The organism is Corallococcus sp. AS-1-12 (assembly GCF_020036995.1).
Lineage (GTDB): Bacteria > Myxococcota > Myxococcia > Myxococcales > Myxococcaceae > Corallococcus.
In genome coordinates, this window is sequence record NZ_JAIQDD010000002.1 from 170,105 (window position 1) to 285,447 (window position 115,343).

The following is a 115,343-nucleotide window of genomic DNA, read 5'->3' on the forward strand; positions in this document are numbered from 1 at the left end:
TGCTGGCGGAGTTCGAGCTGGGCCACAAGGCGATGGAGATCAACATCGCCGCGTCCCGCCTGGCGCTGAAGGCCGCGAAGGCCGCGGAGGCGAAGGACGGGCGGATGCGCTGGGTGGCGGGCTCCATCGGCCCCACCACCAAGGCCATCAGCGTCACGGGCGGCATCACCTTCGAGGAGCTGGTGGACAACTTCGCCGTGCAGGCGGAGGGGCTCGCGGTGGGCGGCTCCGACTACCTGCTGGTGGAGACGGCGCAGGACACGCGCAACGTGAAGGCGGCGCTGCTGGGCATCGACCGGGCCTTCCGGAAGCTGGGCTGGAAGCTGCCGGTGGCGGTGTCCGGCACCATCGAGCCCATGGGAACCATGCTCGCGGGCCAGTCCGTGGAGAGCCTGGCCACGTCGCTGGAGCACACGGACCTGCTCTACCTGGGGCTCAACTGCGCCACGGGCCCGGACTTCATGACGGACCACATCCGGTCGCTGTCGTCCATGAGCCCGTTCCCGGTGTCGTGCGTGCCCAACGCGGGCCTGCCGGATGAGAACGGCCAGTACCTGGAGTCGCCGGAGATGATCGCCCGGTCGCTCCGGCGCTTCTGTGACAACGGTTGGATCAACGTGGTGGGCGGCTGTTGCGGCACGCACGCGGGCCACATCGAGGCGCTCGCCGCCGCGGTGAAGGGGCTCAAGCCGCGCACGGAAGTTCCGAAGCCGCGCTCGTCGCTGTCCGGCGTGGACTACCTGGAGGTGACGGACGAGCAGCGCCCCATCATCGTGGGTGAGCGCACCAACGTCATCGGCAGCAAGAAGTTCAAGGAGCTCATCGTCGCGGGCGCGTTCGACGACGCGTCGGAGATTGCCCGCGCCCAGGTGCGGCGGGCGGCGCAGGTCATCGACATCTGCCTGGCGAACCCGGACCGGGACGAGTTGGAGGACATGCGCCACTTCCTGGAGGTGGTGGTCAAGAAGGTGCGCGTGCCGCTGATGATCGACTCGACGGACGAGAAGGTCATCGCCATGGCGCTCACGTACTGCCAGGGCAAGGCCATCATCAACTCCGTCAACCTGGAGGACGGCGAGGAGCGCTTCGAGAAGGTCGTCCCGCTGGCGAAGGCGTTCGGCGCGGCGCTGGTGGTGGGCTGCATCGACGAGGTGGGCATGGCCGTCACGCGCGACCGCAAGCTCGCCGTGGCCGAGCGCAGCTACGAGCTGCTCACCCAGAAGTACGGCATGCGCCCGGAGGACCTCTACTTCGACCCGCTGGTGTTCCCCTGCGCCTCCGGTGACGCGCAGTACACCGGCAGCGGCGTGGAGACGATCGAGGGCGTGCGCCTCATCAAGCAGCGCTTCCCCCAGTGCCGCACGGTGCTGGGCATCAGCAACGTGTCCTTCGGCCTGCCCACCGCGGGCCGCGAGGTGCTCAACTCCGTGTTCCTGTATCACTGCGTGCAGGCGGGCCTGGACATGGCGCTCGTCAACTCGGAGAAGCTGGAGCGCTACCCGTCACTGCCGGAGGAGGAGCGCAAGCTCTCCGAGGACCTCATCTACAACCGGGGCACGGACCCCGTGACGCCCTTCGCGGCGCACTTCCGCGAGCGCAAGCCCGCACGCGCCCAGGTGAGCAGCCTGCCGCTGAACGAGCGGCTCCAGCGCTACATCATCGAGGGCACGCGCGACGGCCTGACGGCGGACCTGGACCTGGCGATGAAGGAGATGTCGCCGCTGGAGATCATCAACGGGCCGCTGATGAAGGGCATGGACGAGGTGGGCCGCCTCTTCGGCGCCAACGAGCTCATCGTCGCGGAGGTGCTCCAGAGCGCGGAGTCCATGAAGGCGGCGGTGAGCCACCTGGAGCCGCACATGAGCAAGACCCAGGCGGCGTCGCGCGGGAAGATCGTCCTCGCGACGGTGAAGGGGGACGTGCACGACATCGGCAAGAACCTGGTGGAGATCATCCTCGCCAACAACGGCTTCCAGGTGGTGAACCTGGGCATCAAGGTCCCGCCCGAGCAACTGGTGCTGGCGGTGAAGGAGCACCGCCCGGACATCCTGGGCCTGTCCGGCCTGCTGGTGAAGAGCGCGCACCAGATGGTGGCCACCGCGGAGGACCTGCGGCGCGCGGGCGTGGAGACGCCCATCCTGGTGGGCGGCGCCGCGCTCAGCCGCAACTTCGTGGACCGCAACATCGCCCCGGCCTACGGCGGCGGCACGGTGGCCTACGCGCAGGACGCGATGAACGGCCTGGAGCTGGCGAAGCAGATTGTGGAGCCGGGCGCGCACGCGAAGCTGCGGGATGACCTGGCCGCGCGGCGGCTGAAGCTGGCGCAGGAGGCGAAGGACCGGCCCGCGCCCGCGGCCCCGGTGCGCCGCTCGCGCAGCACGGAGGTGCCGGTGCTGGCCACGGTGCCGCCCGCGCCGGACTTCGCGCGGCACGTGCTCACCAACACGCCGTTGGACCACATCTGGAAGTTCATCAACCCGGTGATGCTCTACGGCCGCCACCTGGGCCTGCGCACGTCGTCACGCGCGCTGGGGACCCCGGCCGAGGCGGAGCTGGCGAAGACGGAGGAGGGCCGCAAGGCGCTGGCGCTGAAGGAGGCGGTGGAGGAGCTGAAGACGCTCCTGCGCGGCGGCGTGATGCACGCGCGCTCGGTGTTCCAGTTCTTCAAGGCGGCCAGCGACGGCGACCGGGTGCTGCTCTTCGACGGCACGACGGGCGAGCCGGTGACGTCCTTCGACTTCCCCCGGCAGGACAAGGACAACGGCCTGTGCCTGGCGGACTACGTGAAGCCGCTGGAGAACGGCAAGCCGGTGGACGCGCTCTCGCTGTTCGTCACCACCGCGGGCGCGGGCATCCGCGAGCTGTCCGAGGGCTTCAAGGCCAAGGGCGAGTTCCTCAAGATGCACGCGGTGCAGGCGCTGGCGCTGGAGACCGCGGAGGGCTACGCGGAGCTCCTGCACACGCAACTGCGCAGCATGTGGGGCTTCCCGGACCGCGCGGACATGACGATGCTGGAGCGCTTCCGCGCGGAGTACACCGGCAAGCGCTACTCGTTCGGCTACCCGGCGTGCCCGCGGCTGGAGGACCAGACGAAGCTGTTCGCCGCGCTCAAACCGGAGGAGATCGGCGTGCAGCTCACCGACGGCTGCATGATGGAGCCCGAGGCGAGCGTGTCCGCCATCGTCTTCCACCACCCGGGCGCCACGTACTTCTCCGTGACGTGACCGGAGGAACACCGGGAAGAGGGCCGGAGGGCCACTCTTCCCGGGGGATGCACGAACGTCAGGCGCGCAGGTCGCGGAGGGCGTCGGAGAAGGCCCCGGCGGCGACGCCCAGGCTGGCGGCCTCCTTGCCGTGCTTCTTCCGGTCCTCGGCGTTCTTCGCCTTGTCGTCGTTCAGCTTCTTGTGCGCCTCGTCGCGGGCCTTGCCCTCGTCGTGGATCGCCTTGTCCTCATCCTTCTTGGCCTTGTCCGTCAGGGCATCCGCGGCCTTCTTGCCCAGGTCGGCCGCCTTCTTGCCCGTGTCGATGATGCCCATCAGCGACCACTGCTCGGCCAGCGCCGCCTGCACCGCCTGACGCAGCTCCTGCGCGCTGTGGCCCACCTCGGGCGCCGCCACCTGGCCCGCCTCCGCCAGCTTCGGCAGGTCCCGCGACGTGATGAGCCCCGCTTCGGTGTTGTGCTTCGACATGGTGTATCCCCCTGGTGATTCCGGCATTCCCGCAAGGCCGGAATTTTACAGCTTCATGATGCTAGCGGGGCTTGAAGGAAGCGCGCAAGGGCCTGGGCGATGGGGAGCCCCGTGTGCTGCTCGAACCACATGAAGCCGGGGCAGGTATTGACCTCCAGGCACACCCAATCGCGCGGGTCGGCGGAGCCGCCGGGGGGCTCGATGAGGTCGATGCCGGAGAGGTGGAGCCCGAGCGCGGAGGACAGGCGCCGGCACGCGTCGGCCACGGGCTCCGGCAGGGTGGTGGCGCGCAGGTGCACCGGGTGGCCGGTCATGTCCGGGTGCCGGTAGTCCAGGGCCTGCGACTCCGCGCGGCACGCGAAGACCTCACGGCCTCCCACGACGTGGACGCGCACGTTGGTGCCGCTGATGCGCTGCTGGAACTGGTGGGGCGGCGGAGCCCGTCCCGGCAGGAACGCGGCCCGGGTGTCATCCCAGGAGACCTGTTTCACGAGGGAGCGCTCGTCGCTGACGGACTTGATGACGGGGTCCCCCGTCAGGCCCCGGGCGAAGGGCTCCCACAGCCGCCAGTCGCCGCCCGCCAATGTGTCGGGCACGCTCAGGCCCGCGGCGAGGATGGCGGCGTACTGGCAGGGCTTGCTGTTGTTGGACACCATCGCCGTGGGGCGGTTGGCCACCGGGCCGTGGAAGAGGTCCATGAGGGCATTCGCGTGGGCCCGCTCGGCGCGGACCTCCGGCGTCACGTGTTCGCGGACGCCCCCCGTGCCCAGGCGCGAAAAGATGCCGGAGATGTCCTCCAGGTCGACGCGCCAGGTGGGAAAGCACACCGCTCCTCGCAGCCTCCGCGAGGCGTGAGGCCCCGGCGCCAGGTCCAGCTCCAGGCGCACCTGCGTGCCCAGGTGCCGCTGGTCCACGAAGAGGTACTCGCTCTTCGTGTCGGTGAGGTGCGCGAGGAAGAAGGACGTCACCAGCTCATCGATGGGGCCCATCAACAAGATCACGGCCCGACCTCCTGGCCCGCGAGCCGCGCGCGGACGAAGTGTTCCACCTGCTCCACGAGCGCGGGGTGCTCACCGGAGAGCATCGACTCCAGGCCCTCCGGAACGAACGACAGTTGGAGCGCCGCCCAGGCCGTGGGGGACGCGGAGGGCACCAGCAGGACCTCCAGGAACTCCGCGCCACAGCCGGCCGCGAGCCGCGCGAGGTCCGCGGCGAGTTCGGGTGTCGGCGCCACCCGGGTCCCGCCGCCGTCTTCGACGCTCCACAGGCTGACCTGCTGGCCCATCACCCACGCCATGTGGAGCGGCCCCGGCGCGGACACCGTCCACCAGACCCGTGCATCGGTGCCCCCCGCCTCCTGGGGCCAGGGCTTCCACCGGCGGCCGTCCTCGGGGGGCGTGCCCACATGGAAGTGGGGCGGCGCGAGGACGCAGGCCCCCTCTCGTGCCGGGAGCTGTTGGGCGAGCAGCCGCCAGGAGGGCACCGTCCAGGGGACGGAGAGCAGGCCCCTGCGGTTGAGGGTGCGCGCGGGGCAGGTGGTGTGGAAGCCCTCGCGCAGGGCCTCCCGCTCCGCGCGCAGGTAGTCCTCCTCCGGGGGCAGCGGGCCTTCGGAGAGGCACCAGAACACGTCCTCGCGCTCCAGCTCCTCGCGGCCTTCGGGACCGAGCAGCCCCGCGCGGAACCGGCCGCCCTTCACCTCCACCCAGGGCGTCGTGGTGGCGCCCCAGGCTCTCACGGGCACCTCCACGGCGCGGAACCCGGCGCGCAGGGCCTCGGCGCGCAGGAGGTCGCGCAGGTGTGGAAACAGCTCCGCGCCGACGAGGACGAGCTTGGGCATGGACCCGGAAGCCTCGCAGGCCGCCTCCCCGGGGAACAATCCCCCCATCCAAGTCCGGCCGCCTTTTCCCGGAAGGGATAGATTGCCGCCATGCCTTCGCCCACCATCCGTCGCGCCGTCCAGCTCCTGCCCGCGTGTGCCACGACGGGCATTGGCAGCCTGCCGCACACCCAGGTGGAGCTGGGTCTGCAAGCCGCGCTCGCCCTGGACATCCCGTTCCTGCCGCAGCTCCCGGTGGGTCATCCGTCGGAGCTGATGATCCCCGCCGCGCTGGAGGGCCTGCCGGGCCTGCGCTTCGACGAGGACGGCGTGTGCACGGTGGACGTGGAGGCGTGGAGCGCGGGGCGCGAGGCCTTCGAGAAGCGGCTGGAGGTGGCGCTCGCCGCCGGGGACCTGGAGGCCTTCGAGCCCACCGCGGACGCGTGCCGCGCGTGGAGGCCGTTCCTCTGGGAGGTGGAGCACCGCAAGCTCGCGTTCGCGAAGGCGCAGCTCGCCGGCCCCTTCACGGTGCGCTCCGTGGTGCGCACCGCGACGGGTGAGCCGGTGCTCTCGGTGCCGGGGCTGGACGCGGCGCTGTACCGGCTGGTGATGGTGCGCGCGCTGGCCATGGTGCGCGCCCTCAAGCGCACGGGCACCACGCCCCTGTTCTACCTGGACGAGCCCGGCCTCTACGCCTACGTGCGGATGAACCCGCAGCACCTGTTGGCCCAGCAGGAGCTGCGGCTGCTGGTGGTGGCGCTGCAGCGCGAGGGCGCGCTCGTGGGCATCCACTGCTGCGGCAACACGGACTGGGGCGTGCTGCTGGACGCGCAGGCGGACCTCGTGTCCCTGGACGTGCGGCTGTCGCTGGACGCGATGCTGGAGGAGACGGACGCGCTCAAGCGCTTCCTGGACTCCGGCGCCACGCTGAGCCTGGGCGTCATCCCCACGGACCTGGCGTCCACGTATTCGGTGGAGGAGCTGTCGGACTCGGTGGAGGCGTCGTTGAAGGCGGCGCTGCCGGACGGCATCGGCTTCTCACGCGCGCTGTCCACGGTGCTGCTGACGCCCGCGTGCGGGCTGGCGATGCGCTCGGTGATGGACGCCGAGCGCATCCTGGAGGAGCTGAAGCAGGCCCAGCGCCGGCTGAAGCGGGCGCTGGAGTTCGAGCGCCCGGCCCTCCAGGGACTTCCGCCCGCGCACTGAAGCCGCGCGCGGGCGGCCTCGGGCGGCGGACTACTGACGGCCGAGCCGCAGCTCGCGCTCCGCCTGGTGCCAGTCCTGCTCGGGGTTGCCGTGCGTGCCGCCCCGGGCCTGGAAGATTTCGTAGGCGCGGCGGGCGATCTGCTCCTGCGTGGGCGCGGCGGTCTTGCTCGTGGGCGCGCTCGCCGTGGCCGCCGGCTTCTTGTCCTCGGTCCGCTCCGGCGCGGCCTTGGGGGCCGGGTTCGGTTGGGACTTCTGCGCGTTCTGACGGGCCATGGGGTTTCCTCCTGGAAAAGGCGACCTGAAGCTTCGGCCGCGCCCCTCTCTCGCGGAAGAGACCCAAGGCGTACGGGGTTGCCGGAGCGACATCCCAGGTCGCGAAGTGTTGAGGGACCAACGGGCCATCCCGCTCGGAAAATCCGTCAGCGGAAGGGCCCTGGACGGGTGGTCCGCGAGCGCGAGCCCACCAGGCGCTTCATCGCCTGGTCGCCCTCTTCGCGGGCGTGGCCTCGGCGCCCATCACGCCGTGCCCCAGCGCCGCGTCGAGCGCGCGCTGCATCGCGGTGCTCATGCCCAGCGCCTCCGCCTCCTGGGGCGTGCACCAGCGCAGCTCCTGGAACGCGGCGGACTTCGTGGGGCGCGCGTCGCCCGTCACGCGCAGCAGCCGCAGCGTGAGGTCGCGGTGGGTGAGCTGCCGGCGCACGCTGTCCAGCGTGCCCACGAGCGTGAGCGGCGCGCCCAGCGCCGTGGTCAGCCGCTGCGTCGCCTCCGCTTCGGGCGTGTCCTCCTCCACCTCCACGGCGGGCAGCTCCCACAGGCCGCCGAAGAGGCCCTTGTCCGCGCGCCGCGCGAAGAGGAGCGTGCCCGCGTGCGGCCACACGGCCAGCGCCAGGAACAGCTTGCGCGGAGCGGCGCGCACCTTGGCCGGCGGCAGCTCGTCCACGCGCCCCTTCTTGAACGCGATGCACCCGTCGCGCACGGGGCACAGCAGGCACAGCGGAGACTCCGGCCGGCACACCGTGGCGCCGTGCTCCATCAGCGCCTGGTTGAAGTCCCCGGGCCGCTCGCCCTTCACCAGCGCGGAGGCCAGCGCCCAGAGCGTGGCCTCGCGGTCGCGGTCCCCGGGCAGCCCCTCCACCTCGAAGAGGCGCGACAGGACGCGCGCCACGTTGCCGTCCACGATGGGCGCCTCTTCACCGAAGGCGATGGAGGCCACGGCCCCGGCGGTGTAGCGCCCGAAGCCGGGCAGGGTGAGCAGCTCCCCGGCCGTGGCCGGGAGCTTCCCGCCGAAGCGCTCCACCACCTCCTGCGCGGCCCGGTGCAGGTTGCGCGCGCGCGAGTAGTAGCCCAGCCCCTTCCACCCGGAGAGCACGTCGTCCAGGGGCGCGGAGGCCAGCGCCTTCACCGTGGGAAAGCGCGTGAGGAAGCGCTCCCAGTACGGGATGACCGTGGACACCTGCGTCTGCTGGAGCATGACCTCGCTGAGCCAGATGGCGTACGGGTCGCGGGTGCGCCGCCAGGGCAGGTCGCGCTTGTTCCGGTCGTACCAGGAGAGCAGCGGACCGTGGATGGCGGTGTGGCGTTCAGGGGAGACGGGGGCGGGGAGTGCCCCGGTGTCGGTGCGCTTGCGTGGGCTCATGTGATTCTTCGCGGGGGGCGCGGCACCATACCCGTACGGTCGGGCGCACCCGGCGTTTCTACCAACGGCGGGGGGCGGTTGTCCGGCCGCCCGTCCCTCTTCTGGCGGGGCGGGCGATCGTCTATAGGATGCCCCGCGTCCATGGCCCGCCCTCCCATCACCAACGACTTCTCCTGGTCCAAGAGCCGCCACGAGAAGTTCTCCGAGTGCCTCCGGGCCTACTACCTCTACTACTACCGCTCCTGGGGCGGCTGGGAGGCGGAGGCGGCCAGGGACGTGCGCGAGCTCTACGTCCTCAAGAAGCTGCACAACCGCTACACCTGGGCGGGCAGCATCGTGCACGAGGCCCTCAAGGACGTGCTGCTGGACTGGCGCGCCGGCCGTGACGTGGACCCCGCGAAGGTGGAGGCCCGCACGCACAAGCTGATGCAGGACGACTTCCGGCACTCGCGCTCCAAGGCCTACTGGACGACGAAGTACCGCAAGCCCTTCACCGGCCTGGCGGAGCACGAGTACGCCGAGGACGTCCCCAACGAGGCCTGGAAGCAGAACTTCGAGACGGTGCGCAACGCGCTCGCGTGGTTCTTCCAGTCGCGCTGGCCCACGGTGGCCAAGGGGCTCAAGCCCGCGCAGTGGCTGGAGGTGGACGCGGGCTTCGACTTCGCCCACTTCGTCATGGACGGGGTGAAGACCTTCGCCATCCCGGACTTCGCCTACGTGGACGCGGAAGGCTCCGTCGTGGTGGTGGACTGGAAGACGGGCCGCTCGCGCGAGGGCTACGACGAGCAGGTGCTGGGCTACGCGCTCTACATCGCGCAGCGCTACCGCTACCCGCTGGAGAAGGTGCGCGCGTCGCTCGTGTACCTCAACGAGGGGCAGGAGCACGACGTGACGGTGGACCCGTCCGCCATGGACGGCTTCCGCCAGTACTTCGCCCGGAGCGTGGAGGGGATGCGCTCGCTGCTGAATGACCCCGGCACCAACACGCCGAAGGAGCCGGAGGCCTTCCCGCAGACGGGGAACCTGGACGTCTGCGCCCGCTGCGTCTTCCGCCGTCCGTGCGGCCGGGAGCCCGCGGTGGCGCAGGCCCGGCCGCGCGTGGCCTGAGGGCGCGCGCTACCGCGCGGAGGCGAGCCGGCGCACCACCACGCCCGCGGCGTTCATGCCGAAGGCGGAGGTGACGAACGCCACGCTGCCGTCAATCTGCGTGCGGTGGTCGCAGGTGTGGAACTCGTTGTCCTGCGGGCAGACGCACAGGAAGCCGTCGGTCGCGTCGTCGTAGTTGAGCGGCACCGGCTGCCGGCGCGTCTCGATGGAGTAAACGGCGGTGATGCCCGTGTGGCGCTCCGTCTCCACGCCGTACTTGCGCTTGAGCAGCTTGCGGATGTCCTTGGCGAAGGGGTCCATGTGCGTCTCGCTCAGGTCCTCCACGCGGATGGCCGTGGGGTCCAGGCGTCCCGCGGCGCCCATGGAGCTGACCACCGGCAGGCCCAGCGTCACGCACCGGTGCAGCAGGTGCAGCTTCGCCTTCACGTTGTCGATGGCGTCCACCACGAAGTCGTAGCGGCCCGCGGGCAGCAGTGTCTCCGCCAGCTCCTCGCGGTAGAACTCGCGCAGGGCCTCCACCCTCGCCTGCGGGTTGATCTCCTGGCAGCGCTGGGCCATCAGCTCCGCCTTCGATTTGCCCACCGACTTCACCGTCGCGTGGAGCTGGCGGTTGGTGTTGGTGACGCACACGTCGTCATGGTCCACCAGCGTCAGCCGGCCCACGCCGCTGCGCACCAGGCCCTCCGCGGTGAAGCTGCCCACGCCGCCCAGGCCGAACACCACCACGTGCGCGTTGGCCAGCCGCTCCATGGCGCTGTCGCCCAGGAGGCGCGCCGTGCGGTCGAAGCGGCGCGACAGCTTGAAGGGCTTCGCCAGCGAGGCCGCGTTCTCGACGGTGTTCGAAGCGGCCGGGGAGGCGGGGAGCGCCTCGGTCTCGGCGGTGGGGGAGGGGGCGGGCTGCGGGTTCATGAAGGGCTCCTCTATCACGCGACGCTCGCCTACCGCGAAGGGGAGGGGAAAGCTTCCCGGAACAGGCGCCGGGCGTTCTCGGTCGTCCGCTGGGCGAGCGCCTCCACCGGCTCTCCCAGCGCCTGCGCCATGCCGGCGAGGATGTGGGGCAGGTAGCCGGGTTCGGAGCGCTGCCCCCGGAAGGGCGTGGGCGCCTGGTCCGGCGAGTCCGTCTCCGCCACCAGCCGGTCCGCCGGAATCACGCGCAGGGCGTCCAGCGGCTTGCGCGCCTCCGCCCACGTCACCGGGCCCGCGAAGGAGAAGTGACAGCCCTTCTGGATGTAGAAGCGCGCCAGCTCCGCGCCGCCGCTGTAGCTGTGCATCAGGATGCCGGCCTCCGGCCAGGCCTCCGCCTTCAGGAGCTCCATCAGCGCGGGGTGCAGCCGGTGGCAGTGCATCAGCACCGGCAGCCCGTGCTTGCGCGCCAGGGCCAGGTGCCCGCGCAGCACCGCCAACTGCCGCTCCAGCGGGGCGCCGGGGAGGGAGGGGCCGTCCAGGCCGCACTCGCCCACCGCCACCGCGCCGCCCCGGGACAGGAGCGCGTCCAGCCGCTCCAGGTGCGCGCCGTCGTCCTCCGGCGGCAGGTCCGGCAGGAACTGGGGATGGATGCCCAGCCCCACCTGGACGCGCGCGTCCCTTCGCGGCAGCGCGAGCAATGGCTCCCACGTGTCCGGGCCCACCGCGGGGATGAGGATGCCGTGCAGCCCCGCGGCCCAGGCGCGCGCGACGACGTCGTCACGGTCCGGGTCGAAGCGCGAGGCGTCCAGATGGCAGTGCGTGTCGATCATTGAGCACCCTTCTTCCCAGACCCGTTCAATCACTGACAGCCCTGAATGGCGTGCCCTTCAAGGCCTCCCGACATCCTTGGACGCGAAGCTAAGACGCGCCGCCTGACTTTGGAGCCATCGCGTCTTTGGAGGCGTGTAAATGACCAAGCGAGTGGTGTTGGGGGCGTTGTTCGGGGCGCTGGCGGTGCTGGGCACGGGCTGTGGCGACGAGTGCGTCGACCAGTACGATTGCCGTGACAAGGGCTCCGCGCCGGAAGGGCAGCAGTGGACCTGCAACGCGGACAACAAGTGCGAGCTGCAGAACGTCACCCCCCCGCCGGAAGAGGACGCGGGCGTGGAGGTCGACGCGGGCACCGAGGACGCCGGGACGGAGGTCGACGCGGGCACCGAGGACGCCGGGACGGAGACGGACGCCGGGACGGAGGTGGACGCCGGCACGGACGCGGGCATGAACGTGGCCAAGGGCGGCGCGTGCACCGCGTCCACGGACTGCATGGCGGGCCTGCGCTGCGAGGCCGCCACCTGCCAGTCGCTCCTCATCGCCGTGACGGGCAACGACGGCGGCACGCGCGCGCTGGTGACGGCCTACGACGTGCCGGGGATGACGTCGCTCAGCGCCGACGGCGTCGCCAGCGCCTACCCGCGCTTCGGCCCGGACGGCACCCAGGTGGCCTTCGTGCAGGGGGACGTCACCGCCGCCGCGGGTGAACTCGCGGTGCGCCCGGTGCCTGTCACGGCCGCGGCGCCCACCGTGCTGACCACGGGCACGGACGCTGGCAATGCGCGCATCCGCTACATGGAGTGGGAGCCGGGCAACCTCATCGCCTGGGTGCGCGGCAGCACGGGCATCTCCACCATCGAGGCCACGGGCGGCACGCCCGCGCAGGCCACCGGCAACGGCACCTTCCCGGACTGGGCGCCCAACGGGACGGACTACGCGTACAGCGCCGCGGGTAACGGCATCTACGTCTCCACGGGCGGCGGCGCGCCGGCTCCGCTCGCGGGCTCGCCCACCTCCGGCGAGCAGCCGCACTACAACCGCACCACGTCGCAGTTGCTCTTCCTGGCCAACCCGGAAGGCGACACGGTGACCTTCGGCACGGACACGACCCCGGTGCTCAAGCTGTACACGCTGCCGGTGACGGGCGGCGGCACCCCGGAGCTGCTCGCGGGCAAGACCTCCGACGCCGTCACGGGCGGCACCCTGGAGTCGTACATCGCGAACCCCAACTGGGCACCGGACGGCGGTTGGGTGGCGTACGTGCGCGCCTACTACCAGAACGTCGGTGGCGCGGCCACGCTGTGCGGCAACGCCGGCGCCACGCTGTGCGGCAACACGCCGGGCAACGTCATCTTCCTGCAGCGCGTGAACACCTCCACGGGCGCGGCGGAGGGCGCCGCCGTCAAGCTCGTGGACAACGCCACGTTGCCGTCGTTCTCCCCGGACGGCCGCCTCCTGGCCTACATCCTGGGCGGCGCGCTCAAGGTGCAGCCCATCGACCCGGCCACCGGCCAGCCCTCCGGCGCGCCCATCGAGCACCCGAAGGACACGTACACGGTGCTGACGAGCGAGGGTGACGACCACCGCCCGCGCTGGCAGCCCCGCTAGGCCCACGCCACCCAAGCCCCGGACTCCGGGGCTTCCCGGCCCGTGTTCCCCGTTTCACGAGGGAGCACGGGCCGTCGTGTTTCAGGTGCGAAGCGCGCCACCCACCCCGCGCGAAGTGACGAACGCGGGCAGTGCCGGGTCCCCATCAACCCGCGTGCGGATCCACTTCCTGGTCCAGCGGATCCAGGTTCCAGGACAGAAAGAAGGAGGGGAGAGGGGCTCCACCCGCGCTCACGCGAAACCGCGGCACCTGGTGGAGGAGGACTGACAGCCGTGTCGCGACGGCTCACGCGCCCGCGCGCTCCAAAGGGAGCACGGCCTGGGCTTCACGGGGCCGGGACGCGGGCTGCTTCAGCCCACGACGACGATGCGGCGGCCCAGCGCGCGGGTCATCTGCGGGGACGTGACGAGCTCCAGCACGCCGCTCATCTCTCCGCCCGCCGTGTCGAACGCCGCCGCGATGACCTCGCCCACGGTGAGCTGGGCCTTCTGGGCCGCCACCCGCGCGCGCTTCGCCGTGCGCCGCAGCGCGGGCATCACCCGCCGACCCTGCCGCCGCACCGTGCCACCCTTCGCCTTGCCTGCGGTCCGCTTCGCCATGGTTCCTCCCGCTACTGTCGACTCGCGGGTGAGTACCTCGTCGGTCTGACACCATGCAGGCGAGGTGCCAGGGCTCAGCCTCCCCGTCAGGTTCCTGAATCCAGGGGTTTTCCTTGCCGGTAGCGGGTTTCCGAGGGGCGGGCAGGCCTTCCTTTTTTCAGCCCTTCAGGGTCGTTCCTCGTTCTGTCGAGTTTTTCGTTCACGCAGTGCGGTGATTTCCACGCATCGTTCAATGGCGCGCACCTCCCCTGAGGTCGTGCGACGACAGGGCTGGGTCAGGTGTCACCCCCTGGCCACAGCCCCTGCGGGCAGGGAACCACGGTGCGGGTGGGACGCGGCGGGGCTTTGGGGTAGAGGGCGGGCGCCCATGCGAGTCCAGGTCCTCTTCCACGACAATTGTTTCGACGGCGCCGCCAGCGCCGCGGTCTTCACCCGCTTCTACCGGGAGCGTGTGCGCGCGGACGCGACGTTCAGCTACCGGGGGCTGGCCCACAAGCCGGGGGCGGAGGGCATCGACCCGGCCGTCTTCACGGGCGACGAGAACGTCATCGTCGACTTCCGCTACAGCCAGGACGCGCGGCTCACCTGGTGGTTCGACCACCACGCCTCCGCCTTCCAGCAGCCCGGCGACGAGCCCCACTTCCAGCGCGACACCAGCGGCCGCAAATTCCACGACCCGCAGCGCAAGAGTTGCACGCTGTACCTGGCGGACGTGGCGCGCGAGCGCTTCGGCTGGGACGCGTCCCCGCTGAAGGACCTGCTGCACTGGGCGGAGATCATCGACGGCGCCCAGTTCCCCAGCCCCCAGATGGCGGTGGCGCTGGAGGAGCCCGCGCTGCGCATCATGACGGTGCTGGAGGCGACGAAGGACGACACGCTCATCCCGGAGGTCATCCGGCGCATGCAGACGGAGTCGTTGGCGGACATCGCCGCGTCGCCCCTCATCGCCGCCCCGCTGGAGCCGCTGCTCTTCAAGCACCAGCGCAACATCGACCTCGTGCGCGAGAAGGCCCGGTACGAGAACGGCGTCGTCTACTTCGACCTGGTGGACGAGGGCGTGGACAGCCTCAACAAGTTCATCGCGTACGCGCTCTACCCGGACGCGCGCTACACGCTGTGGGTGGGGAGGGGCGCGTCGCGCGCCAAGGTCTCGCTGGGCTCCAACCCCTGGAAGCCCCAGACGCGCCAGCACGACCTGTCCGCCATCGCCGGCCGCTACGGCGGAGGCGGCCACCCGGTGGTGGCCGCGGCGAGCTTCAAGGCGGACCAGGCCGACAAGGCCCGGGCCGCGTACCAGGAGATCCTCGCGGAGCTGTCCGGCGCGCGCTGAGCGCCGAAGCCGGCGTCTCAGGGGCGGGCGAAGAGGTCGAAGCCCGCCTGCCGCAGGAGCCGCACCACCGACAGCATGGGCAGCCCCTGCACGTTGGTGCGGTCGCCCTCCAGGCCCTGGAGCAGCGCCTGCCCCCGGCCCTCCACGCGGTAGCTGCCCGCGCAGCCCTCCCACTCGCCGGTGTCCAGGTAGCGCTCCAGCTCCTCCGCCGGGATGGGGAAGAACGTGAGGCGCGTGTCCTCCACCGTCTCCGAGTGGTGGCCGCCCGGCCCCAGCAGGCACACGGCGGTGTGGATGACGTGGGTGCTCCCCAGCAGGCGTTGGAGCTGCGCGCGCGCGGCGTCCCGGTCCCGGGGCTTGCCCAGCACGTCGCGGCCCACCTCCACCAGTTGATCCGCGCCCAGCACCCAGGCCCCCGGGTGGCGCTCCTGCACCGCGCGGGCCTTGCGCACGGCGAGCATCCGCACGGCCTCGTCGGCGGGCAGGTCCTCGGGGACGTGCTCGTCCACGTGGGGGGCTTCGGCGCGGTAGGGCACGCCCAGCCCGTCCATCAGGACCCGTCGCGCGCTGGAGGTGGATGCCAGGATGAGTTCTCTCATGGGAGGCCGGAGGGTAATGCAGCCGGGGAGGGGAGGGGACCCCTCGAGCGGGCAGGCACGTCCCCGCTTCCTGTGCATGGGGCGGATGCCATAGCCTCCCCGCCCATGTCGCGGCGCGGTCTGCTCGCTGTCTGTCTCCTCCTGCTCGCCTCCTGTAAACGCCCCCCTCCGGCGGACGCCGACGCGGGCACGGATGCGGGCGTGGCCCCCACCGCCGTGGCGGCCGACGCGGGCACGGACGCGGGCGCGCTCGCGCAAGGCCCCGTGGACGCGGGCCCCCTCGCCTCCGTGAAGCCCCCGGACGACGCGGCGGAGGTGCACCCGCTGGCGGTGTGCGACGCGAAGGGCGGCGCGCCCCTGGACGCGGCCCGCGACTACTACGACGCCGGCCACTACGAGGAGGCGCTCTCCTGCGCCGCGCAGGCCGCCGCGCTGGAGCCGGACCTCGCCGCCGCCCACGCGGAACGGGGCGCCGCGCTGGCCGCGCTCAACCGCGAGCCGGAGGCGCAGCTCGCCTACGCGCGCGCGCTGGCCATCGACCCGGGGGACGCGGACGCGCTGCTGGGCGCCGCGCACCTGTACGCGGTGCAACTGCCCTCCACGCGCGAGCGGGACGAGCTGGGCGCCCTCTACGCCGAGCGCGGCCTGTCCCAGCCCTCCACGCCCCCGGAGCTCGTGCCGTCGCTGGCGCTGGTGGCCGCCATGGCCTTCAACGACCTGGGGCAGGCGGACCAGGCGTTGGACCGCGCCGCCATCGTGCTCGCCCGCGAGCCGGGCAACGCGGAGGCGAAGTACGAGAAGGCCCTGGCCCTCTTCGAGCTGTGCCGCTTCCGCGAGGCGAAGGCGGCCTTCGTGTCGCTGCTGAAGGACAAGGACCGCGCGGCGCACGCGCACCAGCACCTGGGCCTGCTGCTGGAGCGCGAGGGCCAGTGGGCCCGGGCGGAGGAGCACTTCCAGAAGGCCCGCGCGCTGGAGCCCGAGGACTTCCCCCCACCGCCCCTGCCGTCCGCGGACGAGTTCAAGGCCCAGGTGACGCGCGCGCTGGCGGACCTGCCCGCGGACATGCGCAAGGACCTGGAGGGCGTGCCGGTGGCCGCGGAGGAGATTCCCTCCGAGGACGACCTGCTCGCCAACCAGCCGCCCCTGTCGCCCACCATCCTGGGCCTGTTCCGCGGGCCCTCGCTCCAGGAGCCGTGCGACGGCTCGGAGACCCCCTGCCGCTCGGTGGCCCTCTACCGGCGCAACCTGGCCCGCGCGGTGCGCACCCCGGAAGAGCTGCGCGAACAGATTCGCGTGACACTGCTGCATGAAATCGGGCATCTGCGAGGGGAAGACGACGAGGAACTGGCCGCGCGCGGCCTGGAGTGAGCCCCCACATGCCTTCCCTTCCCACCGCCCGCGTCAGCTTGAAGGGCGCCAAGACGCTGCGTCGCGGCACCCCCTGGGTGTACCGCACGGAGCTCACCGATGCCCCCGCCACCGACACGCCGGGCGCGGTGGTGGCCGTGGTGGATCCGCAGGGCAACCCCATCGGCCAGGCCCTCTACGCCCGCCGCTCCCCGCTCGCCCTGCGGCTGCTCACGCGCAAGGGGCCCAACGAGGAGAAGGTGGACGACGCCTTCTTCATCCGCCGCCTGGACGCCGCGCTCGCCCGCCGCGCCGTGCTGCCGGGGCGGGACGGCCTGCGCCTGGTGCACGGAGAAGCGGACCTGCTCCCCGGCTTCTTCGTGGACCGCTACGGCCAGGGCCTCACCGTGCAGACGCTGTCGGAGGGCATGGACGCGCGCAAGGAGATGCTGGCGCGCGCGCTGGTGGAGCGGACGGGCGCGAGCCACGTCGTCTGCCGCGACGACGCCTCCGGCCGCGACTTCGAGAGCCTGCCCCGCGAGGTGCGCCTGCTGCACGGCGAGGGCGCCGCGCGCTTCACCTACCACGAGGGTGACAACCGCTTCGACGTGGACCTCCTGGGCGACATGAAGACGGGCGCGTTCCTGGACCAGGTGGACAACCACCTGCGCGCGGGCGAGCTGGGCCGGGGCGAAGCGCTGGACTGCTTCAGCTACCACGGCGGCTTCGCGCTCGCGCTCGCGAGGCACTGCACGTCGGTGCTCGCGGTGGAGCAGGACGCGAAGGCCGCATCGCGCATCCAGACCAACGCGGAGGCCAACGGCCGCGCCCACGTGAAGGTGGAGAACGCCAACGCGTTCGACGTGCTGCGCCGCTTCGACCAGGAGGGCCGCCGCTTCGACACCATCGTCCTGGACCCGCCCGGCCTGGCCAAGCGCCGCGAGGGCCTGGCCACCGCCCTGCGCGCCTACCACGAGCTCAACCTGCGCGCCCTGCGCTGCCTCAAGCCGGACGGCCTGCTCGTCACGTGCTCGTGCTCCGGGAAGCTGGACCGGCAGGGCTTCGAGTCCATGGTCCTGGACGCCGCCGCGGACGCGAAGCGCCCGGTGCAGATTCTGGAGCGGCGGGGCGCCGGCCTGGACCACCCGGTGCTCGCGGGCCTCGCGGAGACGGAGTACCTCAAGGCCCTCTACGTGCGCGCCCTGTAGGTCTACGGGATGCCCAGCTCCTTGCGCAGCCGGCCCACGACCTTGAAGTACTCCGTGCGGGAGAAGCCCACGTTGAGGATGTGGAAGTCCTTCTTGGACAGCCCCACGCAGCCGAAGCAGTAGTTGCAGTCCTGCAGGTTCTTGCTCATCACCACGTACGCGCTGCTGGAGCAGTTCTCGCTCTGCACGCAGTAGGCGCACGCGTGGCAGTTCTTGCACTCCACGCAGTGCGAGCAGTTGGTGCACAGCTCGCACCGGGTGCAGTGCGTGCACTGGTGGCAACTGTCGCAGTCCTTGCAGAACATGCAGTTGGCGCAGCGCTGGCAGCCCTCGCACGCGTAGGAGCCGGGGTTGCCCGGGTCCACCGCGTAGCTCTTGGACAGCTTCTGGAACTGGTCCATGAACTCGCGCTTGCCCAGGGACGACACGCCCAGGCGCGCCGCCTTCTCCTGCTCCAGCAACTCCTGGGTCGTCTGGGGCCGCGACCCCTTCTCCTTCACCGCCACAAACGCTCCTTGGACTCTTGAGTCACTGCAGCCGGGCCAGCCCGGCCAGGTCGATGCCTCGCGCCACCCGCCGCACCTCCACGGTGCTGGGGAAGCCGCGGCTGGTGACGGCCACCACGAACCGCTCACCCACCAGGAGGTTCGCCTCCGCGACGGCCTCGTCCGCGTCATAGCGCACGAAGCCCACGGCCTCCTTCCACTGGATGGGCGCCGTCGGGTCGCTCGCCGCGCGGCCCCGGGCCTTCTGCGCCGCCTCGCGGATGGCCTGCCCCAGCTTCAGCCCCATGGTGGTGTCCACGATGCGCACCTTCACCTCGCGGCCCTCGCCACGCGTGTAGGTGCGCTCCGCCTCCGACACGGACACCTCGCCGTACTTCCCCGTGGAGCCCGCGGTGGCACCCACCGTGAAGCCCTCCAGCGTCTCCGGCAGGAACGGCGCCAGGTCCTTGAAGTACACGCACGGTGCGGCGGTCGTCACCACGTCGCGCGGGGTGGGAGATGTCGTGCGTTCGTCGTCAAGGCATCCGCCGCCCACGCCGAGCGCGAACGATGCGATGGCCAGCCGGAGGAAATAGTCGCGCACGAACGAATCAAAGGGTATCCCTGGCCCGCGCGCAATGGACCTTTCGAAGCTCAATCCTCCTCAGCGCGAGGCCGTGGTGACGCTCCAGGGCCCCCTGCTCGTGCTGGCAGGCGCTGGCAGTGGAAAGACGCGGGTCATCACCCACCGCATCGTCCACCTGCTCAACGAGCGGCCCAACCACATCATGGCCCGCAACATCCTCGCGGTGACCTTCACCAACAAGGCCGCCACGGAGATGAAGGAACGCCTCATCCACATGGCCGGGCCTCGCGCCCAGGGCGTGCTGGTGTGCACCTTCCACGCGTTCGGCGCGGAGGTGCTGCGCGAGGACATCCACCGGCTGGGCTGGCCCCGGAAGTTCGCCATCGCGGACATGGGCGACCAGCTCTCCATCATCCGCCGCGCCATGCGCGAGAAGCGCATCGATGATCGCGCCTTCGACGCGCGCAAGGTCCTCACCCTCATCTCCAAGGCGAAGAACTCCGGCGAGGCGCCCCAGCCCAAGCCGGAAGGGCTGGGGGACGACTACGACCTCATCACCTCCATGGTCTTCGCGGACTACCAGCTCGCGCTCAAGGCGCAGGGCTCGGTGGACTTCGACGACCTGCTGGTGCTGCCCGCGCGCCTGTTGCGCGAGCACCCGGACCTGCACCGCAAGTACACGGCCCGCTTCCAGTACCTCCTGGTGGACGAGTTCCAGGACACCAACCACGCGCAGTTGGACCTGCTCAAGCTGCTCGCGGGCGAGGCGAGGAACGTGTGCGCGGTGGGGGATGACGACCAGTGCATCTACTCCTGGCGCGGCGCGGAGGTGCGCAACATCCTGGACTTCGACCGGCACTTCCCGGGCGGCAAGGAGGTGCGGCTGGAGCAGAACTACCGCTCCTCCCAGCGCGTGCTGGACGCCGCCAACGCCGTCATCGCCAAGAACCCGGAGCGCAAGGACAAGCGCATGTGGACCGACCGCAAGGGCGGTCCGCTGGTGAAGGTGGTGGCGTGCCCCAATGACGAGGAGGAGGCCCGCTTCGTCGCGCACGAAATCCAGAAGCACATCTCGCTGGGCGTCCCCGCGGACGACATCGCGGTGCTCTACCGCACCAACGGCCAGGCCCACCCCGTGGAGGAGATGCTGCGCGAGAAGAACATCGCCTACGAAGTCGTGGGCGGCAGCGAGTTCTTCGACCGCAGCGAGGTGAAGGACGTCATCGCGTACTTCAAGGTCCTGGCGAACAAGCTGGACGAAATCTCCCTCATGCGCATCGTCAACGTGCCCTCGCGCGGCATCGGCGACGTCACCATGGAGCGGCTGCACGCGCACTCGCGCGCGGAGGGCGTGACGCTCTGGACGGTGATGCGCCGCGCGGACACCTATGACGACCTGCCCGCGGGCGCGGGCGGCAAGGTGCTGGAGTTCGTGGAGATGGTGGAGCGCTACCGGGACGCCTTCGCCCAGACGCCCCGCCTGTCCGAGGCCACCCACAAGCTCCTGGAGGAGATCGGCTTCCGCGAGGCCACCCGCGCCAAGGCCGTCTCCGGCACCGCCGCGGACAAGAAGCTCAAGGGCGTGGATCAGGTGCTCGCGTCCCTGGAGAAGTTCGAGAAGCGCGAGGGCCCCAAGGCCAGCCTCCTCACGTACCTCAACCGCCTCAGCCTGGACACGCGCCAGGAGGAGGAGGAGGTGCCGGGGCAGAACAAGCGCGTGACGCTGATGTCCCTGCACGCCTCCAAGGGCCTGGAGTACCGGCTCGTCTTCTTCATCGGCATGGAAGAGGACCTGATGCCCCACGGCGGCATGCAGGGCGAGGCGCAGAACCTCGAGGAGGAGCGCCGCCTCTGCTACGTGGGCATCACCCGCGCCAAGGAGCTGCTCTACCTCACCCGCTCCACCGTGCGCGTGAAGCGCGGCAAGGAGGTCCCCCGCACGCCCTCCCGCTTCCTGGAGGACCTGCCCCCGGACGCCTTCGAGAACGTGGACATGGACGCGCCGCGTCAGGGGCCGCCGGACGAGAAGGAGAAGAACTTCTTCGCGAACCTGAAGGAGCGCTTCAAGAAGCCTGGCGCCGGCAGCCCGGGCCCTGGCACCCCTGGCCGGGCACCGTGAGGGGTCCCCCGTACGCCCAACCTTGACTTGATCCCGCCGTCCTACTAGGAGGGTCAGCCTTTCCGGGCTTCTGTCGGAGTTTCAGGCGGAGGACCCGCGGTTGGTATCGCACGAGCACGCGGCCCCTGGCATGCACCTGGGTGTCGCGCCGAAGTCTGGAGTGCACGAAATGTCGCAGAAGACCTACAGCGCCAAGGCTGGGGACATCAAGCGCCAGTGGCACGTCATCGACGTGTCCGACAAGGTGCTTGGCCGCGCCGCCAGTCAGATCGCCACCCTCCTGAAGGGCAAGCACAAGCCCACGTACACCCCGTCCATCGACACGGGTGACCACGTCATCGTCATCAACGCCGAGAAGGTGAAGGTGACGGGCACGAAGGAGACGGACAAGCAGTACTACCGTCACCCGTACGCCGGTTTCCCGGGCGCCCTGAAGATCACCAACCTCCAGAAGCTGCGCCAGCGTCACCCCGAGGACATCATCCTCAACGCCGTGCGCCGCATGCTGCCCCGCAACGCCCTGGGCCGTCAGATGATGACGAAGCTCAAGGTCTATGCTGGTGACACCCATCCGCACACCGCCCAGAAGCCGGTGGCGTACAAGGTCGAGGCGTAAGGAACAGCCATGGCGATCAATCCTGAACTCGGTTTCTACGCCACGGGCCGCCGCAAGGAGGCCACCGCTCGCGTCTGGGTGCGTCCCGGCAACGGCGCTGTCGTCATCAACGGCCGCGACATCAACGAGTACTTCGGCCGTGAGACGTCGAAGATGGTGCTCAACCAGCCGCTGGAGATCCTGGAGCAGAAGGGCAAGCTCGACGTCACGGTCAACGTGCGCGGCGGCGGCCTCTCCGGCCAGGCCGGTGCCATCCGTCACGGCATCGCGCGCGCGCTGTGCGCCTTCAACCCGGAGTTCCGTCCGGCGCTGAAGAAGGCCGGCTTCCTCACCCGCGACGCCCGCGCGGTCGAGCGCAAGAAGTACGGCCAGCCCGGCGCCCGTCGTCGGTTCCAGTTCTCCAAGCGCTAATCACGCTTGCCGGCCCGCTCTGCGGCCGTTCGTCGGCGGGGGTTTCCTTCGGGAAGCCTCCGCCGTCGTGCTTTGCGGGCAAGCGGGTGGGCCGTGCCCCGTCGCGATGCGCGGGGGCGTTCTGCTACCATCCGGACACCCTCATGGAACTCAACGAAATCCTGCAGATCGCCCTGCGCGGCGGAGCCTCCGACATCCACCTGAAGGCGGGCCTGCCGCCCATGTTCCGCGTGGATGGTTCGCTGGTGCCGCTCAAGGACGGCCGCCGCCTGCCCCCGGAAGAGGTGGCGCGCATGGCGTTCGGCATCATGAACGAGTTCCAGAAGGAGAAGTTCAAGGTCAGCAACGAGGTGGACCTGGCCTACGGCGTGCCGGGCCTGGGCCGCTTCCGCGTGAACGTCTTCCAGCAGCGCGGCACGGTGGGCGCCGTGCTCCGCGTCATCCCCTTCAAGGTGATGACGATGAAGGACCTGCTGTTGCCCACGGTGCTGGAGAAGGTGTGCGGCGAGGAGCGCGGCCTGGTGCTGGTGACGGGCACCACGGGCTCCGGCAAGTCCACCACGTTGGCGGCGATGATCGACTACATCAACTCCAACGAAACCAACCACATCATGACCATCGAGGACCCCATCGAGTTCCTCATCCGCGACAAGCGCTCCATCGTGAACCAGCGCGAAGTGGGTGTGGACACGATGAGCTTCTCGCAGGCCCTGAAGTCCGCGCTGCGCCAGGACCCGGACGTCATCCTGGTGGGCGAAATGCGCGACCACGAGACCATCGAAACGGCGCTCCACGCCGCGGAGACGGGCCACCTGGTGATGTCCACGCTGCACACGCTGGACGCCACGGAGACCATCAACCGCATCGTGTCCGCGTTCCCCCCGCACCAGCAGAAGCAGGTGCGCCTGCAGCTCTCCAGCGTGCTCCGCGGCGTCGTGAGCCAGCGCCTGGTGCCGCGCGCGGACGGCAAGGGCCGCGTGGCGGCGGTGGAGGTGCTGCGCGTCACCGCGCGCGTGCGCGAGCTGATTGAAGACAAGGACCGCACGAAGGAGATCCACGACGCCATCTCGCAGGGCACGGACTCCTACGGGATGCAGACCTTCGACCAGTCGCTGATGAGCCTGGTGCGCAACGGGCTGGTCACCTACGAGGAGGCCCACCGCCAGGCCAGCAACCCGGACGACTTCGCGCTGCGCTTCTCCGGCATCAGCGGCACGTCCGACTCGAAGTGGGACGCCTTCGACGCCAAGGCCGGCGAGGAGCGGCCCATCCCGGGCTCGCAGTCCTTCGCGCAGAAGGGCGCGCCCACCCAGGCGGCCCCGATGGCGCCCACGCCCGCGCCGGTGCCCCAGGCCCCGCGCCCCGGAGCGCCCATGGCCGCCCGGCCCATGACGCCTCCGCCCGGCGTCGCGGCGCCGCGTCCCGCCACCCCGCCGCCCGGCGTCGTCCAGGGCCGGCCGCTGCCTCCGCAGGTGGCGGCCCGTCCGCCCACGCCCGCCCCGGTGGCCGCGCCCGCTCCGGCGGCCGGCGGTGACGACGACTTCCAGATCGAACGCTTCTAGGAAGCCCGGCGCGAAGGGGGAGGGCGCCGCCTCAGGCGTCGTCGTCCCCCAACTGCGCGCGCAGCCGGGTGAGGCGCATGGGCCCGATGAGGCCCTGGTGCGCCAGCGTCTGGAGCAGCGACACGGTGGCGCGCACGCGCGCGTCCTGCACCTCGTCGGACTCCTGGACGACCTCGTTGTCGAGCAGCGTCTCCAGGTGCTCCGGGTTGATGGACGTGGGGCCCTCCGCCCACGCGATGTCGAACAGCGCCCGCGCCATGTGCTCGCGCGCCTTGCGGTCCGCGTCGTTGGGCGCGGCCTTGGCGAACGCGAGGAACAGCGCGTCCACGGACTCCTTGGACAGCGCGGCCAGGGCGGGCACCTCGCCCAGGGACTCCTTCACGTAGTCCGCGTCGAAGCTGTCCACCTCCTGCTCGTAGCCGAAGGCCTCCTCCAGCAGGATGGACGCGAGGAAGGCGTCCGACTCCTCGTCGCTCGCGCCCTCCTCCTTCAGCGCCTCGCGCGCCTTCTGCGTCGCGGCGGACAGGGACTCGTCCTGCGTGAGCGCGCGGGCGGCGGCGTGCGCGGCCAGCAGCACCAGCGCGGCCTGGGCGTCGGAGGACAGCGCGCGTCCGCTCACGCCCAGCAGCATGGCCTTCTGCTTGGGGTTGGCGTCCGCGGCGGCCACGAAGTGCTGCTCCTCCGGAGTCAGCGCTTCGCCGGCCTTCTCCTTGCGGAGCGTTTCCCTGGCGGCGTCTGCGGTGAGGAAGCGGGCGAGGATGGGGTGCATGGCGAAGGCCTGTTACCACATGGTAGGGACTCCGCGATGGTTGACGAGCCCGAAGGCCCCGAGGCTGTCCAGCGCGCCACCGACGCCTGCCTGCGCCTGCTCAAGGCGCGCGGCCGCAGCCGGCATGAGCTGACGCTCGCCCTGGAGCGCAAGGGCTACCCGGAGTCCGTCCGCGACGCGGTGCTCGCGCGCCTCGCGGAGTGGGGCTACCTGGACGACGCGAAGTTCGCGCGTGAACGCGCCCAGGCCCTGCTGGGCAGGGGCAAGCTGGGCCCCCGGGCGGTGCTCCAGCGGCTGCAGGCCCACGGGCTGGAGGGCACGGAGGCGCGGCGGGCGCTCTCCGAGGCGAAGGACGCGGTGGGCTTCGACGCGGTGGCCGCCGCCCGGCAGGTGCTGGAGCGCCGGCGCCTGGCCGGCCGCCCGCTGGACGCGAAGGAGCAGGCGAGGGCAGGGCGGCTCCTGCTCAGCCGGGGTTTCGCGCCGGACATCGTGACCCGGCTGGTGGGAGAACCTTCGCTGGACCCCTCCGGGCAGGACGAATAGTTTGGGGGCGTGATGCGCTCCGTCGTCCTCGTCCTGTCCGCCCTGATGTTGTCCGCCTGTGCCGCCCTCACCGCGGGGCCCGTGGGCGAGCCCGACTACGCCACCATGGCCGCGGAGAACCTGGCCCTGGGCGAGGCCGCGCTGGAGGACAAGGACTACCTCAAGGCGGAGAAGTACTTCGACCACGTCCGCACCAAGTTCCCCTACCTGGAGGCCGCCCGCGAGGCGGAGCTGAAGCTGGGGGACCTGGACATGGCCCGGGAGATGTACCCGGAGGCGCGCGAGAAGTTCGACTCCTTCATGCGGCTGCACCCCACGCACCCCAAGGTGGACTACGCCGCCTACCGCGCGGCGCTGTCCTACGTGGAGGAGTTCCCCTCGGAGTTCTTCGCCCTGCCGCCTTCCTACGAGAAGGAGCAGAAGCCCATGTACGACGCGCTCCGGGCCATGAACATCTTCCTGCGCGAGTACCCGAACTCGCAGTACGTGAAGGACGCCACGGCGCACCGGGATGATGCCAAGCAGCGCCTGGCGCGCCATGAGCTGTACGTCGCGTCCTTCTACGCGAAGCGCGAGCGCTGGAAGGCCGTGGCCCAGCGCCTGGAGGGGCTGCTCAAGGACTACCCGGGCACGCCGCTGGAGGAGGAGGCCCTCTTCGACCTCCACAACGCGTACGTGAAGCTCAACGACACGGAGCGCGCGCAGAACACGCTGAAGGAAGTCCTCAAGCGCCTGCCGGGCACGCCCGCCGCCCAGCGTGCCCAGAAGATGCTGGGCTCGTGAGGCGCTCGGAGGACTGGGGCCGGCTGGGGGGCATCGGCATCGCCGTGCTCGCCGCCGCCATCGTCCTCCTGTTCCTGGGCTCGCGCCTGCTGGGCGCCGCGGCCGGGCCGGAGGCGGAGATCATCACCACCCTGAAGCAGGCCGAGCACGACGGCGTGTCCCTGCCCGTGCCCGGAGCCCCGGCCCCGCTCGTCTCCCGGAAGCTCCAGTACGCGCGCATCTCCGTGTCCGTGGCGCCGGACGGCCAGCGCGCGGAGGCCTTCGCCACGCTGGACTTCGACGGCGCGCTGGGCGCCACCACCGTCAGCACCGCGGGCGTGGAGGTGGTCCCCTTCACCCGCGCGTCCGGCCGGTGGAGGCCCGAGTCCTCCGTGGCGCCCCGGCTGGTGGCGGTGGTGGCGGCGCTGGAGGCGCGGCGGCAGGCCCTGGCGCAGGGCCGGCCGGAGGCGCTGTCACGGCTGGCGGGTCCGGGAGGGGACGGCGGCGCGGGCCCGACGTGGGCGGAGGTCGCCCCCCTGGGCAGGAGGCGGCTGACGGCCCAGGCGTGGTACGCCCGGCTGGAGCGGGACGAGGTGACGGTGACGGAGCACTACCGGGTGGAGGGAGACCTTCCGGCCCGGCCGGTGGACACCCGGGGCGAGCGGCCGCTTTTGCTGGTGCGCGAGGGCGATCAATTCTTGTTTTCGCCCGGGCTGATGTAGGCTTCCCGAGGAGGCAGGGGCCCGCGCGGGCCGAGTCATGGACGAAGCCCTCAAGCAGCTACTGACCCTCGGGCGCGGCTCCTTCGAGAAGAAGCAGTACGCCCAGGCCGAGCAGTTCTTGACGAAGGTGGTCGAGCAGAATCCGACCTTCGCCGACGTCTACAACATGCTCGGCATCATCTACCACGACCAGGGCCAGTTCGCCCGGGCGCAGCGGGCCTTCGAGTCCGCGCTGCGGCTCAACCCCGCGTACACCGAGGCCGCGCTCAACCTGGCGGTCATCTACAACGACATGGGGAAGTACGCGGAGGCGAAGGAGGTCTACCAGGCCGCCTTGTCCCGCCAGAAGGGCGCCCCCGGCGAGCTCGACCCCTACGTCATGAAGAAGGTGGCCAACATGTACGCCGACATCGGCGACGTGTTCGCCTCCAGCGGCGTGTGGCCCAAGGCCATTGAAGAGTACCGCCGCGCGCTGGCCCACTTCCCGGAGTTCGTGGACATCCGCCTGAAGCTGGGCAACGCCCTCCGGGACGCAGGTGACAACGCGGCGGCCCTGGCGGAGTACGAGCAGGTCATCGCGCAGAATCCGTCGTACATTCCTGGACGGATCAACTATGGAATCGCCCTGTACACGGCGGGTCGCCGTGACGAGGCGGTGAAGGTCTGGGAAGACGTGCTCGTGCGCAGCCCCGGCAACAAGAGCGCGCAGATGTACCTCAACCTGGTGAAGGACCCGGGGAAGGCGGAAGTGACGGGTTGAGCACCATGGCAACTTCCATCATCGAGGTCGCGGCACCGTGAGCACTCCTGGCGGTACGGCGAAGTCCTTTGCCCTCAAGTTCATCTCCGGGAAGTACCAGGGCGGTGAGTTCCCGCTGAAGGCCAACAAGCAGATCGTCGTCGGACGGTCGAGCGAGTTGGACATGGTGCTGGTGGAGGACATGGTCTCGCGCAAGCACGCGAAGATCCTGTTCTCCGACGGAGCCATCACCATCGAGGACCTGGGGTCCACCAACGGCACCTTCGTCAACGGCGAGAAGGTCAAGCAGGCCAAGCTGAAGGAGGGGGACCGCATCCTCATCGGGACCTCCATCCTCAAGCTCGTGCACCAGGGCGCGGAGAGCGCGCCGGTGGACGAGAGCGTCGTGAAGCAGAAGCTGGAGGAGGCCGCCGCCGCCCAGGCCGCGCGCACCACCAAGGCCAGCTCCATGACGGGGAAGATTGAAGAGATCCCCCTCCCGGACCTGCTCCAGCTCTTCCACACGTCCAAGAAGAACGGCGTGCTCGTGGTGAACAACGCCCACGAGGGGAAGATCTACCTGCGCCAGGGCCGCGTGTACTACGCGGTCATCGACGACAACCACAACCTGGGCCCGCAGAAGAGCTTCAACCGCATCGTCACCTGGGAAGAGGGTGACTTCGAACTGCGCCCCGCGGACACGCAGGAGTTCATGGTGGAGCTGGACTCCTCCACCGAAGCGCTCCTGATGGACGCCCTGCGGCAGTTGGACGAGTTCAAGCGCCTGCAGCCGAACCTGCCGCCCATGGCCACGGCGCTGCGCCTCGCGCAGCCCATGACGGCGCCCTTGAAGGAACTGACGCCGGAGCTGCTGGACGTGCTGCAACTGGTGCACAACCACGGCTCGCTGGGCGGGGTGCTGGACCACTCGGACGGCGACGACGTGCTCACCGCCGAGACGGTGGTGCAGCTCATGAAGCGCGACTACGTGCGCGCGGAGTAGGGCGGGGAACATCATGGCGGGTGCGAAGCCGGTGGCGCCGAAGAAGCGCCTCACGGAGATGAGCCACTGCGCGGGCTGCGCGGCGAAGCTCAAGGCGGGGGACCTGGCCACGGTCCTGGGCGGGCTCAAGGGGGCGGCGTCCCACCCCCGGGCCCTGGTGGGCTTCAACACCAACGACGACGCCGCCGTGTACCAGGTGGCGCCGGGCATGGCGGTGGTGGAGACGGTGGACTTCTTCCCGCCGCTCGTGGACGACCCGTTCCAGTTCGGCGCCATCGCCGCGGCCAACGCGCTGTCGGACATCTGGGCCATGGGCGCGAAGCCGCTGTTCGCGCTCAACCTGGTGTGCTTCCCGGACGAGCTGCCGCTCAAGACGCTGCAGAAGATTCTGGCGGGCGGCCAGTCCAAGGCGGACGAGGCGGGCATCCCCATCCTCGGCGGCCACAGCATCCGCGACCCGGAGCCCAAGTTCGGCATGGCCGTCACCGGCGTGGTGCACCCGAAGAAGGTGCTCACCAACGCGGGCGCGAAGCCGGGGGACGTGCTGCTGCTCACCAAGCCGGTGGGCACGGGCATCGCCACCACCGCCATCAAGCGGGGGCTCGCGTCCAAGCAGCTCACGAAGCGCGTGACGGCGCAGATGGCCACGCTCAACAAGGCCGCCGGCGAGGTGTTCGCGTCGGGCGCCTTCAAGGTGAACGCGCTCACGGACGTGACGGGCTTCGGCCTCCTGGGCCACCTCCTGGAGATGATGAACGGCGCGAAGACGCGCGCGGCGGTGGACCTGGAGCGCATCCCGCTCATCGCGGAGGTGCCCGCGCTGGCGGAGGCCGGCGTGATTCCGGGCGGCACGAAGACGAACCTCGCGCACGTGAAGAAGCAGGTCACGTTCCCGGAGGGGCTGCCGGAGCACATCCAGTGGCTGCTCGCGGACGCGCAGACCAACGGCGGCCTGTTGGCCAGCGTGCCCGCGCGCCACGCGCTCAAGGCCCTCCAGGCGCTGGAGAAGGCGGGCGTGGACGCGGCCCTCATCGGCGAAGTGCAGGCGGGCCGCCCCGGCATCGACGTCATCGGCTGAAGGCGCGCTGGCGCCCGGGAGCGGATTTCGCCTCCGGGCCGGGCCTCCGCTAACATCCCGGCGCGAATGTCGCCGCGCCGCTTCCCCCTCTTCCTCCCCGTGCTCGCGTGTCTCCTGCCGGCCCTCGCCGGAGCGGGGGAGCGCGGGGCGCGCATCGTCATCGACCCGGGACATGGCGGGGCGAAGGAGGGCGCGAAGGGGCCCGGCGCGCTCTGGGAGAAGGAGGTCGCGCTCCAGATTGCCCAGCGCCTGCGCGAGAAGCTGGAGGCCGCGGGCAGCGAGGTGTTCCTCACGCGCGAGCGCGACACGCTGATGGCGCTGTCGGAGCGGGTGGAGTTCTCCAACATCCAGCGGCCGGACCTCTTCCTCTCCATCCACGCCAACTCCATGCCCACGAAGCGGCTGCGCGAGCGCACCGAGGGCATCGAGACGTACTTCCTCTCCGCCAACGCCTCCGGTGAGGCGGCGCGCGCGGTGGCGGACCGGGAGAACGCCGAGGCCCCCACGGCCCGCGCGGCGCGGGGACACTCCACGCTGGCCTTCATCCTGGATGACCTGGCGCGCACGGAGGCGCACTCGGACGCGTCCCGGCTGGCCTACGCCATCCACCCGCGCCTCGTGTCCAGGAGCGGCGCGGCGGACCGGGGCGTGCAGCAGGCGCCCTTCTTCGTCCTCACGGGCGTGGAGGCGCCGGCGGTGCTGATTGAAGTGGGCTTCATCTCCCACCCGCAGGAGGGCGCGCGGCTGGGGAAGGCGGCGTACCAGGAGACGCTGGCGGAGGCCATCGCGGACGGGGTGCAGGCCTTCCTCCGGGAGACGCGGCGGCGGGACTCCTCGCCCTCGCAACCGGTGGCTGGATCCACCGCGCCCTGATAAAGCGTGGGGGCTTCGCCCGTCCCTCCCTGTCAGGAGCCTTCCCTCGTGCGTTCCTTCAACCGTGGTGCGCTGGACCTCCGGCCCGTCACCCTCACGCCCAACGTCAACCGCTACGCGGAGGGCTCCGTCCAGGTGGAGTTCGGCCACACCAAGGTGCTCGTCACCTGTTCGGTGGAGGACCGCGTCCCGCCGCACCTGATGGGCAAGGGCTCGGGCTGGGTGACGGCCGAGTACGGCATGCTCCCGCGCGCCACGCACACCCGCGGCTCGCGCGAGGCCGCCAAGGGCAAGCAGTCCGGCCGCACCATGGAGATCCAGCGGCTCATCGGCCGCGCGCTGCGCGCGTCGGTGGACCTGCAGGCGCTGGGCGTGCGCACCTTCACGCTGGACTGTGACGTCATCCAGGCGGACGGCGGCACGCGCACCGCGTCCATCACCGGCGCGTACGTGGCGCTGGTGCTGGCCATGCGCTCGCTCAACAAGCCGGGCCTGTTGAAGGGCCTCACGCCGCTGGCCGCGGTGTCCGTGGGCGTGGTGAACGGCGAGGTGCGCGTGGACCTGGACTACGACGAGGACTCCACCGCGGAGGTGGACCTGAACCTGGTGGCCACGGGCGACGGCCGCATCGTGGAGGTGCAGGGCACCGCCGAGCACAAGCTCTTCGACCGCAAGTCGATGGACGCGATGCTGGACGGAGGCCTGGCCGCCATCCAGCAGCTCGCCGCCGCGCAGGCGAAGGTGCTGGGATGAAGCCGAAGCTGCTCTTCGCCACGGGCAACGCCGGCAAGCTGCGCGAATTGCGCGCGCTCGTGGGCGACGCGGTGGAGGTGGTGTCCCTCAAGGACCTGCCCCCCGTGCCGGAGCCCGTGGAGGACGGCGCCACCTTCGAGGAGAACGCGGTGAAGAAGGCCCGCGAGTACTCGAAGGCCACCGGGCTGCCCGCGCTGGCGGACGACTCCGGGCTGTGCGTGGACGCGCTGGACGGGCGGCCCGGCGTGCACTCCGCCCGCTACGCGCCGGGGAGCGACAAGGACCGGTACGAGAAGCTCCTCGCGGACCTGGCGGACGTGCCGGAGGAGCGGCGCACCGCCTCCTTCCGCTGCGCCCTGGCGCTGGTGACGGGGAGGGGTGACGAGGCCCGGGTGGAGGTGGGCCGCTGCGAGGGCGTCATCCTTCGGGCGCCGAAGGGCGCGAACGGCTTCGGCTACGACCCCGTGTTCCAGGTGGAGGGGGAGGGCGGGCGCTCCATGGCGGAGCTGGCGCCGGAGGAGAAGTCGCGGGTGTCGCACCGGGCCCGGGCCTTCCAGTTGATGCGGCGCCATCTGTTGGCGCTCTGACCGGGCGGGCGGGCGTCAGGAACAGCAAGCTTGCGCGTCCGTCCGCGTTAGGCGAAGAATGCAGCACTTCTCGGGGCGTAGCGCAGCCTGGTAGCGCACCTGCCTTGGGCGCAGGGGGTCGGAGGTTCAAATCCTCTCGCCCCGACTTGAAGTGCCGTGGGTTTCAGCAGCGTTGTTGTCGACCAGCTCCAGTAGCTCAGCTGGATAGAGCACCGACCTTCTAAGTCGGGGGTCGCAGGTTCGAGCCCTGCCTGGGGCGCAAATCTGCTGGCAGATGGTTTTGGGCCTTGAACGGCTCCGGTTTCCACGGTAGGAGACCGCCGCTTTCCAAAGCCGTGACGTGTGAAGTGACGGCGAATGTAGCTCAACTGGTTAGAGCGCCGGACTGTGACTCCGGAGGTTGCCGGTTCGATCCCGGTCATTCGCCCTTCTTCTCTCGCTTCCTGTCGCGCCTATAGCTCAACTGGATAGAGCATCGGCCTTCGAAGCCGAGGGTTGGGGGTTCAAGTCCCTCTGGGCGCACACCCTTTCCCAGCCCCTTCCTGGTGTGAAAGCGAAACGCCCGCGCCCCTGTTCCGGGACGCGGGCGTTGTTCATTTCGCGCTCACGCGGGACTTCAGGCGTCCGGGTTCGCGGCCCCGTTCTTCGCCGTGGGCACCTGGCAGCGCAGCTCCGTCTCCGCCTCCAGCGCGGTGAGGTTCTCGCGCATGGCCTTCGCCCACTTGGCCCGGGGCTGCTCCATCAGCTTCTCGTGCGCCAGGTCGATGGTCTCGCTCAGCTCGTCGTCGGACAGCTCGGACGTCGTCTTGCCCTTGTGCGGGCCGAACGCCACCACCACCGCGCTCGCCTTCGGGCGCTCCGGCGTCTGGGCCACGGGCACCGCCGCCACCGTCTTGGCCGGCGCCAGCGGCACGTCCACGTCCAGCCGCGCCTCCTCCTTCTCCGGAGTCCGCGCCGTCTCCACCGCCTTGGGCGCCTCCGTGGGCGCCGGAGCCAGGGTGGGGAAGGACGCCTTCACCGGGCCCGGCTTCGAGCCCAGCACCTCGTAGGCGCCGGAGGCGGGCGCGGGCTCGTCGTGCGCGTCGTACTCCTCGGCCGGCATCTCCTCGCGCACGTACAGTCCGCCGAAGGCCTCCGGGTACGCCTTGCGCAGCGCCGCCACGCGCGCGCACTTTTCAATCATCGTCGTGGGAATCTTGGCCCACAGCGGCGTCTGCTGGACGTAGCCGGAGAAGTCCAGCCACACGACCACGGGCAGCTTCCCCTCGCGCACCACGCGCGACCAGGCACCCACCAGGGCGCCCTTGCGCTTGGCCGGGTTGAAGCGGTGCACCACCTCGCCCTTGCCCTGGTCCACCACGATTTCGTCCTCGGCGAACACCGCGCTCGCCTGGATGCCCTTGAAGTCCGGAAAGCGCTCCGCCCGGGCGAGCATCCCCGCCTCGGAGGGCTGGAACTCGTACTTCGTCACCCAGTTGGGCCGCTCGCGGTTGCCCACGTTCTGCCGGCGCGCCACGCAGAACGCTTCCTTGAGGAGCGGATCCAACCCGCTGCGCTTGCACTGCTCGATGAAGAGGGCGAACTCGTCCTCGCTGATTCCCCGCGGGCAGATGGTCCGCTTCACCAGGTCCACCCGCTCCCGGTTCCAGGCCGCGCCCTGCGGCGACGCCGTTCCATCCGCCTTCACATTCGCATCCATCACTGTGTCTCCGGCCCTGCTCGAAAAGGCGGACGACCCTCGCCCGCCCACATGGTTGCCCGGGCTCACGACGCACGACCGGTGGGGCAGGGGCCCGGAAGGGTCCCTGCTACAGGCCTGCAGCGCGAACCGCGGCGTGGATCAACATGCGAGCCGGGCCGACCCTTCGCATCGCTTCCCGGTCGTGGGGACGGCCGGCCGCACGCCGGGCATCCGGTTCCAACGCGGAGAATGGAAGGGGTGTGCAAAAACGTTTTGACAGGACAGGCGGCGCCCGGTATTCACCGCGCCACCTCGGACGTCGCGCAGCCAACGCGGCCGAACGCAAAACCGGGAGCGTAGCTCAATTGGCAGAGCAATGGACTCTTAATCCATAGGTTGTGGGTTCGATTCCCTCCGCTCTCACTCGCAGGGCCCCTTCTGGAAACGGAAGGGGCCCTGTGTCTTTTCCGGCGCTCCCTGGCCCGGAAGCGCGCGCCGGAAAGCCCCTGTCCCCCACGGACGTTTCGCGGTAGGACGGTCGCACGACGCGTCGGGCGGGTGGCGAAACTGGTAGACGCGCCAGACTTAGGATCTGGTACCGCAAGGTGTGAGGGTTCGAGTCCCTCCTCGCCCATTTCGCGTTGACCCGTTCGTGCCTATCCCCTAAAGCCCACGTCCCACTTTCCGGTTGCCGCCCCGGGACGCACAGCCCGTGGAGGCGGCGAGCGAGGCCCGCATGAAGGTCCAGGTCGAAGAGCTCTCTCCCATCGAGAAGAAGCTCTCCATCGAGGTCGACTCCGCCCGCGTTTCTGAGGAGCTCAACCGCGCGTACACCGCGCTCAGCGGCCAGGTGCGCCTGCCCGGCTTCCGTCAGGGCAAGGTCCCCCGCCGCATCCTCGAGCAGAAGTACCGCGAGCAGGTGGAGGACGACGTCATCCAGCGCGTCGTGCAGCGCGCCTACCTGGACGCCGTGCGCGAGCACAAGGTGGAGGCCGTCGCCTCGCCCCAGGTCACCAACTCCGGTCTCAAGCCCGGCGCCCCCTTCAGCTTCGAGGCGCGCGTGGAGGTGAAGCCGAAGGTGGAGGCCAAGGACTTCGAGGGCCTGGCGCTCACGAAGGTGGACACCGCCGTCGCGGACGACGCGGTGAACCAGCAGATCGAGAACATGCGCCAGAACCTGGGCCGCATCGAGCCCGTCACCGACCGCGACACCGCGGCCCAGGGCGACCAGGTCACCATCGACTTCGAGGCGAAGGTGGACGGCAATGCGTTCCCCGGCAGCAAGGCGGACGGCATTGGCGTGCGCGTGCAGGACGGCGACCTCATCCAGGGCAACATCCCGCAGCTCGCGGGCGTGAAGGTCGGCGAGTCCAAGGACGTGGAGTACACCTTCGCCCAGGACTACCAGGCCGAAGAGGTCCGCGGGAAGACGGCCGTCTTCCACATCACCGTCAAGGAGCTGAAGAAGCCGGTGGTGCCGGAGCTCAACGACGACTTCGCCAAGCAGACCGGCGTCGCGCAGACGGTGGACGAGCTGCGCGCCAATGTGCGCTCGGACCTGGAGAAGGCCAAGAAGAACCAGGCCACCGTGGACGAGCGCGACGGCCTCATCAAAGCGCTCCTGGAGAAGAACCCGTTCGACGTGCCCCGCGCCATGGTGGAGCGCGCCATCGACTCCATGATGGAGGGCGCCTTCCGCCAGATGCAGCGCCAGGGCATCGACCCGCGCCAGCTCGGCCTGGACTTCAACCGCCTGCGCGACGAGATGCGGGAGAAGGCCACCCTCGAGGTGAAGGGCACGCTGCTCTTCGAGGCCATTGCCCAGCAGCAGAACATCCAGGCGTCCGACGAGGACGTGGAGAAGCGCATCGAGGACCTGGCCATCGAGGCCAACCAGCCGGTCGCCCAGGTGAAGAAGTACTTCAAGGGCCCGGACGAGCGCCTTGGGTTGTCTCTGCGACTTCGCGAGGAAAAGACGATTGAATTCCTCAAGGGCCGGGCGAAGTATTCTTGAGGCTTTCCTTCAAGGCACCTGAGTCCCTTCTAGAGGTCCATCCGACATGCCCTTCATGCCCGTCCCCTACGTCATCGAGCAGACCCACCGGGGTGAGCGCTCGTACGACATCTACAGCCGGCTCCTGAAGGACCGCATCGTCATGCTGGGAACGGAGATCGACGATGACGTGGCCAACGCCATCGTCGCCCAGCTCCTGTTCCTGGAGTCGGAAGACCCGGACAAGGACATCAACCTCTACATCAACTCGCCCGGTGGCTCCGTGACGGCCGGTTTGGCCATCTACGACACGATGCAGTACGTCAAGGCGCCCGTCTCCACCATCTGCGTGGGGCAGGCGGCCTCCATGGGCGCCGTGCTGCTGCTCGCCGGCGCGAAGGGCAAGCGCTACTCGCTGCCCTCCAGCCGCATCATGATCCACCAGCCGCTCGGTGGCGCGCGCGGTCAGGCGACGGACATCGAAATCCAGGCCCGTGAAATCCTTCGCATGAAGGCCAAGCTCAACGAGCTCATCGTCAAGCACACCGGACAGACGATCGAGCGCGTGGAGAAGGACACGGACCGCGACTACTTCATGGGCGCCGCGGAGGCGAAGGCGTACGGCATCATCGACGCCATCCAGGACCCCCGGAAGGTCGTGGGTGTGAAGCCGGAAGAGAAGAAGTAGACACACCGACATCCGAAAGGACCGGGGCGTCAACCACCCGGTCGGCGGCCGGGGGTGCTGGGAATCTTCTCCCGCGCCTCCGGCCTTCTCGTTTCTCCCGTCACCGGCATTTTCCCCTTGTTAAGTACCCGGAAGGTGCGTGGACGTTCCGGATGGGGGCTGACTAGATTGGCGGGAGCAGGGGACCGGACGCGAAGCGGGTTGGGGCCTTTCAGGCGCAGCGAGGGATTTCATGGCGGGTAAGAACGTGGAGAAGCGAGACAACCAGACCCTCTGCTGCTCCTTCTGCGGCAAGTCGCAGAAGGAGGTGAAGAAGCTCATCGCGGGCCCGACGGTCTACATCTGCGACGAGTGCATCGGGCTGTGCAACGACATCATCGCGGAGGAGATCGACCGCGAGGAGACCAAGGACACCAAGCTGCGCATCCCCCGGCCTTCTGAAATCAAGGCCGTGCTGGACGAGTACGTGGTGGGCCAGGAGCGCGCGAAGAAGACGCTCTCCGTGGCGGTGCACAACCACTACAAGCGCATCGAGTCCAAGGTCGCCATGGACGACGTGGAGCTGCAGAAGAGCAACATCCTGCTGCTCGGCCCCACGGGCTCCGGCAAGACGCTGCTCGCGCAGACCCTGGCGCGCATCCTCAACGTCCCCTTCACCATCGCGGACGCCACGTGCCTCACGGAGGCCGGCTACGTCGGTGAGGACGTGGAGAACATCATCGTCAACCTGCTCCAGGCCGCGGACCACGACATCGAGCGCGCGCAGCGGGGCATCGTCTACATCGACGAAATCGACAAGATCGCCCGCAAGTCGGAGAACCCCTCCATCACGCGCGACGTGAGCGGCGAGGGCGTGCAGCAGGCGCTCTTGAAGATCATCGAAGGCACGGTGGCCAACGTCCCGCCCAAGGGTGGCCGCAAGCACCCGCAGCAGGAGTTCCTGCAGGTGGACACCACCAACATCCTCTTCATCTGCGGCGGCGCGTTCGGCGGCCTGGAGCAGGTGATTGAGCGGCGCCTGGGCGGGCGCAGCCTGGGCTTCGGCGCGGAGATCCAGTCGCGCAAGCAGCGCAACCTCAGCGAGCTGCTCAAGCACGTGGAGCCGGAGGACCTGCTCAAGTTCGGCATGATTCCGGAGTTCATCGGCCGCCTGCCCATCATCACCGCGCTGGAGGAGCTGGACGAAGGCGCGCTCGTGAACATCCTGGGCGAGCCCAAGAACGCGCTCACCAAGCAGTACCGCAAGCTCTTCGAGCTGGACGGCGTGTCGCTGAAGTTCACCGACGGGGCCTTGAAGGCCATCGCGTCGGAGGCCATCCGCCGCAAGGCGGGCGCTCGCGGCCTGCGCTCCATCCTGGAGACGGCCATGCTGGACGTGATGTACGAAATCCCGTCCCGCAAGACGGCCCGCGAGGTGCTCATCTCCGAGGAGGTCATCCTCAAGAAGAGCGAGCCCGTCGTCCTGCACTCGCAGGACAACAAGGAGACACCAGAGCCGAAGAAGGAATCGGCCTGAGCGGAATCATCCTCTAGGGGCTCGCAAGAGCCTGACGGGGATGACGGGGCGCGTCACGGTCATTGGACCGGGGCGCGCCCTTCGTCTTTCCCGGGGGGCTTGCGGGCGTGGGGGCGGGCCACGCTTTTTTGCGGGCCGGGGCGGGGGGCTTCTTGTATCTGCTGTCCCCCATGAGAAAGCTCCTCATGCCTGCCCTGTTGTCGCTCGTGGCGTGCACCTCCGCGAAGGAAGCCACGCGTGATGAAGCCCCCGCCGCGTCCCAGGCGACGCAGGCCGCTCCGGCCCAGGAGGGCCCCTCCCGCATGGCCTACCCGGCGACCCGTTCCGACGCGGTGGTGGACACGCTGCACGGCGAGCAGGTGGCGGATCCCTACCGCTGGCTGGAGGACGAGAAGGCCCCGGAGGTCCAGGCCTGGATGAAGGCGCAGGACGGCTTCACGCGCGACGCGCTGGCGAAGATGCCGGGCCGCGACGCGCTGGCGAAGCGCTTCACGGAGCTGTTCTACGTGGACTCCGTGACGGCGCCCTTCCGCCGGGGCAACCGCTTCTTCTTCATGCGGACCCACAAGGACAAGGAGAAGGCCATCGTCTACTGGAAGGACGGTGAGTCCGGACAGGAGAAGGTGCTGCTGGACCCCAACGCCATGAGCAAGGACGGCCCGGTGTCCCTGGGCCGCTGGGTGCCGTCGTGGGACGGCAAGCGCGTGGCCTTCCCGGTGCGCCCCAACGCCGCGGACGAGGCCACCCTGCACGTCATCGACGTGGACACCGGCGAGTGGTCCAAGGTGGACGTGATTGAGGGCGCCAAGTACGCCAACACCAACTGGACGCCGGACGGCAAGGGCTTCTACTACGAGTGGCTGCCCACGGACCCCTCCATCCCGGTGGACGCGCGCCCGGGCTACACCACGCTCAAGTTCCACAAGCTGGGCGAGGATCCGAAGAAGGACGTCGTGGTGCACGAGCGCACCGGCGACCCGACGACGTTCCTCCAGGGCGACCTGTCGCGGGACGGCAAGTACCTCTTCGCGTCCATCCTGCGCGGCTGGAGCGAGAACGACGTCTACTGGAAGCACCCGGCGGACAAGGACTGGCGGCTGCTCGTGAAGGGCAAGGGCGCCAAGTACAGCGTCATCGCCTGGAAGGACCGCTTCTACGTCGTCACCGACGAGGGCGCCCCGCGCCAGCGCGTCTTCGCCGTGGACCCCAGGAAGTCCGAGCGCGCGAACTGGAAGGAGCTGGTGCCGGAGGACCCCAAGGCCACGCTGGAGAGCGTGTCGCTGGTGGGCGGCCACCTGGCGCTGGAGTACCTCAAGGACGTGACGACGGAGCTGCGCATCGCCACGCTGGAGGGCAAGCCGGTGCGCACCGTGCAACTGCCGGGCGTGGGCGCCGCCAGCAACCTGCTGGGCCTGGAGGACCAGGACGACGCCTACTTCTCCTACAGCTCCTTCACCACGCCCCGGCAGGTGTACCGGACGTCCGTGAAGAGCGGGAAGGTGGACCTGTGGGCGAAGGTGGAAGTGCCCATGGACCCGGACGCGTACACCACGGAGCAGGTCTTCTTCACGTCGAAGGACGGCACGAAGGTGCCCATGTTCCTCGTCTACAAGAAGGGCCTGAAGAAGGACGGCACCGCCCCCACGCTCCTGTACGGCTACGGCGGCTTCCTGGTGAGCATGCAGCCGGGCTTCCGCGCGAGCATCCTGCCGTGGCTGGACGCGGGCGGCATCTACGCGGTGGCCAACCTGCGCGGCGGCGGTGAGTACGGCACCGCGTGGCACGAGGCGGGCAAGGGCGCGAACAAGCAGAACGTGTTCGACGACTTCGCCGGCGCGGCCGAGTACCTGGCGAAGGAGCGGTACACGCAGGCGAAGAAGCTGGCCATCTACGGCGGCAGCAACGGCGGCCTGCTGGTGGGCGCGGCCATGACGCAGCGCCCGGAGCTGTACGGCGCGGTGGTGTGCGGCGTGCCGCTCCTGGACATGGTGCGCTTCCACCTGTTCGGCAGCGGGCGGACCTGGGTGCCGGAGTACGGGTCCGCGGATGACGCCGGGCAGTTCAAGACCCTGTACGCCTATTCGCCCTACCACCGCGTGCGTCAGGACGTGCGCTACCCGCCCCTGCTGATGATGAGCTCGGACCACGATGACCGGGTGGACCCCATGCACGCGCGCAAGTTCGTGGCGGCGGTGCAGAACGCGAAGGGCAATCCGGCGCCCACGTTGCTACGCATCGAGGCGAACGCGGGCCATGGAGGGGCGGACCAGGTGGCCAAGGCCATCGAGTCCAGCGTGGACATGTATGCCTTCCTCTTCCAGGCGCTGGGCGTCGCATGGCCGGACGCCGGGGTAGCGGCCGAGAGCCGCTAGAATGGGGGCAGGACACACTCCTGCCTCCCGGTGTTCCCTTGAAGGCAGGGTGCGGACCCCCAATCTTGAGCGGGGAACGGGTCCTGCGACCGGCGTGTTATAGAGCGGTGTTTCACCCTGCATGCGCGCTTGGGCGGCATGTGGGCAACTCTTGAAGGGCCTGCCCGTACGGCGGGCCAGCGGGTGGCGGATACATGTTCTTCGGACGTGACGACAAGAAGGAAGCCCAGAAGCGGGGACTCACCATCCCGCTCTTGCCCCTTCGGGACATCATCGTGTTCCCGCACATGGTGGTTCCGCTGTTCGTCGGCCGGGAGAAGTCCATCGCGGCGCTGAAGGACGCGATGGCCCACAAGGGGCCGGATGACAAGGCGGTCATCCTGCTGGCCGCCCAGAAGAAGGCCAAGACGAACGACCCCTCGCCCGACGACATCTTCCACTTCGGCACCATCGGTCACCTCATCCAGCTCCTCCCGCTGCCCGACGGCACGATGAAGGTCCTGGTGGAGGGCGTGCGCCGCGCCAAGGTGAAGAAGTTCCACCCGAACGACGCCTTCTTCATGGTCGAGGTGGACGAAGTCGAGGAGCAGTTGGAGAAGAGCGTGGAGCTGGAGGCGCTGGTGCGCTCCGTCCACTCCGTCTTCGAAGCCTTCGTGAAGCTCAACAAGCGCATCCCGCCGGAGATGCTGATGCAGGTCGCCAGCATCGACGACCCGGCGCGCCTGGCGGACACCATCGTCGCCCACCTGTCGCTGAAGCTGAACGACAAGCAGGCGCTGCTCGAGACGGAGTCTCCGGCCAAGCGCCTGGAGAAGCTCTACGAGCTGATGCAGGGCGAGATCGAAATCCTCCAGGTGGAGAAGAAGATCCGCACGCGCGTCAAGAAGCAGATGGAGAAGACCCAGAAGGAGTACTACCTGAATGAGCAGATGCAGGCCATTCAGAAGGAGCTGGGTGAGCGCGACGAGTTCAAGAACGAGATCCAGGAGATTGAAGAGAAGCTGAAGAACAAGCGGATGAGCAAGGAGGCCACGCTCAAGGTCAAGAAGGAGCTGAAGAAGCTCCGGATGATGAGCCCGATGAGCGCCGAGGCCACGGTCGTCCGCAACTACATCGACTGGATCATCAGCCTGCCCTGGTACGACGAGACCCAGGACCGGCTGGACGTCACCGAAGCGGAGCGGGTGCTCAACGAGGACCACTACGGCCTGAAGAAGCCGAAGGAGCGCATCCTCGAGTACCTGGCCGTGCAGCAGTTGGTGAAGAAGCTCAAGGGGCCCGTGCTGTGCTTCGTCGGCCCCCCGGGCGTGGGCAAGACGTCGCTCGCGCGCTCCATTGCTCGGGCCACGGGCCGCAAGTTCGTGCGCCTGTCCCTGGGCGGCGTGCGTGACGAGGCCGAAATCCGCGGCCACCGCCGCACGTACATCGGCGCGATGCCGGGCAAGCTCATCCAGTCCCTGAAGAAGGCGGGCAGCAACAACCCCGTGTTCCTCCTGGACGAGATCGACAAGATGTCCACGGACTTCCGTGGCGACCCGAGCGCGGCGCTGCTGGAGGTGCTGGACCCGGAGCAGAACCACAACTTCAACGACCACTACCTGGACCTCGACTACGACCTGTCCAAGGTGATGTTCATCTGCACCGCGAACACGATGCACAACATCCCCGGTCCGCTGCAGGACCGCATGGAGGTCATCCGCATCGCGGGGTACACCGAGCCGGAGAAGCTCTCCATCGCGCGGCGCTACCTGATCCCGAAGGAGCAGGAGGCCAACGGCCTCTCGGACCTGAAGATCGAGATCACCAACGACGCGCTGAAGACCATCGTGCACCGGTACACGCGCGAGTCGGGCGTGCGTTCGCTGGAGCGTGAGATTGGCGGCGTGTTCCGGAAGATCGCCCGCGACGTGCTGAAGAACGGCAAGCGGGACCTCATCGAGGTGGACCGCAAGCAGGCGATGAAGTTCCTGGGCACGCCCCGCTTCCGCTACGGCGTGGCGGAGCGCGAGGACCAGGTGGGCATCGTCACGGGGCTCGCGTGGACGGAGCTGGGCGGTGAGATCCTCACCACGGAAGCCACGTCCATGCCGGGCAAGGGCAAGCTCATCATCACCGGCAAGCTGGGCGAGGTGATGCAGGAGTCCGCCCAGGCGGCCATGTCCTACGTGCGCAGCCGCGCGGAGCGCTTCGGCATCGACCGCAAGGTGTTCGAGAACTACGACATCCACGTCCACCTGCCGGAGGGCGCGATCCCCAAGGACGGTCCGTCCGCGGGCGTCACCATGGCCACGGCGCTGGTGAGCGCGCTCACGCGCGTGCCGGTCCGCAGGGACGTGGCGATGACGGGTGAAATCACGCTGCGTGGCCGCGTGCTGCCCATCGGCGGTCTGAAGGAGAAGACGCTGGCGGCGCACCGCGCGGGCATCAAGACGGTCCTGATTCCGAAGGCGAACAAGAAGGACCTGAAGGACATCCCGCTGAAGATCCGCAAGGCGCTGCGCATCGTCCCGGTGGAGTTCGTGGACGACGTGCTGCGTGAGGCGCTGCTCCTGGAGAAGCCGGAGGAGTTCGGCCGCAAGGGAGCGGGGGACAACCTGAAGACGGGGCTGTCCGTGACGGAGACGGCGTCCACGCCTTCGCAGGCCTGAGGTTGAGCGCCGGCCCCCTTGATGGGGCCGGGCAGTGACGAAGCCAGGATGCCGGCCGACCAGGGGTCGCCGGTCTCCTGGCTTCTCTCTTTTTTACGGGCCGGTCGGGGTACAACGCGGGTGGTGGCTCCCCGCGCGCGAATCCTGTCCTACTCCCTGGTGCTGGTGATGGCCGCGGCCTGCGGGCCGTGCGGCTTCCAGCCCGAGCCGGGCGTGAAGGTGGTGGTGCCGGCGATGCCCACCACGCTCGACTGGAGCCACTCGGATCCGCAGAGCTGGGTGAACTACCCGGTGATGCTGGCCACGCAGAAGGGGCTCACCACGTTGGGGGCGGACCACTCGGTCCAGCCGGGCCTGGCGGCGCGGTGGGAGCGAGAGGCGGACGCGGCCGGGCATGAGGTCTACACGTTCCACCTGCGCGAGGACGTGACGTGGTCGGACGGTTCTCCCGTCACGGCCCGTGACTTCGTCTTCGGGTGGCACCGGGCGCTGCTTGGACGTGAGCGCGGCGAGATGGCGGACCTCCAGGGGGCGGAGGAGGTGCTCGCGCTGCAGGAGCGCGGGGCGCCGGAGGCGGAGGTGAAGGCCGCGCTTGCTCGCGTGGGTGTGGAGGCGGTGGACGCGCGGACGCTGCGGGTGACGCTGGCCCGGCCCCGGAGCTACTTCCTGGCGCGGCTCGCGAACGTGTACCTGTTCTTTCCCGCGCCTTCGGCGGACCTGGAGGGCAGGTCGGACGAGGCGGTGCGCGACTACTTCGACCGGCCTCGCGACGGGCGGCCGCTGGCGGTGGGGCCGTATCGCGTGGAGCGCTGGGACCGCGCGGGGGAGCGCGTGCGGCTGGTCTTCAACCCGCGCAGCGCGTTCGTTCCGCCGATGGGCCCCGGGGAGACGCCTGCGCCGGTGTTGACGCTGATGAAGTCGGAGATCGGCCCGGCGCTGTACGAGCGGGGCCGGGTGGACTTCGTCTTCGTGGACAGCGCGGCGGCGCTGCGCGGGATGAAGGCGGCGGACCTGAAGCGGGAGCCGCTGTTGTCCACGTACTTCCTGGGCTTCAACACGGAGCGCCCGCCGCTGGACCGGCCGGAGGTGCGCCGGGCGCTGGCGCGGGCGTTGGACCGGGAGGCGCTGCTCGCGGGGCTGCTTCCGGCCGCTCGGGCGACGAACGTGTTGCTGCCGCCGGAGCTGCCGGATGCGGCGACGCCGGAGCAGGCGGCCCGGCTGCCTCGCTATGAGCCGGAGCGGGCGAAGGCGGAGCTGGCGGGGGCGAAGGGGTTGGACCGGCCGCTGCGGCTGGTGGTGAAGGCGGGGGATTCGTTCGTGCCGGAGGAGGCGCTGGCGGAGCGCATCGCGGCGCAGCTCGCGAAGGTGGGCGTGCGGGTGGTGGTGGATTCGCGGTCGGACTTCTCCGCGGAGGTGGCGCGCAGGACGCCGCAGGGACCGCGTGCGTATGACCTGTACCTGCGGCGGCTGGGCGCGGACTACGCGCACCCCAACACGTTCTTCACGCTGTTCGAACGGCAGGGCAACCACCAGACGGGCTGGGAGTCGCAGGGCGGCGGTGAGCCGATGCGCCGCTTCGAGCAGTTGCTGGAGGATGCGGACGGCGACCCGGATCCGGCTCACGCGCGGGAGCTGTACGCGAAGGCCCAGGAGGTGCTGGTGGGGGAGGAGGCGGTCATCGCGCCGCTGTACCACCCGGACCGCTACTTCCGGGCGCGGGCGCGGCTGCACGGCCTGGACGTGGACCCCTTCAACTTCCTCGCGCTGCGCGCGCTGCGGCTGGGGCCGGATGAGACGCCCTCGGCCCGCGCGGAAGGGCAGGGGCCCTAGCGCATGGACCCCGTGATGCGATGTGGAAGGCCGAGCTTCGAGCGCCCGTTGCGTGCGTGCCACCTGGGAGCCGAGGGGGTGTGCCCCACGAGGCCTCGGTGCGTGCGCTCTCGGGCGATGGCTTCAGGCCCTTGGCGCATGGGCACGATAGGCCGGGCCTCTCTGGGGCCGTCGCCCATGCGTGGCGTGGGGCCACGCGAACGGCGGGGATGCGCTGCCGCCGGATACCCACGGTGCCCTCCCCCCGGCCGACAGGGTCCAAACCTGTCCGACAGTCGGACCGGTTTCACCGGCGCGCCGTTGCCGGGGTGTCCCTGCGGCGTTCCCATTCCGAGGGCCTAGCGCATGCGCCTCATCGCGACGCGCCTCGTGCGCCAGCTCGTGCTCGTGCCAGTGGTGGCGGTGGCCTCGTACTTCCTCATGGCCGCGCTGCCGCTCACCACGGAGAGCGACAACAAGCGGCAGGTGTCCCCGGAGCTGGCGGCTTCGTACCAGCGCGACCTGGGCATCGGTGAACCGCTCGGGTTCCTGCGGCCGTGGGAGAAGCTCTTCGCGGGGGAACGCCTGGGCACCAGCGCCCAGGGCATCACCGGCGATGAGCTGCTCCAGAAGCTCTCCGGCAGCGTGGGCGTGGGACTGGTCGCGCTTCCCCTCGCGCTTGCCTGGGCGGTGGGCTTCGCGCTGCTGCGCACCCGTTGGCGGCGGGGGCGCTTCGCCGTGCTCGGGGACGTGCTCCCCGCCATCGCGTTCGGGACGCCCGTGTTCATCCCCGCGCTGCTGCTGGCGCCCGCCGTGGTGGAGCGCGGTCACCTGCTGCCGGAGCTCTGCGCCGCGGTCGTCATCGCCATCTGGCCGGGGACCTTCCTGGGCACGCTCGTGGGTGATGCGCTGGAGACCGAGCTGTCCCGCGACTACGTGCGCACCGCGCTCAGCAAGGGCCTGGACCCCGGCACCGTGCTGCGCCGCCATGTCCTCCCCAACGTGTGGCCCGCGCTCCTGGACGCCGTGACTCCCGTCGCCACGGCCCTGCTCGCGGGCTCGTTCGCCGCGGAGCGCGTCTTCGGCCTGCCGTACTTCGGCCAGCTCTACGTGCTCGCCGTGCTCAACAAGCAGGTCGCCGTCGTCGTCGTGTCCACCACCACCTTCGCCACCGTGCTCGTCGTCGTGAGCCTCACCGTGGAGCTCTTGCGCATGCTCGTGGATCCCCGCGCCCGGGAGGCCCGCGCTTGAACCGCGTCCCCGTGCGTGCCTGGGTGGGGCTGGTCCTGCTCGTGGGCCTGGGGGCGCTGAGCCTCGTGGCCGGCCGCCTGTTCCCCGAAGCCCTCGCGAACACCTGTCCGCTCGGCTGGGACCTGAACCGCCCGGACCGCAGCGTGTGCGAGCTGGCCTTCGGCGGCCTGTGGGTGTCGCTGGCCATCGGGCTCGCGGCCGGCGCGCTGTCCACCGTGCTGGGGCTGGCGGTCGCGGCGCTCGCGCGGCTGTCCGGCGGCGTGACGGAGCAGGTGCTCCTGCGGGCGGTGGACGCCGTGTTCGCCCTCCCGGATGTCCTCGTGGTGATGGTGCTCCAGCTCGCGGGCCAGTCCCTCATGGACGCGGGCATGGGCGGGGGCCTGGGGCCCTTCGGCTTGATGGTGACGTCCCTGGCCCTGGTGGGCTGGGCCGGCCCCGCGCGCATGTTCCGCGACCGCCTGGCCACGCTGGAGGGCCAGGAGTACGTGGCCGCCGCGCGGGCCCTGGGCGGCGGCGGCGCGCACATCCTCCGCGTGCACCTGTGGCCGCTCTTGCGCCCCTTCGTGCTGGCCGTGTTCCTGAGCCGCCTGCCGAGCGCCATCCTCACCGAGTCCACGGTGAGCTTCTTCGGCATCGCCCGCATGGAGCCCATGTCCCTGGGCCGCTACCTGGGCACGTCCTACGCCGCGCTCATCTACGAGGGCGGCGGCCGCGTGGTGATTCCCGCGTGGGGGCTGCTCGTCCTGCTGGTGCTTGGCGCCTCGCTCGCTTCACAGGCGCTGGGGGGAGGTACCCGTCGCGAAGTGTGAGGAATGCCGCACATTGAGGCGGCGGTTTCACACGGACGGAAACCCCTTGCCCTCAGGTGAACATCATGTCCCTCCCGACGGAAGAAATCCCCCTCTCGCCTGCCCGTGATGAGCGTCCGCGTGACGACGGCCTGCGCAAGGAGACCGTCCGGGGTTCGGTGCTGGTGGTGGAGGACGACGCCGCGCACCGCGAACTCCTGGTGGAGCTGGTGAGCACCTGGGGCTACGACGCCATGCCCGTGGGCAGCGCGGAGGAGGCCGAGTTCGCCGTGCGCAACAAGCGCATGGACGCCGCCATCGTGGACGTGTTCCTGCCCGGCCGCAGCGGCACCACCCTCATGTCCAAGCTGCGCGAGAAGTTCCCGCAGGCCGTGCTCATCGGGGTGAGCGCCATGAGCGACGCGGCCACGGCTCGCAAGTGCAAGGGCCTGGGCGCGGACCTCTTCATCGGCAAGCCGTTGGATCCGGAGAAGCTGGCCAAGGCGCTGAAGTCCAAGCACCAGAGCTGGCACTGAGGTCAGCAGGGGAGCGGGTTCCGGTTGCACACCCCCGCCGGACGGCCGATGCTCCCTGGCGTGAAGAACCTCGCCTCCGGCTTCCTGCTGGCCATGCCCCAGCTTGGAGACCCGAACTTCTACCGCTCGGTCATCCTGATGATCGAACACGGGGAGACGGGCTCCATGGGGCTCGTCGTGAACCGGGGAGCGCCCCTGACGCTCGGTGAGCTGGCGCGCGGTCAGTCGATGGACATCTCGACGGACCGCGTGTCGCAGCCGGTGTTCGTGGGCGGCCCGGTGGAACCCCAACGGGGCTTCGTCCTGCACGACGATGAGTCCGTCGCGGAGAAGCACTCCGTCCTTCCGGGCCTCTACCTCAGCGTCACCCTGGACGCGCTGGGCCCCCTCCTGCAGCGGACGAGTCCGCGCGTGCGCTTCTGCCTGGGGTACGCGGGCTGGGGCCCCAAGCAGTTGGAGAATGAAATCGCCGCGGGCTCGTGGCTGTACGCCGACGCCACCGCGGACGCGGTGCTGGGGCAGGACCCGGCGAAGTTGTGGGATGCCACCCTGCGCGGCCTGGGCGTGGACCCGGCCATGCTGGTGATGGGAAAGGGGATGAACTGATGCTCGACGCCGAGACGCTTCGCCGTTACCTCCTGGACGCCCTGCCGGGCTCGGAGGTGGAGTTGAACGACACCACGGGGACGGGGGACCACTTCGAGGCGCGCGTCATCTCGCCCGCCTTCACCGGCAAGACGATGGTGGAGCAACACCAACTGGTGTACGCGCCGCTGCAGCAGTGGCTCAAGTCGGGCGAGCTGCACGCGCTCGCGCTCAAGACCTATTCGCCCGAGCAGTGGAAGAAGCTCGGGCCCCGCTGAAGAAGGAGCAACGATTCATGGACGCAAACCTCAAGGCCCAGTTCGACGAGACGGTGAAGTCGCACCCCATCGTCCTCTTCATGAAGGGCAACGCCCTGTTCCCCCAGTGCGGCTTCTCCGCGCGCGCGCTCCAGTTGCTCCAGCCGCTGGGCCCGGTGCACACGGTGGACGTGCTGGCGGACCCCGCCGTGCGCCAGGGCATCAAGGACTACTCCAACTGGCCCACGATTCCGCAGGTCTACATCCACGGGAAGTTCGTGGGCGGGTCGGACATCCTGATGGAGCTGGCCGAGCGCGGCGAGTTGCAGGATCTGGTCGCCGCCGGCGGCAAGTAGGCGTTGGAGCGGGAGCGGGGCCGGGGGGAAGACCCGGGCCCCTTCCCCCGCGTAGACTGGGCGGCGGTCGCCAAGAGGGGTTGAAAGCCGCCGTGCTCACCGTCACACCGCCTGAGTCGAAGCCGCAGGACGCGTCCACCGAAGTGCCCGGCGTGCCGGTCGAGGGGGGCCCCCTTCCTCCCGGCGCGAACGTCGCGGTCGCCACGCCCGGCGGCGCGGTCGTGGATCCGGACGACCTGGTCAGCACGGAGAAGACGCCCACGCTGGTGGACCGCGTGCAGGCCTTCCGCGCGAAGTACGAGAAGCAGGAGATGGCCCTCTTCTTCTTCGCGGGCTTCCTCTACGATGTCCTCACGCTGAGCCCCATCGACGACGCGCTCACGGAGGTGCAGAACTTCGTCTACCTGGCCGTCCTGGCGGGCCTGCTGGTGCTGGAGCAGCGCTACCCCGAAGGCGTGGAGCCGCCGAAGCTCCTGTCCAAGGTGTGGCGCTTCCGCGAGGACGCGCTGCACTTCTTCATGGGCAGCCTGCTGAGCGCGTTCACGCTGTTCCTCTTCAAGAGCTCGTCGGGCTTCACGCCGCTGCTGTTCATGGCGGGCATGTTCGGGTTGCTGGTGGCGAACGAGCTGCCGCGCTTCCGGCAGTTGGGCCCCGTCATCCGCGTGGCCGTCTTCAGCCTGTGCGTGACGCTGTACTTCGCGTCGCTCCTGCCGGTGCTCTTTGGACGGGTGGGGTGGTGGATCTTCACGCTGTCCGTCGCGCTGGGGTGCGGGAGCGTGTACGGGCTGCTTCGCGTGCTCAAGCGCTGGCGCCCGGATGAGAAGGCGCTGCTGCGCACGGTGGCGATTCCCGGCTTCGGCGCGCAGGCGCTGCTGCTCGGGTGCTACTTCGTGGGCGTGATTCCGCCGGTGCCCCTGGCGGTGCAGTACAGCGGCATCTACCACCAGGTGAAGCGCGTCTCCCCGGGCGTGTATCACCTGACGTCGGAGGCGCAGCCCTGGTGGAAGGTCTGGACGGCGTTCCACCACGGCGACCAGGACTTCCTGGTGCGGCCGGGCGAGGAGCCCATGTACTTCTTCCGCATCTTCGCGCCCAAGGGCTTCGAGCCGTACCGCGTGCGCGTGCGCTGGTTCTTCGACCACCCGGAGAAGGGCTGGACGTCGCTGGGCAAGGGGTTCATGGCCAACGTGACCAGCAACGGCACGGAGGGCGGCTACCGCTACTACGCGCGGCCGGGCACCACGCCCAAGCCGGGGGACTGGCGCGTCGTGCTGGAGACGGAGGACGGGCACGAAATCAACCGCCTCAACTTCACCGTCACCGAGGACACGCGCACCGAGCCGCGCCCGGAGAAGGTGGACGTGTCCGTGCTCAAGGTCATCAAGCCCATCTCGCTGGAGGACTGGCAGAAGCTCCAGCCTCCCGCGCCGGTGACGGCCCCGGCCCCCGAGGCTACGGCGCCGGCGCCTTGAGCAGCGTCACCTGACCCAGCAGCACCGGCACCGCCGTCTCCACGCGCAGGATGCGGGGGCCCAGCGAGAAGGGCAGGAAGCCGTGGGCTTCCAGGAGCTGCGCCTCGAAGGGGACCCAGCCTCCATCCGGTCCGATGGCGAGCACCACCCGCGTGGCGCTCGTGATGTCCCGGGCCTGGAGGGAGAGGCTGGCGGGCGGGTGGGGGAGCAGGCGCAGCGGCTCCGGGCCGAAGATGGCGTCCAGCTCGTCCTCGACGAAGGGGCGGAAGCGCTCGCGGACAAGCACCTCCGGCATGCGGGTGTCGCGGGCCTGCTCCAGGCCCTGGAGGAGCAGCTCGCGGACGAAGGCCTCGTTGAGCACCTTGGAGTCGAAGTAGCTCTTCTCCACGCGGGCCGCGTTCACCAGCACGACGCGGTCCACGCCCAGGGACGCCACGGCGGGCAGGACCTTCTTGAGCGCCTTGGGGCGGGGGATGGCCAACAGCAGGTCCACGCCGGCCCGGGGCGGCGGCGGGTCCGTCAGCTCGACGCGCAGGTGGAGCAGGCCGGGGGCGTTCTCCAGCACCTCGCCCGTGCCGGTGAGGCCGTTCAGGCGGCCCACGCGCAGGGATTCGCCGGGTTCGGCCTTGAGGACCTCGCGGGCGTGCTGGGCGCGGCGGCCGGTGAGCCGGGCGGTGCCGTCCGGCTGGAAGTCCTCGTCCAAGAGCAGGAGCAGGTTCACGGTCCCCTCCATGTAGCCGTTCCCGGGCGGGCAGGGGAGGGGGCGGGCCTTCCGTCAGGGGCCGCCACAGGCCGCCAGGGGCGGGACCGTGATAAAGGGCCACGGCGTGCGTACCTTCTGCATCAAGTGTCTGCGTCCTGAAAGCGCGTGCTACTGCGCGCATGTCCCCCAGCTCCAGACGCGCACGCGCGTGGTGTTCCTCCAGCATCCACGGGAGCGGCGCGTGGCCATTGGCACGGCGCGCATGGCGCACCTGTCGCTGACCAACTCGGAGCTGCACCGGGGCGTGGACTTCACCGGTCACGCGCGGTTGGAGGAGCTGGCGAAGCACCCCGAGCGCGTCGCGGTGCTCTTCCCGGGCGAGGACGCCATCACCGTGGAGGAGGCGCGGGCGAACCCGCCGGAGACGCTCATCGTCGTGGACGGCACCTGGCCGCAGGCGAAGAAGGTGGTGATGCGCAACCCGGTGCTGGCGGCGCTGCCGCGCATCGGCTTCGTGCCGCGCCGCCCGAGCAACTACCGCATCCGCGCGGAGCCGGCGGACCACTGCGTCTCCACCATCGAGGCGGTGGCGGAGATATTGGGTCAGTTGGAGGGCAAGCCCGAGTACTTCGACCGCATGCTGGGCGCGTTCGAGTTCATGGTGGACACGCAGTTGGAGCGGCAGGAGACGCGCACGGGGCCCAACCGCCGCCGCATCTACAAGAGCGAGTGGCGCCCGCCGCTGGAGCTGCGCTCGCTGGCGGACGCCGCGGACCGGCTGGTCCTCTTCTACGCGGAGGCGAACGCGCACCCGCTGGAGTCGGGCATCCCGCCGGAGCTGGTGCACCTGGTCGCGGTCCGCTACGCCACGGGCGAGCGCTTCGAGGCGGTCATCGCGCCGGAGCAGCCGCTCGCGCACAGCACGTCGCTGCACGTGGAGCTGCCGGAGGAGGAGCTGCGCGCCGGTGAGCCGCGCGCCCGGGCGCTGGCCCGCTTCGAGGCGTTCCTGCGCCCGGACGACGAGCTGACGGTGTGGACCACGTTCGCCCTGGACCTGCTGTGGAACGGGGGCCTTCAGCGCAGGGCCGCGCGCAACGTGCGGCTGGCCACGGCGCGGGCGCTCAAGGGCAAGGCGGGCGGCGTGGAGCAGGCGGTGGGGCTGCTCAAGGCGCCGGAGGTGGCCACGTGGGCCCGGGGCCGCGCGGGCCGCCGCATCAGCGCGCTGGAGTCCGTGACGCGCGAGCTGGTGGCGCGTGGCAACGCGACCGAGCCGCCCGCGAAGCTGCCTCGGACGGGCTCCGAGGGCTGAAGGCGGCTACTGGCCCAGACGGGCGGTGCCGACGCTGGCTTCCAGCGTGGTGGAGCCGGCGCGCCAGGGACGGGCCTGCTCGCGGACCCAGCGGCCCAGCCGGGCGATGAGGTAGCAGCCCACCAGCAGCGCCACGGACACGCCCATCGCCGCCGCCATGCCCAGCCGGGGACCGATGCGCTGCGCGAGGCCCGCGATGTCCGCCCAGCCGTACACCACCGGCAGGTGCAGCACGTAGATCCACAGTGACAGCCGTCCCAGCGGCGCCAGCAGACCGCTCACCCGCCGCGGCAGCAGGTTCACGACGCCCAGCACCAGCAGGCCCTGCGCCACGCGGTACATCACCATCGTGGGACTGGTGGGCGTCCACTCCACGGGCACCCAGCGGGTGAGCGCCAGCAGCGCTCCTCCCAGCGCGAGCAACGCGAAGCCCTGCGCCAGGCCCGGCTTGAACAGGTGCAGCAGGTGCGCGGCGAACGCGCCCGCGAAGAAGAACCCCGCCCAGGGGAAGAACGGGAAGCGGCTGCCCTCCCCGTTGCCAATGAACTGCTGCAGCGGCACCGGCAGGTGCGCGCCCGCGGCCCACATCCCGGCGCTCGCCAGGGGGATGCCCACCGCCAGCCCGCCCAGCAGCAGCGCCCGCGCGCCCCGGTGCGGCGTCACCACCAGCGCCATCGCGCCCAGCAGCAGCGCCGCGCCGATGCATTGGAGCGCATCGAACTGGAACACCTTGCGCAACATGGCGTCGGAGAAGCCCAGCTCGCGCACCGCGCCCCAGCCCGGCCAGTGCAGCAGGTATCCCAGGAAGAGCAGCAGCAGGGCCCGGCGGAACCGGCGGCCGAAGGAGTCCTTCGCCGCGCCCGGCTTCGTGCCCAGCGCCATCACCACCGCCCAGCCGCTCACCAGCAGGAACAGCGGCGCGGTGATGCCCCGGAGCTTCCAGTACTCCTGGACCCACGGATGGTCCCGGAACGCGGGCGCCAGCAGCGCGTCCAGCGTGTGACCCATCACCATGGCGAGCACGGCCAGCCCGCGCGCGCCATCCAACGCGGGGTGCCGGGTCTGCCGGAAGCTGAGCGAGGGACCGAATCCTTTCAAAGCGGACCCGAGCATAAGCCCAGCCATGGGCCTCGTCTCCAAAACGCACCCACCGTGGGGGTCGGCAGGCGTGGAAACGACCCGGATTTTCACTCCCAGCCCAGGTCACGCCCTCGGCGGTGGATGCTACAGGACGGATGCATGTCCGCCCGTGCCGCGCTCGCCGCCCTCGCGCTCCTCGCCGCTCCAGCCTCGGGCCGCGCCGCGTCTGGCGATGACTGGTTTGGCCGCGACAAGCCCAGACACTTCGCGGCGTGCGCGGCGGCCACGGGCGTGGGCTACGGCGCGGGCGCCGTCCTCTTCGATTCGCCCGGCGCGCGGGCGCTCAGCGGCGTGGGGCTGGGATTGGGCGTGGGGTTGGGCAAGGAGGTCTACGACCGGGCTCGCGGCAGCGTCTTCTCCGTGAAGGACCTGGCGTGGGACGCCGCCGGCACCGCGACGGGGCTACTGGCCTCGTTCCTCGTGGACCGGTTCATCACCGAGGTGCTCCTGCCTCCCCGGAGCGTCGCCGTCGCTGGCGGCGGGAGCGTCCGGGCGCGCGCGGCGCTCCACGAACTTCAGGAGCAGGTCGCGCTGGAGCCGGGGCTCCACCAGCAGCAGGCGGCCTTCGGGATCATCGGTGTCGGAGACGAGCACGGTGACCTGGCGGCGCGGGCACTGGTTCATGCAGCCGGTGGGCGTGACGCGGACCTGACCGGCGAGGCCCCGCTCGGCCAGCTCGCCCTGGAGCCAGCGCGGCAGGTCCTGCCCGCCGCTCCGGGCGCTCTTCCCCAGGCACTTGCGGCAGACGAGCACGTCCACCTCCCGCCCCTTGCCGCCCGTGTCTCCATCCTGCATCCGCCGTCCTCCGTGGCGCTCCGCTTCCAGGCGGATGCGCCGCTGCGTATCGCCGAAAACCTCAAGAAGAGGTAGCGGCGCGGGGAGGGTTCCGCAGGAGCCGTGGGCCGCGTCCGCCGGGCCGCCGTCCAGGCGGGCCCTGACGGACTGATGGAATGGGAAAGGCCGCGCCGTGGGTGCGACGTTCCGTCGCGAAGCCAGCCGCCCGGAGCGCTGGTACGGTGCGCTCCGCGACGCATCCGGGAGGCGCTCCACATGACGCGAAATCGACTGCTGTTCGGGTTCACGCTGTCCGCGTTGGGCCTCGGCGCGCTCGCCGGTTGCGAGCGCTCCCCTGACAAGGCTCCGGAGGCGAAGCCGCCCGCGCCCGCTCCGGTGGCGGAGCAGGCCCCGAAGCCTCCGGCGCCGGATGCGGAGGCCGTGGCGAAGCTGGCGGCGCACTTCTTCCAGGCGCCTCGCAACGCGGCGCCGCTGCCCGAGGACACCGCGGAGCAGGTGGCCTTGGGGCGCATGCTCTTCCACGAGCCCCGCCTGTCGAAGAACCACGACGTGTCCTGCAACACCTGCCACGGCCTGGACACCTTCGGCGTGGACAACAAGGCGCTGTCGGAGGGCCACAAGAAGCAGAAGGGCAGCCGCAACTCGCCCACCGTCTACAACGCGGCCCACCACATCGCGCAGTTCTGGGACGGCCGCGCCGCCACGCTGGAGGCCCAGGCGGAAGGGCCGATGATGAACCCGGTGGAGATGGCCATGCCGGACGCCAGGCGCGTCGAGGCCACGCTGTCCTCCATCCCCGAGTACACCACGCGCTTCCGCGCCGCCTTCCCCAAGACGGGCAAGCCCGTCACGCTGGCGAACGCCGCCCGGGCGCTGGCCGCCTTCGAGCGCACGCTCACCACGCCTTCCCGCTTCGACCGCTTCCTCGCGGGGGAGCACGCGGCCCTGAGCGCGCAGGAGCAGCGCGGCCTGGAGGCCTTCGTCACCACCGGCTGCACCACGTGCCACAACGGTCCGGCGGTGGGCGGCGCGTCGTTCCAGAAGCTGGGGCTGGTGGAGGCGTACCCGGCCCTCACCGACGCGGGCCGCTTCGACGCGACGAAGAACGAGGACGACCGGGGCTACTTCCGCGTGCCCACCCTGCGCAACGTGGAGATGACCGGGCCCTACCTGCACGACGGCAGCGTGAACGACCTGCCCACCATGGTGCGCCTGATGGGCCGCTACCAACTGGGCCGGACGCTGAAGGACGGCGAGGTGGACGACCTGGTGGCCTTCCTCAAGAGCCTCACCGGCGAGCTGCCCCCCGCCGAGCGCATCTCCGCGCCGCCCCTGCCCCCCAGCACGAAGCGCACGCCCAAGCCGGACCCGTCGTAGCTCGCAGGAAACGTCGCGTCCCGCCCGGCGGGTGCTAAACCCTCGCGCCCATGACCTTCTTCTTCCATCTCCACTCGGGTCTTCGCTACCTGGTGCTGTTGTCCGGTGTCCTCGCGCTCGCGTTCTTCGCGTTCGCGGTCGCCACGAAGCGCCCGTTCGACAAGGTGGGGCGCATCATCGGTGCGTCCTACTCCGGCTTCCTGCAGTTGCAGGTGCTGGTGGGCATCGCGGTGCTGGTGACGCGCGGGTACTACCCGGCGCTCATCGGGCACATCGTGATGATGATCCTCGCGGTGGGCGCCATCCAGGGCCCCCTGTCCGCGAACCGCCGCCGCACGCCGCCCGGCTACGTGCTGCCCCTGGTGGGCACGCTGGTGTCGCTGGCGCTGGTGGCGGGCGGCATCCTGGCCATCCGCCCGGGCCTGTTCGCCTCCACCGCGTTCTGAGGCCCGCGTGGGGCGGCGAAGCGGCTGGGGCCTCCAGCCGCCTCGCGAGGCCTCCCGTCAGCGACGGGCGCGCCGGCGCAGGGCCAGGGGCGTGAGCAACGCGAGGAGCGCGGGCAGCAGGCCCGGGCTCGCGCTGCAACCGCCGTCATCCTCGTCGTCCCCGGACGGGTCCTGCTCCGGGCCCGCGTCCGGGACAACGCCCGCGTCCGTGGTGCCGGTGCCCGCGTCCACGCCGGTGCCCGCGTCCACGCCGGTGCCCGCGTCCACGCCGGTGCCCGCGTCCGGAGTCCCACCCGTGTTCGCGGGGCAGTCACCCAGCGAGTGCTCCAAGGCCCCCAGCGTGGCCGAGGCGGGCCGGGCGCGCGCGCAGAAGTCCTCCGGCGCCAGCGTGTTGCGCGGGGCCGCGCCGATGAGCGACGACACGTCGCCCTTGAGGGTCAGGTCCCCCTTGAGCGGGGCCACGTACCAGGACGCGAAGGTGCTGGTGGCCACGCCCGACCGGTTGTTGCTTTGGGTGCCGGTGGCGCCGTCGCGGTTGCGGATGACGCCCGTCAGCACGTTGCCCACGGCCTCGCCGGTGGACGCGGCGTAGCGGTAGTCCACGCCCGTCGTTCCGACGAACGTGTTGAACACCACGCGCGTGTTCGCGGCCTTGTTCAGGTACACCGCGACGTCCGAGCAGTTCGCCACGATGTTGTTGCGGATGACTCCGTCCGTGTGCTCCGGCGAGCACGGCACCTGGGGGTCGAAGGCCGGCGCGCAGAACTCGTTCCCCGTCCCGCCTCCGCCGAACGACAGGCCGATGCGCGTGTCCCCCGCGGGCTGGTCCTTCACGCACAGGACGCGGTTGCGCTCGAACAGGCCGCGCTTGCCGCCGCTCTTCATGAAGGCGCCGTAGGAGATGCCGCCCTGCTTGGAGAAATCGTGCAGCTCGTTGTCGCGGACCACCCAGTCGTCGCCGGTGTCGATGTTCAGCTTGGTCACGGGCGTGGACGTGGCGCGCGCGTGCGTGTCGTAGATTTCGTTGTTCTCGATGAGGCCCCGGTGCGGCATCTCCCACACGCCGCTGCCGTTCTTCGTCGCGTTCACCTTGAGCTGCGCGTTGAAGTCGCGCACGCGGCTGTTGCGCAGGACGAAGTTCTCCGCGTGGCCGGTGACGTGGAAGGCGTGCTCACAGGCCTGGTCGGTGGAGCAGATGCCCTCCACCGTGAGCCCGTCGAAGGTCCAGTAGCGGCCGGACACCTTGAAGCCCTCCTGCGCGTTGAAGCGCACGACGGCCGCGTGGCGGTTCTTCGCGCGCACGATGATGGGCGCGGCCTGGGTGCCCTCCGCCGCGCAGTTGAGGTTCGCGTTGACGGTGTACGTGCCGTCCTCCAGGACCAGCTCATCCCCGGCCTTCGCGGACGAGAGCGCGGTCTGGAGTTCGGCCACGGTGGTGATGCTCTTCACGGCCGCGCCGCCCGTCAGGGGCAGCAGCAGCAGGGTGAGGGAGAGGGTTCTCATGGGGGGCTCCTGGGGGAGGAGAAGGGGGCACGGACGTTAGCGGATCCCCCCGCCGGGCAGGCAGCCGGGCGTGCGCAGGCATTCCGGCCGCTAGGGAACCCGCCTTCGCGTGAACACCTGTCGTCCCATGGCCCGTCAACCCAAGGACTCAAGGTGGAGCCGTTCCGTGCTGGGGGTTTCTGCGCTGGCCGGGGTGCTGCTCATGGCCCCGGGCGCGTTCGCGCTGCCGTCCCCGGGGCAGTCGCTGCCGGCGTTCTCCGCGCACGACCTGACGAACGGGAAGCACGCGAGCGATGAGCTGAAGGGGCGGCCCACGCTGATGGTCGTCATCACCGACAAGGACGCGGGGAGCCAGATGCGCGGGTGGTTCGACGCGGCGGACCAGCACGTGCCGGACACGGTGCACCGCCAGTCGCTCATCGCCCTCAAGCTGCCGTTCTTCGTCAGCGAGGGCGCCGCGCGGGGCAAGGCGAAGGGTCAGGTGCCCCGGGAGTTCTGGGAGGACACCTGGCTGGACAAGAACGGCGGCATGGCCAAGGCGCTGGGGCTCTCCTCCAGCGAGACACCCTATGTCCTGGCGCTGGACGCGCAGGGGCGGGTGCTGGCCAGCGTCCACGCCACCGTGGACTCGCCGGATGCGCGGACCATCTGGTCCGCGCTCCGGCAGTGACGCGGGGAGGCTAGTAGCGCCCGCCGCTTTCGAGGATGGCCTGGAGCTGCGCCTTGTCGTTGGAGAAGGGGAACGCCTGGTACAACTGGTAGCCGTTCTGCGGATCCAGCAGCGTGGGCCGCATCAGGCGCACCACCTCCAGCTTGTCGTTGGAGAAGGAGAACTGCCCCAGCACCGACAGGATGTGCGACACGAGGAAGTTCTCGTTCGGGGCCACCTGCGACAGGATGCGCAGCTTCTCGCGCGGGAAGGACTCGCGCACCATCGCCTGGGTGATGCTGCGGAACTGCTGGTCGGAGATGGGCCGCACCACCGGCGGCGGCGGCGGCATCGGCGCCGGCTGGTTGATGACCACCGGGGGCAGGGGCGCGGCGTCGTCCACGTACTCGCTCAGCTTGTCCACTTCCTCCATGGCGTTGCGGATGCTGTCGCGGCCCTTGGCGTCCCGGGTGCGGGACATCGCGTCGCGCAGCGCCTTCTCCAGCCGGTCGATGCGGCGCTCCATCTGCTCACGGTCGACGACGATCTGGTTGCGCTGGGGCACCGGCTGCGGCATCGGATGCGGCGTGGAGTGTCCCGGGGGCGGGGGGCGGCGGAACTCGGCGCCGCCAGCGATGTTGACTGAGTCCGCCGCTTTGGTGGGCGCCGTCTGGGCCAGGGCAGCGGCGGAGGACAGCAGGACGACGGCGAGGGTCAGGGCCTTCATGGTGTGCATCCTTGGGGGTGTTCGTGCTTCGTCCCATCTGACGGGACAGAGGCCCGCTCATTCAAGCCCCCTGGCGTCTTCCCCACGAAGGCCCTGCCTGTTCAGGGCGGCTCAGCCGCGCTTGGAGACGACCTGGCCGTCCGCGCCAATCTCGTAGACGAGCGGCACGCCGGTGGCGAGTTCCAGGCCCACCACCGTCTCGCCGGACAGCTTGTCCAGGCGCATCACCAGGGAGCGGTTGGAGTTGCCGTGCGCCACGACGAGCACGTTCTTGCCCTGGCGCAGGTCGCCCGCGATGGCGCGGTCGAAGAAGGGCAGCACGCGCTTCGCGGTCATCTCCAGGGACTCGCCGTTGGGGGGCGGCACGTCATAGGAGCGGCGCCAGACGTGGACCTGCTTCTCGCCGAACTCCTTGGCGGCGTCCGCCTTGTTGAGCCCCTGCAGGTCGCCGTAGTGGCGCTCGTTGAGGGCCGCGTCGCGGATGACGGGCGGGCGCTGGCCCAGCGTGTCCAGCAGGATGGCGAGCGTCTCCTGCGCGCGGCTGAGGGCGGAGGTGTAGGCGACGTCGAACTTCAGGCCCTGGAGCGCTTCGGCGGCCTTGCGGGCTTCGTTCCGGCCCTGCTCGGTGAGGGGCACGTCCACGAAGCCGGTGAAGCGGTTCTCGTGGTTCCAGAGGGACTGACCATGACGGACGAGGGCGAGGATGGGCATGGCCCCCCTGCTAGCCCAACCGGGGGCGGGGGGAAAAGAGGCAAGCCCCGTCCACCCGCCCGGCCCGTCGTCTTGCGGCCACGCGCCGGGGCGCGTTCAGCCGGCGGCCTGGGTCTCCTGCTGGAGGCGCTCGCAGACGGCCGCCACCGCGCTCAGCGTGTTGAACAGGTCCACCATGCCCACCTGGAGGCCCAGGTCGTCCTCGATGCGGTTGGCCAGCATCGTGGCCAGCAGCGAGTTGCCCCCCACCTCCAGGAAGTGGTCCTCCGGCCGCACGGCGTCCACCCCCAGCAGCTCCTGCCAGTACCCCGCCAGCCGCGCCTCCATGGGTGAGGGGACTGCGCTCTGTGTGCTCATGGTGGGCTCCTGCCGGGTGGGCGCTCGAATGGCCGTAAAATGAGGAAAATAGAACTACCGCGTCAAGACTGGGCGCGCCAGGGCAGGCAGGCGGTCTTCACCGTTCCCCGGGTTCCGGGGTTCCCTGGCAGGCTCGCGAGCCATGGACCACGCGAACGAGGCCGGAGCGGCCGCTGGGGGGGAGGACGCCCCCATGGCGGTGGCGGTGGTGGGGTTGGCGCTGCGCTTTCCGGGGGCGGCGGACGCGGGCCAGTTCTGGCGCAACCTGGTGGGCGGGGTGGACTCCATCACGCGGCTGGACGCGGCGGGGCGGGCGCGGCTGGGGCTGCCCCAGGGCGACGAGTGGATCACCGCGGCGGGGGTGCTGGAGGAGGCGGAGGGCTTCGACGCGGCGTTCTTCGGGTACCCGGCGCGCGAGGCGGAGCAGATGGATCCGCAGCACCGGGCGCTCCTGGAGTGCGCGTGGGCGGCGATGGAGTCCGCGGGGTACGCGCCCCGGGGCCGGCCGATGCGGGCGGCGGTGTACGCGGGGGCGGGGTTCACGACGTACGGGGGGCGGGACGTGGCCGCGGGGCTCGCGGGGGCGCTGGGGCTCTCCGGGGACTTCCTGGCCACGCGGGTGTCGTACGAGCTGGACCTGACGGGCCCGGCGATGACGGTGCAGTCGGCGTGCTCCACGTCGCTGGTGGCGTTGCACCTGGCCTGTCAGGCGCTGCTCGCGGGTGAGTGCGACCTGGCGCTCGCGGGAGGGGTGTCCATCCGCACGCCGCAGTTGGGCGCGCACCGCAACCAGGAGGGCGGCATCCTGGCGCCGGATGGGAGATGCCGGCCGTTCGACGTGAACGCGGCGGGCACGGCGGTGGGCAATGGCGTGGGGGTGCTGGTGCTCAAGCGGCTGGCGGACGCGGTGGCGGACCGGGACCCCATCCGCGCCATCGTGCTGGGCACGGCGCTGAACAACGACGGGGGCGGGAAGACGGGGTTCGCGGCGCCCTCGGTGCAGGGGCAGGCGGCGGTCATCCGCGAGGCGCTGTCGGTGGCGGGGGTGTCGCCGTCGGACGTGTCCTACGTGGAGGCGCATGGGACGGGGACTGCGTTGGGGGATCCCATCGAGGTCGCGGCGCTCAAGCAGGTGTTCCACGGGGTTGCGCCGGGCGCGTGTGGCCTGGGCGCGGTGAAGAGCAACTTCGGGCACCTGGACGCGGCGGCGGGCGTGGCGGGGGTCATCAAGACGGTGCTGTCGATGGAGCACCGCACGCTGCCTCCGACGCTGCACTTCACGAAGCCGCATCCGATGCTGGAGCTGGAGGGCAGCCCCTTCCAGGTGGTGGCGAGCCCGCGTGCGTGGGAGGGGCCGCTGCCGCTGCGCGCGGGGGTGACGGCGCTGGGGATTGGGGGCACGAACGCACACGTGGTGTTGCAGGAGGCGCCGGCCCTACCGGAGACGGACGCGCCCCGGCGCGGTGAAGAGGTGCTGCTCCTGTCCGCGAAGACGCAAGGGGCGCTGGAGCGGATGACCGCGGCGCTCGCGGAGCGCTTGCATGGGGCTTCAGGCTCCTGGCTCGCGGACGTCGCTCATACGTTGCAGGTGGGGCGTGCTCGCTTCCCCTGGCGCCGCTTCGTCGTGGTTCGCCACGGGGAGGACGCGGCGGCGTTGCTGGAAGGGCGGTCCTCCGTTGGTGAGGAGGCGCCTCCCCGGATCCGCACCGTGTTCGACGAGGGCGAGTCTCGCGGCGTGGCCTTCCTGTTTCCGGGCGGTGGCGCGCAGCGGGTGAACATGGGCGAGGCATTCCTTCGCGAGCCCGCGTTCCGCGCGGCCATCGATACATGCGCGGAGTGGCTTCGCGGTCCCATGGGCGCGGACCTCCGCGACATCCTCTTCGCTGGCCCCGAACGCTTCGACGCGGCGGCTCGTGAATTGGACCGGCCGTTGTGGTCCCAGCCCGCGCTGTTCGTCTGCGACTGGGCGCTCGCGCAGTTGTGGCTGTCGTGGGGCGTGAAGCCGGAGGCGTTGCTGGGGCACTCGCTCGGCGAGTACGTGGCCGCGTGTCTCGCGGGGGTGTTTACGCTGGAGGAGGCGCTGGGCCTCGTCGTCGCTCGCGGACGGTTGATGGAGGCGATGCCTCCGGGCGGGATGGTGTCCGTGCTCGCGCCCGTGGAGCAGGTCTCGGAGCTTGTGGGGCCGGCCGTGTCGGTGGCGGCCATCAACGGCCCGGAGACGTGTGTCCTCTCCGGGCCGCTGCCGGAGCTGGCGGCCGCGGAGCAGGTGCTGACGGCGCGGGGCATCGAGCACAAGCGGGTGCGCTACGCACGCGCGGCGCACTCCTCCATGATGGAGCCGTACCTGGAAGGCTTCGCTCGGGAAGTGGCCCGCGTGAAGCTCCGCGCGCCGTCGCTGCCTGTCGTGTCCAGCCTCACCGGCCGGTGGCTCCAGGAGCGCGAGGCGACGTCTCCCGACTACTGGGTCCGGCACCTACGGCACACGGTCCGCTTCTCCGATGCGCTGGGCTGCCTGCTGGAGTCCGGCGACCGTGCACTGATTGAAGTGGGCCCGGGCACGACGCTCACCGCGCTCGCGCGGCAGCACCCTGCGCGCAAGACGCAGCCCGTGCTGGCCACCCTGCCGATGAAGGGCGACGCGCCCGTGAGCGCCCTGGCGGCCCTGGGCGAAGCGTGGGCCTCGGGCGTGGACGTGGACTGGCAACACCTCCGGGATGGCGAGCGGCGCCGTCGCGTGGACCTGCCGACCTACAGCTTCGACCGTGAGCTCTACAGCCTGGACGATGCCGCGCCGAGCCCCGTCGCGCGCGACGCCATGTCGGTCCGGGCGAAGGCGACCGTGTCTGCGAAGGTACGGGCCCCGCGTCGCGGTGAGCGCGTGGCGCCCCGTGACGCCACGGAGCAGGCCCTGGTCGAGTGCTTCCAGGCGCTGTTCCGCCTGGACGGCGTGGGCATCCACGACGACTTCTTCGCGCTGGGCGGTGACTCGCTGGTCGCGCTCCGGCTGCTCGCGATGATCTCCGAGCGCTTCGGCAGGCGGCTCGCGCTGAAGGAGATGCTGACCGCGCCCACGGTGGAGCTGCTGGCGAGGAAGCTGGGTGGGCGGGAGGAGACCCTGTCCCTGCCACCCGGGGTCGCGCTGCTCCAGCAGGGCACTCGCGGTCCGCCGCTCTTCTTCGTGCACGGGGCCGGCGGTCAGTCGGTGTTCTACCGGGAGCTGGCGCAGGCCATCGACGCGGGCCGGACCGCCTACGCCTTCGAGTCCCGGGGCTTGGATCCGGACGGACCGCTGCACACGTCCGTCGATGAAATGGCGACGGCCTATCTGGAAGGACTGCGCGCGCTGCAACCCGTGGGGCCCTACCTGCTGGTGGGCGCGTCCTTCGGCGGGGCGGTCGTCTACGAGATGGCCCGCCGGCTGACGGCGGAGGGCCACGCGGTGCCGCTGTGCGCGATGCTCGACACGCCGGGCCCTGGAGACATCGCCCGTGCCCGGGCGGGTGGGGTGGGCTTCGCGCAGGAGCAGGTCCTCACGGATCCGGAGCAGCAGCGGCGGTACGTGCGCGTCTGGGAGGCGAACATGACGGCCCTGCGCGACTACCCCGTGCCCCGCTTCGAGGGCGGCACCCTCCAGTTCTTCCGCGCGGCGACGGTCATCGAGCACATGCCGAAGCACGTGGAGCTGGAGTGGCTGGACTCGGGGGCGGTGCTCCGGGTGGAGACCGTGCCCGGCGACCACCAGTCGATGCTCCTGGGCGAGAACGCCGTGGGCCTTGGCGCGAAGCTCGCGGCGTTCCTTCCGTAGGCGACTGTCTCAACTGGAGCCCGGACGGCCTCGCCGCTGGGCCATGCGCCGCAGGTTGTCCCGCCGCTGTGCTCCCGGGTCCTGCGCGGGCGCGGGAGCCGCCGCCGGTGGCGTGTCCTTTGGCGGTGACAGGTGGCCAGCGAGCGCGCGCACCGTGGGGTACTGGAAGAGCGTCACCAGCGGGACCTTGCGGCCCACCAGGGCCTCCAGCTTCGCGTGCACGGACTGGAGCAGCAGCGAGTTGCCGCCCAGGTCGAAGAAGTTGTCGCTCGCGCCCACGCGCTCCAGTCCCAGCACTCCGGCCCAGAGCGCCGCCAGCGTCTGCTCCAGGCCCGCCTCGGGGACGCGGTAGTCCTCGCTGAGTTCGGGGCGGTGCACGTCCGGCGCGGGCAGGGCCTTGCGGTCCAGCTTGCCGTTCGCGGTGAGGGGCAGCCGCTCCAGCACCACGAACGCCGACGGCACCGCGTGCTCCGCGAGCGACCGGCGCAGCGAGGCCCGCAGCGCGTCCACCGTGAACGCGGCCCCTTCGCGGAGCACCAGGTACGCGACCAGCCGGCGTTGTCCCGGCACGTCCTCGCGCACCTGCGCCACCGCCTCCTTCACCGGGGGCTGCGAAAGCAGCGCGGCCTCCACCTCGCCCAGTTCGATGCGGAAGCCTCGCAGCTTCACCTGCGAATCCGCGCGGCCCCGGAACTCCAGCGTGCCGTCCGCGAGCCACCGCACCACGTCGCCCGTGCGGTACAGCCGCGCGCCGGGCTCGCGGGAGAACGGATCCGGCCCGAAGCGCTCCGCCGTGAGCGCGGGCTGACCCAGATAGCCGCGCGCCACCTGGGCGCCTCCCAGGAACAGCTCGCCCCACAGCCCCACCGGCACGGGCTGTCCCGTGCCATCCAGCACGTACACGCGCACGTTCGGCTCCGGGCTCCCGATGGGGGGCAGCAGGCCTTCCGGCGCTTCGGGCTTCACGACGCCGGAGGTCGCGATGACGGTGTTCTCCGTGGGGCCGTAGCAGTTGAGCCACTGTCCCGGAGCGGAGGGGCCCGGACGGCGGTGCAGCACGTCACCGGCCACGTGCACCCGGCGCAGCGGCATGCCGGACGGCCACGGTTGCTCCAGCGCGGCCTCGGCCATGGGCGTGGGCAGCGTGGTGAGCGTGATGCCCTCCGCCGCGAGCCACCGCACCAGCCGCGCGGGCTCCGCGCGCACCTCGTCCGAGGGCAGGTGGAGGCTGGCGCCATGGGAGAGCGACGGCCAGGTCTCGAAGACGGTCGCGTCGAACGCGAGCCCCGTCAGCAGCGTGGCCCGGTCCCCCGGTTCAATCCCCGCCGCCGTGCCGAGCCCCGCGACGAGGTTCGCCAGCGTCCCATGCGTCACCGCGACGCCCTTGGGCCGGCCGGTGCTGCCGGACGTGTAGATGACGTAGGCCATCGCCTCCGCGTGCAGTGTCCCGCCGGGCGCGGTGACGGGCTGGGTCTCCAGCGTGGGCTCCGCGTCCAGGCAGAGCACGCGCACGCCGCATCCCTCGAAGCGGGAGGCGAAGGCCTGCCGGGTGACGACGATGCGCGCGCCACTGTCCGTGAGCACGTGCCGCCACCAGGCCTCCGGCCACGTCAGGTCCATGGGCAGGTACGCCCCGCCCGACTTGAGGATGCCCAGCGCGCCCCACACGTAGCCCGGCGTGCGGTCCACGCAGAGCGCGACCACGGTCTCCGGCTTCACGTCCTGCGCGCGCAGCAGGTTCGCGAGCTGGTTCGACCGGGCCTCCAGCTCCCCGAACGTCAGCCGCGCTCCCTCACCCGCCAGCGCGAGCGCCTCCGGTCTCCGCCGCGCCTGCTCCGCGATGCGCGAGGGCACGCGCAGGTCCTCGGGGACATCGAGCGCGGTGTCGTTCCACTCCACGAGGAGCTGCCCCCGCTCCGCCTCCGTCAGCAGCGACAGCGACGCGAGCGGACGCTCCGGATTCCGCGTCACCTGCTCCAGCAGCCGCAGGTAGTGCCCGGCCATGCGCTCCACCGTCGCCGCGTCGAAGAGCGCGGTGTTGTATTCCCAGTGCGTCAGCAACCCGGTGGCGGATTCGCGCATGAACAGGGTGAGGTCGTGCTTCGCGAGCCCTGGATCGAAGGGCACCGGCGCCGTCTCCAGCCCGCGCAGGGGGATGCCGGGGAAGTCCTTGAAGAGCGCGAACACGGCCTGGAACACGGGCGTGCGGCTCAGGTCCCGAGGCGTCTGGAGCGCGTCCACCAGTTGTTCGAAGGGCACCTCCTGGTGCGCGTACGCGCCCAGGCAGGTCTCCCGCACGCGGCCGAGGAGGGCCTGGAAGGACTCGGCGCCGGAGACCTTCACGCGCAGGGGCAGGGCGTTGACGAAGAAGCCGATGAGCCCCTCCACCTCGCGCTGGTTGCGGCCGGAGATGGGCGAGCCGACCACCACGTCGTCCTGTCCGCTGTAGCGCGACAGCAGGGCGTGGAAGCCCGCGAGCAGGGCCATGAAGGGCGTGACGCCCTGCTGGTGACACAGCTCGCGCACGGCGGCGTCCACCGCGGCGGGGATCCGCGCCATGTGGGCCGCGCCCGCCTGGGCCTGCACGGGCGGACGCGGCCGGTCGGTGGGCAGCTCCAGCGCGTGGGGCGCACCCTTCAGTTGCTGCTTCCACCACGTGAGCTGCGCATCGAGCGTTTCTCCCTGCAGCGTCGCGCGCTGCCAGCGGGCGTAGTCCGTGTACCGGATGGGCAGCGGCGGCAGGCGCGGCGTCTGGTTCCGGGTGAAGGCGTCGTAGAGGATGCCCAGCTCGCGCCCCATCACCTCCGTGGACCAGCCGTCCGTGATGATGTGGTGCATGAGCAGGAAGAGCGCGTGGTCCTCCGCGTCCAGCCGCAGCAGCGTCGCCGTCAGCAGCGGGCCCGAGCGCAGGTCGAAGACGTGGCGCATCCGCTCCTCCGCGCGCTGGCGCAGCACGGTGTCGCGCTCGTGGGGCGGCACGTCCTCCAGCCGCTCGAAGGCGAGCGCGAAGGGGACCGAAGGCAGGACGCGCTGGACGGGCTGGCCGTTCTCCTCCGCGAACACCGTGCGCAGCGCTTCGTGACGGTCGATGAGCGCCGTGAGTGACCGCTCCAGCGCCGCCACGTCGAGCGGTCCCTTGCACCGGATGAACAGCGGGACGTTGAAGGCGAACCCGCCTGGAGCGAGCGCGTCGATGAACCACAGCCGCTGCTGCGGGAAGGACTGGGGCGCGGAGTCTCCTGCCTCCGTGCGCACCAGGGGCGGTGCCTGGAGGGGATGGGCTTCCCGGCGAAGGGCTTCGATTCGCGCGGCCAGCTCCGCGAGCGTCGGGGCCTCGAAGAGCACGCGCACTGGCAGCTCCATCCGGAGCGACTCTCGCAGACGGGAGGCCACCTGGGTCGCGAGCAGCGAGTGCCCACCCAACTCGAAGAAGTGGTCGTGCATGCTCACGCGCTGCACGCCCAGCAGCGGTGCCCAGATGTCCGCGATGAGCTTCTCCACCGCGGAGACCGGGGCCACGTAGACGGTCCCGGGGATGGCCTCCTCCGTCGGGACGGGCAGGCCGTGGCGGTTCACCTTGCCGCTCGGGCCGAGGGGCAACGCGTCCATGCGCACGAGGGCGGAGGGCACCATGTACTCTGGCAGCCGCCGTGCCAGCGATTGTCTCAGCGCCTCCGCGGAGAAGGCCGCTTCCGGCTGGACCACGTAGGCCACCAGCCGCTTGAAGCCCGGCGTGTCCTCACGCAGGACGACGACCACGTCCTGGACGTCAGGCAGGGCGCGCAGGGCGGACTCCACTTCGCCCAGCTCGACGCGGAAGCCGCGCAGCTTCACCTGCCCGTCCAGGCGGCCCAGGAACTCCAGGTGTCCATTCGGGAGCCAGCGGGCCTTGTCTCCCGTGCGGTAGAGGCGGGCGCTGGGTGTGGAGCTGAAGGGGGAGGGCACGAAGCGCTCCGCCGTGAGGTCCGGCCGGTTGTGGTAGCCGTGCGCGAGTCCTTCGCCTCCGATGAACACCTCTCCTGGGACGCCGACGGGACTCGGATTCCCGCGTGCATCCAGGACGTAGGTCTGGACGTTGGTCAGCGGCGTGCCCACCGGAGGGAGCGCGGGCCACGTGCTCGGAGGTCCTGACGCGCGCCATGCGCTGGCGGCGTGCGTCTCCGAAGGGCCGTACTGGTTTTCGAGGACGCATCCGGGCAGCCGCTCGAAGAAGGCGACGAGGGCGGGCGTCACCTGGAGCTGCTCGCCCGCGGTGATGACCTCGTTGAGCGGGGGCAGCTCCGTCGCGGAGCGCGCTGCTTCGCTCAGCGACTGGAGCGCGACGAAGGGGAGAAAGAGCCGCTCCACCCGGTGCTGGGTGAGGAAGCGCAGCAGCGCCGGCGGGTCGCGGCGCAGCTCCGCGGAGCTGAGCAGCAGCCTTCCACCGAGGCACCAGGTGCCGAAGATTTCCTGGAAGGAGACATCGAAGTTGAGCGAGGCGAACTGGAGCGTGGTGGCTTCGGCGCGCACCGCGCGGCGCGTCTGCCACGCGAGCATGTTGCCGATGCCCCGGTGGGACATGGCGATGCCCTTGGGACGTCCGGTGCTGCCCGAGGTGAAGACGACGTAGCAGACGGCTTCGGGCGATAGCTCCACGTTGGGAGGCGTGGTGGGACGCGAGGCCAGTGAGACGCCCTCCAGCGTCACGATGCGCGCGGAGGTGCCCGGCGGAAGGGCGCGCACGAAGGCCTCGTGCGCGAGGACGACGGGCGCGCGGGTGTCCTCCACCATCAGGGCCAGACGCTCGGCCGGGTAGTTGGGGTCGAGCGGGACGTAGGCGGCGCCGGCCTTGAGGGTGGCGAGGACGGCGACGGGCATGTCCAGGCTGGAGCGCTCCAGGCACAGCCCGACGGAGCTTCCCGGCGTGACGCCCAGGGCGATGAGGTGGTGCGCGAGCTGGTTGGCGCGTGCATCCAGTCGCGCGTACGTCAGCGACTCCTCGCCGTTCGTCACCGCGACCGCCTCCGGTGTCCGCGCGACCTGCGCCTCCACCCACTGGTGCATCAGGCCGGGCTCGAAAGAGGTGTCCTTCGCGGCGTTCCACGTCACGACGACCTGCTTGCGTTCCTCCTCGGAGAGGAGCGGCAGGGCCGACAGGGGCTGCTCGGGATGGCGGACCGCTCCCTGGAGCAGCCGCACGTAGTGCCCGGCCATCCGGACGAGGGTCTCCTCCTCGAAGAGGGCGGTGTTGTACTCCCAGAAGGCGGTCAGCCCCTGCTCCGACTCGCGCACGAAGAGCATGAGGTCGAAGCGGGAGACGCCCGTCTGGAACGGGACGTCCTCCGCCTGGAGGCCGGGCAACGAGAAGGGGACGGCCGCCTGTTGAAGGACGAAGAGGGCCTGGACCAGCGGCGCGCGGCTCAGGTCTCGCGGCGGCCTGAGCATCTCCACGAGCTGTTCGAACGGCAGGTCCTGATGCGCGAAGGCGCCCAGGCAGCTCTCGCGTACCCCGCGCAGCAACCGCCGGAAGGAGCGCGAACCGGTGACGTCCGCGCGCAGGGCGAGCGTGTTGACGAAGAGGCCGAGCAACCCCTCCACCTCGCGGCGGTTGCGGCCGGAGATGGGCGAGCCGACCACCACGTCGTCCTGGCCGCTGTAGCGCGCGAGCAGGGCCTGGAAGCCCGCCAGCAGCGTCATGAACAGCGTGGTCCCTTCACGCTGGCCCATGGCGACGAGGGCGCTGGTCAGCGCGGGCGGGAGGGGGACCTCGATGTACGCGCCCTGGAAGGTCTGCACGGGCGGACGCGGCTTGTCGGTGGGCAGGTCCAGCACAGGCGGTGCCCCCGCGAGGTGCTCGCGCCACCACGCCACCTGCTCCTCCAGCACGTCGCCCTGCAACCACGCGCGCTGCCACAGGGCGTGGTCCGCGTACTGGACGGACAGCGGCGGGAGCGCGGCCTCCGTGCCCTGGAGCCGGGCGAGGTAGAGCGCGTCCAGCTCCTTCTGGAACAAGGCGATGGACCAGCCGTCGAAGACGCTGTGATGGAAGTTGAGGATGAGGACCTGATCCTCGTCCGCGACGCGGAGCAGGGTGGCCCGGACCAGGGGGCCTCGGCGCAGGTCGAAGGGGATCTGCGCTTCGGCCTCCACCTGGCGCTGGAGCGGACGGCGCGGATCCACGTCCACCTGCCTCACGGTGAGCTTCCACGCGGGCCCGATGCGTTGCACCGGCTGGCCGTCCACTTCGTCGAACGTGGTGCGCAGGATCTCGTGACGCCGGATGAGGGCGTTGAGCGCGTCCTCCAGCGCCTGGGTGTCCAGCCGTCCCCGGAGCCGGGTGACCAGGGGCAGGTTGTAGGCGTGCGCGCTGGTGTCCAGTTGCGAGACGAACCACAGCCGCTGCTGGGAGAACGACTGCGGGACGAGCTCGCCGCGAAGCTGGGGCACCAGCGGCGGGACGGCCTTCCGGTTCGCGCCGTGCAGGTGCTCCTCCAGGCGCGCGGCGAGCTGCGCGACGGTGGGCGCCTCGAAGAGGACTCGCAGGGACAGGTCCATCTGGAAGGCTTCTCGCAGCCGCGAGACCACCTGCGTGGCGAGCAGCGAGTGGCCACCCAATTCGAAGAAGTGGTCCTGCAGGCCCACGCGCGGCACCACGAGCAGGGAGGCCCAGATGTCGGCGATCACCTTCTCCACCGCCGTCATGGGCGCCAGGAACCCCGTGTCGTCCGCGGCTTCCTCGGTGGGCGCGGGCAGGCCGTGGCGGTTCACCTTGCCGCTCGGGCCCAGGGGCAGCGCGTCCATGCGCACCACGGCGGAGGGCACCATGTGCTCCGGCAGCCTTCGCGACAGCGCCTGCTTCAATGCCTCCGGTGAGAAGGACGCTTCCGGCTGGACCACGTAGGCCACCAGTTGCTTGTGGTCCGGCGTGTCCTCGCGGACCACGACGACGACGTCCCGCACGTCGGGCAGGGCGCGCAGGGCGGACTCCACTTCGCCCAGCTCCACGCGGAAGCCGCGCAGCTTCACCTGGCCATCCAGGCGGCCCAGGAACTCCAGTTGCCCATCCGCGAGCCAGCGGGCCTTGTCTCCCGTGCGGTAGAGGCGGGCGCCTGGGGTGGGACCGAATGGAGACGGGATGAAGCGCTCCGCGGTGAGGTCAGGCCGGCCGTGGTAGCCGTGCGCGAGCCCTTCGCCGCCCACGTACAGCTCGCCCGGAACTCCGACAGGGCAGGGCTCGCGGCGCGGGTCCAACACGTAGGCCTGGACCGAAGGCAGCGGCGTGCCCACCGGAGGAAGCGCGGGCCACGTGCTCGGGGCGCCCGAGGCACGCCACGCGGAGACCGCATGGGTCTCCGAAGGGCCGTACTGGTTCTCAAGGACGCAACCGGGCAGCCGCTCGAAGAAGGCGACGAGGGCGGGCGTCACCTGGAGCTGCTCGCCCGCGGTGATGACCTCGTTGAGCGGGGGCAGCTCCGTCGCGGAGCGCGCTGCTTCGCTCAGCGACTGGAGCGCGACGAAGGGGAGAAAGAGCCGCTCCACCCGGTGCTGGGTGAGGAAGCGCAGCAGCGCCGGCGGGTCGCGGCGCAGCTCCGCGGAGCTGAGCAGCAGCCTTCCACCGAGGCACCAGGTGCCGAAGATTTCCTGGAAGGAGACATCGAAGTTGAGCGAGGCGAACTGGAGCGTGGTGGCTTCGGCGCGCACCGCGCGGCGCGTCTGCCACGCGAGCATGTTGCCGATGCCCCGGTGGGACATGGCGATGCCCTTGGGACGTCCGGTGCTGCCCGAGGTGAAGACGACGTAGCAGACGGCTTCGGGCGATAGCTCCACGTTGGGAGGCGTGGTGGGACGCGAGGCCAGTGAGACGCCCTCCAGCGTCACGATGCGCGCGGAGGTGCCCGGCGGAAGGGCGCGCACGAAGGCCTCGTGCGCGAGGACGACGGGCGCGCGGGTGTCCTCCACCATCAGGGCCAGACGCTCGGCCGGGTAGTTGGGGTCGAGCGGGACGTAGGCGGCGCCGGCCTTGAGGGTGGCGAGGACGGCGACGGGCATGTCCAGGCTGGAGCGCTCCAGGCACAGCCCGACGGAGCTTCCCGGCGTGACGCCCAGGGCGATGAGGTGGTGCGCGAGCTGGTTGGCGCGTGCATCCAGTCGCGCGTACGTCAGCGACTCCTCGCCGTTCGTCACCGCGACCGCCTCCGGTGTCCGCGCGGCCTGCGCCTCCACCCAGACGTGGATCAGCCCCGACGCGGGGAGCCGCTCCTCACGGCTGTTCCATGCGACCAGGAGCTGCTCGCGCTCCTCCCTGGACAGAAGGGACAGCTCCGCCAGGGGCAGCTCGGGGTTCGCCGTGACGCCGTCGAGCAGCCGCACATAGTGCGCGGCCATCCGGGCGACGGTCGCCTCCTCGAAGAGGGCGGTGTTGTACTCCCAGTAGGCGACGAGCCCCTGGGGCGTCTGCCGCATGAACAGCATCAGGTCGAAGCGCGAGACGCCCGACTGGAACGGGAAGTCCTCCACCGCGAGGCCGGGCAGGGACAGCGGCGTCGCGGCCCGCTGGAGGACGAACATCGTCTGCACCAGGGGCGTCCGGCTCAGGTCTCGCGGTGGCTTGAGCGCGTCCACGAGCTGCTCGAAGGGCAGGTCCTGATGCGCGAACGCACCCAGGCAGCTCTCGCGCACCCCGCGCAGCAACTGCCGGAAGGAGCGCGAACCGGTGACGTCCGCGCGCAGGGCGAGCGTGTTGACGAAGAAGCCGATGAGCCCCTCCACCTCGCGGCGGTTGCGGCCGGAGATGGGCGAGCCGACGACGACGTCCTCCTGGCCGCTGTAGCGCGCGAGCAGGGCCTGGAACCCCGCCAGCAGCGTCATGAACAGCGTGGCGCCTTCTTGCTGCCCCAGCCGTTGGAGCGAGCCATGGAGGGGCTGGGGCAGCAGCACCTCGAAGTTCGCGCCCTGGAAGGTCTGCACGGGCGGACGTGGCTTGTCGGTGGGCAGGTCCAGCACGGGCGGTGCTCCCGCCAGCGCCTCGCGCCACCACGCGAGCTGGTCCTCCAGCTCCTCCCCCTGGAACGACTCCCGCTGCCACCGCGCGTAGTCCACGTACTGGAGGGACAGGGGCGGCAGCGCGCCCTGGCCCCGCGAGGCATAGAGCGCGTTCAGCTCCCGCTGGAGCACGTCGATGGACCACCCGTCGAAGACGATGTGGTGGATGACGAGCATCAACACCTGATCGTCATCGGCGACGCGCAGGAGCAGCCCGCGCACCAGCGGCCCGCGCCGCAGGTCGAACGGGCGCCGCGCCTCCGTGGCCAGTTGCTCCGGGAGCTTCGCGGGCTCCACGTCCGCCCTCGCCAGCGTGAAGTCCCAGGGCGGCCCGATGCGCTGCACCGGCTGACCGTCCACCTCGTTGAACGTGGTCCGCAGGACCGCGTGCCGCTGGATGATCTCCGCGAGGCTCCGCTCCAGCGCGTCCACGTCCAGCGCGCCCCGCAGCCGGGTGACCATGGGCACGTTGTAGGAGTACCCCAGCGTGTCGAGCTGGGAGATGAACCACAGCCGCTGCTGCGCGAAGGACTGCGGCAACCAGCCGTCGCGGGGACCGGGTGCCAGCGGCAGGGACTGGATCCGGCTGCTCTCCCTCCGGAGTGCATCGATGCGCGCCGCGAGGCTGGTGACCGTGGGCGCCTCGAATAGCGCCCGCACGGACAGGTCCACCTGGAACGTCTCCCGCAGCCGGGAGGTGACCTGCGTCGCGAGCAGCGAGTGCCCGCCCAGCTCGAAGAAGGAGTCCTGCGTGCCCACTCGCGTGCGGCCCAGGAGCGCGGCCCAGACCTCGGCCACCGCCGTCTCCGTCGGGGTGACCGGGGCCACGTAGGCGTCCTCCGCGAGCGTGTCGCCCACGGGCGTGGGGAGCGCCCTCCGGTCCACCTTGCCCACGGGCGTCAGCGGCAGCCGGTCCAGCTTCACGAAGGCGGCGGGGACCAGCGGCGCCGGAAGCCGGGCGGACAGGCGCGAGCGCAGCGTGTTCACGTCCACGTCCGCGCCGGTCACATAGGCCACCAGCCGCTTGTCACCGGGGGCGTACTCGCGCACCTCCGCCACGGCGTCCTCCACGCCGGGCAGGTGGCGCAGGGCGGTCTCGATCTCTCCCAGCTCGATGCGGAAGCCGCGCAGCTTCACCTGCGTGTCCGCTCGCCCCATGAACGCCAGCTCGCCGGAAGGCAGCCACCGGGCGCGGTCGCCCGTGCGGTACAGCCGTGCGCCGGGGACGTCGCTGAAGGGGTGGGGCACGAAGCGGTCCGCGGTGAGGTCCGGCCGGTCCAGGTAGCCCCACGCCAGGCCGTCGCCTCCTACGTACAAGTCGCCCACGACGCCGGGCGGCACCGGCTCCAGGCGCGCGTCCAGCACCAGCGCCTGCGAGTTCTCCAACGGGCGGCCAATGGGCACGGGCATCCGCGCATCCAGGTCCCGCTTCACCTGATACGTGGCGGAGAAGGTGGTGTTCTCCGTGGGCCCGTAGCCGTTGGTGACCGCGCGGCCCGCGTCCAGCAGCTTGCGCGCGGCCAGCGGGGACAGCACGTCACCGCCCGTGAGGACCTGCCCCACGCGTGCGAGCGCCGCGGGCCGGTTCAGCGCCATCTGCTCGAAGAACGCCGTGGTGAGGAACATCACGCTGATGCGCTCGCGCTCCAGCGTCGCTTCCAGCTCCTCCAGCGACGGCGTCACCGGCGGATAGAGGAACAGCTTCGCGCCGCCGAGCAGCGCGCCCCAAAGCTCCAGCGTCGCGGCGTCGAACGACGTGGTGGCCAGTTGGAGGACGACGTCGTCCGCACTGAACCGGACGTAGGACACGCCCTTCACCAGCCGCGTCACGCCCCGGTGGGGAACGCCCACGCCCTTGGGCCGGCCGGTGCTCCCGGACGTGTACATGACGTACGCGAGCGCGTCCGCGGGGACCCGCACGTCGGGCGCGGCCCTGGGTTGCGCCTCGAAGGCCCGCCAGGACGGGTCGAGCACCACGACCCGTGACGCCAGGCCCTTCAGCGAGGACTCGCGTCCCTGCTCCAGCAGGAGCACGGCGATGCGGGCGTCGCGCGCCATGAGCTCCAGGCGCTCGGGGGGATAGCCTGGATCCAGCGGGACATACGCGCCACCGGCCTTGAGGATGGCGAGCGTCGCCACGACCATCTCCAGCGACCGGCCCGCGCACAAGCCCACCGGCGTGCCCAGCCGCACGCCCTGGCCCCGCAGGTGATGCGCGAGCTGGTTCGCCCGCGCCTCCAGCTCCGCGTACGTGAGCCGCCCGCCTGCCGCCTCCACGGCCACCGCGCCGGGCGTCCGCGCGGCCTGCTCCGCGAAGAGCGCGGGCAGCGACGCATCGCGAGGGTAGGGGACGGCCGCTCCCGTCCCCTGGTCGAGCAGGTGCCGCCGCTCCCGCGCGGTGAGCAGCGGAAGCGTGGCCACGGGGCGCTCGGGCTCCGCGACCGCGGCCTCCAAGAGGCGCGTGTAGTGCTCCGCGAAGCGCGCCACCGTCGCGGCGTCGAAGAGGTCGGTGCTGTACTCCCAGAGCCCCACGAGCCCCTCCGGCGTCTCGCGCAGGAAGACGGTGAGGTCCATGCGCGACACGCCCGGCTCGAAGTCCAGCTCGGACGTGCGCAGCCCCTCCAGCGCCAGCGCGGGCACGGCCGAGTGCTGGAGCGTGAAGAACACCTGGAACAGGGGAGGGCGGCTCAGGTCTCGCTCGGGCTGGAGCGCGTCCACCAGTTGCTCGAAGGGGACCTCCTGGTGCGCGTACGCGTCCAGGCACGTCTTGCGCACGCGGCGCAGCAGCTCCCCGAAGCCGAGCGCGCCTTCACCCTGCACGCGCAGGGGCAGCGTGTTGATGAAGAAGCCGATGAGCGGCTCCACCTCCTGGCGCGTGCGGCCGGAGATGGGGGACCCGATGACGACGTCGTCCTGGCCGCTGAGCCGCGACAGCAGCAGGTGCATGCCGCCCAGGAGCGCCATGAACAGCGTCACGCCCTGCTTGCGGCACAGCGCGTCCAGCGCCTTCCCCAACCCCGGAGGCAGCGCGTGCCGGTACACCGCGCCCCGGGTGGACTGCGCGGCGGGACGGGGGCGGTCCGTGGGCAGCTCCAGCGCGGCGGGCGCGCCCGACAACTCACCCCGCCACCACTCCAGTTGCTGCCTCAGGTGCTCGCCCTGGAGCCACTGCCGCTGCCACACGGCATGATCCGCGTACTGCACCGGCAGCGCGGGAAGCTGCGGCGTCGTGCCTGCGCGAAAGGCCGCGTAGAGCGCCTGAAGCTCCCGCTCCATCACCGTGAGCGACCAGCCGTCGCAGCAGATGTGATGCAGCATCAGGAGCAGCACGTGCTCCGCCTCCCCCAGCCGCAGGAGCCGCACGCGCACCAGCGGTCCCGCGCCCAGGTCGAAGGGCACGCGCGCCTCCGCCTCCGCGGCCTGTCGCAGGGCCTGCTCCCGCTCGGACGCGGGCAGCGCCTCCAGCGACTCCACGTGCAGCGGCAGGCGCAGCGACGGCGCGATGCGCTGCACCGGCTGGCCTTCCACGACCGCGAAGGTGGTGCGCAGCGCTTCGTGCCGCTCCACCAGCACGGCCAGCGCCCGCTCCAGCGCGGGGACGTGCAGCGCGCCCGTGAGCCGCGCGAAGTACGGGACGTTGTAGGAGATGCCCCCGGGCGTGAGCTGCTCGATGAACCACATCCGCTGCTGCCCGAAGGACAGCGGCAGCAGGGCGTCACGGGGGACGGGCACCACGGGCGGCGCTCGACGACGGGGCCTCGCCGGGGACTTCGGCGCGGGGGCGGAAGGGGAGCCGGGGTGCTCGGTCGTCATGTCGCGCTCGGGGGAAGGCGGGGGAAGGGGGCCGCCCTCCAGGGGCGGCGCGGCTCAAGCGGTCTGCTCCTGGCGCAGCTCGTCGCACAGCGTGGCCACCGCCTGGAGCGTGTTGAACAGCTCCACCATGGACACCTCCACGCCCAGCTCGCTCTCGATGCGATTGGACAGGACCGTGGCCATCAGGGAGTTGCCGCCCATCTCCAGGAAGTGGTCCTCCGGGCGCACCACCTCCACGCCCAGCAACTCCTTCCACCACGCCGCGAGCTTCGCTTCCGTGTCCGTGAGGCGGGCGGCTTCTTCGGGGCTCGGGTTCAAGGCCGTTCCTCCTGCCTGCTCACGCGGGCTTCAGCCGCTCGCGCAGCAGGTACTTGCGCACCTTGCCGGTGGCCGTCTTGGGCATCTCGTCGATGAGGTCCAGGCGGTCCGGCCAGTACTGGTTGGACATGCCCTGCTGCTTGAGGTGGTCGCGCAGCTCGGTGAGCGTGGGCGGGGCCTCTCCCTCGCGCACCACCACCACGGCGCACACCCGCTCGCCGCCAATCTTGTCGTCGGAGTGCGCGACGACCGCGACTTCCTTCACCTTCGGGTGCGAGTACAGCGCGGACTCCACCTCCACCACGGGGATCTTGTACCCGTACCGGAAGATGACGTCCTTCAGCCGCCCCACGATGCGGATGCCGCCGCGCCCGTCGTCGCGCGCCAGGTCGCCCGTGTCGAACCAGCCCTCCGGGTCCACCGCCGCGGCGTACACGTCGTCACGCTTGAAGTAGGTGAGGCACTGGCTGGCGCCTCGCACCAGCAGCCGCCCCGTCCCGTCCGGATACGGCGTGCCGTCCTCCGCGAGCGCCGGGACGATTCGCGTCTCCATCCACGCCACCGCGCGCCCGTCGCTCTGGCTGGGCCAGTCCGGCTGGTCCTCGTGCCGGGTGATGGTGACCGCGCCGTTCTCCGTCATGCCCCACAGCGTGTGCAGCCGCACGCCGAACACCTCGCGCACCGCCGCGATGAGGTGCGGCGGCACCGGGATGGAGCCCGTGGCCAACTGCCGCAGCGAGGAGGTGTCGCGCTGGCGCTTTCGCTGCAACGCGATGAGGTTCATCAGGTACGTGGGAATGCCGTACGTGAACGTGACGCCGTGCTCCTCGAAGAGCTTGAGCGTCAGCTCCGGGTCGCCCACGTCCATGTAGATGGCCGTGGCCCCCAGCAGGATGGGCATCAGGTACGAGTACGTGAAGCCCGTGGACGCCGTCAGCAGCGACGGCAGCGCCACCACGTCCGTCCCGTCGATGCCCAGCGTGTCGCACAGCGCGCGCGTGATGCCGTAGTTCGTGTTGTGCGAGTGCACCACGCCCTTCGGCTCCCCCGTGGTGCCGGACGTGTAGAGGATGTTGCACACGTCGTCCGCGGACGCCGGGGCCACGCCCTCCAGCGACGCCTCCTGCTCCCACTCGCGCTCGATGAAGTGGCGCTCGAAGTCCCGCTCGCCCGCCTGGAGGTCCGTGTTGCTCCCCAGCAGCACCCGGTGGCGCAGCGACGGCAGCACCGCCGCGATGTCCCGCGCCATGTCCCGGTGCGAGTGCCCCGTCCACGACGTGGGGCCCACGTACACGGAGGCCTCCGTGCGCCCCAGGATGAACTCCACCTCGCGCCGCCGGTAGTCCGGCGGAATGGGCGCGATGACCGCCCCCAGCCGCGCGCACGCCAGCGCCAGCGCCGTGAAGTGCCACCCGTTGGGCAACTGCACCGCGACGATGTCCTCGCGCCCCACCCCCAGCTCGCGCAGGCCCAGCGCGAACCGGTCCATGTAGCGCGCCAGCTCCGCGTACGTCAGCCGCGTGATGTCCTTGGAAAAGTACCGTGCGGCGATGATCGCGGTCTTGTCCGGGTGCGCCTGGACGCAGCGACGCAGATCGTCAACCACCGTGGTGTCACGCCACCAACCCTTTCGGCGGTACTCCGAACCCTTCTCCAATGCCGCTGCGTTATGGAAACGCTGCCCCATCTGAAGGTCTCCTCCGAGTGACGTGAAACCGGGGAATGCTGGGCCTTCCGCGCGTGTAACACCGCGAGATTACCGGGCAAGGCGATTTTTTCTCGTACATCTATATCTTAAGAAAAACCGCGTTGACGGCGCATGATGCGATTTCCTAGGGTGTCTCACAACAGCCGGATTCCTGGGCTGTGACAGCGACGCTACGGGCATGACTTTCTCGGCGAATCCAACGACCCCCGGGCTGTCGCGCGACGCGCGGACGCCAGAAGAACCCACGGCCTCCGGCGGCCCGGTGACGCCTGCTCGCACCGGGGACGGGGCTGCGGGCGCCGCGTCGGAGGCGGGGTTTGCGCTGCTGCCCCAACGGGCGAAGCGCGTTCGCCGGACCATCGTGCGGCTGGCGGCGACGCCGTCGGGCTGTCACCTGGGCGGCTCGCTGTCCATGGTGGAGATATTGGTGGCGCTGCTGGGCCGGGTGATGCGCGTGGATCCGCGCGCGCCGAAGGCGCCGGAGCGCGACCACCTCATCCTGTCCAAGGGGCACGCGGCGGCGGGGCTCTACGCGGCGCTGGCGGAGTTCGGCTTCGTGGACGTGGAGACGCTGGTGCGCGAGTACAACGCGGACGGCAGCATCTTCACCGGCCACGTGAACGCGGCGGTGCCGGGCGTGGAGTTCGCCACCGGCAGCCTGGGCCACGGGCTGGGGCTGGGCGTGGGGCTGACGCTCGCGCACGTGCTGCGCGGGGAGCCCAACCGCACCTTCGTCGTCTGCGGCGACGGGGAGATGGGCGAGGGCTCCAACTGGGAAGCGCTCCAGGTGGCGTCGCACCGCAAGCTCACCGGTTTGACGTTGATCATCGACCGCAACGGCGGGCAGAACGACGGCCCCACCGAGTCCATCCTGTCGCAGGAGGCGCTGGTGCGGAGGCTGGACGCGTTCGGCTTCCAGTCGCTGGAGGTGGACGGGCACGACCTGCCCGCGCTGGTGGCCGCGCTGGAGGCGCCGGTGGTGGACGGCCGTCCGCGCGCCATCGTCGCCCGGACGCAGAAGGGCGCGGGCGTGCCGATGCTCAAGGGCAAGGGGCCGCACTACGCGGTGTTCTCGCCGGAGCACCTGCGCCGGGCGCTCGCGTCGCTGGGGGAGGACGGACAGTGAGCGCGTCGCTGGCCCCCGAGGTGGATCTGGCCCTGGCGCCGGAGGCGTGGCTCGCCGCGCACCCGGAGCTGTCCAACCGGCTGGTGTTCCGGCACGCGGCGGCGCGCTTCGCGCAAGAGGACGCGCGCGTCGTCTTCCTGGAGGCGGACCTGGGCGGCGGAGGCGATCCGTTCGAGAAGCGCCACCCCCAGCGCTACTTCAACCTGGGCATCTGCGAGGCCACCATGCTGGACATGGCGTGTGGCCTGGCGCACGGCGGACACACCGTCATCGCGCACAGCTTCGCGGCCTTCGGCGTGATGCGCGCGTGCGAGCAGGTGCGGCTGAACCTGGCCTATGCGCGCGCCAACGTGAAGCTGGTGTGCGACTACGGCGGCGTGGCGGGCGCCTTCTTCGGCCCCACGCACCACGCCATCGAAGACCTGGCCGTGCTGCGCGCGATGCCCAACCTCACCGTGGTGTCGCCCGCGGACGGCCTGGAGACGGTGCAGGCCACGCGCGCGATGCTCCAGCACGACGGCCCCGTCTACCTGCGGCTGGGCCGCAACCGCGTCACCCGGCTGGACCTCCCGCGCCCGCCCTTCGAGCTGGGCCGCGCCGCGCTCCTGCGCGAGGGCGACGACGTGGGGCTGCTGGCGCACGGCGAGGTGGGCGTGTCCGTGGCGCTGGACGCCGCGAAGCTGCTGGAGGCGCGGGGCGTCAGCGCGCGCGTGCTCAACGTGCACACGCTGAAGCCGCTGGACGAGGAGGCGGTGCGCGAGACGGCGGCGCGCACGCGGCTCCTGGTGACGGTGGAGGAGCACAACGTGCTGGGCGGCCTGGGCAGCGCGGTGTGCGAGACGGTGTGCTCGCTGGACCTTCAGCGCCGCGTGCTGCGCGTGGGTTTGCAGGACCGGTACGACTCACGCGCCGGCTCGCACGAGGCCCTGCTCCAGGGCCATGGGCTGGAGGGCGGGCAGGTGGCCGAGCGCATCCTGGGAGTGCTCCCAAGAACCCCGGTGTTTGCCGTGGAACCCGCAACGAGGAGGGACTGACATGCAGGTCCAGAACCCGAACCCGATGACGCAGTCCGTCCCCCCGGAGCAGTGCCCGTTGTGCGCGCAGCCGGTGCCGGGCGGCAACCGGCTGGTGGGCGAGGTGCTCTCCTGTGACGGCTGTTCCGCCGAGCTGGAGGTGGTGGGCATCAACCCGCTGCGGCTCGAGGAAGCACCCGAGGTCGAGGAAGACTGGGGAGAGTAGCCCCGCGCCATGCGCAAGGTCGACCTCGTCTATACGCGCGTGCGCACCGAGGAGAAGCTCCTCCTCGAGGCGCTGCGCAGGCGCGACTGCGCCGTCAACCTGGTGCAGGACTCCGGGATGGTGCTGTCCATGGACCGGCAGCGCCTCACCGAGGCCGACACCGTGTTGATGCGCAGCATGTCCTTCACGCGTGCGCGCTACCTGGCCACGTTCCTGGAGATGAAGGGGCTGCGCGTGCTCAACAGCGCGAGGACCATCTCCCTGTGCGGGGACAAGGCGCTCACCAGCGCGGCCCTGGCCGCGAAGGGCGTGCCCATGCCGTGGTCGTTCGTGGCCTTCGACGAGGACGCGTGCCTGGAGGCGATTGAGCACAAGGGCTACCCGGTGGTGACCAAGCCCGTGCTGGGCAGTTGGGGCCGGATGGTGGCCCGGCTGGACTCGCGCAGCGCGGCGGAAGGGGTGCTGTCCACGCGCTTCGGCACCGGCGGCGCGCAGGACCACGTGTCGCTGGTGCAGGAGTACGTGGACAAGCCGGGCTACGACCTGCGCGTCTACGTCATCGGCCGCGCGGTGGGCGGCCTCCGGCGGCGCTCCGAGCATTGGATCACCAACACCGCGCGCGGCGCCGTGCCGGAGCGCTACGAAGTCCCGGTGGTGCACGCGAAGCTGGCGGAGGCAGCGGCGGAGGCGGTGGGCGGGGACATGGTGGCGGTGGACCTGCTGGAGACGCGCGGCGGCGACATCTACGTCAACGAAATCAACCACTGCGTGGAGTTCGCGCGCAGCATCGACGAGACGGGCGTCCCGCTGCCGGACCTCATCGCGGAGTACGTCGCTTCCGGAGCGGGAGCGCGGCGATGAGCGTGCGCGTGGCGGTGCTGGGAGCCGCGGGCTACACCGGCGGCGAGGTGCTGCGCCTGCTGCTCGCGCACCCGGCCGTGGAGGTGGTGCAGGCCACCTCCGGCCAGTTCGCCGGCAAGCGCCTGGACTTCCCGCACCCGCACCTGCGCGGGGTGGGGACGCTGCGCTACACGCCGCACGACGCGCTGGAGCCCTGCGACGTGCTGGTGAGCTGCATGCCGCAGGGGGAGCTGCTCCAGCGCTGGCCGAAGGTGTCCCGGCTGGCGGAGCGGGTGGTGGACCTGAGCGCGGACTTCCGCCTGGACGCCGCGGGGCACGCGCGCTGGTACGGCAAGCACCCGCGCCCGGACGACGTGCCCGCGTTCGTCTACGGGCTGCCGGAGTGGATGGGTGACGCGCTGACGAACGCGCGCCACGTCGCGGTGCCCGGCTGCATGGCGCACGCGGGGCTGCTGGCGCTGTTGCCGCTCTTGCACGCGGGGCTCGCGCGCCCGGACGTGCTGGTGGTGGACGCGAAGACGGGCTCGTCTGGAGGCGGCTCCACGCCGGACCGCTCCTCGCACCACCCGGAGCGCGCGAACGCGCTGCGCTGCTACAAGCCGGTGGGCCACCGGCACACGGGGGAGCTGGAGGGCGTGGTGGCGCGCGTCACGGGCCAGCAGCCCACCATCCACTTCAGCGCCACGGCGGTGCCGGGGGTGCGCGGCATCCTGGCGACGGTGCACGCCTTCGCGGCGCGTCCGGTGGAGGAGGCGGAGGTGGTGCGCGCCATCGCCACGCGCTACCGCGAGAAGCCCTTCGTGCGGCTGTTGCGCCCCAGCGCGTCGCTCTCGCCGTTCCCGGAGCCCGGGCCGTTGCTGGGCACGAACCACTGTGACCTGTCGGTGGACGTGGACGCGGAGCGGGGCCGCATCGTGGTGAACGCGGCCATCGACAACCTGGTGAAGGGCGCCGCCGGCACGGCGGTGCATGCGCTGAACCTGATGCTGGGCCGCCCGGAGACGGAAGGGCTGGGCTTCCGGGGCCTGCATCCGCTCTAGACCGCTGTTCATTCCGAGGAGCCGCACCCATGAGCTTGAGCACGAAATCCCCTGGCGAGGTGTTCGCGGCCGCGGTCCAGAAGCAGGGCACGAAGGCGCACGTGGACTACGACACGTCCATCGTGGACGCGTTCCCCGGCTTCAAGCGCCGTCCGCGCATCGCGGTGCGCGGCATGTTCAAGACGGCGAAGGCGGAGCGCGACCCGGTGCCGTTCTGGTACGAGACGCACCCCCAGACGAAGCCCACCGGGCCGGTGCAGGACGTGGAGCTGCGTCCGGAAGCGGGCTTCGAGTTCCACCAGGACACGCAGGCGCTCAAGCCCACGCGCGCGTGGATCCAGGTGCCGCGCAACCTGCTGGAGGACTCGCAGTCGCTGGCGCAGTTCATCGACTTCCGGTTGCTGGTGCGGCTGAACACGGCGGAGAACCAGGCGCTGTGCATCGGCAAGGGCGGGGAGGGCGTGCGGGGCCTGATGCACACGCCGGGCATCGTGCGGCTGCCGGCGAAGAAGAACGCGGTGGCGTCGCTGCTCAACGCCTGCGCGCAGGTGGAGCAGATGGGCGGGTCCGCGGACGGCATCGTCATCAACTCGTTGGACTTCTACGAGCACCTGGTGGGCCAGCAGTCGCTCCTGTCGGACCTGGCGGCCATGGGCATCCGCCTGTGCCGCACGCGCATGGTGAACCCGGGCACCCTCATCGTGGGGGACTTCACGGCCGCGGCGACGCTGTATGACAGCCAGCGCTCGGTCATCCGGTTCGCGGAGCCGCCGCCGGGCATCTTCCCGCGCGAGGGACTGGCCGCCTATGGCGAGGTCTACACGACGCTCGCGGTGCACCTGCCCACCCACTTCTTCGTGGCGTCGCTGACCTGATGGCCTCCGCGAGCGCGAAGGGCGAGGGCGCGCGGCTCACGGTCCTCTACATCACCGGCTGGTGCCGCAGCGGCAGCACCATCCTGGGCAACGTCCTCAACGAGGTGCCGGGCTTCTTCCACGTGGGGGAGCTGAGCTTCCTCTGGAAGAACGCGTACGGGAACGGCTCCAACACCCTGTGTGGTTGTGGCCAGCAGTTGTTGGAGTGCGGCATCTGGAACACGGTGTTGACCTCCGACGTGCCGGCGGGCCTGACGCCGCGCGCGCACGCGGAAGAGGTGGTGCGCCGGCAGCAGGCCGCCGTGCGCACGCGGCACACGCTGCGGGTGCTGGACGAGGCGGGGGACTCGCAGGCGCTCCAGTCTCACGCGGACTTCCTCGCGCGGACGTACCGCGCCATCGCGAGGGCGACGGGGAGTACGGTGCTGGTGGACAGCGGGAAGTTCCCGTCCGAGGCGGCGCTGCTGCCGCGAGTGGAGGGCATCCGGCCGCTGTACCTGCACCTGGTGCGCGACCCGCGCGCGGTGACGCACTCGTGGACGAAGACGAAGCAGTACGTCGTCCCGATGTCCGCCGCGCGCAGCACGGCGTACTGGTTGGGCTTCAACGCGGCGTCGGAGGAGGTGACGCGGAGGTTCCCCGACCGGTCGCTCTTCCTGCGCTACGAGGACTTCATCGCCGCGCCGGACCGCGCGGTGGACACGGTGTTGGACCTGGTGGGCGTGCCGCGCGCGCAGAACCCGGTGAAGGGCCGCACGGTGGTATTGGGGAAGAACCACACCGTCACCGGCAACCCGGACCGCTTCCGCAGCGGACCCACGCTCCTGCGCGGTGAGGACGACGCGTGGAAGGGAGAGCTGGCCTCCGGAGCGAAGGCGCTCACCGTGGCGCTCGCCTGGCCGCTGATGGCGAAGTACGGGTACTTCAGCGGAGCACGGCGCGCACCCATCGGAGGGTCCGCGCCGGACGCAGGCGCGGAGAGCCGCCCCTGAGCCTGCGGACATGAGCCCTGTCTCCACGGAAGAGAAGACGAGAGACCGGCCCGGCCCCCGTCGGAGGCGCACCGAAAAAACCTGTCCGACAGTCGGACAGGTTCGGAGGCCCATGGAGGGATGCGCCAGGGCCCGCCAGGCCCTGGAGACCTGTCGGACAGGTGTTGGAGACCCGAAGCCGGAGATCGTGTCTCGCCCGAACCGCGAAAACCTGTCGGACAGTCGGACCGGGCTCGGAGAACCGAAGCCTGGGGCCACGTTCCGCCCGAGCCGTGCAAACCTGTCGGACAGTCGGACCGGGCTCGGAGAACCAAAGCCTGGGGCCACGCTCCGCCCGAGCCGCGAAAACCTGTCGGACAGTCGGACCGGGCTCGGAGAACCGAAGCCTGGAGCCTCGTTCCGCCCGAGCCGTGCAAACCTGTCGGACAGTCGGACTGGTTTTGAAGAACCGTGGAGGGGGCGCCGCTCCATCCGGTCAGCGGAAACCTGTCGGACCGGGCTCGGAGACCCGAAGCCGGGGCTCGCGTCCCGTCCGAGCCGCGACAACCTGTCGGACAGTCGGACAGGTCTTGATGAATCGTGGAGGGGGGCGCCGCTCCATCCGGTCGGCGGAAACCTGTCGGACAATCGGACAGGTTGTGGAGAACCAGGGCTGGGAGCCAGGGCTCCCACAGGGCAGAGGAAACCTGTCGGACAGTCGGACAAGAGTGGGCGCCCCGCGGATGCGGCCGTCGTTTCACCTGGGGCGTGGAAACTTGTCCGGCAGTTGGGCCGGTCTTGTCGCACCGCATCCGGGCGGCCGTCGTTGCATCTGGGCCGTGCAAACCTGTCGGACAGTCGGACCGGTCTCGGAGACCCGAGGCCGGGGACCTCGTTCCGCCCAAGCCGGGGAGCTCCCCGGACACTCGGACCGGTTCTGGCGCACCGCAGCCGGGAGCAGTTGTTCCAACCGGGCAGCGGAAGCCTGCCGGACCGTCGGACCGGTGCTGGTGCACTGCGGCCGGGGGCAGTTGGTCCAACCGGGCAGCGGAAACCTGTCGGACAGTCGGACCGGATTTGGCTCACTGCGGCCGGGGCGGTTGGTCCGACCGGGCAGCGGAAGCCTGTCGGACTGTCGGACAGGTTTGGGCGCTCCGTGGCTGGGGCGTCGTTCCATTCGGGCTGCAGAAGCCTGTCGGACTGTCGGACTGGTTTTGGCGCACCGCGGCCGGGGCGGTTGGTCCGACCGGGCTGCGGAAACCTGTCGGACTGTCGGACAGGTTTGGGCGCTCCGTGGCTGGGGCGTCGTTCCATTCGGGGCTGCAGAAGCCTGTCGGACTGTCGGACAGGTTTTGGTGCTCCGTGGCTGGGGGCGTCGTTCCATCTGGGGCTGTCGGACTGTTGGACCGGGCTGGGCGCTCCTTGGCTGGAGGCGTTGTTCGTCTGGGGCCGCGGAAGCTTGTCGGACAGTCGGACAGGTTTGGGAACGTTGTCGCTGGAGGGCTTCCTGCCTCGGCCTGGCGGGGAAACTTGTTGGACAGTCGGACAGGTTTGCCCGTTCCGGGTGGGGGGGCGCTGGGACGGCTGGCGATTCGCGGGCCGTAACCCCGGGGCTGTGGGGACCATGAGGGACGACTGGGGTAACGCGGCCCGGGCCGGTGCGAAGTGCTCGGGCAGGGTGTCTGGGGCTGGGTGACGATTGCCGTTCCCCGGGTGGCTTTCGTTGTGTCGTGCGGGGCCGGGCTGGATGGCCTCGACCCGTGCTGGTGCGGTTCTTTGTCGTGCGGCGCTTTCGTTCGGCGGCCGTGCGCCAACTTCTGGAGGGACGCGGATGGAACTGGGACTCGCCAACAAGGTCGCGCTCGTCGCTGGTGGCTCCAGCGGGCTGGGACTCGCCGTCGCGGAGGAACTGGCGAAGGAGGGCGCGCATGTCGCCATTGGCGCTCGGGATACGGACCGGTTGGCCCAGGCGGAGGCCCGGCTCAAGTCCGTGGCCCGGGGCGGCCGGGTCATGGCGACTCGCGTGGACGTGAAGGACGACGCGGACGTGCGCCGCTGGGTGGAGGACGTGGCCGCGAAGCTGGGCGCGCTGCACGTCGTCGTCACCAACAGCGGGGGGCCTCCTCCCGGCCCGGCCTCCTCCTTTGGCGTGGACGCGTACCGGAACGCGACGGACGCGGTGCTGCTGCCACCCATCTCTCTGGCGCTCGCGGCGCTGCCCCACCTGAAGAAGGCCGGATGGGGACGCGTGCTGTTCATCACCTCGGAGACCGTGCACCGGCCCGTGGCCCGCTTCGCGCTGTCCGGCTTCGCTCGCATGGGCATCGTCGGCTTCTCCGCCGCGCTGGTGCAGGAGCTGGGCGACGCCGGCATCACCGTCAACGTGCTGGCGCCGGGCTACATGCGCACGCCTCCGGTGGAGCGCACCGCCGGCAACGCGGGTGACGTGGAGGCGGGGCTTCGCGCCATGGGCGCGCACATCCCGCTCAAGCGCGTGGGGCTCCCGGAGGAGTTCGCCGCCGCCGCGGCGTTCCTCGCCAGCGAGCGCGCCTCCTTCATCACCGGCACCGTGCAGCTCGTGGACGGTGGCGCGAGCGTCATCGGATGAGCGCCACCTCCTCCGCCCCGTCCCGCCGTCCCGTCGTCGTGAAGATTGGCGGCGCGGCGGGCGTGGACCTGGAGAATGTCTGCTCGGACGTCGTGGAGCTCGTCCGCCAGGGCGAGCGCGTCGTCGTCGTCAACGGCGGTTCGGAGGCCGGGGAGCGGCTGCTGGGCTCGCTGGGCCTGGAGCGCCCGGAGGCCACCACCGCGAACGGCAACGTCGTGCGCCTCACCTACGCGCCCACGCTCCGCGCGCTCACCATGGCGTGGGTGGGCGAGGTCAACAAGGCCGTGGTGCTCGCGCTGCTCGCGAAGGGCGTCACCGCGCTGGGCCTGTGCGGCGCGGACGGCCGCGTGCTCACCGCTCGCAGGCGGCCACCGCTCAAGCTGCAGGACCCCGGCGGACGGATGCGCATCGACCGCGAGCACCTGGCCGGTGAGGTCTCCTCGGTGAACTCGGCGCTCCTGGGGACGCTGCTGGAGGGCGGCTACGTGCCCGTCGTGTGCCCTCCCGCGGTGACGGAGGACGGCGTGCTCGTGAACGTGGACGCGGACCACGTGGCGTCGTCCATCGCGGCGGCGCTGGGCGCGAGGGCCCTGGTCATCCTCTCCAACGTGCCGGGGCTGCTGGCGGATCCGAAGGACCCTGCCTCGCTGGTGCGCTCGAGCGACGACGTGGAGGGCTGCATGCCGCTCGCGGGCGGCCGCATGCGCTACAAGCTGGAGGCCGTACGCCGGGCGCTGCTGGGCGGCGTCCCGACCGCGTACGTGAGCGCGTCGCGCGTGGCGCGGCCGGTGTTCTCCGCGCTGGAGGAGGCGGGCGGTACGAAGTTCACCCTTCGCGAGGGAGGCAGGGCGGATGCGGACGCGTGAGCCAGGCGTCGACTTGTTGCGGTGGATGGTGGAGCAGTACAGCCCCAGCCACCAGGAGGCCTCCTTCGCCGGAGCGCTGGTGGAGCGGCTGGGCGCTCGCGGCTGGCGGGCGCACACCGACGCCGTGGGCAACGCCGTCGCCCGCTACGGTGACGGGGACACCGTCATCGCGTTCCTGGGCCACATCGACACCGTGCCCGGGGAGGTGCCCGTGCGGCTGGAGGGGCAGAAGCTCTACGGCCGGGGCGCGGTGGACGCCAAGGGGCCGCTGTGCGCGTTCATCGAAGCCGTGGAGCTGCTGGACGACGCGGAGCGCGCCGGCAAGCAGTTCCTGCTCCTGGGTTGCGTGGAGGAGGAGGTCGCCATCACCCGCGGCGCCCTGCACGTGCGCGACCAGTACGCCCCGGACTTCGTCATCAACGGCGAGCCCAGCGGCGCGCACGCGGTGACCATCGGCTACAAGGGGCTGCTGCGCCTGGACCTGGAGCACCGCGCCAGCCGCCGCCACACCGCGAGCCGCGACTACCGCGCCGCCGCCGAGCACGTCATCGACGCGTGGAACGCGCTCAAGCGCCTGTGTGACGACTGGAACCGCGAGCGCCCGTCCCTCTTCGAGCAGAACCTCCCCTCCCTCAACGCCTTCCACACCGGCGCCACGGAGACGGAGGAGTGGGCCACGGCCGCCGTGAGCATCCGCACCGGCCCGTCCACGGACACCGACGCGCTGCTCGCGGCGCTGGCCACCGTGCCCACCGTGACGGTGCGCACCGTGGCGCGGAAGAGCGCCGTGTCCACGAATGGCAACGACGCGCTCTCCCGCGTCTTCAAGCAGGCCATCCGCGAGCGCGGCGTGAAGCCCACGCTGCGCCTGAAGACGGGCACGTCCGACTGGAACACCGTGGCCTCCGCGTGGGCCGTGCCCACCGTGGCGTACGGCCCCGGCGACGCGGCGTTGGACCACACGCCCCACGAGCACATCGACCTGCCGGAGTACGAGGAGGGCGTCGCGGTGCTCGCGCGCGTGCTGGCGCTGCTGCCCGTGAAGGGGGCCGCGGGGGGCTGAAGGCTCAGGTGCCCAGCGCGGCCAGGCCCCTGGCGCGCAGGGTCCGCATCCCCACCACGATGCCGAAGAAGAGCAGGGCGCAGCCCGCGGTGATGGGCCGCACGCCCACCCGGTCCGACAGCGCGCCCTGGCCCCAGACGCCCAGGATGTAGCCCGCGTTCACCAGGAGCAGGAACAGGCTGCTCACGCGCGCCTGCAGCTCCGGCGGCGTGCGCGCCTGACACACCGTCTTCAGGCCGGTGAAGGCGACCAGGTACACCGCGCCCAGGATGAACAGCGTCACCAGGGCCACCGGCAGCGTGGGGGAGAGCCAGTACGCGGCGGAGCACAGCCCCACCAGCAGCAACGACGTCTCCAGGAAGGCCCGCCGCCCCATCCGCGCGGCGAGCGCGCCGGAGCCGAACGCCGCGATGACCGCGCCCGTCCCCTGCGCCGTGAGCAGCATGGACGTGGTGGTCGCGTCCCCGCCCAGCACCTTCAGCGCGAACACCGGCACCAGCCCCACGAAGGGGGAGATGAGCAGCCCCACCAGCGCGCCCGAGCCCAGCGCGAGCGCGATGCCCGGATCCGTCCACGCCAGCCGCACGCCGCGCATGATGCCGGCCCACAGCGCCTCTGCCTTGGGAGGCAGGGTGCTCGCCGCGCCGCGCATCGCCGCGAGCGCCAGCAGCACGGCGAGGAAGGACAGCGTGTTGACGAACAGCGCCCCGGCGATGCCCACCTTCGTCAGCACGAGCGCGGCCAGCACGGGGCCGATGATGCGGCCCAGGTTGAACTGCGCCGAGTCCAGGCTGAGCGCGTTGTGCAGGTCCTCCGGGGGCACCACGGCCACGGTGAGCGCCGTGGCGCAGGGGATGACCAGCGTGCTGAACGCGCCGTTGAGCAGCGAGATGGCCGCCACCCACGGCACCGACAGGTTGTTCGTCCCGGCCAGCACCGTCAGCAGCGCGGCGAGCAGGGCCTGGACGCAGATGCACACGGCCATGAAGGTGCGCCGGTCGAAGCGGTCCGCGAGCGCGCCGCCCAGGGGCGCGAGCACCAGCGAGGGCAGGTGCGTCAGCGCGGCGACGCCGCCCGTCCATGCGGCCTGGCCCGTCACCTGCGTGACGTAGACCCCCAGCGACACGGACTCCATCCACGTGCCGATGTTGGACACGAGCGTGCCCAACCACAGAAGGGTGAAGTCGCGATGGGACAGGGCCCGGGCGGAGCCCGAACGGGAGAACAGGGAGGTGGCCACGGAGACACTCCTTCTACAGCGCGCCCCTGACGCGTGCTCGGTGGGCGCACGCCTACACGGTGGTTGACTCCCTGGCCGCCATGGGAGACGGGGAAAGCCATGACGCGGCACAAGGTTCTCGTGGTTCCCCGGGAGATTGCCGGCGAGCGGCTCGACCGGTTCCTGACGAAGCACGTCCCGGGCCTCACGCCGGAGCGGGCCCGGGCGTTGCTGGACGCGGGCCGGGTGCGCATCCGGGGCAAGAAGGCGCAGGCCACGCGCAAGCTGTGGGGTGGCGAGGAGCTCACCCTGGAGACGCCGGAGCCCCGGCCGTCGCCGCATGCCTCGCGGGAGGGGCCGGAGCTGCCGGTGCTGTACGACGACGCGGCGCTCGTCATCGTGGCGAAGCCGCCGGGGCTGGTGGTGGAGCCGGAGGGGCGGGCGGCGTCGGTGGTGGGGCTGCTCGCGGCGCGGTGCCCGCCGTTCGACGTGGAGGGCGTGGCCCAGCCGGGCGTGGTGCACCGCTTGGACCGCGAGACGAGCGGATGTCTGGCATTGGCCCGGACGGATGACGCGGTGGCGGCGCTCTTGAAGGCGTTCCAGGAGAAGCGCGTGGACAAGCGCTACCAGACGCTGGTGCTGGGCCGCCCGCCGGACACGGGGCACCTGGAGGGGCCGTACGCGAGGGACCCGAAGGATCCGCGCCGCTTCACGACCCGCGTGCCCTCCGCGCGCCGGGCGGCGCTGACGTTCACGGTGCGCGAGCGGTTCCGGGAGGGGGCGCTCCTGGACATCGACCTGGACACCGGGCGCACGCATCAGATCCGCGTGCAGTTGTCGGAGGCCGGGTTCCCGGTGCTGGGGGACTCGCTCTATGGCCCGGAGGAGGCGCGCAGGCACCCGGCGGCGCTCGCGGTGGGGCGTCAGGCCCTGCACGCGTGGCGGCTGGAGGTGCCGTCCTCCGCGACGGGACAGCTCGTCCAGGTGGAGTCACCGCCGCCGGAGGACTTCCAGCGGGGGCTCACGGTGCTGCGCGGGGGCGCCTGATACCGTCCGGGCACCGGGCGGATCAGGGCAGCACACTCACCGGGTGTCGTCCTCGGCGTCGGGCTCGGGCGGCTCCAGACGGGCCTGCCGTTCACTGGCCTCCCAGGAGGCCTCGGCGTCACCGGCGTGCACGCGGGCGGCGGCCGCGTCGTCCTGGTCTCCGGTCCACGTGGTGTGCCCGCCCGCGAACCCCTCCAGGGGGCGAGCGCCGCGACGCGACTCCACCTCCAGGTCCTTCTGCTCCTGCTCGCGCAGCCGCTCGCGCTCCTGCTCCCGTTCATGCTCGTGCTGCTGCTCGAGGATCCTGTCCGCCATCGCGCCTCACCTCCTGCCCCAAGGTGGGGTGCGTCCGCGCGGGGCGGCAGGGGGCGGCGGGCCCTCCGTGCACGGCCGCATGCCTGGCGTGCGGTCGGCGGCACGGGCGTCCCACGGAGTACGCTGGAGGAGCCCGTGGGAGCCGGGTCTCTGGAGGAGCGCGGCGCATGAACACAGGAGTCTCCATCGTCGCCGATGACACGCGGAGCTGGGGAATGGAGACCCCGGGCCCTGGCCTGCTGCTGCACGTCCCCGCAGCGGGCCGCTGGGCGCAACGGCCCGCCATGCACCTGGACGCGGCTCCCGGCTACCGCATCCGGCTGCGCGGCATGCGACAGACGCTGCTCTGGACCCGCATCGACTCCTACTGGGACCGCGCCGTCTTCCTGAGGGGAACGGCCCTCTTCCCCCAGGTCCTGCCGCCCCTGTCCGCGCCCGAGGTCCGGGCCGTGGAGGCCGCGTCCGGCACCGGGCCCTGGTGGGAGGCCTGGGCCTGGCGGGTGGCGCGTGCGCTCGTGGAGGCCCCGCTGCCGGTGCTCCACGCCGGCTCCTGGTGTCTGCGCCCCGTGCGCGCCATCGCCGCGGAGAAGGCGGAGCGGCATCCCGTCTCCCCCATGGAGTGGGGCTTCGGTCAGCCGCCCCTGCCGCCGCATTCGCTCTCCGCGGTGACGCGGTTCCTCACGGCCTGGAAGGAGGACTGGTGGGAGTCGCTCCCCGAGCAGCGGCCGGGCGCCGTGCTAGCGCTTCGCGTGCCCTCGTCGCCGGAGGATGGACGCGTGAAGAGCTGGCGCAAGCGCGCACGGGACGGGACGTTGCCGCCCGTGCTGCTGCTGTACGTGGACATCCTCGCGAAGTGGCTGGTGCTGGATGGTCATGACCGGCTGCACGCGGCGCTGCTCGAAGGCGTGGAGCCTCCGCTGCTGGGCTTGTGGCCCTTCGTCACCCCGCCGCGTCCCGCGAGCGCCGTGCGCGAGGAGGGCGCCCTGTTCAGCGCGGAGTTCCAACTGCGCGCGGGCGCGACGCCAGAGACCGTCGACCGCGTCAACCGCATGCTGGTGCACAGCTTCACCCCCGACCCCAGGGGGACCGTCTCGCGCGCCTGGCCCATCCCGGGGGGACGCGAGACCTGGCGCGAGGAGGTCACCACCCGGCGCCGCAGGGGCTGGCTCCCGCCGCTGGAGGACAACGCCCTGGACTGGCTCACGTAGACTGCCCGGCATGCTTCGTCCGCACTTCGAACGCCAGACCACCGCCCGGCTGCTGCTCCGCGCCATCCGCGAAGACGACCTGGCCGCGGTCTTCGCCCTCCATTCGGATCCGACGACGAACCAGTTCAGCCGCCGTGGCTACATGCAGACGCTGGACGACGCGCGGCGGATCATGGGCCTCTGGCTGGAGGACTGGGCGCGCGAGGGCGTGGGGTACTGGCTGGTGGAGCGGCTGGAGGCGCCCGGCGTCGTCGTGGGCTTGGGCGGCCTGCGCCACAAGGAGCTGGAGGGCCAGCGCGTGCTCAACCTCGCCTACCGCTTCGTGCCCCAGACCTGGGGCTCCGGGTACGCCACGGAGGTGTCCCGCGTCGCGCTGGCGCTGGCGGCCCGGCACCTGCCGCAGGTGCCCCTCGTCGCCATCATCTACCCGGAGAACGCCGCGTCCCTCCGCGTGGCGGAGCGGCTGGGGATGCACCTGGACCGCCACGTCACCGAGGACGGCATCCCGAACCGCGTGTATGTGATTCGCTGACGCTCGCGTCAGCGCGGGTCGAAGGAAGCGCACACGCGCACGCCGCTGCGCACGTCCCGCGCGGTCGCGTCGCCGGGGGACAGGTCGGCGCTCGCCGCGACGAACGAGTCGTAATACCAGGAGCCTCCCCGCAGCACGACGCTGCCGAACTCCGGCGTCACGGAGCGCGTGAGCTCGTAGGCGTTGCCCGCCATGTCCCGCAGGCCGAACGGGCTCACCGACGCGGGGTGCGTCCCCACCGCGTCCGGGCCAAAGGCCAACGGCCGCCGGTCATACGTCGCGTCGATGTTGGCGTCGTCGGGCTGGAGCTGGTCGCCGTGCGGATAGCGGCGGCCGTCCGCGCCCCGGGCCGCGTACTCCCATTCGTGCTGGCCGCACAGGCGCGCTCCCGGCAGCCGCTTCGTCCGGTGGAGCCAGTAGAAGTAGCCCTCCAGGTCCTGCGCGGAGACGCCGGACAGCGGCAGCCGCTTCCAGTCGACGCTCGCGTGGCGCGTGCGCTCCGAGTAGAGCAGGGGCTCGCCCTCCTTCGCGGTGCGGAACTCCTCGCGGGTGCGGTGGAAGGTGAAGACCCAGCCCGTGCCCTGCCGCCACCGCAGCGTGATGGTGCCTCCGTCGCCGAAGTGCGGCTGTTCGAGGATCCTCCTCGCGGGCGCGTCCGGGGGCAGGTCCTCCAGGTAGGTCAGCCAGTCTCCGAACGTCACCTCGTCGCGGCCCACCAGATAGCCGCCGGTGAGGCAGTAGCGGTGCATGGGCGGGCTGAAGGTGAAGCGGCGCACCACCTCCGGCTCCGCGCTGCCCAGGAGGAAGCAGCCCGGCGGGATGTAGACGTAGCCCTCCGGCACCTGGGTGGGGAGCGTGAGGCGCAGCGCTTCACGCGAGCCGTGCGTGAGGAACACCGGGACGTCCAGGGGCACCCGGCCCGGCTGCGTGACGTGGAGCAGGTAGGAGCCCTCCGGGAGGACGAAGCGCGAGCCTCCCGCGGCCGGCACGGGTTCGCGGCGGAAGGGCCCGTCGCTCCGCAGGACGCGCGTGATGGACACGCGGGCCCCTGGTGGCGTGCTCTCGACCAGCAGCTCCGCGGGCTCGTGGAACCGCCGCAGGGAGGCCTCGCCCTCCCTGGCGGAGTCCACCTCCTGCTCCAGGCGCTGGAGCCACGCGTCGCGCTCGTGGCGCTGGTGGAAGGCCTCCGCGAGCAGGACGCGCTCGGACAGGACCTCCGCGATGAGCCGGCGCGTGTCGGCATGGTGGCGGTCGCGGTCCAGGCCGCGCTCCAGGCTCCGGCTGGCGCGGGTGAAGGCGGCCTCCGCCTGGTCGCGCAGGGCGAGCGTCTCCGTCCAGCGCTTCTCCGCGGCGCTGCGCAGGCCCGTGGCATCCGTCGCGGTCTCCGGCCCCAGTGAGGAAGGAGGGCGGCCGTCGAACATGGCCAGCGACTCCTCGCGGCTCGCGAGCGCCCGCGCGGCGAGGGTGCGGCCCGAGGCCAGCGCCTCCTTCGCGGTGCCCAGCTCCGCGGCGATGTGGCGCGCGTCCTCCAGGTACGCCTGAAGCCGGAGGCCGCCATACGACGCCAGGACGGCGAGCGCGAGCACCAGCGCGGTGAGGCCCCGTCCCCAGCGCGCGCGGCGCACGGCCCGGTGGGACGCCCGGAGGAAGGCCTGCTCCCGGGGGCCCAGCGTGGTGGGCTCCAGCACCCGCACCTCATCCAACTGGCGCTGACCCCAGAGGGCCTCGCTGGCGCGGCGCAGGCGGTCCCACTCCGCGCTGGCCGCCTCCACGCGCTTGCGCAGCACCCGGTGCCCGATGTCGTCGTCCAGCCAGTCGCGCAGCGTGCCCCAGCTCGAGATGAGCGACTCGTGGGCGATCTCCCAGCGCGGCAGGCCGCTCACCGTGCGCGTGTGCAGCAGGCGGCCCTCCACGAGCATGCGCAGCGCCGCGCGGGAGGTGTCATCCGAGGCGTCCGCGAGGTCCTCCGCGCCGCGCTCGATGCGCGTGCCCTCCGCCGTCACCAACTGGAGCAGCAGCCGCCGCGCCGCCGCGTGCTCCGCGGGGCTCATGCGCGCGAGCACGCCGTCCGCGTGCCGGGACAGCGCTCCGGCCACGCCGCCCATCGCCTCCAGCGCCGAGCGCGTGATGCGGCCCCGCGCGGCGTCGCGGCGCTCCCACAGCTCCGCGAGCGCGAACTGGAGCAGCGGCAGGCTGCCCACGCCATGCGCCGTGGAGTCGACGAGCGTCCGCACCAGCTCCGGCGACTCGAAGGCCACGCCCCGCGCACGGGCCGGGCCGATGATGGCCTCGCGCACGCCCTCGGGCGACAGGGGCCGGAGGATGTAGAGCGCCCGCTCCGCCTCCTCCCCCAGGCCCGGCAGCGCGCACAGGCGCGTGAGGAAGTCGCCCCGCACCGCCAGCAGCACGTGCACGCCCGGTGACGGCAGGGCCAGCTCTCCCAGGACGCGGGCGAAGTGCGCGGCCTGCCCGGGGTCGGAGAGGGTGAGCAGCTCCTCCAACTGGTCGACGAAGAGCAGCAGCCCCCGCCCGCGTGCATGCGCCTCGCGCAGCGCCTGTCCCAGCCAGGCCGGCGTGTCCGTGAGGGCGGTGACGAGCTCCGCCTCCCTCCGCCCCAGCACCGGCGCGAGCGCGGCGGCCAGCGCTTCGAGCGGGCGATGGCCGGGCCACAGCGTGACGACGTGCGGCTCGCGTCCGTCGCCCAGGTCTCCGGCCGCCACCCGGGGCAGCACGCCCGCGCGGCACAGCGAGGACTTGCCCGTCCCGGAGTCGCCAGCGACGAGCACCAGCGGCCGCGTGCGCAGGCGCTCCAGCACGGCGCGGATGTCGCCCTCGCGTCCGAAGAAGAGTGCCCGGTGCTCGGCCGCGAACGGCGCGAGCCCGCGATAGGGATTGCCGGCGCCCAGCGGCGCGGGCGCGATGGAGCGCTCCAACTGCTCCAAGGCCTCGCTCAACGCCTCCGCTGAGTTGAAGCGCTCCAGCGGCTCCACCGCGAGGCAGCGCTGGATGAGGGCGGCGAAGTCGGGGTCCACCTCCGGGCCCAGCGCGGCGCGGGGCGGGGCGTCCTCGGGCCTCCGCGAGGCGCGGCGGGGCACCTGGCCCGTGCACAGCTCATGGAGGATGAGGCCCAGCGCGTACAGGTCGCTGCGCGCGGAGGCAGGGCCCCCGGTGAGCACCTCCGGCGCCAGGTAGGGCAGGGTGCCCACGAGCAGCGGCGAGCCGGATGCCAGCTCCGAGCCCACTTCGAAGCGCTCGGCGAGCCCGAAGTCGAGCAGCTTCACCTCTCCCTCGCGCGTGACGAGCGCGTTGGAGGGCTTGAGGTCGCGGTGCAGGACGCCCTGGCGGTGCGCCGCCGCCAGCCCCCGCGCCAGCCCCACGCCCAGGGACAGCACCCGGCGCCACGGCACCGGCAGGGGCAGCTCCGCGAGCGTCTCGCCGACGACGTACTCGGAGACGATGTACGGGTGGCCGTCCACCGCGCCCACGCTGAACACGCTGACGATGTTCGCGTGTTGCAGCCGCGCGAGCGCCCGGGCCTCCGTGGTGAACAGGTCGCGGAAGCGCTCATCCGGCCGCGCCGCCGCCATGAACTTCACCGCCACGCGCCGGTCCAACGACGTGTCATGCGCCAGGTAGACGATGCCCATCCCGCCCCGGCCCAGCGGGCGCTCCAGGCGGAACGCGTCGAACGACGGCGGCGGCGTCCAGGGCTCCGGCTCCGGCGGCGGCAGCAGGTCCGTCTCCCGCGCGTCGGGGGGCTCCGCGTCCTCCACGGACGAGCGCTGGATGCCGGGCGTGAGCGTGGCCAGCAGGCTCCGGCACTCGCTGCACCCCGAGGCGTGGCGGTGCACCTGCGCCAGCGCCTCGTCCGTGAGCTGGTCCTCCAGGAGCTGGACCAGGACGTCGTCGGTCAGGCAACTGGAAGGGAGCGCGCTCACGGAGTGGGGGCCCTCACGCTAGTCACGCCGCGCGCGGCGTTCAATGACACACGCGGACACGGCGCCACGCACCGCGCGCGAGACGCGCTTGGGGCGCGGGCGGGGGCCCGGCATGGTATGGCGTTGCCATGTCCCAGGTGTCCGCACTGGCCACGACCTTCCTCTCGCACACGAAGACGCGCTTCGTGGCCCTCTCGCCGGAAGCGCTCGCGGAGTTCGACGCCTTGCTGTCTCGCGCCTGGGAGGACGCGCAGGCCCGCTGGCCGGGCATCCCGCTGCCCGCCGAGCGCTTCGTGACCCACGTCGCGGAGCGGCTCCCCCCGGCGAGCCCCACCGCGCCGGTCGCGCCGCTCGTCTCCGCCCTGTCCCTGCTGGAGCTGTACCTGGCGTGCGCGTGCCTCCAGGGCCACTCCGCCGCGCTGGAGGCCTTCGAGCGCCACTACCTGTCCCGGCTGCCGGAGCGGCTGCGCAGCCTGCGCCAACCGGACGCGATGATCGACGAGGTCCGCCAGCGCGTGGGCGTGAAGCTCCTGGTGGCCAGCGCGGGCCAGGTGCCCGCCATCGCGGACTACACGGGGCGGGGGGGCCTCTTGAGCTGGGTGGTCGTCATCGCCAGCCGCATCACCCACAAGCTGCGCGGGCAGGAGAAGCCCTCCACGGAGGACGACGCGGAGGAGCTGTTCAAGGCGCTGCCCGCGCAGGGGCTGGACCCGGAGCTGGACGTGATGAAGCGCCGCCACCACGCGGCCTTCCTTCAGGCCGTGCGCGAAGCCGCCGCCACGTTGTCGGCCGAGGACCGCCATCTGCTCCGCCTCCACTTCGCCGACCGGCTCTCCACGTATGAGATGGCGCCGCTCTTCCGCGTCAACCAGTCCACCATCTCCCGCTGGCTGAAGCGGGTGCAGCAGCAGGTCTACGCGGAGACCCGGCGCCGCCTGCAGGAACAACTGGGCCTCTCCACGGAGGACTTCCAGAGCTTCATCGCCTTCGTGGACAGCCAACTGGACCTGACCTTGAGCCAGCTCCTCGACGAGAAGCGCGAGCCCTCGTCGGACGGCTGACCTAGCGCGCTCGCGCGGGGTCCGCCTTCGGGGGGCCATAGGAGAGGTTGCGCAAGAGCGCGGCCCCGGGCTTCACGTCGCCGCGGCGCACCGTGCACGCCTCTCCGTCCTCGCGTGCTTCCGCCGTGTCCGCCTGGAACCGGCCGGGGCACTCCTGGAGGATGCCCTCCAGCGCGCGGCCGTCGCGGGTGCGGGACAGGCAGGTGGCGCCGTCGGGCGCCCAGGCCGCCTCGAAGGACCCCTTCGCCGGGTCCCACTCCCGCGTCACCTCCGTCGCGCGCTCCAGCACGCCCAGCCCGTCGTAGATGTCGATGGTGGTGTCCTGGCGCGTGTGGCTCCGGCCGTTGCCGCAGTAGTCCGCGCGGGCCAGCCGGGTGCACGCCTGGTGGAGGCCGGCCAGCGACTGCCCGTCGCGCGTGGCCCAGGGCGCGTAGCCCCAGAGGATGCACTTGGAGATGGCGCCGTTCTCACACGCGAAGGTGATCCGGTCCGCCGCGTCGGCGTGGGCGCCGCTCGCGTCCCACACGCCGCCCACCGCCAGGGCCCGGGGCGCGGGAGAGCGCTCCAGCGCGACGCAGGGGTTCTCCCACTCGCGCGCCACGGGGTTCCAGGCCTCGATGCGGTAGAAGACGCGGGTGGGGTCGTCCGCCGCGGGCTCCGCGCCGCAGAGGGCCACCTCCACGGGCTTGCCGTCGCTGGCGGTGCCCTGGAGCACGGTGCCCACCACGTCGCTGGCCGTCGCCCCGGCCTCCGGCGCGGGGACGGGCCACAGCCGGCCATTCTCGAAGCGCAGCGCCTTCACCCCGTCCTCCGCCTGCCGGGGGGCGTCCAGCGCCACGGAGACGAGCACGCTGGTGCGCTCGTCCGTCGGCTTCTCATCCCAGCCGCGCTTGGTTCCCCACAGCATGGTGCCCTGGGGCCGGGCGATGCGCTGGGCCGTCTGGGACTGGCACCGGCGCGCGTAGCGCTCGGCGTCGGTCGGGCCGCTCACGGTCCGGGTGGGGGCGGGCTTCGGGGCGGCGGCGGGCGGCGCGGCCTGTCCTGGCGAGGACAGGAGCAGGAACAGGCACACCGGCAGGGTTCGGAAGGACGCGCTCATCGCTTCGGATGAGACCCCGGGCCCGAAATCGATGCACGGAATCCGTCCGCCCCCCGCACGGGGCCGTCAATCCCAGCCGCGCAGTTGGACGCGCACCCGCCGCAGCAGCAGGTCCCACTCCTGGCGCTTCAAGGTCGCCATCACGCGCCCGGTGACGATGGTGAGGCCGGTGAGGGTCATCACCAGGAAGCCGATGCGGTGGTCCCGGAGGCCCGCGTCCAGCAGGTTGGCCACCACGTCCAGGAGCAGGAACAGCGTCCCCAGCGCCAGGTAGGCGCGGATGCGCAGGGCCATGCCCACCGCCACGCCCAGAAGACAGACAGCGCCGAAGACAATCGCATACGTGCCGTCCGTGGACTCGCCCATGCGGGCCGCCAGCTTCGCCGCCGCGGGCACGTACAGGAGCAGGCCGCCCAGGATGCGCACCGCGTTGCGCGCCGCGTGCGGGAGGCTGGACGTGAAGAGCTGTCCCATCATCAGGAGCAGCAGCCCCAGCGGCGCCAGGTACACCTCCAGCCCTTCCAGGCCGAACGCGAGCGCGGCGATGAGCAGCGCCAGGTTGCAGGCCGCCGCGGCGAACGCGCCGAACATCCGGCTGCGCTCCACCGCGCCCAGCGCCGCGTACAGCAGGCCGGAGCCTCCCGCGAGCAGGGCGGCGTCCCCCGTCGCGTCGTTGGGGAGGATGAGCGCCACCGCGATGGGCAGGAGCGCCGCGAACCGCCGCGTCGCCTGCTCCACGGGACGCACACCCGCCCTGCGCGCCAGCACCGTCACGCCGACCAGGACGAAGCCCAGCGACAGCGCGAAGAGGGCGTCATGCTCGGGGCGGAGGCCCTGCGCGTACAGCCCGCGCACCAGCGCGTAGACGCCCACCACCGCGAGCTGCACGAAGTAGACATGGCGGCCCGTGTGCTCGCGCCACGCGGCGTGCAGGGACACGCCCACGGCCAGCCCGATGGCCGCCAGCGCCACGGGCAGCACGTCCTCGGAGGCCTGACCTCCCACGGCGACGGCCGCCAGCAGCGCCGCGCTCGCCACCAGCCACAGGTCGCGGCCCCACCCCATGCCTCCCGCGACGTCGCTCCGGCGGCGGGACGTGATGCGGCGGGCGACGTGGAGGGCCAGCGCGCTCCATGCGGCGGCCAGCGCCAGCTCCGCTCCGGACCGGGTGAAGAGGGGCAGGTACGTGGGGTCCCAGGGGGCCCTGGCCTGCGCGAGGAGCGCCAGCCCCGTGGCGACGACGGCGCCCCCGGCGGCCATCGTCCCGAGCCCCGCGATGAACCCGGCGAGCGCCCCGCGCCACTGGAAGGCCGCCACGAGGAGCGCAGCGGAGAGGAGCCCCAGCGTCAGGGGGAAGGCGGAGGACCTCATCCATGCGCCCGTCAGCCCCGAGATCATCTCCCACACGAGGAGGGGAACCGCCAGCGTCGAGGACGTGTGCCCTTCGATGGCCAGCGCATACACCATCGCGGCGATGAAGTAGGGCAGCACGGCCAGGTGGGCGCGCAGCCGCGTGCGGCCCTCGTCGAGGCCCCGCCGCTTGGCGAGCCAGGGCGCGACGACCACCACCCCGAGCCCCAGCAGCGCCAGCGTGGGGCCCGGCCACGGTTCGAGGTGCGGCGTCAGGTGGGCCAACGCATGGACGAGCAGCAGGAGTCCCAGGCCCAGCAGGCCGCGCCCACGCGCTCGCGCGCCCCCCACGAACAGCACGGCACCGGTGGCGAGGACGAGGTCCGCCGCGAGCACACCGGGTTGGAAGAAGGCCGCCCCCGCCACGAGCACCACGGCGGTGAGCGTTTCCCGGCTCAGGGCCTGGAGGAACGGGCCCGGGCGGTCATCGGTGCCCAGGGACAGCAGCCGCCGGAAGAACGCACGTCCCGCGTCCACCCGGGCCACCGCGACGGCGAACACCGCGTAGACGAGCCCGGCGGCGGCGATGCCCGCGAACGCCTGCTGCCACAGGAGGAAGTGCGTGCTGCCCGGAGGCATCCAGGCCGCGGGGTGCAACCCGCTCAGCGAAGGGCTGATGAGGTGCGCCGCCGTGGCGCGGATCCACTGCCCGTCGGGAGGCCGCAGGGCCACCAGCGGGCTCCCGAGCAGCGACTGTTGCGCGGCCCAGAGCGCGGCGCCGGGGAGCCCCAGCAGGAGCCCCCCATGCGCGAGGACGCGCGAGCGGAACGAGGCCGCGAGCAGGACCGTCAGCAGCGCCGGCCCCAGCACCAGGAGCGGAGGCACCAGCCCCAGCGCGCGAGACGGACCCGGCAGGCCCACGACGACGGCCGAGCGCAGGAGCAGCACGGCCAGCACGGCCACGCCCAGGTGGGGCACCGCGTGGTACAGCGGTCCGTGCCTGGGGTTCTCCAGGCGCTGGGCCACCCACGGCCCCACGCGCCGGAGCACCAGCGCCAGGGCCCACAGCGCGATGCCGATGAGGGGCAGGCGCCACGCGGACACATCGGGAGGAAGCGGCCGGCCTGCGCGATTGACGACCCCGGTGAGCGCGATGAACCCGCCGCTCACGGCGAGCGTCACCACCGAACCGCGCAGATGGAACGCCACGAAGCCTCGGGACACGAACGCCAGCAGCGCGCCCGCCGTGAGCAGCCCGCCCGCGAGCAGGGCCCCCGGACGCCCGGCGCTGTCGGGCAGGGCGACCCAATTGACGAGCGTGATGACCGCGAGCACGGCCTGCACGAGCGCTGCGCCCGCGAAGCCGTCCGTGAAGAGCGGCCGTCCCCGCGCGCCGAACGGCAGGGGGACGACGTCCAGCAGCCGCCGGCCCTTCACCCTGTCGAGGCCCGGGCCGCGAAGCATCGCGAAGAGCGTGAAGCCGAAGGCCAGGCCCGCCGCCACGAGCGCGGCCCGGGCCGAAGCGAAGTCGGAGACCGTCCCCAGGCCCTGCGACACCGTGAGCGCGAGCCCCGTGGCCGCCAGGAAGCCGACGAGCCGGCTGCCATCGCGCCGGACGCGAAGCAGCAGCACCGCCGTGGCCAGCGCGGTGGGCACGCAGGCGAGCAGCGCCGCCTGTGAGCCCGCGACCTCCGCGAGCGCATCCGGCAACACGGGCGCGACCCCCAGCGCCCGAGCCACCCCGAGCGCGGCGATGCACAGCGACAGGTCCTCCAGGGGCCGGAGCGCGTCCCGCAGCCCCTGGCGCTCCAGCCACGCGGACTGTGCGAGCCCGCCCAGGCCATAAAGCACCGCCGCGAGCGCGAAGACGCCCAGGCTCGCCGCGCTGGACGCGAGCCACGGAGTCCCGTCCACCGCCGACAGCGCTCCGAAGAGGAGCGCGACACCGCCCAGGTAGTGGAGGCCCCGCCACCTCCACCGCCCCGCGAGGTGAGCCGCGAACGCGATGACCGCACCCGTGTACGCCTGGGGCCAGGGCGCGCTCGTCCCCTGCGTCCACGTCACCGCGGAGAACGCGGGCATCGTCGCCAGCGAGACGACGACACTCCACGCGAGCATCCGGTTGCGAAGGACGGCGGAGGACGTCACGCGCGCCAGGAGCATCAGCCCGGACGCCACCGCCGCGACCCCGAAGCACCACCACGCCGGATCGCCCGGCGCCTGCACGCGAGCGACCAGCGCGCCCGCGAGCAGCGAGGCCATGACGGCCGGGTGCACCAGGGCCCGCCGACGGAACTCCAGCAGGAAGAAGACGAGCGCGGCCAGCACGGGCGCGCAGGCGGATGCGGTATCCACCCAGGTGTCCTCGCCCGGGAAGACCGAGAAGGCGCCGAGCGCCCCCGCGAGCGCGCCGCAGGCGACCACCGCGTGCGCCAGCGTCTCGAACACCGGAGCCGCGCGGGGATGGGCCGCCCGGACGGAATCCGTGGACGCCCCCGCGGCTACCACCGCGCCCAGCGCCACCGCCCACAGCACGAGCCCCGCGAACAGGGGCGCCCCCGGCTCCAGCGCGTTGAACCCGGAGGGGCTGCTCGCCACGCAGAAGACCGCCAGCCAGAGCGCGCCGTAGAGCGCGGCGCCCACGCTGGTGAACGAAGCAGTACCCGACCGAGCCCGCCACACCGAAGCCGCCAGCGCCACCACGCCCGCGAACGCGCACAGCGCACGCAGCCAGGGCGCGTCGTCCCAACCCATCAGCGGCAGCCCCGCCAGGAGCGACGGGAACAGTGCCACCGCGAAGGACGTGGCCGAAGTCCCATGCCACAGCCGCCCCGCGGCCCGGAGCGGAAGGAGCGCGATGGCGGCGACGCCGAGCGCGGTGGGGATGCCAACGGCGGGCGTCAGGGCCACCAGGGCCGACAGCGCGATGAACACCACCGGCAGCAAGGCGAGCCCGATACTCGCGAGCACGCGCCCCGCCGACCGGGAGCGCCGTGAAAGGAACGCGCCCAGCCCGATGAAGGCCGCGTGGTAGCCCAGCAGCGCGCCCGTGACGATGAGCTGCCGGGGAACTCCGCCCAGCGCCCGCCACGCCTCGCGCACGCCCATGAGCGAGCCGCCCAGCACGAGCACCGCGCCGAGGAACCACCAGATGTACTCGTTGAGCCGGGGAGGGTTGTCGCCGTCATCGAGCGCGATGACGGCCTCCAGCCCACTGCCTCCCAGAGAGTCCAGGTGCCCCCGGCCGAACAACGCCTGACCCGACCCCAGCGCAGATCCCAGCTCCTCCTCGCTGGAGGACTCACCGTCCTGCGGAGCCACCAAGCTCCGCCGTGCCGCCCGTGCACGCTCCACCCGGGCTGCCTCGTTGCTCAGGACCTCCGCGCGGGAGGACTCTCCGCCGTCCAGCGGCGACAACCGCAGTGCCGCCTGTGCACGACCCGCCCGGGCTGCCTCGTCACCCAGGTCCTCCACGCGAGAGGACTGTCCAACATCCAGCGACGACCGCAGCCGTGCCGCCTGCTGTTCCCGCTCCGCCCGCGCCGTCTCCTCCAGCGAGTGCGCGAGCGAAGCCAGCCACCCCGGTCGCCAGCCGCCCGCGCGACGCAGCGAGTGCGCCACGCCATCCGCCCAGGCCTCCACGCGCGCCGCGGAGTCGAGCACCGGCTCCTCCGGAACCCCCACGGCCTCGGGCAATGCAACCTCTGGAACGCTCGCGACCGCTTCAGGCGGCGCCGTGAGCGAGGCCTCCAGCCGGTCCGCCGTGGCCGCATCCAGCAGCCCATCGAAGCGCCAGTGCTCGATGCGCCGTCGCATCCGCGCCAGCACGAAGTCATCCAGGTGCCGCCCGGCGGCGGGCACGAGGGCGGCACCGCACTCCGGGCACAAGGGCCCGGAGTCCGGCACACGCGGTTCCGTACAAGCAGGACAGAGCATGTGCGTCAGCATACCGGGCCGCCCACACCCGGAGTGCCGTCCCTGGTGACATTGTCACCACGGGGAGCCCGGCCATGGCCCTCCACGGCCGGGCTCCCCGTCATGTCCGGACTACAGACCGTCCGGGTAGCACCAGCCGGTGGTGCGGTCGTAGCCGCCACCGGACAGCGGGTAGTTGATGAAGCCCAGCTCCTCGCCCGGACCGCACTCCGACCGGGCGCGCTTGTAGGGCTGGCACTTCGTCTGGCCGTTCAGCGTGATGCACGCGCCGCGCGCCCCTTCCGTGCCGCAGAACGCGGCGTAGCCGTTGCTGCACGTCTCACCAATCAGCGCGGGGTCGAACGCGAAGCCGAGCGGCTCCAGGACCGACTGCTCGATGCACAGGCCATGGACGCCGCAGACCGTGCCCATGGGGCAGCCGGGGACCGCGGCCATCGGGTCGCACGTCTTCAGGCACTGCCGGTCATCCGTGACAGGGCGCCGGTGTCCGCCACGAACAGCTTCTGGCCCGCCGTGCCCGCGTCCTGGTAGCCATAGACGCACTGCTCGCAGGTGAAGAGGTTGGCGCCGCCGGCCGCCAGGTCATGCACGCCCGGCGCCGTGTTCACATCCAGCCGGACGAACGCCGTGTCCTTCAGCGCCGGGTCTCCCAGGCCGTTGAACGTGCCCTGAGAGGTCGGCTGACCGCCGTACATCACCGGCGTCAGTTGGACGCCGTTCGACAGCGCGCCCATGGTGATTTCGGTACACCCCGCGGGTGGGGTGAGCCCATGCGCCTGCTGCTCCAGGACCTTCGCCTGCTCTTCCGGGTTGGGGGCTTCCTCGCGCGGCTGGGGCTCCACGGCACAGCCCGTCAGCGCCAGGGAAAGCACCGCGCTCCAACGCCACGCACGAACATGGCACCCGCACCAGCCGGTGCCGCCAATTCACGTACCATCGGGCTCTGACACTGCCGGTGCTATGGCTTCTTGTTGCGCTCCCGCAACGCCTTGCACGGGTCGTCCTCCGGCATGGCCGGCGTGAACCAGACGTAGTCGTAGGGCAGGGAGGTGGCGCCAACGACAGCCGCGTAGTCCTGGGGGCTCAGCGCGTCCGGTGACACCTCCAGCAAGGCCACGCTCAAGACCGTGACGTCCTTCACGCGGCGCTCCAGGTGCGCGGGGACGCCCCGGTCCTTTCGGACGTGGCCGTTGCCGGTGATGAGGATCGCGCCGTCCCGGGGCACGGTCTCCAGCAGCCGGTCCGCCATCATCGCGTCGCGCGCCCGCTGCGCCAGCGCCATGGGCTCCAGCATCTGCTGGGGAAGCTGTCCGCAGTGCGAGCGGTCCAATTCCTCGCGGACCGCCTGCGCCTCCGCTTCGGGCACGGGCGCCTCCAATCCCAGACGCGAGCGCAGGTCGGAGGGGAGCGCCTCCGGTCCCTTCATCACCAGCTCCCGCACCTGCGCGCGGGGCAGGTTGGCGGCGACGATGGGCAGGCGCGCCTGGAGGCCCGCGGCGAACACGGGCGCGTAGAGGCTGAAGGCGGGCCAGCCGCTGTTCGCCCAATCCACCGCCTTCGCCAATCCCTCCACGTCCTCCGGATGGGCCTTCAGCGCCGCGTCCACGGCGGGCTGCTGCGTGACGTCCAGCATCTCGAAGGCGAGCGCGGGCCGCTGCCCGGAGGCCGTCCTCGCGCGCACCAGCTCCGCCTGGAGCCGGTGGTGGTCCGGGTGGTCGTGCCTTTCACCCAGGAGCACGAAGCGCGCGGGCACCACGGCCGCGCGCAGGGCGCTCTCGTCCACGAAGCGGCCTGCCGCCACGTCCCAGACGCGGCCCACCAGCGGGTGGTCCCGGTACAGCGTCGTGGCCCACTCCCGCGCGGGAGGAGGGGAGGGCTGCTGCCTGCTGGCACAGCCAAGGGACAGCGCGAGGACGAGGAGGAAAGGGATTCGCGTCATCCCGTCATCTCACCCAGACCGCGCCGCCATTGCCCGTCTGAAAGCGGTGCGACCGCCGCTCCTGGACACAAGGAGGGAGGGCCCCAAGGCCCGGGGGAGCCCCGTCCGCCTCCCTGGAGAACAAGGGAGGCGGTTCGAGGTCTTCCCCGCGGAGAGAGCCTGCTCGCCAGGCGACGGAAGGGGCCGCCCTCGGAGACTCCAGCGTTGAAGTGGGGAGACCGGCTGGATAGGTCCACATCAGGTCACCTCGTCCACGCGTCCCGCACCCCTCGAGCCTCCCCTGAGCCGTCCGACGAACGAACAGAACGCACCGCGGCTGTCCGAAGTCACCGGGGCCGCGCCGCGTCCGGAGGGCTGGCTGGACACGCTGCGCGGCGGCAGCGTGATGGGGCGGCTCATCCTGGAGCGGGACTGGTCCGGGACGCCGCTGGGACCCATCGCGTCTTGGCCGTCCGTGCTGCGCACCCTGGTGAGCATGTGTCTGACGACGCGCTTCCCCATGTTCATCTACTGGGGACCGGAGCGCGTGCAGCTCTACAACGACGCGGGCATCCCCATCATGGGCGCCAAGCACCCGGATCATGCGCTGGGGCCGCTGCGCGACGTCTTCCCGGAGCTGTGGCCCCAACTGGGCCCCATGTTCGACGCGCTGGAGCGCACGAAGCAGGCGAACTGGGCGGAGAGCCAGTCGCTGCCCATCCAGCGGGATGGCACCGCCGAGGAGGCCTACTTCACCTGGTCCTACACGCCGGTGCTGGATGACGACGGCACGGTGGCGGGCTTCTACACGCCGGCCCTGGAGGCCACGGGGCAGGTCCTGGGGCAGCGGCGTCTGCGCACGCTGCACCTGCTCACCCAGCGCGCGGGCGGCGCGGGCTCCGTGGAGGAGGCGTGCCGGGCCGGCCTGGACGTCCTGGCGGAGAACCCCGCCGACCTGCCCTTCACGTGGCTCTACGTCACGGACGCGCAAGGGACGCGGGCCTCGCTCGTGGGCTCCACCGGCATGGGCGACCGGGGCGCGGAGGTGCCCGCGCACCTCGGCCTGCGCGCGCCGGAGGACCGGGGGGCCCCGGGAGGGCTGTTGGCTCCGGTGGCGGGGACGCGCCAGGCCCAGCGGGTGGAGGACGTGAACGGCTGGCTCGGAGCGCCGTCCTCGGAGCCGCCCCGGCCGGCCCTGGTGCTGCCGCTGCCGCACGCGGAAGGGGACCGGGACCTGGGCTTCCTGGTGGCGGGCCTGAGCCCCGCGCTGCGGCTGGAGGGCGAGTATCGCGGCTTCCTCGAGCTGGTGGCGGGGGCCCTGGCCACGGCCGTCTCCAGCGCCCGCGCGCAGCAGGAGGCCCGCGCGCGGATGGAGCAGCTCGCGGCGTTGGACCGGGCCAAGACGGCCTTCTTCAGCAACGTCAGCCACGAGTTCCGCACGCCCCTGACGCTGATGCTCGGGCCCGTGGAGGACGCGCTGGTGGATCCGGCGGAGCCGCTGGGGCCGCGTCAGGCGGAGCGGCTGTCCCTGGTCCAGCGCAACGCCACCCGGCTGCTCAAGCTGGTCAACACGCTGCTCGACTTCACCCGCACGGAGGCCGGACGCGTGCGCGCGGCCTTCCAGCCCACGGACCTGTCCGCCTTCACCGCGGAGCTGGTGAGCCACTTCGAGTCCATCGCGAAGCGCGCCCAGCTCACCCTCACGCTCGACCTGCCGGCGCTGCCGGAGCCCGTCTGGGTGGACCGTGAGATGTGGGAGAAGATCGTCTTCAACCTGCTCTCCAACGCGATGAAGTTCACCTTCGAGGGCGGCGTCCACGTCCGGCTGCGAACCGAGGACGGCCAGGCGCGGCTGACGGTCCGGGACACCGGCAGCGGCATCCCGGAGCAGGAGCTGCCGCACATCTTCGAGCGCTTCCACCGCGTGGAGAACGCCCGCTCGCGCAGCCACGAGGGCAGCGGCATTGGCCTGAGCCTGGTGCAGGAGCTGGCGAAGCTGCACGGCGGCACCGTGGACGTGACGAGCACGCTGGGGCAGGGCGCGACCTTCTGTGTCGCGGTGCCCCTGGGCCACGGCCACCTGCCGCGCGAGCAGCTCGTCCCCGAGGGAAGAGGCCCCGCGCACTCCGTCGCGCGGAGCGCGTCCGCCTACGTCGAGGAGATCCGCGGCTGGATGGGCCCGGCGGGCCCGGAGCTCGGGCCGCGAGCGTCGGAAGAAGCGAAGGCCACCCCGCTCCTGCCACCCATGTCCGCGCGGGTGCTGGTGGTGGACGACAACGCGGACCTGCGCACGTACATCACGGGCCTGCTGGACGCGTCCGTGACGGTGGAGACGGCGGAGGACGGCTTCGCCGCGCTCCAGGCCATCCGCGCGCGCCCGCCCGACCTGGTGTTGAGCGACGTGATGATGCCGCGCCTGGGCGGCTTCGGGCTGCTGCGCGAGCTGCGCGCGGACCCCCGGCTGCGGGCCATCCCGTTCGTCCTGCTCTCCGCGCGCGCGGGCGAGGAGGCCTCGGTGGAGGGCCTGGAGGCGGGCGCGGATGACTACCTGGTGAAGCCCTTCTCCGCGCGCGAGCTGGCGGCGCGGGTGCGCACCCAACTGGAGATGGCGCGGGTGCGCCGCGAGGTGGCGGCGCTGGCGGCGCGAGAGGCGGTGTTGCAGGAGGCGGTCCGAGCGCGGGACGAGTTCCTGTCGGTGGTGAGCCACGAGCTGAAGACGCCGCTGGCGGGCTTCCGCCTCCAGTTGGATCTCATCGAGCGGAGCCTGGGGCCGGAGGAGCGTGCCCGGCTGGGCGAGCGGCTCCTGTTCACGCGGCGGCAGGTGCACCGGCTGGCCACGGTGGTGGAGACGCTGCTCGACATGTCCCAGTTGTCCTCGGGGCCGGTGCACCTGGACGTGGAGGACGCGGACCTCTCCGCGCTGGTGACGGAGGAGGTGGCCCAGGCGCGGGAGGAGCTGGGCCGGGAGGGCTGCGAGGTGCGCTTGCGCATCGCGGGCCCCGTGCGGGGCCGGTTCGACCGGGGGCGCCTGGAGCAGGTGGTGCAGGGCCTGCTGTCCAACGCGCTGAAGTATGGCGCGGGCAAGCCGGTGGAGGTGCGCGTGGAGCACGCGGGCCCGTGCGCGCGCCTGACGGTGGTGGACCACGGCATGGGCGTGCGTCCGGAGGACCGGGAGCGCATCTGGGAGCGCTTCGAGCGCGCGGTGTCCGTGCGCAACTTCGGAGGCCTGGGCCTGGGCTTGTGGATCGCCCGTCAGGTGGTGGAGGCTCACGGCGGCACCGTCGGCGTGTCCGAGACGCCAGGGGGCGGCGCCACCTTCACGGTGTCACTGCCCCTGGCGGGACCGCGCTCCTGATGAGTCATTGCAGTCAGCAGCAAGGCCCGCACTCTCCGTTTGGGAGAGGCGGGCCTTGGATGTCAGGCATTGGCTGTCCAGACGCTTACTTGGAATCCACCACCAGCACCATCCACCGGTCGGTGGCGTGGTCGATGCGCACGTTGGCGGCGCCGGCCTCCTGGAGCTGCTGCACCACGCGCTCCAGGAACTGGAGCTGCTCCGCGGACGCGTCCACGAACACGTTGCGCGACCCCGGGCCCTTCGCCTTGGGCTTCTTCGCAGGCGCCGCACCCGCGTGCAGCTCCGGCGCCGCCGCGGCCTTCAGCAGCGTCCCCGCGTCCTCCGCCGTCACCTCGGCCCGCTCGTCCTGCACGTCCACGTCCTGCTCCTCCTTGGGGGCGGCGACCGGAGCGGCGGGCTGCGAGGCCAGCTCCTTCTTCGCCTGTTCGCGCAGCTCGTTGAACGTGCGCAGGTTGATGGTGGCGCCGAAGCGGTCCTTGAAGCTCTCCAGGGCGTCCTGGCGGCTCAGGTCGGGCTGGTTGCGGAAGAGGTCGAGCAGGAACGCGTGACGCTCCTGCGACTGCTCCTGGGAAGTCCTGGGCATGGCGGTGTGGCTCCGGCGGTGTGGCCGCATGAAGAAAGGCGGCGCACCCTATACCCGAGCCTCCCCCCGGAACAAAGCCAGGGGGCCGCTACCGCCCGCGCGAGCCCGGACGCGGCGTGCGCCCCCCGCCGCGAGGCCCCGACGGACGCGGCTGCGCGGGACGGGGCCACGCGTTCGTCGCCAGGCCCTCCTCGGCGTTGGAGCCCTCCGAGGCGCGGCGCAGGCGCGCGGCCTCCGCGGCGGACTCCGGCGGCACCAGCGCCTTGGGCCCCCGGCCAATCAGGTCCTCGCGCCCCGCCAGCTTCAGCGCCTCGCGCGCCAGCGGCCAGTGCTCCGGGTTCCAGTAGAGCAGGAGCGCCTTCTGCAGCCGCTTCTCGCGCAGGCCCTTCGCCGTGTACACGGGCTCCATCTTCAGCGGGTCCAGGCCCGTGTAGTACATGGCCGTGGCCACCGACATGGGCGTGGGGATGAAGTCCTGCACCTGCCGGGGCCGCTTTCCCTTCTCCTTCAGCCACTGCGCCAGCATCACCATGTCCTCCAGCGTGGAGCCGGGGTGGCCGCTGATGAAGTAGGCGATGTCGTACTGCTCCTTGCCCGCGTCCTCGCTGGCGCACGCGAACATGTGCTGGAAGCGCTCGAAGCTCTCGATGCCGGGCTTCTTCATCTTCTCCAGCACGCGCGGCGACACGTGCTCCGGCGCCACGGACAACTGGCCGCCCACGTGGTGCGCCGCCAGCTCCTTCACGTACTCCGGCGAGCGCTCCGCCAGGTCGTACCGCACGCCGCTCGCGATGAAGACGTGCTTCACGCCCGGCTCCTCGCGCACCTGCTTCATCAACGAGATGAGCGGCCCGTGGTCCGTCTGGAGGTTCTCGCACACGCCCGGGTGCACGCAGGACAGCTTGCGGCAGCGGCTCTCGATGTCCTCGCTCTTGCACTTGAGCTTGTACATGTTCGCCGTGGGCCCCCCCAGGTCCGTGATGGTCCCCCGGAAGTCCCCCATGCGCCGCAGCTCGCGCACCTCGCGCAGCACGCTCGCGGCGGAGCGGCTCTGGATGACGCGCCCCTCGTGCTCCGTGATGGAGCAGAACGTGCAGCCGCCAAAGCACCCGCGCATCAGCACCACCGAGTGCTTCACCGTCTCGTACGCGGGGATGGGCTCCCGGTACATGGGGTGCGGCACGCGGTTGAACTTCAGGTCGTACAGCTCATCCATGGCCACCGTGGCCGTGTCCCCGGGCTTGTCTCCGGCGCCGTCCTCCAGCGGCCGGGCGGGCGGGTTCATGTAGATGGCGCGGTTGCCGTGGCGCTGCGCGATGGCGCGCGCGTTGCCGGGGTTGGTCTCCAACTGGAAGTCCCGGCTCATCACCGCGAAGGCGCGCGTGTCCGCCACCACCTCCTCGTAGGAGGGCAGCACCACCACCTTGTCCTTGTCCGCCGCGCGCCTCGCCGGGTCCGCCTCCAGGACCTTCATCGCCGCGTCGTTGATGAGGTGCGCGGTGCCCCGGATGTCCTTCAGGTCCTCGATGCGCTCGCCCCGGTTCAGCCGGTCGGCGATCTCCCAGATGGGCCGCTCGCCCATGCCGAACACCAGCAGGTCCGCCTTGGCGTCGAAGAGGATGGAGCGGCGCACCTTCTCGCTCCAGTAGTCGAAGTGCGCGATGCGCCGGAGGCTGGCCTCGATGCCGCCCAGGACGATGGGCACGTCCGGGAAGGCCTCGCGGCAGCGCTGCGCGTAGACGATGGAGGCCCGGTCCGGCCGGCAGTTGGTGCGCCCGCCCGGGCTGTACTGGTCCTCCGAGCGGTTCTTCTTCTGGGCCGTCAGCCGGTTGAGCATCGAGTCCAGGTTGCCCGCCGCCACCCCGAAGAAGAGCCGGGGCGCTCCCAGCGCCTTGAAGGGCTCCGCCGAGTGCCAGTCCGGCTGGGGGATGAGCCCCACCTTGAAGCCCCGCCCCTCCAGGAAGCGCGCGATGAGCACCGGCCCGAAGGCCGGGTGGTCCACGTAGGCGTCGCCGCTCACGATGATGATGTCGCACTGCTCCCACCCCCGGGCCTGCATGTCGGCGCGGGTGACGGGGAGGAACGGGTGGGCGTGGCGTGGGGTGATGGAGGCCATGGGTGTGCTCCCCTCAACACTGGGGGAAGGCCCAACCAACCCCATCAGGGCGGGCGCTGTCCACTGCGACGGCCGCCTGCCCCCCTGTTCCCCGAGAGACCGGCAACCCGCCAGGTCGTTCAAACCCAGACAGTGAGTGCGCCGTTTCTCGACTCCTCGCAAAGACAGACAGCGGGGTCATTGGGGCGCCAACGGGGTGTTTGTGTACACCTGGACCTGGGTACAACTTTGCCCGTATTGCTAGAAAAGTCCGTTCATGGCAAAGAATGTTCACGGGCCTGGCTGTCATTGACTGGCGTCTGGGCCGTTCCCCTCATCCCCGCACCGCCCTTCTCATTGGAGAGAGTCATGTCCTTGCGCCGTCCTCTGTCGTTCTTCGCCTCCCTGCTGATGCTGGGCGGCTGTGGTGCCGAAACCCTGGAGGAGGGCGCGGCGCCGCGTCAGTCCACGGCCGCGCTGCACACGGGCATCGACCTGTCGGCGACCGGGCTGGGCGTGACGTGTGACGACGGCCAGGTGGCGACGGTGACGGGCGCCATCGTCAACGAGGCGCCGACGGGCATCGACCCGTCGGTGGCGGGCATCTACGCGGAGGACCCGGCCCAGGGCGGCACGCTGCTGGCGACGGTGAACGTGCCCTGGCTGGTGGGCAAGGAGCGCTATGCGTTCGAGGTCCCGGTGGTGCTGCCGGAGGGCACGCAGAAGCTGTTCGTGGTCGCGGACCACACGAACTTCTTCCCGGAGGACAGCGAGGAGAACAACACGGCGACGCTGACGCTGGCGGCTGGCGGCGGCTGTCTGGTGAACCAGCCGCCGGTGGCGCTCTGCAAGAACGTGACGGTGACGGCGAACGCGTCGTGCTCGGCGGCGGCGTCCATCGACAATGGCTCGTATGATCCGGATGGCTTCCCGCAGCCGCTGAGCGTCACGGCCAGCCCGGCGGGCCTGTACCCGGTGGGGACGACGCCGGTGACGCTCACGGTGTCGGACGGGATGGACTCGGCCACGTGCTCGGCCACGGTGACGGTGGTGGACGCGACGGCGCCGGTGGCCGGGGCGAGCAAGGACCTGGTGCTGGCCCGCACGCTGGGCGCGGACTACAAGACGGTGACGCTGGCGGACTGCGCGCAGCCGGCGGCGGACACCTGCGGCGGGACGCTGGACCTGCAGCAGTCGGCCTCCATCGTGCGCGTGGAGTCGGACGAGTCCGAGGACGCGCTGTTCAGCCTGGCCCTCTTCAAGTGCCGGGACATCGTGCTGAGCGCGGACCGCAAGTCCGCGCAGTTGCGCGCGGAGTCCAGCCTGCTGGGCAACGGCCGCGTCTACACGATGGTGTACTCGGTGGCGGACGCGTCCGGTAACGCGACCCTCGGCACCTGCAAGGTGAAGGTGCCCAGCCTCCAGGGCGTCCTCTCCGTGGGGCTGGGCCCCGTGTACTGCCAGGGCACGGACTGCCCGGCGAACACGGGCGGCGGGCTGCTCTGCCCGCTGCTGTAGTCCCACGGAGCTTGAAGGTGGTGGATGACGGCCCGGGTCCGCGAGTGTGCGCGGCCCGGGCTGTCGTGCGTGGAGGGGAGCGCGGGCTTTCACCCCGGGTGCAGGCGTGCGAGGGGCCCGCGCGTGCGTTGACGCAGATCGACGCCTCCCCTAGCTTGGCCGGCTCCCGGCGCCGCCCCTTTCCGAGGACAGGAAGGGCCGCGCCGCGAGCACCCCGTATGATGCGCAGGACGGACGAGGAGTCGGGTCAGGGGGAGGCGCCGCGGGACGAGCGTGCTCCGGATGACCTCATGCCCGTGCTCCGCGTGGAGTACGACACCGACGTCCAGGAGGGCCATGTCGCGCCCGTACTCCGGGTCCGCTCGTCTTGGCCGCCGCGAGAGTCGGAGGACGCCGCGCCCGCGCCGAAGGCGACGGAGGTGAAGGGCAGGGCGTCCGCGAAGGCGAGGACGCTGACCTTCCGCGAGCTGGACTCCGAGGCGCTGGCCTCCATGCCGGCCTCCCACCGCGTGAACCGAGCGCGCCCCGCCGTGCCGGGTGACGCTCCCGTGGCCGATGCCTCCACGCCGAACCGCCTTCGTGTGGACGACGCAGCCGCCGAGCGTCCGCCTGTGGAGGCACCCGCGCCGGACCTCGTCCGCTTGGATGACCCGGCTGATACGCCTCCGTCGGACCTCGTCCGCGTGGACGACGTGGCCGACGCACGTCCCCCTCGGGAGGCGCCGGCCCGCGATGTATCCGCCTCCGGCGACGTCACCCCCGCGGAGCGCGAGGCCATGCAGGCCGCCGTGTCCTCCGGGCGCCGCCGGGAACAGTGGGTGGCCCCCACCTATCTTCCGGAGGACCTCCGCGACGCGCTGGTGGCCGAGCGCAGCCAGTACCGCGCGCAGCGGCTCCAGGAGGCCCGTGAAGTGGGGCTGGCCGGGCCCGGCGTGCTGGGGCTCGTGCCCGTTCCCGCCGCGGATCCGGACTGGTCCGGTGGCTCGCTGCTCGGCTTCCTCGGCGAGGAGCTCGTCTTCGCCGGCAACATCGTCCACCTGGACTTCGAGTCCGGCCGCGTCTTCGCCGCCTCCGACTCCGGCGAGGACCTGGACCGCCGCGTCCTGTCCTGCGAGCGCTGGTGCTACCGGCCCTACGACTTCGCGGAGGCCCTCTGCGCCGCCGCGGCCGCCTACGAGGACCGCGTCCCCGCCCTCACCACCGCCCTGTCGCGCGCGAAGGGCGAACTCCTCCCGTCCACGCCGTCCCCCCGCGACGCGGAGCTCATCCCCGTGGACCGGCTGTGGCGCCAGCCGTGGGGCAGCATCTGGGGCCCTCCCGGCACCGGCAAGACGACCGCCGTCGCGGACCTCATCGCCCGCGCCCTGCGTGCGTTCCCGAACGAGCGCATCCTCGCCGTGGCCCCCACCAACCGCGCCGCGGACGAGCTGGTGATCCGCGTCAGCGCCCTGCTGGAGCGAGACCCCATCCCCCTGCGCCCCCTGGCCCGCACCATCTTCCGGGGCGGCACCGGCGCCAGCGAGGCCCTCCACAAGCTGCCCACCGTGGCGCTGGAGGAGAACAAGACGAGCAAGCTGCTCAACACCATCCAGCAGCGCGAGCGCGAGCTCACCCTGGAGCGCTCCCGGGGCGGCCCCGCGCCGGAGCTCGCCCGCATGCAGGCGGAGCTGCGCAGCCTGCGCGGCCGCGTG

88 protein-coding genes and 6 tRNA genes (2 of these 94 running past the window's edge) are annotated in these 115,343 nt (G+C 71.4%); 62 read left to right on the forward strand and 32 right to left on the reverse strand.

From position 1 onward, the window contains the following. On the forward strand, positions 1 to 3,224 hold the 3' portion of the coding sequence (metH, locus tag K8556_RS03075; RefSeq protein ID WP_223738507.1) for a methionine synthase. The gene continues 292 nt to the left of window position 1, outside the view; the window shows 3,224 of its 3,516 coding nt (coding positions 293-3,516); its start codon lies off the left edge, out of view; the stop codon is at positions 3,222 to 3,224. Positions 3,225 to 3,282: 58 nt separating this feature from the next. Here metH and K8556_RS03080 read toward each other — a convergent pair whose 3' ends face one another. Genes K8556_RS03080 through K8556_RS03090 form a run of 3 tightly spaced genes read right to left on the reverse strand, consistent with a single transcriptional unit; the run spans position 3,283 to position 5,527 of the window. Continuing rightward, positions 3,283 to 3,690 carry a hypothetical protein gene (locus tag K8556_RS03080; RefSeq protein ID WP_223738508.1) on the reverse strand — a complete coding sequence of 136 codons (408 nt, stop codon included), beginning with the start codon at positions 3,688 to 3,690 and terminating at the stop codon, positions 3,283 to 3,285. 53 nt (positions 3,691 to 3,743) lie between these two features. Then, complete coding sequence (locus K8556_RS03085; protein WP_223738509.1) at positions 3,744 to 4,691, reverse strand: RimK family alpha-L-glutamate ligase; 948 nt, start codon at positions 4,689 to 4,691, stop codon at positions 3,744 to 3,746. Further along, a complete protein-coding gene (locus K8556_RS03090) occupies positions 4,688 to 5,527 on the reverse strand; it encodes a hypothetical protein (RefSeq protein ID WP_223738510.1) in 840 nt (279 codons plus the stop codon). The genes K8556_RS03085 and K8556_RS03090 overlap by 4 nt, the downstream gene beginning before the upstream one ends. Positions 5,528 to 5,617: 90 nt before the next feature. Here K8556_RS03090 and K8556_RS03095 point away from each other — a divergent pair, with 90 nt between their 5' ends. Further along, entirely contained in the window at positions 5,618 to 6,712 is a 1,095-nt protein-coding gene (locus tag K8556_RS03095; protein WP_223738511.1) for a hypothetical protein, read from the forward strand. 30 nt (positions 6,713 to 6,742) lie between these two features. Here the strand turns inward: K8556_RS03095 and K8556_RS03100 are convergent, their stop codons facing one another. Together K8556_RS03100 and mutY are read right to left on the reverse strand one after the other, a co-directional pair. Further along, positions 6,743 to 6,985, reverse strand: coding sequence for a DUF2934 domain-containing protein (locus tag K8556_RS03100; protein ID WP_223738512.1), 243 nt, complete (start codon positions 6,983 to 6,985; stop codon positions 6,743 to 6,745). A 199-nt stretch (positions 6,986 to 7,184) separates the two neighbouring features. Continuing rightward, positions 7,185 to 8,348: an A/G-specific adenine glycosylase gene (gene mutY / locus K8556_RS03105; RefSeq protein ID WP_223738513.1), complete on the reverse strand. Its 1,164-nt coding sequence runs from the start codon at positions 8,346 to 8,348 to the stop codon at positions 7,185 to 7,187. Between the two features lie 141 nt (positions 8,349 to 8,489). Here mutY and K8556_RS03110 point away from each other — a divergent pair, with 141 nt between their 5' ends. Further along, positions 8,490 to 9,455 (forward strand): PD-(D/E)XK nuclease family protein, encoded by a 966-nt coding sequence (locus K8556_RS03110; RefSeq protein ID WP_223738514.1) that lies wholly within the window; start codon positions 8,490 to 8,492, stop codon positions 9,453 to 9,455. 9 nt (positions 9,456 to 9,464) lie between these two features. On the opposite strand, the gene K8556_RS03115 is transcribed toward K8556_RS03110, so the two are convergent. Both K8556_RS03115 and K8556_RS03120 read right to left on the reverse strand, forming a co-directional pair. Then, complete coding sequence (locus K8556_RS03115; protein ID WP_223738515.1) at positions 9,465 to 10,364, reverse strand: ThiF family adenylyltransferase; 900 nt, start codon at positions 10,362 to 10,364, stop codon at positions 9,465 to 9,467. A 29-nt stretch (positions 10,365 to 10,393) separates the two neighbouring features. Then, positions 10,394 to 11,191 (reverse strand): TatD family hydrolase, encoded by a 798-nt coding sequence (locus tag K8556_RS03120; RefSeq protein ID WP_223738516.1) that lies wholly within the window; start codon positions 11,189 to 11,191, stop codon positions 10,394 to 10,396. A 139-nt stretch (positions 11,192 to 11,330) separates the two neighbouring features. Between K8556_RS03120 and K8556_RS03125 the strand changes: the two genes are divergently transcribed. Further along, the gene (locus K8556_RS03125) at positions 11,331 to 12,800 is read left to right on the forward strand and encodes a hypothetical protein (RefSeq protein WP_223738517.1); all 1,470 of its coding nucleotides are present in this window, start codon (positions 11,331 to 11,333) and stop codon (positions 12,798 to 12,800) included. Positions 12,801 to 13,151: 351 nt separating this feature from the next. Here K8556_RS03125 and K8556_RS03130 read toward each other — a convergent pair whose 3' ends face one another. Continuing rightward, positions 13,152 to 13,400 carry a hypothetical protein gene (locus K8556_RS03130; RefSeq protein WP_120619103.1) on the reverse strand — a complete coding sequence of 83 codons (249 nt, stop codon included), beginning with the start codon at positions 13,398 to 13,400 and terminating at the stop codon, positions 13,152 to 13,154. 367 nt (positions 13,401 to 13,767) lie between these two features. On the opposite strand from K8556_RS03130, the gene K8556_RS03135 reads away from it, so the two are divergent. Continuing rightward, positions 13,768 to 14,730, forward strand: coding sequence for a DHH family phosphoesterase (locus K8556_RS03135; protein WP_223738518.1), 963 nt, complete (start codon positions 13,768 to 13,770; stop codon positions 14,728 to 14,730). Between the two features lie 17 nt (positions 14,731 to 14,747). Here the strand turns inward: K8556_RS03135 and K8556_RS03140 are convergent, their stop codons facing one another. After that, positions 14,748 to 15,329: a nucleoside triphosphate pyrophosphatase gene (locus K8556_RS03140; protein ID WP_223738519.1), complete on the reverse strand. Its 582-nt coding sequence runs from the start codon at positions 15,327 to 15,329 to the stop codon at positions 14,748 to 14,750. Positions 15,330 to 15,434: 105 nt separating this feature from the next. Between K8556_RS03140 and K8556_RS03145 the strand changes: the two genes are divergently transcribed. Together K8556_RS03145 and K8556_RS03150 are read left to right on the forward strand one after the other, a co-directional pair. After that, positions 15,435 to 16,697: a metallopeptidase family protein gene (locus K8556_RS03145; RefSeq protein ID WP_223738520.1), complete on the forward strand. Its 1,263-nt coding sequence runs from the start codon at positions 15,435 to 15,437 to the stop codon at positions 16,695 to 16,697. Between the two features lie 8 nt (positions 16,698 to 16,705). Continuing rightward, positions 16,706 to 17,884 (forward strand): class I SAM-dependent rRNA methyltransferase, encoded by a 1,179-nt coding sequence (locus tag K8556_RS03150; RefSeq protein WP_223738521.1) that lies wholly within the window; start codon positions 16,706 to 16,708, stop codon positions 17,882 to 17,884. A 2-nt stretch (positions 17,885 to 17,886) separates the two neighbouring features. On the opposite strand, the gene K8556_RS03155 is transcribed toward K8556_RS03150, so the two are convergent. Next, positions 17,887 to 18,384, reverse strand: a complete 498-nt coding sequence (locus K8556_RS03155) for a caib/baif family protein (protein ID WP_223738522.1) — start codon at positions 18,382 to 18,384, stop codon at positions 17,887 to 17,889. Positions 18,385 to 18,412: 28 nt separating this feature from the next. Next, positions 18,413 to 18,973: a hypothetical protein gene (locus tag K8556_RS03160; protein ID WP_223738523.1), complete on the reverse strand. Its 561-nt coding sequence runs from the start codon at positions 18,971 to 18,973 to the stop codon at positions 18,413 to 18,415. Between the two features lie 34 nt (positions 18,974 to 19,007). On the opposite strand from K8556_RS03160, the gene K8556_RS03165 reads away from it, so the two are divergent. From K8556_RS03165 to K8556_RS03180, 4 genes are all read left to right on the forward strand, one after another. After that, positions 19,008 to 21,074 (forward strand): ATP-dependent helicase, encoded by a 2,067-nt coding sequence (locus tag K8556_RS03165; protein ID WP_223738524.1) that lies wholly within the window; start codon positions 19,008 to 19,010, stop codon positions 21,072 to 21,074. Positions 21,075 to 21,243: 169 nt separating this feature from the next. Beyond that, on the forward strand, positions 21,244 to 21,690 hold the full coding sequence (gene rplM, locus K8556_RS03170) for a 50S ribosomal protein L13 (RefSeq protein ID WP_223738525.1): 447 nt from the start codon (positions 21,244 to 21,246) through the stop codon (positions 21,688 to 21,690). 9 nt (positions 21,691 to 21,699) lie between these two features. Further along, complete coding sequence (rpsI, locus tag K8556_RS03175) at positions 21,700 to 22,101, forward strand: 30S ribosomal protein S9 (protein ID WP_120526842.1); 402 nt, start codon at positions 21,700 to 21,702, stop codon at positions 22,099 to 22,101. Positions 22,102 to 22,244: 143 nt separating this feature from the next. Beyond that, positions 22,245 to 23,663: a type IV pilus twitching motility protein PilT gene (locus tag K8556_RS03180; RefSeq protein WP_223738526.1), complete on the forward strand. Its 1,419-nt coding sequence runs from the start codon at positions 22,245 to 22,247 to the stop codon at positions 23,661 to 23,663. A gap of 31 nt (positions 23,664 to 23,694) precedes the next feature. Here K8556_RS03180 and K8556_RS03185 read toward each other — a convergent pair whose 3' ends face one another. After that, the gene (locus K8556_RS03185; RefSeq protein ID WP_223738527.1) at positions 23,695 to 24,432 is read right to left on the reverse strand and encodes a hypothetical protein; all 738 of its coding nucleotides are present in this window, start codon (positions 24,430 to 24,432) and stop codon (positions 23,695 to 23,697) included. A 36-nt stretch (positions 24,433 to 24,468) separates the two neighbouring features. Between K8556_RS03185 and K8556_RS03190 the strand changes: the two genes are divergently transcribed. The 13 genes from K8556_RS03190 to K8556_RS03250 all read left to right on the forward strand — a co-directional run bounded on the left by K8556_RS03190 (position 24,469) and on the right by K8556_RS03250 (position 32,014). Next, complete coding sequence (locus K8556_RS03190; RefSeq protein ID WP_223738528.1) at positions 24,469 to 24,975, forward strand: regulatory protein RecX; 507 nt, start codon at positions 24,469 to 24,471, stop codon at positions 24,973 to 24,975. A gap of 12 nt (positions 24,976 to 24,987) precedes the next feature. After that, positions 24,988 to 25,758, forward strand: a complete 771-nt coding sequence (locus tag K8556_RS03195; RefSeq protein ID WP_223738818.1) for an outer membrane protein assembly factor BamD — start codon at positions 24,988 to 24,990, stop codon at positions 25,756 to 25,758. Then, complete coding sequence (locus tag K8556_RS03200; RefSeq protein WP_223738529.1) at positions 25,755 to 26,459, forward strand: hypothetical protein; 705 nt, start codon at positions 25,755 to 25,757, stop codon at positions 26,457 to 26,459. Before K8556_RS03195 ends, K8556_RS03200 begins: the two co-directional genes overlap by 4 nt. 37 nt (positions 26,460 to 26,496) lie before the next feature. Next, positions 26,497 to 27,219 carry a lipopolysaccharide assembly protein LapB gene (locus tag K8556_RS03205; protein WP_223738530.1) on the forward strand — a complete coding sequence of 241 codons (723 nt, stop codon included), beginning with the start codon at positions 26,497 to 26,499 and terminating at the stop codon, positions 27,217 to 27,219. Positions 27,220 to 27,256: 37 nt separating this feature from the next. Further along, a complete protein-coding gene (locus K8556_RS03210) occupies positions 27,257 to 28,201 on the forward strand; it encodes a DUF4388 domain-containing protein (protein WP_223738531.1) in 945 nt (314 codons plus the stop codon). A 13-nt stretch (positions 28,202 to 28,214) separates the two neighbouring features. Beyond that, on the forward strand, positions 28,215 to 29,279 hold the full coding sequence (gene selD / locus K8556_RS03215) for a selenide, water dikinase SelD (RefSeq protein WP_223738532.1): 1,065 nt from the start codon (positions 28,215 to 28,217) through the stop codon (positions 29,277 to 29,279). Positions 29,280 to 29,345: 66 nt separating this feature from the next. After that, a complete protein-coding gene (locus tag K8556_RS03220; protein WP_223738533.1) occupies positions 29,346 to 30,152 on the forward strand; it encodes an N-acetylmuramoyl-L-alanine amidase in 807 nt (268 codons plus the stop codon). 48 nt (positions 30,153 to 30,200) lie between these two features. Then, on the forward strand, positions 30,201 to 30,905 hold the full coding sequence (gene rph, locus K8556_RS03225) for a ribonuclease PH (RefSeq protein WP_223738534.1): 705 nt from the start codon (positions 30,201 to 30,203) through the stop codon (positions 30,903 to 30,905). Next, positions 30,902 to 31,492 carry an RdgB/HAM1 family non-canonical purine NTP pyrophosphatase gene (gene rdgB / locus K8556_RS03230; protein WP_223738535.1) on the forward strand — a complete coding sequence of 197 codons (591 nt, stop codon included), beginning with the start codon at positions 30,902 to 30,904 and terminating at the stop codon, positions 31,490 to 31,492. Before rph ends, rdgB begins: the two co-directional genes overlap by 4 nt. Positions 31,493 to 31,563: 71 nt before the next feature. Then, positions 31,564 to 31,637: transfer RNA gene (locus K8556_RS03235), tRNA-Pro, on the forward strand. 40 nt (positions 31,638 to 31,677) lie between these two features. Beyond that, a tRNA-Arg gene (locus K8556_RS03240) sits at positions 31,678 to 31,751 on the forward strand. Positions 31,752 to 31,845: 94 nt separating this feature from the next. Continuing rightward, a tRNA-His gene (locus K8556_RS03245) sits at positions 31,846 to 31,919 on the forward strand. A gap of 21 nt (positions 31,920 to 31,940) precedes the next feature. Next, positions 31,941 to 32,014 (forward strand) — tRNA-Arg (locus tag K8556_RS03250). Positions 32,015 to 32,108: 94 nt separating this feature from the next. Here K8556_RS03250 and bet read toward each other — a convergent pair. Further along, entirely contained in the window at positions 32,109 to 33,191 is a 1,083-nt protein-coding gene (gene bet, locus K8556_RS03255) for a phage recombination protein Bet (RefSeq protein ID WP_223738536.1), read from the reverse strand. A gap of 332 nt (positions 33,192 to 33,523) precedes the next feature. Here bet and K8556_RS03260 point away from each other — a divergent pair. From K8556_RS03260 to K8556_RS03330, 15 genes are all read left to right on the forward strand, one after another. Then, positions 33,524 to 33,596 (forward strand) — tRNA-Lys (locus K8556_RS03260). A gap of 129 nt (positions 33,597 to 33,725) precedes the next feature. Next, positions 33,726 to 33,807 (forward strand) — tRNA-Leu (locus tag K8556_RS03265). 102 nt (positions 33,808 to 33,909) lie between these two features. Beyond that, positions 33,910 to 35,187: a trigger factor gene (gene tig, locus K8556_RS03270; RefSeq protein WP_223738537.1), complete on the forward strand. Its 1,278-nt coding sequence runs from the start codon at positions 33,910 to 33,912 to the stop codon at positions 35,185 to 35,187. 46 nt (positions 35,188 to 35,233) lie between these two features. Next, complete coding sequence (gene clpP, locus K8556_RS03275; protein WP_223738538.1) at positions 35,234 to 35,854, forward strand: ATP-dependent Clp endopeptidase proteolytic subunit ClpP; 621 nt, start codon at positions 35,234 to 35,236, stop codon at positions 35,852 to 35,854. Positions 35,855 to 36,086: 232 nt separating this feature from the next. Continuing rightward, entirely contained in the window at positions 36,087 to 37,370 is a 1,284-nt protein-coding gene (clpX, locus tag K8556_RS03280; protein WP_014394869.1) for an ATP-dependent Clp protease ATP-binding subunit ClpX, read from the forward strand. Positions 37,371 to 37,555: 185 nt separating this feature from the next. Further along, on the forward strand, positions 37,556 to 39,742 hold the full coding sequence (locus tag K8556_RS03285) for a prolyl oligopeptidase family protein (protein WP_223738539.1): 2,187 nt from the start codon (positions 37,556 to 37,558) through the stop codon (positions 39,740 to 39,742). 194 nt (positions 39,743 to 39,936) lie between these two features. Then, positions 39,937 to 42,390 carry an endopeptidase La gene (gene lon / locus K8556_RS03290; RefSeq protein WP_223738540.1) on the forward strand — a complete coding sequence of 818 codons (2,454 nt, stop codon included), beginning with the start codon at positions 39,937 to 39,939 and terminating at the stop codon, positions 42,388 to 42,390. Positions 42,391 to 42,510: 120 nt separating this feature from the next. After that, positions 42,511 to 44,220, forward strand: a complete 1,710-nt coding sequence (locus K8556_RS03295) for a peptide ABC transporter substrate-binding protein (RefSeq protein ID WP_370639882.1) — start codon at positions 42,511 to 42,513, stop codon at positions 44,218 to 44,220. Positions 44,221 to 44,565: 345 nt separating this feature from the next. After that, a complete protein-coding gene (locus tag K8556_RS03300) occupies positions 44,566 to 45,450 on the forward strand; it encodes an ABC transporter permease subunit (protein WP_120549145.1) in 885 nt (294 codons plus the stop codon). Further along, positions 45,447 to 46,259 carry an ABC transporter permease subunit gene (locus K8556_RS03305; protein WP_223738541.1) on the forward strand — a complete coding sequence of 271 codons (813 nt, stop codon included), beginning with the start codon at positions 45,447 to 45,449 and terminating at the stop codon, positions 46,257 to 46,259. The genes K8556_RS03300 and K8556_RS03305 overlap by 4 nt, the downstream gene beginning before the upstream one ends. Before the next feature lie 65 nt (positions 46,260 to 46,324). Beyond that, a complete protein-coding gene (locus tag K8556_RS03310) occupies positions 46,325 to 46,774 on the forward strand; it encodes a response regulator (protein WP_014394875.1) in 450 nt (149 codons plus the stop codon). Positions 46,775 to 46,834: 60 nt separating this feature from the next. Next, positions 46,835 to 47,380 carry a YqgE/AlgH family protein gene (locus K8556_RS03315; RefSeq protein ID WP_043322781.1) on the forward strand — a complete coding sequence of 182 codons (546 nt, stop codon included), beginning with the start codon at positions 46,835 to 46,837 and terminating at the stop codon, positions 47,378 to 47,380. After that, positions 47,380 to 47,637 (forward strand): BolA family protein, encoded by a 258-nt coding sequence (locus K8556_RS03320; RefSeq protein WP_120619125.1) that lies wholly within the window; start codon positions 47,380 to 47,382, stop codon positions 47,635 to 47,637. The genes K8556_RS03315 and K8556_RS03320 overlap by 1 nt, the downstream gene beginning before the upstream one ends. Before the next feature lie 17 nt (positions 47,638 to 47,654). Next, on the forward strand, positions 47,655 to 47,972 hold the full coding sequence (gene grxD, locus K8556_RS03325; RefSeq protein ID WP_223738542.1) for a Grx4 family monothiol glutaredoxin: 318 nt from the start codon (positions 47,655 to 47,657) through the stop codon (positions 47,970 to 47,972). A gap of 92 nt (positions 47,973 to 48,064) precedes the next feature. Continuing rightward, on the forward strand, positions 48,065 to 49,444 hold the full coding sequence (locus K8556_RS03330; protein WP_223738543.1) for a DUF2914 domain-containing protein: 1,380 nt from the start codon (positions 48,065 to 48,067) through the stop codon (positions 49,442 to 49,444). Here K8556_RS03330 and K8556_RS03335 read toward each other — a convergent pair. Then, positions 49,425 to 50,165, reverse strand: coding sequence for a 16S rRNA (uracil(1498)-N(3))-methyltransferase (locus K8556_RS03335; protein ID WP_223738544.1), 741 nt, complete (start codon positions 50,163 to 50,165; stop codon positions 49,425 to 49,427). The genes K8556_RS03330 and K8556_RS03335 overlap by 20 nt on opposite strands. A gap of 106 nt (positions 50,166 to 50,271) precedes the next feature. Between K8556_RS03335 and K8556_RS03340 the strand changes: the two genes are divergently transcribed. Continuing rightward, complete coding sequence (locus K8556_RS03340) at positions 50,272 to 51,456, forward strand: tRNA-uridine aminocarboxypropyltransferase (protein WP_223738545.1); 1,185 nt, start codon at positions 50,272 to 50,274, stop codon at positions 51,454 to 51,456. 6 nt (positions 51,457 to 51,462) lie between these two features. Here the strand turns inward: K8556_RS03340 and K8556_RS03345 are convergent, their stop codons facing one another. Next, the gene (locus tag K8556_RS03345) at positions 51,463 to 52,581 is read right to left on the reverse strand and encodes an acyltransferase family protein (RefSeq protein ID WP_223738546.1); all 1,119 of its coding nucleotides are present in this window, start codon (positions 52,579 to 52,581) and stop codon (positions 51,463 to 51,465) included. A gap of 114 nt (positions 52,582 to 52,695) precedes the next feature. On the opposite strand from K8556_RS03345, the gene K8556_RS03350 reads away from it, so the two are divergent. The 3 genes from K8556_RS03350 (at position 52,696) to K8556_RS03360 (ending at position 55,214) form a co-directional block, all read left to right on the forward strand. Beyond that, a complete protein-coding gene (locus K8556_RS03350; RefSeq protein ID WP_223738547.1) occupies positions 52,696 to 53,466 on the forward strand; it encodes a hypothetical protein in 771 nt (256 codons plus the stop codon). A 180-nt stretch (positions 53,467 to 53,646) separates the two neighbouring features. Beyond that, complete coding sequence (locus tag K8556_RS03355) at positions 53,647 to 54,768, forward strand: cytochrome-c peroxidase (RefSeq protein WP_223738548.1); 1,122 nt, start codon at positions 53,647 to 53,649, stop codon at positions 54,766 to 54,768. Between the two features lie 50 nt (positions 54,769 to 54,818). Continuing rightward, complete coding sequence (locus K8556_RS03360) at positions 54,819 to 55,214, forward strand: hypothetical protein (protein ID WP_223738549.1); 396 nt, start codon at positions 54,819 to 54,821, stop codon at positions 55,212 to 55,214. Between the two features lie 57 nt (positions 55,215 to 55,271). Here the strand turns inward: K8556_RS03360 and K8556_RS03365 are convergent, their stop codons facing one another. After that, positions 55,272 to 56,717 (reverse strand): chondroitinase-B domain-containing protein, encoded by a 1,446-nt coding sequence (locus tag K8556_RS03365; RefSeq protein WP_223738550.1) that lies wholly within the window; start codon positions 56,715 to 56,717, stop codon positions 55,272 to 55,274. A gap of 166 nt (positions 56,718 to 56,883) precedes the next feature. Between K8556_RS03365 and K8556_RS03370 the strand changes: the two genes are divergently transcribed. After that, complete coding sequence (locus K8556_RS03370; RefSeq protein WP_223738551.1) at positions 56,884 to 57,387, forward strand: hypothetical protein; 504 nt, start codon at positions 56,884 to 56,886, stop codon at positions 57,385 to 57,387. Positions 57,388 to 57,397: 10 nt separating this feature from the next. Here K8556_RS03370 and K8556_RS03375 read toward each other — a convergent pair whose 3' ends face one another. From K8556_RS03375 to K8556_RS03385, 3 genes are all read right to left on the reverse strand, one after another. Beyond that, the gene (locus K8556_RS03375; protein ID WP_223738552.1) at positions 57,398 to 58,093 is read right to left on the reverse strand and encodes a DUF4476 domain-containing protein; all 696 of its coding nucleotides are present in this window, start codon (positions 58,091 to 58,093) and stop codon (positions 57,398 to 57,400) included. A 111-nt stretch (positions 58,094 to 58,204) separates the two neighbouring features. After that, entirely contained in the window at positions 58,205 to 58,804 is a 600-nt protein-coding gene (locus K8556_RS03380; protein ID WP_223738553.1) for a 2,3-diphosphoglycerate-dependent phosphoglycerate mutase, read from the reverse strand. Between the two features lie 96 nt (positions 58,805 to 58,900). Further along, positions 58,901 to 59,161: a phosphopantetheine-binding protein gene (locus tag K8556_RS03385; protein ID WP_014394890.1), complete on the reverse strand. Its 261-nt coding sequence runs from the start codon at positions 59,159 to 59,161 to the stop codon at positions 58,901 to 58,903. 142 nt (positions 59,162 to 59,303) lie between these two features. Between K8556_RS03385 and K8556_RS03390 the strand changes: the two genes are divergently transcribed. After that, positions 59,304 to 62,966: a type I polyketide synthase gene (locus K8556_RS03390; RefSeq protein ID WP_223738554.1), complete on the forward strand. Its 3,663-nt coding sequence runs from the start codon at positions 59,304 to 59,306 to the stop codon at positions 62,964 to 62,966. Between the two features lie 9 nt (positions 62,967 to 62,975). On the opposite strand, the gene K8556_RS03395 is transcribed toward K8556_RS03390, so the two are convergent. From K8556_RS03395 to K8556_RS03405, 3 genes are read right to left on the reverse strand one after another with little or no spacing between them, the layout of a single operon-like run. Next, positions 62,976 to 75,800, reverse strand: a complete 12,825-nt coding sequence (locus K8556_RS03395; RefSeq protein WP_223738555.1) for a non-ribosomal peptide synthase/polyketide synthase — start codon at positions 75,798 to 75,800, stop codon at positions 62,976 to 62,978. 54 nt (positions 75,801 to 75,854) lie between these two features. Next, positions 75,855 to 76,118, reverse strand: coding sequence for a phosphopantetheine-binding protein (locus K8556_RS03400; RefSeq protein WP_223738556.1), 264 nt, complete (start codon positions 76,116 to 76,118; stop codon positions 75,855 to 75,857). A gap of 19 nt (positions 76,119 to 76,137) precedes the next feature. Continuing rightward, positions 76,138 to 77,724, reverse strand: coding sequence for an AMP-binding protein (locus K8556_RS03405; protein WP_223738557.1), 1,587 nt, complete (start codon positions 77,722 to 77,724; stop codon positions 76,138 to 76,140). A gap of 280 nt (positions 77,725 to 78,004) precedes the next feature. Between K8556_RS03405 and K8556_RS03410 the strand changes: the two genes are divergently transcribed. The 10 genes from K8556_RS03410 to K8556_RS03455 all read left to right on the forward strand — a co-directional run bounded on the left by K8556_RS03410 (position 78,005) and on the right by K8556_RS03455 (position 88,475). After that, positions 78,005 to 78,952, forward strand: a complete 948-nt coding sequence (locus K8556_RS03410; RefSeq protein WP_223738558.1) for a transketolase — start codon at positions 78,005 to 78,007, stop codon at positions 78,950 to 78,952. After that, on the forward strand, positions 78,949 to 79,986 hold the full coding sequence (locus K8556_RS03415; RefSeq protein ID WP_223738559.1) for a transketolase C-terminal domain-containing protein: 1,038 nt from the start codon (positions 78,949 to 78,951) through the stop codon (positions 79,984 to 79,986). The genes K8556_RS03410 and K8556_RS03415 overlap by 4 nt, the downstream gene beginning before the upstream one ends. Position 79,987: 1 nt before the next feature. Beyond that, the gene (gene lysW, locus K8556_RS03420) at positions 79,988 to 80,191 is read left to right on the forward strand and encodes a lysine biosynthesis protein LysW (protein WP_223738560.1); all 204 of its coding nucleotides are present in this window, start codon (positions 79,988 to 79,990) and stop codon (positions 80,189 to 80,191) included. Between the two features lie 9 nt (positions 80,192 to 80,200). Continuing rightward, on the forward strand, positions 80,201 to 81,052 hold the full coding sequence (locus K8556_RS03425; protein ID WP_223738561.1) for a RimK family alpha-L-glutamate ligase: 852 nt from the start codon (positions 80,201 to 80,203) through the stop codon (positions 81,050 to 81,052). Further along, positions 81,049 to 82,092 (forward strand): N-acetyl-gamma-glutamyl-phosphate reductase, encoded by a 1,044-nt coding sequence (argC, locus tag K8556_RS03430; protein ID WP_223738562.1) that lies wholly within the window; start codon positions 81,049 to 81,051, stop codon positions 82,090 to 82,092. Before K8556_RS03425 ends, argC begins: the two co-directional genes overlap by 4 nt. A gap of 29 nt (positions 82,093 to 82,121) precedes the next feature. Beyond that, on the forward strand, positions 82,122 to 82,967 hold the full coding sequence (locus K8556_RS03435) for a family 3 encapsulin nanocompartment shell protein (protein ID WP_223738563.1): 846 nt from the start codon (positions 82,122 to 82,124) through the stop codon (positions 82,965 to 82,967). Then, the gene (locus tag K8556_RS03440; protein WP_223738564.1) at positions 82,967 to 83,959 is read left to right on the forward strand and encodes a sulfotransferase; all 993 of its coding nucleotides are present in this window, start codon (positions 82,967 to 82,969) and stop codon (positions 83,957 to 83,959) included. The genes K8556_RS03435 and K8556_RS03440 overlap by 1 nt, the downstream gene beginning before the upstream one ends. A gap of 1,810 nt (positions 83,960 to 85,769) precedes the next feature. Continuing rightward, on the forward strand, positions 85,770 to 86,546 hold the full coding sequence (locus tag K8556_RS03445; protein ID WP_223738565.1) for an SDR family NAD(P)-dependent oxidoreductase: 777 nt from the start codon (positions 85,770 to 85,772) through the stop codon (positions 86,544 to 86,546). Continuing rightward, positions 86,543 to 87,412, forward strand: a complete 870-nt coding sequence (locus K8556_RS03450) for a [LysW]-aminoadipate kinase (protein ID WP_223738566.1) — start codon at positions 86,543 to 86,545, stop codon at positions 87,410 to 87,412. The genes K8556_RS03445 and K8556_RS03450 overlap by 4 nt, the downstream gene beginning before the upstream one ends. Beyond that, on the forward strand, positions 87,399 to 88,475 hold the full coding sequence (locus K8556_RS03455) for a M20/M25/M40 family metallo-hydrolase (RefSeq protein ID WP_223738567.1): 1,077 nt from the start codon (positions 87,399 to 87,401) through the stop codon (positions 88,473 to 88,475). The genes K8556_RS03450 and K8556_RS03455 overlap by 14 nt, the downstream gene beginning before the upstream one ends. Before the next feature lie 4 nt (positions 88,476 to 88,479). On the opposite strand, the gene K8556_RS03460 is transcribed toward K8556_RS03455, so the two are convergent. After that, entirely contained in the window at positions 88,480 to 89,715 is a 1,236-nt protein-coding gene (locus K8556_RS03460; RefSeq protein WP_223738568.1) for an MFS transporter, read from the reverse strand. Between the two features lie 99 nt (positions 89,716 to 89,814). Here K8556_RS03460 and K8556_RS03465 point away from each other — a divergent pair, with 99 nt between their 5' ends. Beyond that, the gene (locus K8556_RS03465) at positions 89,815 to 90,741 is read left to right on the forward strand and encodes an RluA family pseudouridine synthase (RefSeq protein ID WP_223738569.1); all 927 of its coding nucleotides are present in this window, start codon (positions 89,815 to 89,817) and stop codon (positions 90,739 to 90,741) included. Between the two features lie 36 nt (positions 90,742 to 90,777). Here K8556_RS03465 and K8556_RS03470 read toward each other — a convergent pair whose 3' ends face one another. Then, entirely contained in the window at positions 90,778 to 91,056 is a 279-nt protein-coding gene (locus tag K8556_RS03470; protein ID WP_223738570.1) for a hypothetical protein, read from the reverse strand. Positions 91,057 to 91,223: 167 nt separating this feature from the next. Here K8556_RS03470 and K8556_RS03475 point away from each other — a divergent pair, with 167 nt between their 5' ends. Further along, entirely contained in the window at positions 91,224 to 92,264 is a 1,041-nt protein-coding gene (locus K8556_RS03475) for a hypothetical protein (RefSeq protein ID WP_223738571.1), read from the forward strand. 10 nt (positions 92,265 to 92,274) lie between these two features. Beyond that, a complete protein-coding gene (locus K8556_RS03480) occupies positions 92,275 to 92,796 on the forward strand; it encodes a GNAT family N-acetyltransferase (protein ID WP_223738572.1) in 522 nt (173 codons plus the stop codon). An 8-nt stretch (positions 92,797 to 92,804) separates the two neighbouring features. On the opposite strand, the gene K8556_RS03485 is transcribed toward K8556_RS03480, so the two are convergent. After that, entirely contained in the window at positions 92,805 to 96,734 is a 3,930-nt protein-coding gene (locus K8556_RS03485) for a bifunctional serine/threonine-protein kinase/formylglycine-generating enzyme family protein (protein WP_223738573.1), read from the reverse strand. A 128-nt stretch (positions 96,735 to 96,862) separates the two neighbouring features. On the opposite strand from K8556_RS03485, the gene K8556_RS03490 reads away from it, so the two are divergent. After that, positions 96,863 to 97,795 carry a sigma-70 family RNA polymerase sigma factor gene (locus tag K8556_RS03490; RefSeq protein WP_223738574.1) on the forward strand — a complete coding sequence of 311 codons (933 nt, stop codon included), beginning with the start codon at positions 96,863 to 96,865 and terminating at the stop codon, positions 97,793 to 97,795. A 1-nt stretch (position 97,796) separates the two neighbouring features. Here the strand turns inward: K8556_RS03490 and K8556_RS03495 are convergent, their stop codons facing one another. From K8556_RS03495 to K8556_RS03515, 5 genes are all read right to left on the reverse strand, one after another. Further along, a complete protein-coding gene (locus K8556_RS03495; RefSeq protein ID WP_223738575.1) occupies positions 97,797 to 98,894 on the reverse strand; it encodes an ADYC domain-containing protein in 1,098 nt (365 codons plus the stop codon). Between the two features lie 66 nt (positions 98,895 to 98,960). Beyond that, positions 98,961 to 104,192, reverse strand: a complete 5,232-nt coding sequence (locus K8556_RS03500; protein ID WP_255651342.1) for a hypothetical protein — start codon at positions 104,190 to 104,192, stop codon at positions 98,961 to 98,963. Between the two features lie 99 nt (positions 104,193 to 104,291). Beyond that, positions 104,292 to 104,615 carry a hypothetical protein gene (locus K8556_RS03505; RefSeq protein ID WP_223738577.1) on the reverse strand — a complete coding sequence of 108 codons (324 nt, stop codon included), beginning with the start codon at positions 104,613 to 104,615 and terminating at the stop codon, positions 104,292 to 104,294. Positions 104,616 to 104,629: 14 nt separating this feature from the next. Further along, a complete protein-coding gene (locus K8556_RS03510; RefSeq protein ID WP_223738578.1) occupies positions 104,630 to 105,052 on the reverse strand; it encodes a hypothetical protein in 423 nt (140 codons plus the stop codon). Between the two features lie 86 nt (positions 105,053 to 105,138). Further along, complete coding sequence (locus K8556_RS03515) at positions 105,139 to 106,119, reverse strand: ChaN family lipoprotein (protein ID WP_223738579.1); 981 nt, start codon at positions 106,117 to 106,119, stop codon at positions 105,139 to 105,141. 385 nt (positions 106,120 to 106,504) lie between these two features. Between K8556_RS03515 and K8556_RS39390 the strand changes: the two genes are divergently transcribed. Further along, entirely contained in the window at positions 106,505 to 109,453 is a 2,949-nt protein-coding gene (locus tag K8556_RS39390) for an ATP-binding protein (RefSeq protein WP_304503927.1), read from the forward strand. 85 nt (positions 109,454 to 109,538) lie between these two features. Here K8556_RS39390 and K8556_RS03540 read toward each other — a convergent pair whose 3' ends face one another. Together K8556_RS03540 and K8556_RS03545 are read right to left on the reverse strand one after the other, a co-directional pair. Further along, positions 109,539 to 110,039, reverse strand: a complete 501-nt coding sequence (locus tag K8556_RS03540) for a hypothetical protein (RefSeq protein ID WP_014394921.1) — start codon at positions 110,037 to 110,039, stop codon at positions 109,539 to 109,541. Between the two features lie 88 nt (positions 110,040 to 110,127). Then, the gene (locus tag K8556_RS03545; protein WP_223738580.1) at positions 110,128 to 112,155 is read right to left on the reverse strand and encodes a YgiQ family radical SAM protein; all 2,028 of its coding nucleotides are present in this window, start codon (positions 112,153 to 112,155) and stop codon (positions 110,128 to 110,130) included. A gap of 348 nt (positions 112,156 to 112,503) precedes the next feature. Between K8556_RS03545 and K8556_RS03550 the strand changes: the two genes are divergently transcribed. Continuing rightward, positions 112,504 to 113,652, forward strand: coding sequence for a hypothetical protein (locus K8556_RS03550; protein ID WP_223738581.1), 1,149 nt, complete (start codon positions 112,504 to 112,506; stop codon positions 113,650 to 113,652). 218 nt (positions 113,653 to 113,870) lie between these two features. After that, positions 113,871 to 115,343, forward strand: the start of a protein-coding gene (locus tag K8556_RS03555; protein WP_223738582.1) for an AAA family ATPase. It continues 2,286 nt past the right edge of the window; 1,473 of the gene's 3,759 nt are visible here — the first part of the coding sequence; its start codon is at positions 113,871 to 113,873; the stop codon falls past the right edge of the window.

Bases quoted from the DNA above. Each gene is read 5' to 3' on its own strand.
- K8556_RS03140 (WP_223738519.1), bottom strand. From the start codon at position 15,329: ATGAGAGAACTCATCCTGGCATCCACCTCCAGCGCGCGACGGGTCCTG.
- K8556_RS03095 (WP_223738511.1), top strand. From the start codon at position 5,618: ATGCCTTCGCCCACCATCCGTCGCGCCGTCCAGCTCCTGCCCGCGTGT.
- K8556_RS03540 (WP_014394921.1), bottom strand. From the start codon at position 110,039: ATGCCCAGGACTTCCCAGGAGCAGTCGCAGGAGCGTCACGCGTTCCTG.
- K8556_RS03450 (WP_223738566.1), top strand. From the start codon at position 86,543: ATGAGCGCCACCTCCTCCGCCCCGTCCCGCCGTCCCGTCGTCGTGAAG.
- K8556_RS03310 (WP_014394875.1), top strand. From the start codon at position 46,325: ATGTCCCTCCCGACGGAAGAAATCCCCCTCTCGCCTGCCCGTGATGAG.
- K8556_RS03360 (WP_223738549.1), top strand. From the start codon at position 54,819: ATGACCTTCTTCTTCCATCTCCACTCGGGTCTTCGCTACCTGGTGCTG.
- rplM (WP_223738525.1), top strand. From the start codon at position 21,244: ATGTCGCAGAAGACCTACAGCGCCAAGGCTGGGGACATCAAGCGCCAG.
- K8556_RS03120 (WP_223738516.1), bottom strand. From the start codon at position 11,191: ATGATCGACACGCACTGCCATCTGGACGCCTCGCGCTTCGACCCGGAC.
- K8556_RS03355 (WP_223738548.1), top strand. From the start codon at position 53,647: ATGACGCGAAATCGACTGCTGTTCGGGTTCACGCTGTCCGCGTTGGGC.
- K8556_RS03550 (WP_223738581.1), top strand. From the start codon at position 112,504: ATGTCCTTGCGCCGTCCTCTGTCGTTCTTCGCCTCCCTGCTGATGCTG.
- K8556_RS03185 (WP_223738527.1), bottom strand. From the start codon at position 24,432: ATGCACCCCATCCTCGCCCGCTTCCTCACCGCAGACGCCGCCAGGGAA.
- K8556_RS03205 (WP_223738530.1), top strand. From the start codon at position 26,497: ATGGACGAAGCCCTCAAGCAGCTACTGACCCTCGGGCGCGGCTCCTTC.
- K8556_RS03440 (WP_223738564.1), top strand. From the start codon at position 82,967: ATGGCCTCCGCGAGCGCGAAGGGCGAGGGCGCGCGGCTCACGGTCCTC.
- clpP (WP_223738538.1), top strand. From the start codon at position 35,234: ATGCCCTTCATGCCCGTCCCCTACGTCATCGAGCAGACCCACCGGGGT.
- K8556_RS03145 (WP_223738520.1), top strand. From the start codon at position 15,435: ATGTCGCGGCGCGGTCTGCTCGCTGTCTGTCTCCTCCTGCTCGCCTCC.
- rdgB (WP_223738535.1), top strand. From the start codon at position 30,902: ATGAAGCCGAAGCTGCTCTTCGCCACGGGCAACGCCGGCAAGCTGCGC.
- K8556_RS03165 (WP_223738524.1), top strand. From the start codon at position 19,008: ATGGACCTTTCGAAGCTCAATCCTCCTCAGCGCGAGGCCGTGGTGACG.
- mutY (WP_223738513.1), bottom strand. From the start codon at position 8,348: ATGAGCCCACGCAAGCGCACCGACACCGGGGCACTCCCCGCCCCCGTC.
- K8556_RS03365 (WP_223738550.1), bottom strand. From the start codon at position 56,717: ATGAGAACCCTCTCCCTCACCCTGCTGCTGCTGCCCCTGACGGGCGGC.
- selD (WP_223738532.1), top strand. From the start codon at position 28,215: ATGGCGGGTGCGAAGCCGGTGGCGCCGAAGAAGCGCCTCACGGAGATG.
- K8556_RS03470 (WP_223738570.1), bottom strand. From the start codon at position 91,056: ATGGCGGACAGGATCCTCGAGCAGCAGCACGAGCATGAACGGGAGCAG.
- K8556_RS03115 (WP_223738515.1), bottom strand. From the start codon at position 10,364: ATGAACCCGCAGCCCGCCCCCTCCCCCACCGCCGAGACCGAGGCGCTC.
- K8556_RS03180 (WP_223738526.1), top strand. From the start codon at position 22,245: ATGGAACTCAACGAAATCCTGCAGATCGCCCTGCGCGGCGGAGCCTCC.
- K8556_RS03545 (WP_223738580.1), bottom strand. From the start codon at position 112,155: ATGGCCTCCATCACCCCACGCCACGCCCACCCGTTCCTCCCCGTCACC.
- lon (WP_223738540.1), top strand. From the start codon at position 39,937: ATGTTCTTCGGACGTGACGACAAGAAGGAAGCCCAGAAGCGGGGACTC.
- K8556_RS03455 (WP_223738567.1), top strand. From the start codon at position 87,399: ATGCGGACGCGTGAGCCAGGCGTCGACTTGTTGCGGTGGATGGTGGAG.
- K8556_RS03135 (WP_223738518.1), top strand. From the start codon at position 13,768: ATGCGAGTCCAGGTCCTCTTCCACGACAATTGTTTCGACGGCGCCGCC.
- grxD (WP_223738542.1), top strand. From the start codon at position 47,655: ATGGACGCAAACCTCAAGGCCCAGTTCGACGAGACGGTGAAGTCGCAC.
- K8556_RS39390 (WP_304503927.1), top strand. From the start codon at position 106,505: ATGGGGCGGCTCATCCTGGAGCGGGACTGGTCCGGGACGCCGCTGGGA.
- K8556_RS03125 (WP_223738517.1), top strand. From the start codon at position 11,331: ATGACCAAGCGAGTGGTGTTGGGGGCGTTGTTCGGGGCGCTGGCGGTG.
- K8556_RS03480 (WP_223738572.1), top strand. From the start codon at position 92,275: ATGCTTCGTCCGCACTTCGAACGCCAGACCACCGCCCGGCTGCTGCTC.
- K8556_RS03300 (WP_120549145.1), top strand. From the start codon at position 44,566: ATGCGCCTCATCGCGACGCGCCTCGTGCGCCAGCTCGTGCTCGTGCCA.
- K8556_RS03090 (WP_223738510.1), bottom strand. From the start codon at position 5,527: ATGCCCAAGCTCGTCCTCGTCGGCGCGGAGCTGTTTCCACACCTGCGC.
- K8556_RS03500 (WP_255651342.1), bottom strand. From the start codon at position 104,192: ATGCTGACGCACATGCTCTGTCCTGCTTGTACGGAACCGCGTGTGCCG.
- K8556_RS03130 (WP_120619103.1), bottom strand. From the start codon at position 13,400: ATGGCGAAGCGGACCGCAGGCAAGGCGAAGGGTGGCACGGTGCGGCGG.
- argC (WP_223738562.1), top strand. From the start codon at position 81,049: ATGAGCGTGCGCGTGGCGGTGCTGGGAGCCGCGGGCTACACCGGCGGC.
- K8556_RS03490 (WP_223738574.1), top strand. From the start codon at position 96,863: ATGTCCCAGGTGTCCGCACTGGCCACGACCTTCCTCTCGCACACGAAG.
- bet (WP_223738536.1), bottom strand. From the start codon at position 33,191: ATGGATGCGAATGTGAAGGCGGATGGAACGGCGTCGCCGCAGGGCGCG.
- K8556_RS03435 (WP_223738563.1), top strand. From the start codon at position 82,122: ATGAGCTTGAGCACGAAATCCCCTGGCGAGGTGTTCGCGGCCGCGGTC.
- K8556_RS03505 (WP_223738577.1), bottom strand. From the start codon at position 104,615: ATGGCCGCGGTCCCCGGCTGCCCCATGGGCACGGTCTGCGGCGTCCAT.
- rpsI (WP_120526842.1), top strand. From the start codon at position 21,700: ATGGCGATCAATCCTGAACTCGGTTTCTACGCCACGGGCCGCCGCAAG.
- lysW (WP_223738560.1), top strand. From the start codon at position 79,988: ATGCAGGTCCAGAACCCGAACCCGATGACGCAGTCCGTCCCCCCGGAG.
- K8556_RS03515 (WP_223738579.1), bottom strand. From the start codon at position 106,119: ATGACGCGAATCCCTTTCCTCCTCGTCCTCGCGCTGTCCCTTGGCTGT.
- K8556_RS03350 (WP_223738547.1), top strand. From the start codon at position 52,696: ATGTCCGCCCGTGCCGCGCTCGCCGCCCTCGCGCTCCTCGCCGCTCCA.
- clpX (WP_014394869.1), top strand. From the start codon at position 36,087: ATGGCGGGTAAGAACGTGGAGAAGCGAGACAACCAGACCCTCTGCTGC.
- K8556_RS03100 (WP_223738512.1), bottom strand. From the start codon at position 6,985: ATGGCCCGTCAGAACGCGCAGAAGTCCCAACCGAACCCGGCCCCCAAG.
- K8556_RS03110 (WP_223738514.1), top strand. From the start codon at position 8,490: ATGGCCCGCCCTCCCATCACCAACGACTTCTCCTGGTCCAAGAGCCGC.
- K8556_RS03320 (WP_120619125.1), top strand. From the start codon at position 47,380: ATGCTCGACGCCGAGACGCTTCGCCGTTACCTCCTGGACGCCCTGCCG.
- K8556_RS03465 (WP_223738569.1), top strand. From the start codon at position 89,815: ATGACGCGGCACAAGGTTCTCGTGGTTCCCCGGGAGATTGCCGGCGAG.
- K8556_RS03380 (WP_223738553.1), bottom strand. From the start codon at position 58,804: ATGCCCATCCTCGCCCTCGTCCGTCATGGTCAGTCCCTCTGGAACCAC.
- K8556_RS03285 (WP_223738539.1), top strand. From the start codon at position 37,556: ATGCCTGCCCTGTTGTCGCTCGTGGCGTGCACCTCCGCGAAGGAAGCC.
- K8556_RS03195 (WP_223738818.1), top strand. From the start codon at position 24,988: ATGCGCTCCGTCGTCCTCGTCCTGTCCGCCCTGATGTTGTCCGCCTGT.
- tig (WP_223738537.1), top strand. From the start codon at position 33,910: ATGAAGGTCCAGGTCGAAGAGCTCTCTCCCATCGAGAAGAAGCTCTCC.
- K8556_RS03220 (WP_223738533.1), top strand. From the start codon at position 29,346: ATGTCGCCGCGCCGCTTCCCCCTCTTCCTCCCCGTGCTCGCGTGTCTC.
- K8556_RS03375 (WP_223738552.1), bottom strand. From the start codon at position 58,093: ATGAAGGCCCTGACCCTCGCCGTCGTCCTGCTGTCCTCCGCCGCTGCC.
- K8556_RS03475 (WP_223738571.1), top strand. From the start codon at position 91,224: ATGAACACAGGAGTCTCCATCGTCGCCGATGACACGCGGAGCTGGGGA.
- K8556_RS03190 (WP_223738528.1), top strand. From the start codon at position 24,469: ATGGTTGACGAGCCCGAAGGCCCCGAGGCTGTCCAGCGCGCCACCGAC.
- K8556_RS03150 (WP_223738521.1), top strand. From the start codon at position 16,706: ATGCCTTCCCTTCCCACCGCCCGCGTCAGCTTGAAGGGCGCCAAGACG.
- K8556_RS03345 (WP_223738546.1), bottom strand. From the start codon at position 52,581: ATGGCTGGGCTTATGCTCGGGTCCGCTTTGAAAGGATTCGGTCCCTCG.
- K8556_RS03395 (WP_223738555.1), bottom strand. From the start codon at position 75,800: ATGACGACCGAGCACCCCGGCTCCCCTTCCGCCCCCGCGCCGAAGTCC.
- K8556_RS03445 (WP_223738565.1), top strand. From the start codon at position 85,770: ATGGAACTGGGACTCGCCAACAAGGTCGCGCTCGTCGCTGGTGGCTCC.
- K8556_RS03390 (WP_223738554.1), top strand. From the start codon at position 59,304: ATGGACCACGCGAACGAGGCCGGAGCGGCCGCTGGGGGGGAGGACGCC.
- K8556_RS03410 (WP_223738558.1), top strand. From the start codon at position 78,005: ATGACTTTCTCGGCGAATCCAACGACCCCCGGGCTGTCGCGCGACGCG.
- K8556_RS03385 (WP_014394890.1), bottom strand. From the start codon at position 59,161: ATGAGCACACAGAGCGCAGTCCCCTCACCCATGGAGGCGCGGCTGGCG.
- K8556_RS03495 (WP_223738575.1), bottom strand. From the start codon at position 98,894: ATGAGCGCGTCCTTCCGAACCCTGCCGGTGTGCCTGTTCCTGCTCCTG.
- K8556_RS03425 (WP_223738561.1), top strand. From the start codon at position 80,201: ATGCGCAAGGTCGACCTCGTCTATACGCGCGTGCGCACCGAGGAGAAG.
- K8556_RS03080 (WP_223738508.1), bottom strand. From the start codon at position 3,690: ATGTCGAAGCACAACACCGAAGCGGGGCTCATCACGTCGCGGGACCTG.